At 65.2% G+C, this 114,443-nt stretch carries 109 protein-coding genes and 2 tRNA genes (2 of these 111 only partly in view); 41 read left to right on the top strand and 70 right to left on the bottom strand.

All coding sequences use genetic code 11. The annotated features are described in order from the left end of the window. Window positions 1-135, top strand: partial view of a hypothetical protein gene (locus tag HMI57_RS02395; RefSeq protein ID WP_171584281.1) — the end only. The gene continues 294 nt to the left of window position 1, outside the view; 135 of the gene's 429 nt are visible here — the last part of the coding sequence; the start codon falls outside the window, past its left edge; it ends in the stop codon at window positions 133-135. Between the two features lie 6 nt (window positions 136-141). On the opposite strand, the gene HMI57_RS02390 is transcribed toward HMI57_RS02395, so the two are convergent. Next, on the bottom strand, window positions 142-657 hold the full coding sequence (locus HMI57_RS02390) for a MarR family winged helix-turn-helix transcriptional regulator (protein ID WP_171584280.1): 516 nt from the start codon (window positions 655-657) through the stop codon (window positions 142-144). Between the two features lie 176 nt (window positions 658-833). Between HMI57_RS02390 and bcp the strand changes: the two genes are divergently transcribed. The 8 genes from bcp (at window position 834) to HMI57_RS02350 (ending at window position 10,898) form a co-directional block, all read left to right on the top strand. Beyond that, the gene (gene bcp, locus HMI57_RS02385; RefSeq protein ID WP_171584279.1) at window positions 834-1,304 is read left to right on the top strand and encodes a thioredoxin-dependent thiol peroxidase; all 471 of its coding nucleotides are present in this window, start codon (window positions 834-836) and stop codon (window positions 1,302-1,304) included. 56 nt (window positions 1,305-1,360) lie between these two features. Next, a tRNA-Leu gene (locus HMI57_RS02380) sits at window positions 1,361-1,442 on the top strand. A 328-nt stretch (window positions 1,443-1,770) separates the two neighbouring features. Further along, window positions 1,771-2,475, top strand: coding sequence for a fasciclin domain-containing protein (locus HMI57_RS02375; protein ID WP_171584278.1), 705 nt, complete (start codon window positions 1,771-1,773; stop codon window positions 2,473-2,475). A gap of 194 nt (window positions 2,476-2,669) precedes the next feature. Next, on the top strand, window positions 2,670-4,394 hold the full coding sequence (locus tag HMI57_RS02370) for an ABC transporter substrate-binding protein (protein WP_171584277.1): 1,725 nt from the start codon (window positions 2,670-2,672) through the stop codon (window positions 4,392-4,394). Between the two features lie 96 nt (window positions 4,395-4,490). Then, window positions 4,491-5,987: a malate:quinone oxidoreductase gene (locus HMI57_RS02365; RefSeq protein WP_267313528.1), complete on the top strand. Its 1,497-nt coding sequence runs from the start codon at window positions 4,491-4,493 to the stop codon at window positions 5,985-5,987. Between the two features lie 47 nt (window positions 5,988-6,034). Continuing rightward, window positions 6,035-9,184, top strand: a complete 3,150-nt coding sequence (locus HMI57_RS02360) for an efflux RND transporter permease subunit (protein WP_171584275.1) — start codon at window positions 6,035-6,037, stop codon at window positions 9,182-9,184. An 84-nt stretch (window positions 9,185-9,268) separates the two neighbouring features. After that, window positions 9,269-10,357: an LLM class flavin-dependent oxidoreductase gene (locus HMI57_RS02355; RefSeq protein WP_171584274.1), complete on the top strand. Its 1,089-nt coding sequence runs from the start codon at window positions 9,269-9,271 to the stop codon at window positions 10,355-10,357. Window positions 10,358-10,379: 22 nt separating this feature from the next. Further along, entirely contained in the window at window positions 10,380-10,898 is a 519-nt protein-coding gene (locus HMI57_RS02350; RefSeq protein WP_346655113.1) for a MarR family winged helix-turn-helix transcriptional regulator, read from the top strand. Here the strand turns inward: HMI57_RS02350 and HMI57_RS02345 are convergent. Then, window positions 10,892-11,695, bottom strand: coding sequence for a transglutaminase family protein (locus HMI57_RS02345; RefSeq protein ID WP_171584272.1), 804 nt, complete (start codon window positions 11,693-11,695; stop codon window positions 10,892-10,894). The two genes, HMI57_RS02350 and HMI57_RS02345, sit on opposite strands and share 7 nt — an antisense overlap. A gap of 103 nt (window positions 11,696-11,798) precedes the next feature. Here HMI57_RS02345 and HMI57_RS02340 point away from each other — a divergent pair, with 103 nt between their 5' ends. Continuing rightward, a complete protein-coding gene (locus tag HMI57_RS02340) occupies window positions 11,799-12,716 on the top strand; it encodes an oxidoreductase (RefSeq protein WP_171584271.1) in 918 nt (305 codons plus the stop codon). A gap of 10 nt (window positions 12,717-12,726) precedes the next feature. Here the strand turns inward: HMI57_RS02340 and HMI57_RS02335 are convergent, their stop codons facing one another. Then, window positions 12,727-13,512 carry a hypothetical protein gene (locus HMI57_RS02335; RefSeq protein WP_171584270.1) on the bottom strand — a complete coding sequence of 262 codons (786 nt, stop codon included), beginning with the start codon at window positions 13,510-13,512 and terminating at the stop codon, window positions 12,727-12,729. Window positions 13,513-13,633: 121 nt separating this feature from the next. On the opposite strand from HMI57_RS02335, the gene HMI57_RS02330 reads away from it, so the two are divergent. After that, entirely contained in the window at window positions 13,634-14,533 is a 900-nt protein-coding gene (locus HMI57_RS02330; protein ID WP_171584269.1) for an alpha/beta hydrolase, read from the top strand. 33 nt (window positions 14,534-14,566) lie between these two features. Here the strand turns inward: HMI57_RS02330 and HMI57_RS02325 are convergent, their stop codons facing one another. The 7 genes from HMI57_RS02325 to HMI57_RS02295 form a co-directional block, all read right to left on the bottom strand. Beyond that, window positions 14,567-15,541: a DUF368 domain-containing protein gene (locus tag HMI57_RS02325; protein ID WP_346655112.1), complete on the bottom strand. Its 975-nt coding sequence runs from the start codon at window positions 15,539-15,541 to the stop codon at window positions 14,567-14,569. Between the two features lie 42 nt (window positions 15,542-15,583). Beyond that, window positions 15,584-16,732 carry an aminotransferase class V-fold PLP-dependent enzyme gene (locus tag HMI57_RS02320; protein WP_171584268.1) on the bottom strand — a complete coding sequence of 383 codons (1,149 nt, stop codon included), beginning with the start codon at window positions 16,730-16,732 and terminating at the stop codon, window positions 15,584-15,586. Then, window positions 16,729-17,649, bottom strand: a complete 921-nt coding sequence (nadC, locus tag HMI57_RS02315; RefSeq protein ID WP_171584267.1) for a carboxylating nicotinate-nucleotide diphosphorylase — start codon at window positions 17,647-17,649, stop codon at window positions 16,729-16,731. The genes HMI57_RS02320 and nadC overlap by 4 nt, the downstream gene beginning before the upstream one ends. Then, the gene (nadB, locus tag HMI57_RS02310) at window positions 17,646-19,226 is read right to left on the bottom strand and encodes an L-aspartate oxidase (RefSeq protein ID WP_171584266.1); all 1,581 of its coding nucleotides are present in this window, start codon (window positions 19,224-19,226) and stop codon (window positions 17,646-17,648) included. Before nadB ends, nadC begins: the two co-directional genes overlap by 4 nt. Beyond that, window positions 19,223-20,542 carry a quinolinate synthase NadA gene (gene nadA / locus HMI57_RS02305; protein WP_171584265.1) on the bottom strand — a complete coding sequence of 440 codons (1,320 nt, stop codon included), beginning with the start codon at window positions 20,540-20,542 and terminating at the stop codon, window positions 19,223-19,225. The genes nadB and nadA overlap by 4 nt, the downstream gene beginning before the upstream one ends. Beyond that, entirely contained in the window at window positions 20,539-21,321 is a 783-nt protein-coding gene (locus HMI57_RS02300; protein WP_171584264.1) for an NUDIX hydrolase, read from the bottom strand. Before HMI57_RS02300 ends, nadA begins: the two co-directional genes overlap by 4 nt. Window positions 21,322-21,492: 171 nt before the next feature. Then, window positions 21,493-21,975, bottom strand: a complete 483-nt coding sequence (locus tag HMI57_RS02295; RefSeq protein WP_171584263.1) for an Lrp/AsnC family transcriptional regulator — start codon at window positions 21,973-21,975, stop codon at window positions 21,493-21,495. A gap of 297 nt (window positions 21,976-22,272) precedes the next feature. On the opposite strand from HMI57_RS02295, the gene HMI57_RS02290 reads away from it, so the two are divergent. The 5 genes from HMI57_RS02290 (at window position 22,273) to HMI57_RS02270 (ending at window position 26,622) form a co-directional block, all read left to right on the top strand. Then, window positions 22,273-23,304 (top strand): thiamine pyrophosphate-dependent enzyme, encoded by a 1,032-nt coding sequence (locus HMI57_RS02290; RefSeq protein ID WP_171584262.1) that lies wholly within the window; start codon window positions 22,273-22,275, stop codon window positions 23,302-23,304. Further along, on the top strand, window positions 23,297-24,334 hold the full coding sequence (locus HMI57_RS02285) for an alpha-ketoacid dehydrogenase subunit beta (RefSeq protein ID WP_171584261.1): 1,038 nt from the start codon (window positions 23,297-23,299) through the stop codon (window positions 24,332-24,334). Before HMI57_RS02290 ends, HMI57_RS02285 begins: the two co-directional genes overlap by 8 nt. Then, window positions 24,327-24,659 carry a biotin/lipoyl-containing protein gene (locus tag HMI57_RS02280; protein WP_171584260.1) on the top strand — a complete coding sequence of 111 codons (333 nt, stop codon included), beginning with the start codon at window positions 24,327-24,329 and terminating at the stop codon, window positions 24,657-24,659. Before HMI57_RS02285 ends, HMI57_RS02280 begins: the two co-directional genes overlap by 8 nt. A 26-nt stretch (window positions 24,660-24,685) precedes the next feature. Further along, window positions 24,686-25,486 (top strand): alpha/beta fold hydrolase, encoded by an 801-nt coding sequence (locus tag HMI57_RS02275; RefSeq protein ID WP_171584259.1) that lies wholly within the window; start codon window positions 24,686-24,688, stop codon window positions 25,484-25,486. 140 nt (window positions 25,487-25,626) lie between these two features. Further along, on the top strand, window positions 25,627-26,622 hold the full coding sequence (locus HMI57_RS02270; protein ID WP_171584258.1) for a protein kinase: 996 nt from the start codon (window positions 25,627-25,629) through the stop codon (window positions 26,620-26,622). Here HMI57_RS02270 and HMI57_RS02265 read toward each other — a convergent pair. Together HMI57_RS02265 and HMI57_RS02260 are read right to left on the bottom strand one after the other, a co-directional pair. Beyond that, window positions 26,619-26,774: a hypothetical protein gene (locus HMI57_RS02265; protein WP_171584257.1), complete on the bottom strand. Its 156-nt coding sequence runs from the start codon at window positions 26,772-26,774 to the stop codon at window positions 26,619-26,621. The two genes, HMI57_RS02270 and HMI57_RS02265, sit on opposite strands and share 4 nt — an antisense overlap. A 17-nt stretch (window positions 26,775-26,791) precedes the next feature. Next, window positions 26,792-27,367: a dihydrofolate reductase family protein gene (locus HMI57_RS02260; RefSeq protein WP_171584256.1), complete on the bottom strand. Its 576-nt coding sequence runs from the start codon at window positions 27,365-27,367 to the stop codon at window positions 26,792-26,794. 105 nt (window positions 27,368-27,472) lie between these two features. On the opposite strand from HMI57_RS02260, the gene HMI57_RS02255 reads away from it, so the two are divergent. Beyond that, window positions 27,473-27,958 (top strand): PGPGW domain-containing protein, encoded by a 486-nt coding sequence (locus HMI57_RS02255; protein WP_171584255.1) that lies wholly within the window; start codon window positions 27,473-27,475, stop codon window positions 27,956-27,958. Window positions 27,959-27,994: 36 nt separating this feature from the next. Here HMI57_RS02255 and HMI57_RS02250 read toward each other — a convergent pair whose 3' ends face one another. From HMI57_RS02250 to HMI57_RS02230, 5 genes are all read right to left on the bottom strand, one after another. Continuing rightward, the gene (locus HMI57_RS02250) at window positions 27,995-28,891 is read right to left on the bottom strand and encodes an Fpg/Nei family DNA glycosylase (RefSeq protein WP_171584254.1); all 897 of its coding nucleotides are present in this window, start codon (window positions 28,889-28,891) and stop codon (window positions 27,995-27,997) included. Between the two features lie 93 nt (window positions 28,892-28,984). Beyond that, complete coding sequence (locus HMI57_RS02245) at window positions 28,985-30,316, bottom strand: MFS transporter (RefSeq protein WP_171584253.1); 1,332 nt, start codon at window positions 30,314-30,316, stop codon at window positions 28,985-28,987. 141 nt (window positions 30,317-30,457) lie between these two features. Further along, entirely contained in the window at window positions 30,458-32,194 is a 1,737-nt protein-coding gene (locus HMI57_RS02240) for a hypothetical protein (protein WP_171584252.1), read from the bottom strand. Between the two features lie 115 nt (window positions 32,195-32,309). After that, window positions 32,310-33,764, bottom strand: coding sequence for a 4-hydroxyphenylacetate 3-monooxygenase, oxygenase component (hpaB, locus tag HMI57_RS02235; protein ID WP_171584251.1), 1,455 nt, complete (start codon window positions 33,762-33,764; stop codon window positions 32,310-32,312). A 57-nt stretch (window positions 33,765-33,821) separates the two neighbouring features. Then, complete coding sequence (locus tag HMI57_RS02230) at window positions 33,822-34,373, bottom strand: flavin reductase family protein (RefSeq protein WP_228720875.1); 552 nt, start codon at window positions 34,371-34,373, stop codon at window positions 33,822-33,824. Between the two features lie 102 nt (window positions 34,374-34,475). Between HMI57_RS02230 and HMI57_RS02225 the strand changes: the two genes are divergently transcribed. Beyond that, window positions 34,476-35,231 (top strand): helix-turn-helix domain-containing protein, encoded by a 756-nt coding sequence (locus HMI57_RS02225; RefSeq protein ID WP_171584332.1) that lies wholly within the window; start codon window positions 34,476-34,478, stop codon window positions 35,229-35,231. 12 nt (window positions 35,232-35,243) lie between these two features. On the opposite strand, the gene HMI57_RS02220 is transcribed toward HMI57_RS02225, so the two are convergent. The 4 genes from HMI57_RS02220 to HMI57_RS02205 all read right to left on the bottom strand — a co-directional run bounded on the left by HMI57_RS02220 (window position 35,244) and on the right by HMI57_RS02205 (window position 42,012). After that, complete coding sequence (locus tag HMI57_RS02220) at window positions 35,244-36,518, bottom strand: MFS transporter (RefSeq protein WP_171584250.1); 1,275 nt, start codon at window positions 36,516-36,518, stop codon at window positions 35,244-35,246. A 77-nt stretch (window positions 36,519-36,595) separates the two neighbouring features. After that, entirely contained in the window at window positions 36,596-39,730 is a 3,135-nt protein-coding gene (locus HMI57_RS02215) for an SMC family ATPase (RefSeq protein ID WP_171584249.1), read from the bottom strand. Then, entirely contained in the window at window positions 39,727-40,893 is a 1,167-nt protein-coding gene (locus HMI57_RS02210; protein ID WP_171584248.1) for an exonuclease SbcCD subunit D, read from the bottom strand. Before HMI57_RS02210 ends, HMI57_RS02215 begins: the two co-directional genes overlap by 4 nt. Window positions 40,894-40,968: 75 nt before the next feature. Next, a complete protein-coding gene (locus HMI57_RS02205; protein WP_171584247.1) occupies window positions 40,969-42,012 on the bottom strand; it encodes an aquaporin in 1,044 nt (347 codons plus the stop codon). Between the two features lie 197 nt (window positions 42,013-42,209). On the opposite strand from HMI57_RS02205, the gene HMI57_RS02200 reads away from it, so the two are divergent. After that, complete coding sequence (locus HMI57_RS02200) at window positions 42,210-43,259, top strand: ADP-ribosylglycohydrolase family protein (RefSeq protein ID WP_171584246.1); 1,050 nt, start codon at window positions 42,210-42,212, stop codon at window positions 43,257-43,259. Window positions 43,260-43,339: 80 nt separating this feature from the next. After that, window positions 43,340-44,260, top strand: coding sequence for an SDR family NAD(P)-dependent oxidoreductase (locus HMI57_RS02195; RefSeq protein ID WP_171584245.1), 921 nt, complete (start codon window positions 43,340-43,342; stop codon window positions 44,258-44,260). Between the two features lie 7 nt (window positions 44,261-44,267). Here HMI57_RS02195 and HMI57_RS02190 read toward each other — a convergent pair whose 3' ends face one another. After that, window positions 44,268-45,266 carry an exonuclease domain-containing protein gene (locus tag HMI57_RS02190; protein ID WP_171584244.1) on the bottom strand — a complete coding sequence of 333 codons (999 nt, stop codon included), beginning with the start codon at window positions 45,264-45,266 and terminating at the stop codon, window positions 44,268-44,270. A gap of 90 nt (window positions 45,267-45,356) precedes the next feature. Between HMI57_RS02190 and HMI57_RS02185 the strand changes: the two genes are divergently transcribed. Further along, a complete protein-coding gene (locus HMI57_RS02185) occupies window positions 45,357-45,953 on the top strand; it encodes an HAD family phosphatase (protein ID WP_171584243.1) in 597 nt (198 codons plus the stop codon). On the opposite strand, the gene HMI57_RS02180 is transcribed toward HMI57_RS02185, so the two are convergent. The 11 genes from HMI57_RS02180 to clpS all read right to left on the bottom strand — a co-directional run bounded on the left by HMI57_RS02180 (window position 45,950) and on the right by clpS (window position 53,841). Continuing rightward, a complete protein-coding gene (locus HMI57_RS02180; protein ID WP_171584242.1) occupies window positions 45,950-46,636 on the bottom strand; it encodes a hypothetical protein in 687 nt (228 codons plus the stop codon). The genes HMI57_RS02185 and HMI57_RS02180 overlap by 4 nt on opposite strands. Continuing rightward, on the bottom strand, window positions 46,633-47,553 hold the full coding sequence (locus HMI57_RS02175) for an ABC transporter ATP-binding protein (protein ID WP_171584241.1): 921 nt from the start codon (window positions 47,551-47,553) through the stop codon (window positions 46,633-46,635). Before HMI57_RS02175 ends, HMI57_RS02180 begins: the two co-directional genes overlap by 4 nt. Further along, window positions 47,550-47,924 carry a GntR family transcriptional regulator gene (locus HMI57_RS02170; protein WP_171584240.1) on the bottom strand — a complete coding sequence of 125 codons (375 nt, stop codon included), beginning with the start codon at window positions 47,922-47,924 and terminating at the stop codon, window positions 47,550-47,552. Before HMI57_RS02170 ends, HMI57_RS02175 begins: the two co-directional genes overlap by 4 nt. Before the next feature lie 318 nt (window positions 47,925-48,242). Continuing rightward, window positions 48,243-48,893, bottom strand: coding sequence for a GNAT family N-acetyltransferase (locus tag HMI57_RS02165; RefSeq protein ID WP_171584239.1), 651 nt, complete (start codon window positions 48,891-48,893; stop codon window positions 48,243-48,245). Then, window positions 48,880-49,578: a DedA family protein gene (locus tag HMI57_RS02160; RefSeq protein WP_171584238.1), complete on the bottom strand. Its 699-nt coding sequence runs from the start codon at window positions 49,576-49,578 to the stop codon at window positions 48,880-48,882. The genes HMI57_RS02165 and HMI57_RS02160 overlap by 14 nt, the downstream gene beginning before the upstream one ends. A 47-nt stretch (window positions 49,579-49,625) precedes the next feature. Continuing rightward, window positions 49,626-50,273 (bottom strand): RdgB/HAM1 family non-canonical purine NTP pyrophosphatase, encoded by a 648-nt coding sequence (gene rdgB, locus HMI57_RS02155; RefSeq protein WP_171584237.1) that lies wholly within the window; start codon window positions 50,271-50,273, stop codon window positions 49,626-49,628. After that, window positions 50,266-51,039, bottom strand: a complete 774-nt coding sequence (rph, locus tag HMI57_RS02150) for a ribonuclease PH (RefSeq protein WP_171584236.1) — start codon at window positions 51,037-51,039, stop codon at window positions 50,266-50,268. Before rph ends, rdgB begins: the two co-directional genes overlap by 8 nt. A gap of 48 nt (window positions 51,040-51,087) precedes the next feature. Next, window positions 51,088-51,891 carry an MBL fold metallo-hydrolase gene (locus HMI57_RS02145; RefSeq protein WP_171584235.1) on the bottom strand — a complete coding sequence of 268 codons (804 nt, stop codon included), beginning with the start codon at window positions 51,889-51,891 and terminating at the stop codon, window positions 51,088-51,090. Continuing rightward, a complete protein-coding gene (gene murI / locus HMI57_RS02140; RefSeq protein ID WP_171584234.1) occupies window positions 51,888-52,823 on the bottom strand; it encodes a glutamate racemase in 936 nt (311 codons plus the stop codon). Before murI ends, HMI57_RS02145 begins: the two co-directional genes overlap by 4 nt. Window positions 52,824-52,913: 90 nt before the next feature. Next, window positions 52,914-53,474: a DUF2017 domain-containing protein gene (locus HMI57_RS02135; protein WP_171584233.1), complete on the bottom strand. Its 561-nt coding sequence runs from the start codon at window positions 53,472-53,474 to the stop codon at window positions 52,914-52,916. Between the two features lie 64 nt (window positions 53,475-53,538). Then, window positions 53,539-53,841 carry an ATP-dependent Clp protease adapter ClpS gene (gene clpS / locus HMI57_RS02130; RefSeq protein WP_171584232.1) on the bottom strand — a complete coding sequence of 101 codons (303 nt, stop codon included), beginning with the start codon at window positions 53,839-53,841 and terminating at the stop codon, window positions 53,539-53,541. Window positions 53,842-53,909: 68 nt separating this feature from the next. Here clpS and HMI57_RS02125 point away from each other — a divergent pair, with 68 nt between their 5' ends. Both HMI57_RS02125 and HMI57_RS02120 read left to right on the top strand, forming a co-directional pair. After that, window positions 53,910-55,259: a nicotinate phosphoribosyltransferase gene (locus tag HMI57_RS02125; RefSeq protein ID WP_171584231.1), complete on the top strand. Its 1,350-nt coding sequence runs from the start codon at window positions 53,910-53,912 to the stop codon at window positions 55,257-55,259. Beyond that, window positions 55,256-55,879, top strand: a complete 624-nt coding sequence (locus HMI57_RS02120; RefSeq protein WP_171584230.1) for a nicotinamidase — start codon at window positions 55,256-55,258, stop codon at window positions 55,877-55,879. The genes HMI57_RS02125 and HMI57_RS02120 overlap by 4 nt, the downstream gene beginning before the upstream one ends. Before the next feature lie 7 nt (window positions 55,880-55,886). On the opposite strand, the gene HMI57_RS02115 is transcribed toward HMI57_RS02120, so the two are convergent. Beyond that, window positions 55,887-56,915, bottom strand: coding sequence for a M12 family metallopeptidase (locus HMI57_RS02115; RefSeq protein ID WP_171584229.1), 1,029 nt, complete (start codon window positions 56,913-56,915; stop codon window positions 55,887-55,889). A gap of 215 nt (window positions 56,916-57,130) precedes the next feature. Here HMI57_RS02115 and HMI57_RS02110 point away from each other — a divergent pair, with 215 nt between their 5' ends. Continuing rightward, window positions 57,131-58,030 (top strand): hypothetical protein, encoded by a 900-nt coding sequence (locus HMI57_RS02110; RefSeq protein WP_171584228.1) that lies wholly within the window; start codon window positions 57,131-57,133, stop codon window positions 58,028-58,030. 35 nt (window positions 58,031-58,065) lie between these two features. Here HMI57_RS02110 and HMI57_RS02105 read toward each other — a convergent pair whose 3' ends face one another. The 8 genes from HMI57_RS02105 to HMI57_RS02070 form a co-directional block, all read right to left on the bottom strand. Beyond that, window positions 58,066-59,847 carry a DEAD/DEAH box helicase gene (locus HMI57_RS02105; RefSeq protein ID WP_171584331.1) on the bottom strand — a complete coding sequence of 594 codons (1,782 nt, stop codon included), beginning with the start codon at window positions 59,845-59,847 and terminating at the stop codon, window positions 58,066-58,068. 36 nt (window positions 59,848-59,883) lie between these two features. After that, entirely contained in the window at window positions 59,884-61,332 is a 1,449-nt protein-coding gene (locus tag HMI57_RS02100) for an MFS transporter (RefSeq protein ID WP_171584227.1), read from the bottom strand. Between the two features lie 101 nt (window positions 61,333-61,433). After that, window positions 61,434-61,748, bottom strand: coding sequence for a DUF3039 domain-containing protein (locus HMI57_RS02095; protein ID WP_171584226.1), 315 nt, complete (start codon window positions 61,746-61,748; stop codon window positions 61,434-61,436). Between the two features lie 50 nt (window positions 61,749-61,798). Then, window positions 61,799-62,581: a glucosamine-6-phosphate deaminase gene (gene nagB, locus HMI57_RS02090; protein ID WP_171584225.1), complete on the bottom strand. Its 783-nt coding sequence runs from the start codon at window positions 62,579-62,581 to the stop codon at window positions 61,799-61,801. Window positions 62,582-62,621: 40 nt separating this feature from the next. Further along, window positions 62,622-64,193 carry a transporter gene (locus HMI57_RS02085; RefSeq protein WP_171584224.1) on the bottom strand — a complete coding sequence of 524 codons (1,572 nt, stop codon included), beginning with the start codon at window positions 64,191-64,193 and terminating at the stop codon, window positions 62,622-62,624. Next, entirely contained in the window at window positions 64,175-64,987 is an 813-nt protein-coding gene (locus HMI57_RS02080; protein ID WP_228720874.1) for an ABC transporter ATP-binding protein, read from the bottom strand. The genes HMI57_RS02085 and HMI57_RS02080 overlap by 19 nt, the downstream gene beginning before the upstream one ends. Window positions 64,988-65,098: 111 nt before the next feature. After that, window positions 65,099-66,109 carry a tetratricopeptide repeat protein gene (locus tag HMI57_RS02075; protein WP_171584223.1) on the bottom strand — a complete coding sequence of 337 codons (1,011 nt, stop codon included), beginning with the start codon at window positions 66,107-66,109 and terminating at the stop codon, window positions 65,099-65,101. A gap of 65 nt (window positions 66,110-66,174) precedes the next feature. Next, window positions 66,175-67,845, bottom strand: a complete 1,671-nt coding sequence (locus tag HMI57_RS02070) for a hypothetical protein (protein ID WP_171584222.1) — start codon at window positions 67,843-67,845, stop codon at window positions 66,175-66,177. Window positions 67,846-68,148: 303 nt separating this feature from the next. Between HMI57_RS02070 and HMI57_RS02065 the strand changes: the two genes are divergently transcribed. Continuing rightward, the gene (locus tag HMI57_RS02065) at window positions 68,149-69,462 is read left to right on the top strand and encodes an AI-2E family transporter (protein ID WP_346655111.1); all 1,314 of its coding nucleotides are present in this window, start codon (window positions 68,149-68,151) and stop codon (window positions 69,460-69,462) included. Between the two features lie 40 nt (window positions 69,463-69,502). On the opposite strand, the gene HMI57_RS02060 is transcribed toward HMI57_RS02065, so the two are convergent. After that, a complete protein-coding gene (locus HMI57_RS02060; RefSeq protein ID WP_171584220.1) occupies window positions 69,503-70,294 on the bottom strand; it encodes an alpha/beta fold hydrolase in 792 nt (263 codons plus the stop codon). Window positions 70,295-70,360: 66 nt separating this feature from the next. Then, a complete protein-coding gene (locus tag HMI57_RS02055; RefSeq protein ID WP_171584219.1) occupies window positions 70,361-70,693 on the bottom strand; it encodes a hypothetical protein in 333 nt (110 codons plus the stop codon). 84 nt (window positions 70,694-70,777) lie between these two features. On the opposite strand from HMI57_RS02055, the gene HMI57_RS02050 reads away from it, so the two are divergent. From HMI57_RS02050 to HMI57_RS02020, 7 genes are all read left to right on the top strand, one after another. Continuing rightward, on the top strand, window positions 70,778-71,113 hold the full coding sequence (locus HMI57_RS02050) for a metalloregulator ArsR/SmtB family transcription factor (protein WP_171584218.1): 336 nt from the start codon (window positions 70,778-70,780) through the stop codon (window positions 71,111-71,113). Further along, entirely contained in the window at window positions 71,110-71,586 is a 477-nt protein-coding gene (locus HMI57_RS02045; RefSeq protein ID WP_171584217.1) for an SRPBCC domain-containing protein, read from the top strand. Before HMI57_RS02050 ends, HMI57_RS02045 begins: the two co-directional genes overlap by 4 nt. After that, entirely contained in the window at window positions 71,583-72,185 is a 603-nt protein-coding gene (locus HMI57_RS02040; RefSeq protein ID WP_171584216.1) for a DUF998 domain-containing protein, read from the top strand. The genes HMI57_RS02045 and HMI57_RS02040 overlap by 4 nt, the downstream gene beginning before the upstream one ends. 106 nt (window positions 72,186-72,291) lie before the next feature. Beyond that, window positions 72,292-72,987 (top strand): endonuclease NucS, encoded by a 696-nt coding sequence (nucS, locus tag HMI57_RS02035; RefSeq protein ID WP_171584215.1) that lies wholly within the window; start codon window positions 72,292-72,294, stop codon window positions 72,985-72,987. Window positions 72,988-73,440: 453 nt separating this feature from the next. After that, window positions 73,441-75,090, top strand: a complete 1,650-nt coding sequence (locus HMI57_RS02030) for an HNH endonuclease signature motif containing protein (protein WP_171584214.1) — start codon at window positions 73,441-73,443, stop codon at window positions 75,088-75,090. A 262-nt stretch (window positions 75,091-75,352) separates the two neighbouring features. Further along, complete coding sequence (locus HMI57_RS02025) at window positions 75,353-76,597, top strand: amidohydrolase family protein (protein WP_171584213.1); 1,245 nt, start codon at window positions 75,353-75,355, stop codon at window positions 76,595-76,597. A 239-nt stretch (window positions 76,598-76,836) separates the two neighbouring features. Beyond that, window positions 76,837-77,040 carry a cold-shock protein gene (locus HMI57_RS02020; protein WP_019481284.1) on the top strand — a complete coding sequence of 68 codons (204 nt, stop codon included), beginning with the start codon at window positions 76,837-76,839 and terminating at the stop codon, window positions 77,038-77,040. A gap of 83 nt (window positions 77,041-77,123) precedes the next feature. Here HMI57_RS02020 and HMI57_RS02015 read toward each other — a convergent pair whose 3' ends face one another. The 13 genes from HMI57_RS02015 to HMI57_RS01955 all read right to left on the bottom strand — a co-directional run bounded on the left by HMI57_RS02015 (window position 77,124) and on the right by HMI57_RS01955 (window position 88,504). Next, on the bottom strand, window positions 77,124-77,555 hold the full coding sequence (locus HMI57_RS02015) for a DUF2550 domain-containing protein (protein ID WP_171584212.1): 432 nt from the start codon (window positions 77,553-77,555) through the stop codon (window positions 77,124-77,126). Window positions 77,556-77,566: 11 nt separating this feature from the next. Beyond that, window positions 77,567-77,851, bottom strand: a complete 285-nt coding sequence (locus HMI57_RS02010; protein ID WP_171584211.1) for a F0F1 ATP synthase subunit epsilon — start codon at window positions 77,849-77,851, stop codon at window positions 77,567-77,569. A 5-nt stretch (window positions 77,852-77,856) separates the two neighbouring features. Next, window positions 77,857-79,320, bottom strand: a complete 1,464-nt coding sequence (atpD, locus tag HMI57_RS02005; RefSeq protein ID WP_171584210.1) for a F0F1 ATP synthase subunit beta — start codon at window positions 79,318-79,320, stop codon at window positions 77,857-77,859. Window positions 79,321-79,398: 78 nt separating this feature from the next. Then, window positions 79,399-80,292 (bottom strand): F0F1 ATP synthase subunit gamma, encoded by an 894-nt coding sequence (locus tag HMI57_RS02000; RefSeq protein WP_171584209.1) that lies wholly within the window; start codon window positions 80,290-80,292, stop codon window positions 79,399-79,401. A gap of 89 nt (window positions 80,293-80,381) precedes the next feature. Next, window positions 80,382-82,016, bottom strand: a complete 1,635-nt coding sequence (gene atpA, locus HMI57_RS01995; protein ID WP_171584208.1) for a F0F1 ATP synthase subunit alpha — start codon at window positions 82,014-82,016, stop codon at window positions 80,382-80,384. Window positions 82,017-82,116: 100 nt separating this feature from the next. Then, entirely contained in the window at window positions 82,117-82,932 is an 816-nt protein-coding gene (locus HMI57_RS01990; RefSeq protein WP_171584207.1) for a F0F1 ATP synthase subunit delta, read from the bottom strand. Then, window positions 82,932-83,477 carry a F0F1 ATP synthase subunit B gene (locus HMI57_RS01985; RefSeq protein ID WP_171584206.1) on the bottom strand — a complete coding sequence of 182 codons (546 nt, stop codon included), beginning with the start codon at window positions 83,475-83,477 and terminating at the stop codon, window positions 82,932-82,934. The genes HMI57_RS01990 and HMI57_RS01985 overlap by 1 nt, the downstream gene beginning before the upstream one ends. Window positions 83,478-83,524: 47 nt before the next feature. Further along, window positions 83,525-83,728 carry an ATP synthase F0 subunit C gene (gene atpE / locus HMI57_RS01980; RefSeq protein ID WP_056548095.1) on the bottom strand — a complete coding sequence of 68 codons (204 nt, stop codon included), beginning with the start codon at window positions 83,726-83,728 and terminating at the stop codon, window positions 83,525-83,527. Window positions 83,729-83,810: 82 nt separating this feature from the next. Then, window positions 83,811-84,632, bottom strand: coding sequence for a F0F1 ATP synthase subunit A (gene atpB / locus HMI57_RS01975; protein WP_171584205.1), 822 nt, complete (start codon window positions 84,630-84,632; stop codon window positions 83,811-83,813). 85 nt (window positions 84,633-84,717) lie between these two features. Beyond that, complete coding sequence (locus HMI57_RS01970) at window positions 84,718-84,984, bottom strand: hypothetical protein (RefSeq protein ID WP_171584329.1); 267 nt, start codon at window positions 84,982-84,984, stop codon at window positions 84,718-84,720. 52 nt (window positions 84,985-85,036) lie between these two features. Next, a complete protein-coding gene (locus HMI57_RS01965) occupies window positions 85,037-85,546 on the bottom strand; it encodes a hypothetical protein (RefSeq protein ID WP_171584204.1) in 510 nt (169 codons plus the stop codon). Between the two features lie 113 nt (window positions 85,547-85,659). Next, window positions 85,660-86,682 carry a glycosyltransferase family 4 protein gene (locus HMI57_RS01960; protein ID WP_171584203.1) on the bottom strand — a complete coding sequence of 341 codons (1,023 nt, stop codon included), beginning with the start codon at window positions 86,680-86,682 and terminating at the stop codon, window positions 85,660-85,662. Next, window positions 86,675-88,504, bottom strand: a complete 1,830-nt coding sequence (locus tag HMI57_RS01955; RefSeq protein WP_171584202.1) for a nucleoside-diphosphate sugar epimerase/dehydratase — start codon at window positions 88,502-88,504, stop codon at window positions 86,675-86,677. The genes HMI57_RS01960 and HMI57_RS01955 overlap by 8 nt, the downstream gene beginning before the upstream one ends. Before the next feature lie 188 nt (window positions 88,505-88,692). Here HMI57_RS01955 and HMI57_RS01950 point away from each other — a divergent pair, with 188 nt between their 5' ends. The 3 genes from HMI57_RS01950 to HMI57_RS01940 are packed head-to-tail and all read left to right on the top strand — an operon-like array spanning window position 88,693 to window position 91,575. Then, window positions 88,693-89,592 carry a glycosyltransferase gene (locus HMI57_RS01950; RefSeq protein WP_171584201.1) on the top strand — a complete coding sequence of 300 codons (900 nt, stop codon included), beginning with the start codon at window positions 88,693-88,695 and terminating at the stop codon, window positions 89,590-89,592. 1 nt (window position 89,593) lies between these two features. Next, the gene (locus HMI57_RS01945) at window positions 89,594-90,580 is read left to right on the top strand and encodes a glycosyltransferase (protein WP_171584200.1); all 987 of its coding nucleotides are present in this window, start codon (window positions 89,594-89,596) and stop codon (window positions 90,578-90,580) included. A gap of 2 nt (window positions 90,581-90,582) precedes the next feature. Beyond that, the gene (locus HMI57_RS01940) at window positions 90,583-91,575 is read left to right on the top strand and encodes an NAD-dependent epimerase/dehydratase family protein (protein ID WP_171584199.1); all 993 of its coding nucleotides are present in this window, start codon (window positions 90,583-90,585) and stop codon (window positions 91,573-91,575) included. Here HMI57_RS01940 and HMI57_RS01935 read toward each other — a convergent pair. The 9 genes from HMI57_RS01935 to argS all read right to left on the bottom strand — a co-directional run bounded on the left by HMI57_RS01935 (window position 91,487) and on the right by argS (window position 103,530). Further along, the gene (locus HMI57_RS01935) at window positions 91,487-92,203 is read right to left on the bottom strand and encodes an L-threonylcarbamoyladenylate synthase (RefSeq protein ID WP_171584198.1); all 717 of its coding nucleotides are present in this window, start codon (window positions 92,201-92,203) and stop codon (window positions 91,487-91,489) included. The genes HMI57_RS01940 and HMI57_RS01935 overlap by 89 nt on opposite strands. A gap of 4 nt (window positions 92,204-92,207) precedes the next feature. Then, entirely contained in the window at window positions 92,208-93,101 is an 894-nt protein-coding gene (gene prmC / locus HMI57_RS01930; RefSeq protein ID WP_171584197.1) for a peptide chain release factor N(5)-glutamine methyltransferase, read from the bottom strand. A 14-nt stretch (window positions 93,102-93,115) separates the two neighbouring features. Then, window positions 93,116-94,192 carry a peptide chain release factor 1 gene (gene prfA / locus HMI57_RS01925; protein ID WP_171584196.1) on the bottom strand — a complete coding sequence of 359 codons (1,077 nt, stop codon included), beginning with the start codon at window positions 94,190-94,192 and terminating at the stop codon, window positions 93,116-93,118. Window positions 94,193-94,343: 151 nt separating this feature from the next. Beyond that, complete coding sequence (gene rho / locus HMI57_RS01920; RefSeq protein WP_171584195.1) at window positions 94,344-96,593, bottom strand: transcription termination factor Rho; 2,250 nt, start codon at window positions 96,591-96,593, stop codon at window positions 94,344-94,346. Window positions 96,594-96,902: 309 nt separating this feature from the next. Further along, complete coding sequence (gene thrB / locus HMI57_RS01915) at window positions 96,903-97,919, bottom strand: homoserine kinase (RefSeq protein WP_318779113.1); 1,017 nt, start codon at window positions 97,917-97,919, stop codon at window positions 96,903-96,905. Beyond that, the gene (gene thrC / locus HMI57_RS01910; protein ID WP_171584194.1) at window positions 97,912-99,039 is read right to left on the bottom strand and encodes a threonine synthase; all 1,128 of its coding nucleotides are present in this window, start codon (window positions 99,037-99,039) and stop codon (window positions 97,912-97,914) included. The genes thrB and thrC overlap by 8 nt, the downstream gene beginning before the upstream one ends. Then, complete coding sequence (locus HMI57_RS01905; protein ID WP_171584193.1) at window positions 99,040-100,374, bottom strand: homoserine dehydrogenase; 1,335 nt, start codon at window positions 100,372-100,374, stop codon at window positions 99,040-99,042. It lies immediately after the preceding gene. Between the two features lie 34 nt (window positions 100,375-100,408). After that, window positions 100,409-101,878: a diaminopimelate decarboxylase gene (gene lysA / locus HMI57_RS01900; RefSeq protein WP_171584192.1), complete on the bottom strand. Its 1,470-nt coding sequence runs from the start codon at window positions 101,876-101,878 to the stop codon at window positions 100,409-100,411. Window positions 101,879-101,880: 2 nt separating this feature from the next. Then, window positions 101,881-103,530, bottom strand: coding sequence for an arginine--tRNA ligase (gene argS / locus HMI57_RS01895; RefSeq protein WP_171584191.1), 1,650 nt, complete (start codon window positions 103,528-103,530; stop codon window positions 101,881-101,883). 163 nt (window positions 103,531-103,693) lie between these two features. On the opposite strand from argS, the gene HMI57_RS01890 reads away from it, so the two are divergent. Continuing rightward, window positions 103,694-103,766 (top strand) — tRNA-Arg (locus HMI57_RS01890). A gap of 18 nt (window positions 103,767-103,784) precedes the next feature. Here the strand turns inward: HMI57_RS01890 and HMI57_RS01885 are convergent. After that, window positions 103,785-104,360, bottom strand: coding sequence for a DinB family protein (locus tag HMI57_RS01885; protein WP_171584190.1), 576 nt, complete (start codon window positions 104,358-104,360; stop codon window positions 103,785-103,787). A 61-nt stretch (window positions 104,361-104,421) separates the two neighbouring features. On the opposite strand from HMI57_RS01885, the gene HMI57_RS01880 reads away from it, so the two are divergent. Together HMI57_RS01880 and hrpA are read left to right on the top strand one after the other, a co-directional pair. Next, the gene (locus HMI57_RS01880) at window positions 104,422-105,378 is read left to right on the top strand and encodes a YafY family protein (protein ID WP_171584189.1); all 957 of its coding nucleotides are present in this window, start codon (window positions 104,422-104,424) and stop codon (window positions 105,376-105,378) included. Window positions 105,379-105,413: 35 nt separating this feature from the next. Continuing rightward, on the top strand, window positions 105,414-109,340 hold the full coding sequence (hrpA, locus tag HMI57_RS01875; protein WP_171584188.1) for an ATP-dependent RNA helicase HrpA: 3,927 nt from the start codon (window positions 105,414-105,416) through the stop codon (window positions 109,338-109,340). A 22-nt stretch (window positions 109,341-109,362) separates the two neighbouring features. On the opposite strand, the gene HMI57_RS01870 is transcribed toward hrpA, so the two are convergent. Both HMI57_RS01870 and HMI57_RS01865 read right to left on the bottom strand, forming a co-directional pair. After that, entirely contained in the window at window positions 109,363-109,794 is a 432-nt protein-coding gene (locus HMI57_RS01870) for an HIT family protein (RefSeq protein WP_171584187.1), read from the bottom strand. Between the two features lie 43 nt (window positions 109,795-109,837). Next, the gene (locus HMI57_RS01865; protein WP_171584186.1) at window positions 109,838-110,668 is read right to left on the bottom strand and encodes a sulfurtransferase; all 831 of its coding nucleotides are present in this window, start codon (window positions 110,666-110,668) and stop codon (window positions 109,838-109,840) included. 134 nt (window positions 110,669-110,802) lie between these two features. Between HMI57_RS01865 and HMI57_RS01860 the strand changes: the two genes are divergently transcribed. Further along, entirely contained in the window at window positions 110,803-111,885 is a 1,083-nt protein-coding gene (locus tag HMI57_RS01860) for a PLP-dependent cysteine synthase family protein (RefSeq protein ID WP_171584185.1), read from the top strand. Between the two features lie 46 nt (window positions 111,886-111,931). After that, a complete protein-coding gene (locus tag HMI57_RS01855; RefSeq protein WP_171584184.1) occupies window positions 111,932-113,620 on the top strand; it encodes an alkaline phosphatase D family protein in 1,689 nt (562 codons plus the stop codon). On the opposite strand, the gene HMI57_RS01850 is transcribed toward HMI57_RS01855, so the two are convergent. Beyond that, window positions 113,617-114,276: an MBL fold metallo-hydrolase gene (locus tag HMI57_RS01850; RefSeq protein ID WP_171584183.1), complete on the bottom strand. Its 660-nt coding sequence runs from the start codon at window positions 114,274-114,276 to the stop codon at window positions 113,617-113,619. The genes HMI57_RS01855 and HMI57_RS01850 overlap by 4 nt on opposite strands. A 109-nt stretch (window positions 114,277-114,385) precedes the next feature. Here HMI57_RS01850 and HMI57_RS01845 point away from each other — a divergent pair, with 109 nt between their 5' ends. Further along, window positions 114,386-114,443, top strand: partial view of a transcriptional repressor gene (locus HMI57_RS01845; RefSeq protein WP_171584182.1) — the beginning only. Its footprint extends 380 nt past the window's final position; the window shows 58 of its 438 coding nt (coding positions 1-58); the start codon lies at window positions 114,386-114,388; its stop codon lies beyond the right edge, outside the window.

Below are 114,443 nucleotides of genomic sequence, written 5' to 3'. Positions count from 1 at the left end.
TGGAAGGACCGGCACCTGCTGCAGTGGTTCTGCTCACCGAACGGCTACCTCGGCGGAGACCGGCCCGTCGACGTCCTTGATGATCCGGATCGCCTATTGTATGCAGCGCACAGCGACCTCGACCTGGTGTGGTGAAGTGCTTTAGAGCTCGCCTGCGACCACGATGTTCGGCCCGTCCGACAGACCGACTGTGGGCAGCGAACCATCGGGATTGGGTGCCACGGGGAGGCTGGAGTTCCAGCGGGGTGCACCGAGTTCACGGATCAGGCCCTGCAGATGGTCGCGCAGCTCGTCCGAGACGAGACCCTCACCTGTCACGAGCGTGCGTTCAATATCTTTTGCCTGAACAAGGACACTGCGTCCAGCATCCGTTATGGAAACCATATGGCTGCGACGGTCAAGATCATTTCGCGTGCGTGAGATGTGGCCTCTCGTCTCAAGCCGGGAGAGCGTTTTGCCCATCGTTTGTGCCTGAACCCTGACGATTTGCGCGAGCGACGCCTGCGTCATCGGGCCCTGCGCAGCGAGGACGCCCAGCGCAATGACACCGGCATGGGTGACGCCCAGCGTTACCAGCCGTTCATTCCACGCGTGTTCAACAAGGCGAGCCGCGGTTGTCAGCAGCCGACCGGTGGGCCATTGCTCCAGGTCCGGCATAAAAGAAAGCACTTCCTCTCGCCACGCAGCAGCATGGCGTTGATCTTGGTCCCGCTGACGGGGTGTAGTTTCGAACGTATCGACCTTATTTACTTATGATAGCTACCGATTTGGAAAAAGTGTCAGCGCAACCACGTGCAAGGCAACTGAAATAAATAGCTGGAGGAATACCGAAAATGGCTGAACGACTATTGTCAGGCGACACTGCGCCGGGTTTCACCCTGCCCTCCGCTGACGGTTCCACCGTCTCCCTGAAGGACTACGCCGGTAAGAGCGTCGTAGTGTATTTCTACCCCGCGGCGTCCACGCCCGGCTGCACCACCCAGGCCTGCGATTTCCGGGACAACCTCGCCTCCCTGGCCGCGGCCGGCTACACGGTGCTGGGGATCTCCCCCGACGGCGTGTCCAAGCTCCGCTCATTCGCCGACGCCGAGGAGCTCACCTTCCCTTTGCTGTCCGATGAAGACCACGCTGTTGCCGAAGCGTGGGGCGCCTGGGGAGAGAAGAAGAACTACGGGAAGGTGTACGAGGGGCTGATCCGCTCAACCGTCGTCGTCGGGCCCGACGGCCTGGTGCAGTTGGCCCAGTACAACGTTCGGGCTACCGGCCACGTGGCAAAACTCCGCAAGGACCTGGGAGTCGACTAGATTCGCGTACACTGGAGCCTGATGTTTTGGCAGCCCGGCTGTCCTGAGCCTCGAACGCGCGAGTGGCGGAATTGGCAGACGCGCTGGATTTAGGATCCAGTGTCTTCGGACGTGAGGGTTCAAGTCCCTTCTTGCGCACAGTGGTATGAGTCGCCACCCGGACTTCACGAGTCGCGACATTGACAACACCCCCAGCTTCGGCCGGGGGTGTTGTTGTTTAACGATCCGACGTGACCAGACCGTTACCTGAACGGGTGCCCTGACGGTGCGTCGTGGGTCACATTTAGCTCGCAAAATCCGCGGATCTACGCGGATCTGCGACCAATTCGAAGATTTCGGGAATTGCCACCCATCCTCAGTTCGAACACGAGCGAAGTACCTATGAGACATCGACAGGATGTGTTCGACAAGTTAGTTAGCTGATCGGCAAAGTTCGCCCGGTCACACCAATGAAGGAGAAAATCCAATGGGAAATATCAAGAGCCGTAAGCTCTCCATCCTCGGTGTTGCTGCTGTGGCCATGTTCGGCCTCGCAGCATGCGGCGGCGGCGACACCGCAGCCGAGTCCACCGGTGAGATGACCAGCGAGGAAATGACCACTACCGAAGCCGCTCCCGAAGCAACCGAGTCGGCAATGGAAGAGGAAATGGGCGAGGACATGGACCCAGCCGCTAACCTGGTTGGCCCAGGTTGCGAGGGCTACGCCGAGCAGGTCCCAGAAGGCGACGGTTCAGTTGCCGGCATGGCCCTGGACCCCGTAGCAACCGCCGCCTCGAACAACCCGATCCTCACCACGCTCACCGCGGCAGTCTCCGGTGAACTGAACCCGGATGTTGACCTCGTTGACACCCTGAACGGTGACGAGTTCACCGTCTTCGCTCCCACCGATGATGCCTTCGCCAAGATCGACGAAGCCACCCTCGAAACCCTCGGAACCGATGCTGACCTCCTCAGCAGCATCCTGACCTACCACGTGGTCCCCGGCCAGCTGTCCCCGGATGAGGTAGCCGGAACCCACACAACCGTCAACGGTGCAGAGCTGACCGTTGAGGGCATGGGCGACGAAATCACTGTCGGGGAAGACGGATCAGCAGTGGTCTGTGGTGGAGTCATGACCCAGAACGCAACCGTGTACATGGTTGACACCGTTCTGATGCCTCCTAGCGAGTAATCAACTCCCTGAGGCGAATCCTCTAACTCGCTTCAGGGCGAAATAGGCTGGGATCCTGAACACCGTGACGGTGCTCAGGGTCCCAGCCTTTCCTTGTGCCACCCCGGGACCGGGAGGCCCAGGAACATCATTTAGACTGAGGAACCTAATCAACTTTCCGCCGTGTGCGGCTACGGCGTGAGGAGACGACGGCAATGACCGCTGCTGGCCAACTCTCCCGACGGACCCTCCCGGTCCGCGCCGTGGTTGCGCTGGCCCTGTCCCTCACCCTCGCAGGCTGCACCGGGGCCACCCCCCTGCCGGCGCCGACCAGCTCGCCCACCACCACACCCCCACCCACGGTTCCCGCAGAGGACCCTGAAGCGGTCTTCACCTTCGGCACCGCTGCCGACCCGATCGGCCTCGATCCGGCGCTGGTAGCCGACACCGAGTCCTACCGGGTCACCCGGCAGGTCCTGGAGGGCCTGGTGGGCATCGACCCGACGACGTCCGAACCTGTCCCCCTCCTCGCCGCCTCCTGGGATGAGCGGGACGATGGCCGGGCGTATGCCTTCAGCCTCCGTGAGGACGTCACGTTCCACGACGGTGAGCCGTTCAACGCGGAAGCCGTGTGCGCCAACTTCGAGCGGTGGTATTCGCTGCCCGAGGAGACCCGGGCCTTCGACAGCACCATCACCTTCGGCTCGGTGTTCAATGCCTACTCGGACCAGCCTGAGCTTTCCATCTACTCGTCGTGCCAGCCGCTCGGCGAATATGAGGTGCTCATTGCGTTGAACAGCCGGCTCACCGGGTTCATCCCGGCCCTCGCCATGCCGTCCTTCGCGATGTCCTCACCCAGGGCCCTGGAGGAACTCTCCGCCGATGACCTGTCCGAGGAGATCAATGGGACTGCCGTGTCGCAGTATTCGTTGAACCCGGTGGGCACCGGGCCCTACACGTTCGAAAGCTGGGAGCCGGGAGAGGTCCGCCTGTCCTCCTTCGAGGACTACTGGGGTGTCCGCGGCGAGATCGGCACCCTGGTGTTCACCACACTCCCCCTGGCCGATGAGCGGCTCGAGGCACTGAACACCGGCCAGATCGACGGCTACGACTTCGTCACCGTGGACAACGCCGGAGACCTGGTCCGGGAGGGCCAGCAACTCCTGCAACGCGACCCCTACTCGGTCCTCTACCTCGGCATGAACCAGGACTTCCCCGGCGTCGACAGCCTCCTGTTCCGCCAGGCAGTGGCGCATGCCATCGACAAGCAGGCAGTCATTGCTGGCCGGTTCCTCGACGGGACGGCGCCCGCGGACCAGTTCACGCCACCGAAGCTCGCGGTCACGAACGACGACATCACCACCTACGAGTACGACGTCGAACTGGCCCGGGAACTACTCGAAGCCTCCGGCTACGACGGCGAGCCACTGCCGTTCCACTACCCCACCGATGTGTCGCGCCCGTACTTGCCTGAGCCCGAGGGTGTCTTCGCTGTCCTGCAGGAACAGCTGGAGGAAGCCGGATTCACCATCGAGCCGGTTCCCACCTCCTGGGCGGATGGGTACCTCGAGACAGTGCAGAACGACGACGACCGCGCGTTCCACCTGCTGGGCTGGAGCGGAACGTATCAGGACCCCGACAACTTTGTTGGCCAGCTCTTCGGCGCAACCACCGACGAGTTCGCCTTCGAGGACAACCAGCTGTTCAGCAAGATTGACCGTGCCCGCACCCTGCCGAACGGGGAAGACCGGGTGGCCGCCTACCAGGACATCAGCGACCAGCTCGCCCGCCGTCTGCCGGCCGTCCCGCTGGCCTTCCCCATCTCGGTCCTGGCAGTCTCCGAACGGGTGACCAGCTACCCGGTCAGCCCTGTGATGAACGAGGTGTTCAACCTGATCGATCTGGCCGACGTCGACCTGGAGCCCGCCGGGAGCGACTGATGACCGTTACCCCGCCGAGCGGGCGGGCCCAATTACCCAAGGAACCCACCAGACGCTACGCTTCAAAGCTAAGCGCCCTTGCCACTGGAGATGAAGTTGACTGCTAAGAGCCAGGCGGGAATGCCCGCAGAGAACACCGACGTCGTCCTGATCGGCGGAGGAATCATGAGCGCCACACTGGGCGCGTTCCTCAAACAACTCCAGCCCGACTGGAGCATTTCGCTCTTCGAGCGCCTTGACCGTGCCGGCCTTGAAAGCTCCGACCCGTGGAACAACGCGGGCACCGGACACGCGGCCCTGTGCGAACTGAACTACACGCCTGCCGGCCCTGACGGAACCGTAGACCCGGCCAAGGCTGTCGCCATCAACGAGCAGTTCCAGGTCTCCCGGCAGTTCTGGGCGCACATGGTCGAGAGCGGACATCTGGGCGATCCCTCCGGATTCATCAATCCCGTACCGCACATGAGCTTTGTCTGGGGCGAAAAGAACACCGCTTACCTGCGCAACCGTTACGAAGCCCTGCGGGCCCAGCCCCTGTTCGAAACGATCGAACACGCAGAGGACCCGTCAGCCATCGCCGACTGGGCCCCGCTGCTGATGAGCGGACGGTCCGAGGGCCAGCCCGTTGCCGCCTCACGGGTGGCCGGCGGAACCGACGTCGATTTCGGCTCCCTCACCCGCGGTCTCACCAGCTACCTCGACTCCAATGGTGTCGACCTGAACTACAACCACGACGTGGCCGACCTGTCCCGCGGGTCCCACGGCCGCTGGGAAGTCAAGGTCCGCAACCGCGCCACCGGCCAGGCGCGGACCGTCAACGCACGCTTCGTGTTCATCGGCGCAGGCGGCGGCGCCCTGCACCTGCTGCAACGGACCGGCATCCCCGAGGGCAAGGGCTTCGCAGGCTTCCCCGTCTCCGGGCAGTTCCTCAAGTGCGGTAACCCCGAGATCGTGAACCAGCACAACGCCAAGGTCTACGGCCAGGCGTCGGTCGGCGCACCCCCCATGTCGGTGCCCCACCTCGACACCCGGTACGTCAACGGCGAGCGGTCCCTGCTGTTCGGCCCCTACGCCGGATTCTCCACCAAGTTCCTCAAGCGCGGTTCATTCTTCGACCTGCCAGGATCCATCAGGACCTCAAACCTGGTGCCCATGCTGGCAGTCGCCAAGGACAACGTACCGCTGACGAAGTACCTGATCTCGGAGGTGCTGAAAAACCGGGACGCCAAGAACACCTACCTCAACGAGTTCATCCCCGACGCCGACGGCGACCAGTGGGACCTGATCACGGCGGGGCAGCGCGTGCAGATCATCAAGAAGGCACCCGGCAAGGGCGGAGTGCTGCAGTTCGGCACCGAGGTCATCACCGCCGCTGACGGTTCGGTCGGCGCACTGCTCGGGGCCTCCCCGGGGGCTTCAACGGCCGCGCCGATCATGCTCGAGATCCTCAAGCGCTGCTTCCCCGCGCAGTTGCCTGCCTGGGAACCGAAACTCAAGGACATGATCCCCGGCTACGGCGTGAAGCTCAACGAGAACAGCTCCCTCGCCGCAGACATCCTGGCCCGCACCGACCGGGTGCTGAAGCTCCAGTAACCACCGCCAGAGCCCTGACCGGCCGGCAGAAGTAGAAGGCACGGCACATGTTCCGTCTGGCTCAGCTCTCCCTGCGAAACCGTGCGCTGATTGCACTGATCACCATCCTGGCCTCGGTGTTCGGTGTGATCACGATGGGCTCCCTCAAGCAGGAACTCATCCCCTCGCTTGAGTTCCCACAGATCACCGTCCTGTCGTCCGTGCCGGGGGCCTCCCCCGAATACCTCGACCAGCAGGTCAGCGAACCGCTCGAGACTGCCCTGAGCGGTGTGGAGGGGCTGGAATCGTCGTCGGCAACATCCCGGACCGGGGTGTCGACCATCAACCTGATGTTCGCCTACGGGACCGACCTCGACCGCGCCCGCGGCCAGGTCGACCGGGCGATCTCCACGGTCAGCCCGTTGCTGCCCGAAGACGTCACCCCGCAGTCGCTGGCCGGCAGCATCGCCGACCTGCCGATCGTCTTCATGGCCGTGTCCTCCGACCAGCCGCTGAGCGAACTGAACGGCGACCTCGCCCGGCTCACAGTGCCGCGGCTGCAGCAGCTGGAGGGCGTCCGGGCGGCGGAAGTCAGCGGTGGGGCCAACCAGTACATCTCGATCCTGCCCGATCAGCGGGACCTCGCCGCCAACGACCTCACGGTCGCGGACATCACCACTGCGCTCGAGAACAACGGGGAGCTCATCCCGGTCGGCACGCTGGAGGACGGCGAACGATCGCTCACCATCCAGGCCGGGAGCCCGATCGCTTCACTGGATGACATCCGCGCCCTCCCGCTCCTACCCGACGGCGGATCCAGCGAAGCGGGCCAGACCCCACCGACCATCGGTTCGGTCGCCGAGGTAGCCGTCGCCGACGACGACGCCACCTCGGTCACCCGCACCAACGGCACCGAGACCCTGGCACTGACCGTGACGAAGATTCCCGACGGCGACACCGTCGCGATCTCCAACCTGGTGGAAGAACTCCTGCCGCAGCTGGAGGCAGAGCTGGGGAACAACGCCGAGATCACAGTGATCTTCGACCAGGCGCCCTTCATCGAACGCTCCATCAGCGACCTCACCACCGAGGGAATCCTGGGACTCGGATTCGCCGTCGTCGTGATCCTGGTGTTCCTGTTGTCAGTGCGGTCCACGCTGGTGACCGCGATCTCGATCCCCCTGTCCCTGTTGATCACGTTCATCGGACTCTGGGTGACCGGGTACTCCCTGAACATTCTGACCCTGGGCGCCCTGACCATCGCCATCGGCCGGGTGGTGGACGACTCGATCGTCGTCATCGAGAACATCAAGCGGCACCTCAGCTACGGCGAAGACAAACGCGAGGCCATCCTGACGGCGGTCAGGGAGGTCGCCGGGGCCATCACCGCATCAACGCTGATCACCGTCGCCGTGTTCGCGCCGATTGCCTTTGTCGGTGACCTCGCCGGTGAACTGTTCAGGCCGTTCGCGCTGACCACGACGATCGCCCTGTTGGCGTCGCTCGCGGTTTCGCTCACCATTGTGCCGGTGCTGGCGTACTGGTTCCTGCCCGCTGCGACCCCGGGCGTGGACCCCGACCGGGTGCGCCAGGACGCGCACGAGGCAGAGCGCAAGTCATGGTTGCAGCGCGGCTACCTGCCGATCCTGGGCACCACCCAGCGGCACCCGGTGTGGACCCTCTCCGCCGGGGTGCTGGTCCTCGCCGGCACTGCGGCAATGATCCCCCTGCTGCAGACCAACCTGCTGGGAAACACCGGACAGAACAGTTTCAGCATCAACCAGACCCTCGAGCCGGGATCCAGCCTGGACACCACCGTGGCAGCAGCGGGCCAGACCGAGGAGGTACTGGCCGGGTTCCCCGGGGTGGAACAGGTGCAGGTCACCGTCGGCAATGCGAACAGTGGGTTCGCCGCACGGCTGTCCGGTGGCACCTCGGTAGCGTCCTTCACCGTGATCACCGCCGAGGATGCCGACCAGGAGCAGCTGCAGAACGACGTCAGGGAGGAACTGGAGTCGCTGACCGGCGTCGGCACCTTCGCCCTGTCCGCGCAGCAGGGCGGCCTCGGCACCTCCAGCACGATCGACGTGAACATCACCGCCCCCGGCCCCGATGAGCTGCAGGCTGCCAGCGACGCCGTCCTGGACGCCATGCAGGGTCTCGACGGCGCCCGGGACGTGACCAGCAACCTGGCCGCGGCCCAGCCGCAGGTACAGATTAGTGTCGACCGGGCTGAGGCCGTCGCCGCTGGCCTCAGCGAGGGTCAGATCGCGGGCCTCCTCGGTGGCAGCATCAGCCCGATTCCCGGCGGCCAGGTACGCCTGGAAACCACTGACTACCCAGTCCTCATCGGCGAGGGCACCGAGGTGACCAGCCTCGAGCAGCTGCAGGATCTTCAGCTCCCCACCCCCGCGGGACCCCTCCCGCTCACCTCGGTGGCTTCAGCCGTCGAGGTCGAGGTTCCGCTGTCCATCACCAGCGCCAACGGCGAGCGGACGGCCCAGGTGTCCATCACGCCGTCGGAACAGAACCTGGGTGCCCTCACCACTACGGTCACCGAGCGGCTGGACCAGGTGGATCTGCCCGCCGGGACCACCGCCACCCTGGGTGGCGCATCGGCAGAGCAGGCGGAATCCTTCGCGCAACTGTTCCTGGCCCTCTGGGCAGCTGTCGCCATCGTGTACGTGATCATGGTCGCCACCTTCAAATCGCTGATCCAGCCGCTGATCCTGCTGGTCTCGGTGCCGTTCGCCGCCACCGGTGCCATCGCCCTGCTCGTGATCACCCAGATTCCACTGGGCCTGCCATCACTGGTGGGCATGCTGATGCTGGTGGGGATTGTGGTGACCAACGCCGTCGTGCTCATTGACCTCATCAACCAGTACCGACGCCCGCACGACGGCTCCCCGGGCATGGGGCTCGAGGATGCGATTATCCAGGGAGCCCGGCAACGGCTCCGCCCAATCCTGATGACCGCATTGGCAACGATCTTCGCGCTCACGCCAATGGCACTCGGCTTCACCGGTGAGGGCGGGTTCATCTCGCAGCCGCTCGCTGTCGTGGTGGTGGGCGGTCTGGTCTCCTCGACCGCGCTGACCCTGATCCTGGTGCCGGTGCTTTACCGGCTGGTGGAAGGGCGTCGGGAGTCGCGAGAGAAGTCGCGTCATCCCGAGCCAAGCGAGGCACCACGGACCGGGCGGCACGCGCTCCCCCAGTGATCCGGCACGGGTCAGGGAACAAACTGCCGGATCCTCCAGTTGACGCTATAGTAGATGCACATGCATCTACTTGGAGGAGGAACCATGCAGATCGGCATTTTCACCGTGGGAGATGTGACAGTCGACCCCATGACGGGGACGGCACCCACCGAGCACGAGCGCATCAAGGCGATGGTCACCATCGCCAAGCATGCCGAGGATGTAGGCCTTGACGTGTTTGCGACCGGCGAGCATCACAACCGGCCGTTCGTGCCCAGCTCCCCCACCACCATGCTCGGCTACATCGCCGCGCAGACCGAACGCATCATCCTCTCCACCTCCACCACCTTGATCACCACCAACGATCCGGTGAAGATCGCCGAGGACTTCGCGATGCTGCAGCACCTGGCCGACGGCCGGGTGGACCTGATCCTCGGCCGTGGCAACACCGCACCGGTTTACCCCTGGTTCGGCAAGAACCAGCAGGACAGCGTTGAGCTCACCGTCGAGAACTACAACCTGCTGCGCCGCCTGTGGGACGAGGATGTGGTGAATTGGGAAGGCAAGCACCGGACCCCGCTGCGTAACTTCACGTCGACCCCGCGCCCGCTCGACGGCGTCGCCCCCTTCGTGTGGCACGGGTCGATTCGCACACCACAGGTCGCCGAGATCGCCGCCTACTACGGTGACGGGTTCTTCGCAAACAACATCTTCTGGCCCAAGGAGCACTACCAGCAGCTCATCACCCTGTACCGCGAGCGGTATGCGCACTATGGCCACGGCACGCCGGAGCAGGCGATCGTAGGGCTGGGCGGACAGTTCTTCATGCGCCGTAATTCCCAGGATGCCGTGCGGGAGTTCCGCCCGTACTTCGATAACGCACCGGTCTACGGGCATGGGCCCTCCCTCGAAGACTTCACGTCGCAGACACCCCTGACGGTCGGCAGCCCCCAGGAAGTCATCGAAAAAACCCTCACGTTCAGGGAGTTCTTCGGCGACTACCAGCGTCAGCTGTTCCTGGTGGATCACGCGGGGCTGCCGCTGAAGACCGTGCTTGAGCAACTGGACCTGCTGGGTTCAGAGGTGCTCCCCGTCCTTCGCCAGGAGTTCGCCAAGCGCACCCCGGAGAATTTCCCGGCCCCTCCAACCTTCCAGAACAGGCTCCAGGCGCTGTCCGAGGCCCACAGTGCCTGAGTCAACGGGGACGGAAACCACAGTGCCTGAAACCAGCAGGCCTGGAACAGCTGTATCGGACACCACCGGACCGGAAACCACAGGACCGGCGATCCGACTGACGGCTGAAGCCTGGGAATCGCTGTTCCGGGCCCAGGTCGCGGTCATGCGGCAGCTTCGCAACGATCCGTCGTTCAAGAAGCTGGCCATCGGTGAGTATGACGTGCTGTTCAACCTCAGCCGCTGCCCCACCGGCTGGACCCGACTCAACGAACTCAACCGCCAGCTGCTGATCTCCCAGCCCAGCCTCAGCCGCATGGCGGAGCGACTCGAGGGCAAGGGCCTGATCCAGCGGAAGCCAGCACCCGATGACCAGCGTGGTGTGATGGTGGGATTGACTGATTCGGGCAAGGAACTGCAGCGAGAGATCGGCGCGGCGCACGTCAGAGTGATTCATTCGCTGCTCGGCCCGATCCTTGGCACCGAGGAGCTGGAACAACTGCTGAGCCTGACCCGGCGGATCCGCGAGGGTGTCGACGACCCGGAGCGCGCCGACTACTGAAGCTGGACGAGCTTCTCCGGCTGATCAATGGGGAGTGAGTCCACCACCGCTGTCACTTCCATTGAGGAGAGCTGCAGGCTTCCTCCGACAGTGGAGAGGAACGCCGTGTCCGAGGCGTCCCGGCCGGTGGAAATGCGCAGCAGCGATTCGCGGGGTGCCAGCCCCGTGGCGTCGACAACGTGCCACGCATCATCCACCCATGCTTCCGCCACGGCGTGGAAGTCCATGGGGCTGAGCCCCGGCGCATACACGGCCGCCAGGCGCGCGGGGACGTCCTTGGCGCGCAGCAGCGAGATCACCAGGTGCGCGTAATCACGGCACACGCCGCGGCGGCCCAGCAGGGTTTCCACCGCCCCGTCGGTGGGCCGGGAGGAGCCGGAGACGTACGCCAGCTCCTTGCCCACCCATTCCCGCACGGCGCCCAGCAGTTCGGTGCCGCTCAGGGATCCAAATTCGGCGTACGACGTCGGTAGCAGCCGGTCGGACTCGCAGTAGCGGCTGGGGCGCACATAGCGGATCAGATCAGCCTCCGAGACGTCCTCGGGGGTCGCGAACCCGGTGACCGTGGCCCGGTAGTCCAGCACGATGCTCGCCTCGCCGTCCACCTTGAGGGTGTGCAGGCGGCCGCCATGAATGTCAGCGAGTTCCCCGGGGATGACCGGCTCGTCGTTCACCGTGATCGACAGGTCCTCCTCAAAGCTGGTGTACCCCTCGTTGCGCACGGCAGCCAGGGCGAAAACGAGTGAGGACGCCGAGCGGGTCTGGGCGGTCAAACGGGCAGTCACGGATCGCTGCATGAGGGTACTCCTGATCAAGGGTGGGGATGCCAGTGCACGGGAAGGCCGGATACGGACTCTATGCTGAAAGCTATCACCACCGTAGAACAAGGAAGGCTCCTTAGTGAATTCCACTCCTCAGCTCCAGACCCGCGACCTTGACGGTCGCACAGTGGTGATCACCGGAGCCAACAGTGGCCTCGGCTTGCAGACAGCCATCGCCCTGGCCCGACGGGGCGCCCGGGTCACCTTGGCCTGCCGCAGCGAGTCCCGTGGCGCGCAGGCGCTCGAGACAGTTCGCTCACGGGTTCCCGGTGCGTCCGCCGAACTGAGGATCCTCGATCTTGCGTCGCTGGCCTCGGTGCGGCGCTTCGCCGAGGACTGGACCGAGCCGCTGGACCTGCTGATCAACAACGCCGGGGTGATGGCGACACCACGGACCGTCACCGAGGATGGCTTCGAGCAGCAATTCGGCATCAACCATCTGGGTCACTTCGCCCTCACCGGCCTCCTGTTGGAGCGGTTGCGGGCGGCCGAGTCGCCGCGGGTGGTGTCGGTGTCCAGCCTGGCCCACAAGCGTGGTTCCATTAACTTCGACGACCTGAACTCGACCGTCAGGTATCGCCGGTGGACTGCCTACAGCCAGAGCAAGATCGCCAATCTGTACTTCACCATGGAGCTGGATCGCCGGGTCAGGGCAACCGGTGAGCAACTGCTGGCGGTCGCTGCGCATCCGGGCCTGTCCAACACCAACCTCACCGCCGGTATGGGAACCACCCCGGTGCTCGACGTGCTGGGCGGATTCTTCAAACTGTTCGGCCAGTCCGACATCGCTGGTGCGTTGCCCATCCTCCGGGCGGCCACCGCCCCACTGGCCAGCGGCGGCGACTACTCGGGACCGGATGGACCCGGGGAGACCCGGGGCAACGCGGTCCTCGTGGCACCGGAGCCGAAGGTCCTAGACCCAGAGGTGGCGGGCAGGCTGTGGGAGGTCAGCGCCGCGATGACCGGGGTCACGTTCCCCAATCTGCCGGCGGCCTGAGACCCCAGCGCTACTGGGCCACCTCGAGCGAGGCGATCATCCGGCGCACCGCAGAGAACTGGTCGGAGTCGAAGAACTCCTCGGCGTCCGCGATGGTGTCGAACGACGCCGTCCGGGATCCTACCTGTTCGGGCGTCAAGGCCGTGAAAGAGATCGCGTCCCCGAAGGAGTAGAGCCCCACGTGTTCGGGACCCTGAACCGTGTTGTACAGCTCGCAGGCCGCGCCGTCGGCACCCCCCACCACATCGGTCACCCCGAACGAGCTGAAGAACCGGTAGCCCTCAATCAGCCGCACCACCAGCCGCGGGTCGATTGACTGCTCAGCCTCGGCGGTGGACGGCAGGTCCACCGGCTGGCTGAGGATTACCGTGTAGGGGCTGGCGTTGTCCGGATCGCAGTCCTGCTCCACGGGCGTGATTCCGGTGTGTAGCTCCGCCATCGGGTCGCCGTCGGCGTTATCGACGGCGAAGTGGATCGACTCGGGCCCAAAACCGTCACCCGGATCCTCGATCGGCTCGACGGTCCAATCTGGCGGTAGTTCGAAGCTCACGAGGGCTGCCGGGTCGGTGAAGACCTGCCAGTCGTCGTCGGGCGCCGGACGGGGGGCGACTGTCGGCACTGGCTCCTGCTCGGCGGTCGCTTCCGGGGCGGCGGAGCTGGCGTCCGACGACGGTTCAGCGGACTGCACTGGCCGGTCCCCGATCTCGACGCCGGTGCAGCCCGAGACCGTCAGCGAGGCGGCCAGCAGTAACGCACCGGCTGACACCACCCGCGTGGTTGACCGTGATCGACTCATCTGTGTGTCCTTTGGTGTCGGAGGTCAGGGCCTGTGATCCGAGTCTACCTAGTCACGTCCCTTCAGTGAGGCACCTCACCCGAGGAGCCATCCGCCCCGGCCGCCGTGGAGAATTACCCCTATGACCCCCGACCCCTCACATACCTCGGCAGCTTTCCCGACAGCGCTGGGTCCGGTGCGCGTCCGGATCTCCAGGACTGCCGGTGTGGACGCTCCACCTTGGGTTCTGCTGCACGGTGCCGCTGGTTCGTGGCGGACATTCAGGGAACTGCAGGCGGCCCGGAATTTCCCAACCGACGTCGACACCGTGGTGATCGACCTGCCCGGGTGGGGTGACTCTCCGGGCATCGGAGGATTCACCATCGAGGCGCAGGCCGCGGCGGTGGTGGAGGTTCTCACGCTGGCGGGATACCGGCAGTGGCGGCTTTTCGGGCACTCCATGGGCGCTGTGCCGGCGCTCGAGGTCGCGACCGTTGAGCCGGACCGGACCCTTACGGTGGTGGTGCTCTCTCCGACGGCGTTGGTCGCGGCACAGGCCCTTCGCCACCCCTGGCGGAACCTTCACCCGATGGGACCGCTGCTCGGGATGAAGACCATTATGAGGTTTCTTGAACTCACCGGGAAGCTGGGACCGCCGCTGGTGGCGATGGTGCGCCGCCTTGGGCTGCTCAGGCTGGTGCTGCGGCCATTCGTGGTCAGTCCCTCGGCCCTGACCGGGCCGGTGGTCACCGCTCTCGCCACCGACGCCCGACCGGCCGCGTTTGCGGTAGCGGCGGAGGCGCTGGAGCACTTCGACTTCGCCCACTGGAAGGCGGCCGGCGGCACCCAGGTGTTGTTGCGGGGCGAACGGGATGTCTTCACACCGGCTTCGGAGATGGACGAACTGGCACGGCTGCTCCCCCGTGCCCGGGCGCAGGTGCTGGCGGGTACCGGACATTTCGCCCACATCGAGGACCCGGAAGCCGTGGCATGGATCCTGGCGAACACACCAGCTCGGGACATCGAAGATGCGACGAGCTAGCCGGGGCGGGACCACGGTTAGCTGGGGCGGCTGCTAGAAAGGCTCACCGCGGGAAGGACCCGGCTCCTGGAGGGAAGCGGCGACGGCGTTCCCTCGGCGTTCCCGTGACCAGAGGAGCAGGACCACCGCTGCACCCCCGAGAGCGGCCAGCAGCGGAGCCAGCCAGTCGCCGTCGGGCGCCAGAAGTACACTGTTGTCCTGCCAGGGCCACAGCGCCCGGAGCGAACCGAGGATCAGGCCGGTGGCAACCAGTAGGACCGCCCGCCGGTGCACCCGCAAGAGGTACGCGAGAAGCTGGACAATCGAGGCCAGCCCCAGGACGGCGCCACCGGCGAAGAGGGCCAGGTAACCAAAATCCCGTTCGCTCACTGCCTCGAGAGTGGGTTCGTACATGCCGAAAGTCAGCAGGATGAAGGAGCCGGACAGACCCGGCAGGGCCAGGGCACACACCGCGGCAGCACCGCTCAGCACCAGGACCCACCACGCGGGCTCCTGCACCTGCAGAGCGGGCAGGCCCAGTAGCCAGAACGCGGCACCCGCCACGAGCAACACGACCACCGGACCGCCCACCAGGGTGGCCCGGGTGATTGGTCCCGCATCCAGAGCCATCGAGATGGGCACGAGCAGGCTGGCCGTCACCATCCCGAGGAACAGTGCACTCGAGATGGTCGGCTGGCCCTCGACGAAAGCGTGCAGGGGACCGGACAGCGTGAACAGGGCGAAGAACATACCGATAACCAACGGCACGACGAGCGCCCATTCGACGCCAGAGAGGTGATGGGCCGCGCTGCGCCCCTGGCGCCTGAGGGTGAATCGGACAACGCCGCGGATCAGGTGGTTGGCCGAGGAGATCAGCCGGTCGAAGATGCCCAGGACCAGCGCGACGGTGCCGCCGGAGACCCCCGGCACCAGTTCGACGATCCCGATCAGCGCACCACGGATCACGTGGGCAAGGCTGGACCGGACAGAGGGAGCGGGCTTCACGGGGGTGGGGGCTGAAGAAGTCACCCTTTTAACTGTAGTATGCCGGAACTGGCGGGTTCTGCCAGATTACGCCGGGCGCCCCAATCCCCTGACGGTGGCAACAGCCGCAGTCACGGCCCGCGCGGCCAGGGCCATGTCGCGTTCGGTGGTGGCAGACGTCCAGGAGAAGCGTACGGCGGTCTGAGCGGTTTCCCGGTCGATACCCAGGGCCAGCAGGACGGCGGAAGGTTCGTCACTGCCCGCGGCGCAGGCTGAGCCGCTGGAACACACAACCCCTCGACGTTCCAGTTCCAGGAGGACTGACTCGCCGCTGGTCCCGGGGAAGCAGAACGATGCAAGGTTGGGCAGGCGTTGTGCCCGGTCCCCGGTCAGGATCGCTCCCGGGACCGTGTCCAGCACGTGTCTGATCAGGTAGTCCCGCTGAGTTGTGGCGGCTGCGACGGCCTCGTCCCGCTCCCCCTGCGCGCGGCCAAGCGCGACGGCGAACCCCACGGCTCCTGCGACATTCTCGGTTCCTGACCGGCGTCCGCGCTCCTGCCCGCCACCGTGAATCAGTGGTTCCAGCGGAATCCGGGACCTGACATACAGCAGGCCGGTCCCCTTGGGTGCCCCCAGCTTGTGGCCGGACAGCGTGAGAGCGTCGACGCCCAGGTCCGCGACACTGAGCGGCAGCCAGCCCCCAGCCTGCACCGCGTCTGTGTGGAAGGGCACGCCGGCCGCTGCGCACCGGTCGGCGAGCGCCCTGATGTTCTGGACCGTGCCCACCTCGTTGTTCGCGTACATGATGGAGCAGGAGGTGGTGCCGGGGGTCAGTGCGTCGCTCAGGCCGTCGGGGTCGACGAGCCCGGTGGCGGAGACCGGGAGCACGGTGATCCTGAAGCCGTGGAGACGGTGCAGGTAGTCGAGGGTTTCCAGGACAGCGGGATGCTCGATGGCGCTGGTGACGATGTGCCGGTCGCCGGGCGAGGCGAGCGCAATGCCTTTCAGGGCAAGGTTGTTGGCTTCGGTCCCACCCGAGGTGAAGGTGAGTTCACCGGGGCGGCACCCCAGGACCCGCGCGGCGCTCTTCCGGGCATTACTCAACGCAGCGGCGGCCGTCTCGCCCGGACCGTGGTGACTGGAGGGGTTGCCGAACTCCGAGGTCAACAGAGGCCACATTGCCTCCAGGACTTCCTGGCGGACCGGTGCGGTGGCGGCGGCATCCAGGTAAATCACCGGGCGCCCCCTGGGACGTCATGGTCCCGGTCCAGGTCGAGATCGAGTCCCAGGTCGAGATCGAGTCCCAGATCGAGGGCGTGGACGCTGTGGGTCAGTGCCCCGGAGGAGATGATGTCCACCCCGGTGTGGGCGATCGCGCCGACGGTGTCGAGCCGGACGTTGCCGCTGGCTTCAACCAGTGCACGCCCTGCCACGCGTTGCACTCCCTCGGCCAGCTCGGCCAGCGAGAAGTTGTCGAGCATGATCGTGTCCACCCCCGCGGCGAGCACGGGCTCGATCTGGTCGATCCGGTCCACCTCCACCTCGAAATGGATAGTGTGGGGAAGCCGGGACTTCGCTGCCCTGAGCGCCTCGGTCAACCCGATGGCGCCGCCGCGGGTCAGGAGGGCCAGATGGTTGTCCTTGGCCATCACGGCGTCGGACAGGCTGAACCGGTGGTTGAAGCCTCCCCCGCAGCGGACCGCGTACCGTTCCAGCACCCGCAGCCCGGGGGTGGTTTTGCGGGTGTCGACGATCCGGGCGCGGGTACCCTCCACCTCGGCGACGAATCGGGCGGTGAGGGTGGCGATACCGCTGAGCCGTTGCGCCAGGTTCAGCGCCACCCGTTCGGCCCGCAGCAGTGACCGCGCGGGTCCCGACAGGACGGCCAGGACGGCGCCCTCGTCGAAGGGCTCCCCGTCCGCGACCAGGAACCGCACGCTGGCGCGCTGGTCGGTCAGTCGTAGCGCTGCCTCAATGACCTGCTGGCCACAGAAGACTCCCGCCTCCCGGGCGACGATCGAGGCTTCGGCGGAGGCCGACGGGGGGATCAGGGTCTCCGACGTGATGTCGCCCCAGGGCGCGTCTTCGGCGAGCGCTGCGGCTACGATGCGGTCGACGTCGGGCGTTGCCGGCTGACCGGTCGGCTGGTTCATGGGTGTGACCTTCGGAAGGCGGTGGAGTGTGGTGCGCTGCCGTGGACGGCGCGGCCCGGGAAATCGGTGCGGTAGTGGGCGCCGAGGGACTCTTCCCGCGCGGCAGCGGCATGGACCAGCAACCGGGCAGACGTCAGCAGGTTGCCGGTCTCGCGCTCCTCAGGAGAACCGGTCGCACCGGCGAACTGGTCGAGCTGTTTGGCGGCGACCTGCAGGCCGGCCGCGCTGCGCGTCACCGCTGCGTGGTCACTCATGAGCTGCTGCAGGGTGCGGCGGTCGCAGACCTCCCTGCGTTCGCCGTCGGGAAACCTGAGCCCTGTCGCGGCGAACCTGGGCCAGCCAGGGGTCAGGGCGTGGGAGGTCACCGCTTGGGAGGTGATCGCGGCAACAGCCCGGCCCGCGAAGACAAGGCCCTCCAGCAATGAGTTCGACGCCAGGCGGTTGGCGCCGTGGACTCCCGTGCATGCGGCCTCGCCGATCGCGTAGAGCCCCGGGAGCGAAGTCCTCCCCCAGAGGTCGGTCTGGATTCCGCCCATCCAGTAGTGGGCGGCTGGGATTACCGGCAGCGGGTCGACCGCCCAGTCAAAGCCATGGGCGGCGGTGTGCCGGTGCAGGGACGGGAACCGGCTGGCGAGGAAATCCGCCCCCAGCCCGGTGGCGTCGAGGTACACCCGGTCCTCACCGCGGTCCCGAAGGTGCAGGGCAATGCTCCGGGAAATGACATCCCGCGGCGCCAGCTCGGCTGCCGGGTGATAGGTGCTCATGAAACGGTTCCCCGACGCGTCCCGCAGCACCGCACCCTCGCCGCGGACTGCTTCCGAAATCAGCAGGTTGCCGGGGACATCGAGGGCAGTGGGATGAAACTGGAAGAACTCGAGGTCCTTGACGACGGCACCGGCACGCCAGGCGGCGGCGAGCCCATCACCGGTGGCCACCAAAGGGTTGGTGTTGTGGGCGAACAGTTGCCCCGCTCCCCCGGTGGCGAGCACCACCGCGTCGGCGTCGACGGTGATCGGTTCACCCTCCCGAAGGAGGAGCGCGCCGCGTACCGACTGCTCCGCAGCCCCCTCGGTGAGCAGATCGGCGAGGAAACAGTGGTCCAGCACCTCGATTCCGGGGTTGTGCAGGACCGCAGCAATGAGCGCCCGGGCGACGGCGGCCCCCGTGGCGTCACCGCCAGCGTGCAGGATGCGGGACGCTGAGTGGGCGGCCTCCCGGCCGAGGGCCAGCTCACCAGCAGGAGTGCGGTCGAAGGGTGTACCGAGGTCCAGGAGAGCCGCTATGTGGTCGGCGGCCCCAGAACACAGGGCCTGAACCGCATCCGGCACGCAGGCCCCGCCGCCGGCTGCCAGGGTGTCGGCAATGTGGTCGGCAACCGAGTCCCGGCCCGCTGCAGGATTCGGAAGCACCGCGGCGATCCCGCCCTGTGCGTGCCAGGTGTTGCTGTGCCACAGCTCTCCCTTGGTGGCAAGGATGACCGCCGTACGGGGGCTGGACCGTTGCAGGCAGAGTGCGGCGTACAGACCGGCGATACCGCTGCCGACCACAAGGACACGCCCCAGCGGTGCAGCGGTCATGGCTGCACGGCGAGCATACGCTCAAGTGCCACCCGGGACGGGGCCGTCACGGATTCATCGACGGTGATCTGATTCAGGACCTTCCCGTTGACCAGTGCCTCAAGAACCCAGGCCAGATAGCCGGGGTGGATCCGGTACATGGTGGAGCAGGGGCAGATCACCGGGTCCAGGCAAAAGATGGTGTGTTCGGGGTGCTGGGCAGCGAGCCGGTTGACCATGTTGATTTCGGTGCCGACGGCGAAGGTGGTGCCCGGTGCGGCGGCTTCGATTGCCTTGCGGATGTAGTCGGTGGAGCCGGCCTCGTCGGCTGCGTCCACCACTTCCATGGGGCATTCCGGGTGCACGATCACCCGGACGCCAGGGAATTCGGCCCGGGCCTTGTCGATCTGGTTCACCGAGAACCTCTTGTGTACGGAGCAGAAGCCGTGCCACAGGATGACTTTCGCGTCCTGCAGGGTGGCCTCCTTGTTACCGCCGAGCGGCTTGCGCGGGTTCCACAGGGGCATCTGTTCCAGCGGCACACCCATGGCTTTGGCTGTGTTCCGGCCGAGGTGCTGGTCGGGGAAGAACAGGACACGCTGCCCGCGCTCGAACGCCCATTCAAGAACTGCAGCCGCGTTCGAGGAGGTGCAGACAATACCGCCGTTCCGCCCGCAGAACCCCTTGAGCGCGGCCGATGAGTTCATATAGGTGACAGGGATGACCGGGACCCGCCCGTCGGCGTCGGGCTCGGTCCCGAACAACTCCGCCAGGTCCTCCCAGCAATCGGTCACGGAGTCGATATCGGCCATATCGGCCATCGAGCAGCCGGCAGCGAGGTTGGGAAGGATGACCGCCTGCTCAGGCCGGGAGAGCATGTCGGCAGTCTCGGCCATGAAGTGGACGCCGCAGAAGATGATCGCTTCCGCAGCTGTCTTCTCGGTGGCGGCTCGTGCCAGCTGGTAGGAATCTCCCACGAAATCGGCGTACCTGACCACCTCGTCCCGCTGATAAAAGTGACCGAGAATGACTGCCCGGTCCCCCAGCGTGGCCTTCGCGGACAGGATCCGCGCGTCCAGCTCAGCGTCGGTGGCGAGGCGGTACTCCTCTGGCAGCTCCCCTTGCCGGGGCGTGGTGGCCGGAGCCCTGTCACCCATCGAGGCGCCGGGCCCATAGGTGGGTGCCACCTCCCGGTCAACCGTCCACGGGTCCTTGGCGAGGGCGGGCGAGCAGGTGGTAGCGCGCCCGGTCAATGCTTGTTCACGCGACAGTGCTTGTTCACGGGACAGTGCTTGTTCACGGGTCACAAGCTCGATGGCGGTGGCGACACTGGTCATGGGAGGCTCCTGGAAATCTGGTCAGTGGGGGCGGTGCTGGAGGTAGTGGAGGCAGGCGTCGGGGCGGCCTGGGTGCCGAGGGTGCTGGCGGTCCCCGTGTAGCGGTACAGCCGGGGCGGGCGGTGGCGGACTCCCTGCAGGTACTCGTCGGTGGGCGTAATGTCCGGGGTGGCGCGGAGTTGACGCCGGAAGTTCGCCGGATCCAGGTGCCGGTCCAGCACCGCCTCGTAGACCTCCCGGACCTGCGCCAGCGTGAAGGTTTCGCCGAGGAAGTGGTAGGCGATCGACCCGTACTCCATCTTGCTGCGCAACCGCCAGAGCGCGTAGTCAACGATTGAGTTGTGGTCGAACGCGAGGTCCTCCAGCTTGTCCGCCCGGAACCATCTCACGTTCTCGGACTCCTGGGTGAGCGCCGCCTCGTCGGGCTGGACCAGCGCCCAGTAGACGATCGAGACGAGACGTTGCGTGGCCGCCCGGTCGAGCCCACCGAACGCGTACAGCTGTTCCAGATAGTTGGGCACCAGTCCAGTGGTTTCCTTCAGGTTGCGGGATGCCGCGTCCTGAAGTGATTCGATCTGGGCGAGCGGACCGCCCGGCAATGCCCACTTGCCCAGATGCGGTTGCCTGATCCGGCGGACGAGCGGTAGCCAGAGGGTGGGGCGGCCCGATGTCACACTGGGTCGGAGGGCGAAGATCACTGTGGAAATGGCCAGTGCGGGAGGCTGCAGCTGCCGCTCAGAGACGTTCGCCGCATCCGTATAGGTCACACCTCCGTACATTGGTTCCCCTCGATCCTGCGCCGAATGCATTGCTGCTGGTGCCGCTGAATGATTTACATCCGACTTAATGTCAGAGTGACTATAACTAATTTTAGCGGCAAATAGCCGGTTCTCCAACCCGCCCGTTTTAGTGCCCGCCGGGACAGCGGGGTGAGAGGAGGGCCGGGGCGTTTAGCCCGTCGTGTCCCGGTCCGCAGCAGCCCGCATCAGCGGAAGGGTGCGCCCCTCGAAGTGGGTGTTGAGCACAATGACAGTCGACGAGCGCACGACAGTCCGCGTGGCGATGATGGCGTCGATCACTCGCTGGAGATCCGAATTGGACCGCGCTGCCACCTTGGCGAGCAGGTCACTCTCCCCCGACACAGTGTGCACCTCCTGGATTTCGGGGATCTTCGCAAGCGCCGTGGAGACGGCATCGTGTCCGGAATCCTGGTGGATGGTCAGTGAGCAGTACGCCACCACCGGGTAGCCCAGGCTGCGCGGCTCGATCCGAGGACCCCAGCCGGCAATCACACCGTCGCGCTGCATCCGGTCCAGACGCGCCTGAATGGTCGCCCGGGCAACTGACAGACGCCGCGACGCCTCCAGCACGCTCATCCGCGGATCATCAGTGAATAGCTCAGCGATACGGGAGTCGAGCGGGTCAATGGACATGTGCTACCTCTCGGACACGCCGGGTATCGGCCCGTGTTGTGTCACAGTGAATTAGTGACTACTGTCACAGTCATTGGTCTAACGACCAAGCGGCAGGGGTGGGTTCGACGGCGCACGTGCTCCTGTCGCTTTTTTTGTGTCGGTCGATTTCCAGTCTAACGAACACTTTGTGCAGTGATCACCGGAAACCCTCACCGATTCTCTACATAGTGCTTAGGTTCTTATACACAGATTGCAGTGACCACTCCGAAGACGTACCGTCACTGCAGCAGAGTGATCCCCATCATAAGGACGGCAATGAATTCCACGCCCACCCCTCCCCAGGAGGAACTGACGAAGCTCTACGAGTTACTGGTCAGAGTGCGTCAGCTGGACATTGCTGCCGTACGCTGGCAGCGGCAGGGCATCATCCCCGGTTACGCTCCGCTGCTGGGACAGGAGGCTGCCCAGGTGGGTAGCGGCTACGCCGTCGACACCGCCCGCGATTTCGTTTTCCCCACCTATCGGGAAATGGGCGTCGCCCGGGCCATGAACGTTGACATGGTTCAGTACATGGCCACCCACAAGGCAACCTGGCATGGCGGCCTCTATGACCCCGCCGCCACCCACCTGGCCCCGATCCAGGCAGTCGTCGCGGGCTCGGTGTTGCACGCCGTCGGGTGGGCCCACGGACAGACCCTGGCCCAGCACGAGCCGGTTCACGGCGCCGGGACCGGTGTCGCCCTCACCTACTTCGGCGACGGCGCCAGCTCCCAGGGCGACGTCCACGAGGCGATGAACTTTGCCGCAGTGATGAAGGCGCCGGTGGTCTTCTTTGTACAGAACAATGGCTGGGCCATCTCTGTCCCCACCGCCGCGCAGGTGGCCGGCGGCGCCGTTGCCGCCCGCGCCGCGGGTTACGGAATGCCGTCGCTCGCAGTGGACGGGAACGACGTCGTCAGCGTCCTCGCTGCCACCCGGCAGGCCATCGGGCACTGCCGCGCCGGCAACGGGCCGATGCTGATCGAAGCCACTACGTATCGCCTGGGCCCCCACTCCACCAGCGACGATCCAGGCCGGTACCGCTCCCTCGCCGATGAGCAGGCCGCACGCAGCCTCGACCCTGTGCAACGGTGCGCGGACCTGCTCCGCACCGCCTACGGGACCGGTGACGACTACTTCGAGTCGGTCTTCGCCGACGCCGAGGCGGAAGCCGAGCGCGTCCGCGAGGGCCTTGAATCCCTCGCGCCGCGACCCGGTGCCGACATGTTCAGATACGTCTTCCAGGAGACCACCCCGGCACTGCAGCACCAGGAAACCACCTGGCGAGAGGAATCAGAGCATGTCTGAGCAGACAGCAGAGATCACGGCACCGGATCTGGCTGGGACCGGGTCCCACCTGGAGCACCTCTCCATGCAGCAGGCCCTGAACCGGGCGCTTGCCGAATCGCTCGAAGAAAACGCCAAAACCCTCATCTTCGGTGAGGACGTTGGGCAGCTGGGCGGCGTCTTCCGGATCACCGACGGATTGCAGCAGCGGTTCGGCGCAGACCGGGTGTTCGACACCCCCCTGGCAGAGTCGGGCATCCTCGGCATGTCAGTCGGTCTGGCCATGGCGGGGTTCCATCCCATCCCCGAGGTACAGTTCGACGGATTCGCCTACCCGGCCGTGAACCAGATTGTCTGCCAGATCGGCCGGATGAATTACCGCAGCCGCGGCACCCTCCCGATGCCCATCACGTTGCGCGTCCCCAGCTTCGGCGGAATCCGTGCACCCGAACACCACGGGGAAAGCCTGGAGAGCCTCTTCGCCCACGTGCCCGGGTTGAAAGTGGTATCGCCGGCTGATCCGCACCAGGCCTACCACCTGCTCAAGCACGCCATCCGGCGACCCGACCCCGTGATCTTCATGGAACCGAAGGCCAGGTACTGGCAGAAGGGTCCGGTCGACACAGCCGACGGTGGCACGCTTGAGGGAGCGCGGGTGGCGCGTCCCGGGCGGCACGTCACGCTCATCGCGTGGGGCGCCATGGTGGCTCGCTGCCTGCAGGTCGCCGAGCTCGCCGCCGAGGACGGAATCGACGTCGAGGTTCTCGACCTGCGCTGGCTGAAACCGATCGATACCGCAGCCCTGGCCGCCTCGGTGACCAGGACCCGGCGGGCCGTCGTCGTGCATGAAGCGCCACGCACCAGCGGGTTGGGTGCCGAAATCGCTGCGCTGGTGACCGAGGAGTGTTTCAATGTCCTGAAGGCACCGGTGGAACGGGTGACAGGATTCGACGTTCCCTACCCCTCCGGTGATCTGGAAGACGAGTACGTGCCGAACATCGACCGGATCCTGTTCGGCATTCAACGAGTATTGGAGCATCGTCGTGGCTGAACTTTCGTTTCCGCTACCCGACCTGGGTGAGGGCCTCATCGAGGCAACCGTGCTGGAATGGCTGGTGGCCGTGGGTGACACCGTCGAGCGCAACCAGCCCCTGGTCGAGGTGGAGACCACTAAATCCGCGGTGGAGCTCCCCTCGCCGCAGGCCGGCGTCGTGGTGAGGGTTCACGGTGAGCCGGGCGAGACGGTATTGGTCGGTGACCCACTGATCGTGTTTGAGGTCCCCGACAATACGGCAGGCATCGTCGGAACGGTTCCGCAGGAGCAGGCACCCAAACGGCGGGTGCGCCTGAGCCCCGTCGACGACGACGACGACTAGACGCTTCTGACCTGAGGGAGATCGACATGGGACGGCACCGGGACCACCTGGTAGAGGGCATTGACCCGCACTTGTTCGTTGAGGAACACAGCCCGGCGCAGGAGTCGGCCTCCCGGCCGGTGCTGCTGCTGCACGGGTTTGCCTCCTCAACGAAACTGAACTGGCAGGACACCGGCTGGATTCGGGCACTGACCGAGGCGGGGCGCCGGGTGATTACCGTTGACCTACCCGGTCACGGCAACAGCGCCTCCCCCGAGGAGCGCGACGCATACGCGCCCAGCCGCATCCGGGCAGATCTCCTGCAGCTCCTGCAGGACTCCCACGTCATTCCACTCGATGACGCCACGCCGGACAGCGGAGTGGACATTATCGGCTACTCCCTCGGCTCGCGCCTGGCCTGGGAATTCGGTGCCACCCAGCCCGAGCTGGTGCATCGCATGGTGCTGGGCGGTCCCGGATCGGCCGATCCGCTGGCCGACTTCGACCTCGCCGCCGCACAGCGGCACCTCACCGACGGCACGCCGGTGGAGGACGCCTCCACCGCCGACCTGCTGCGGATGGCACGGATGGTGCCGTCCCACGACGTGTTTGCGTTACTGACCATGGTCGAGGCCATCAAGGGTGAGCCTTTCACCGCCGCGGAGGCCGTCCCGCACATGCCGCTACTGCTGGTCGCCGGGGAAAACGACGACCGGGCGGCCACCATGCCCGACCTCGCCGCTCTCAGCGACAGGACGGAGACGCTCTGGCTCCCCGGCCGCACCCACACCAACGCCATCACCTCACGGGCCTTCAAGAAGGCGGCAATCGACTTCCTCAACGCGTAGGCGGTGCCGGAAGCTGTTTCCGGGGGGGGCAACGTGTGGCGCGCAACCCTACACCCCGCGAGTACGATAGCGTGGCATAGTCAGCGGGCTTAGCTTTACAGGTGCTGATCCTCGCCGACCATGAGTAATTTAAGGAACCCGTGAACCAACTGTTAGGGCAGCGGTACAGGACCGCTGAGCTGCTCGGAACGGGCGGCGCGTCCTCGGTGTACCGGGCGACCGACGAGAACCTTGGCCGCGATGTCGCAGTCAAGGTGTTCAATCCGAGCACATCGGATGACGACGACTACCGGCGCCAGCACACCGAAACCCTGTTGTTGGCCACGCTGAACCACCCGGGCCTGGTCACGCTGCATGACGCGGGTCTGCACGAGGACGAATCAGGCCGCACCACCAGTTTCCTGGTGATGGAAATTGTCGACGGCAGGGACCTGCGGAAGCTGCTGAAGGCAGAGCGCCTGGAACCTCTTGAGGTGGCGCAGCTTGGTGCGGACCTGGCCGACGCGCTGGCCTACATCCACTCGCAGGGGGTCATCCACCGTGATGTGAAACCCGCCAACATTTTGCTTTACCGGGCCGGGGAGCATGACACCCGGCTGTATTCCAAGCTGACCGATTTTGGGATTGCCCGGATGGTGAATGCCACCATGGCTACCGCCACGGGAGCCACCATCGGGACCGCCAACTACCTCAGCCCCGAGCAGGCGCACGGTTCGGTAGTCGATGCCAAGTCCGATATCTACTCCCTCGGCCTGGTCCTGCTGGAGTGCCTCACCGGTCAGAAGGCCTTCCCGGGTGCGGTGGTCGAAGCCGCGGTGGCCAGACTGCTGCGCGACCCGGAGGTTCCCGACTCGCTGGGACCGGTGTGGGGCACCCTGCTCACCAGTATGACTGCGCGCGATCCCCAGCAGCGTCCCGATGCACATGAAGTGGCCCTGGTCCTGCGGGAGTACGCACTCGATGCCGACGAGAGCAAGGTGCTCAGGCCCTTGATCGGCACGCGCTCCGACGAGCCCGCAGACCCGTCGGAGCCGGTGACCGGCGGCGTGATGACCAATGGCATCGTGACCGGAAACGTCATCACCGGCAAGGTGTACATCCCCGCACCACCGGCCCACGCCCCGAGACTGGGCTAGTTTTCTTCTTCTGCAGGTTCCTCGGGCTCAAAGCTCGATGGATCCTCGGTGACTCCTGCGCCGACGCCGTCCTCGGACTCCGGGATGGTGCCGTCGGGGCCCTTCGACTTCTCGTCGGCGTTCGCGTCCTCGTGGTCAGGCTGCTCAGTCATGGCGCTCCTTCTGGTTGCTATTCGACTCGTCCTGCCATCCTAACGACCTCATACCGGAGCCAGGCCATCGAGTTTCCAAAGGTGCGGCTGTCGCGCAGCACCAGGGGCACGTGGGCCTTCGGGTAGAACGCCGTTCCTCCGCCCACGATCACCGGCGCCACGATCACCTGGATCTCGTCAACCAGCCCGGCGGTGAACGCATGGGCGGCGAGGGTGGGCCCAGCGATGTTGACGTCGGCGGTGGCGCCGTCGAGCAGTTGCCTGACCTCGTCGGCGTCGAACGCGCGGCGCAGGCCGGTATGCCGGGTCGACACGTCGGCCAGCGTGGTGGAGTAGACGATCTTTTCAGCCCCCTGCCAGATGCCCGCGAAACGCGCTGACTGCGGCGACTGTGCGGCGTAGCTATCATCGGTTTCCCAGCCGGTCATCATCTCGTACGTGGTGCGCCCGTAAAGATAAGTACCAACTTTGAGCTCCTGGTCGTTGATGAAGTCAAGCACCTCTTCGTCGGGGACAGCCCAGTCGAAGGTGCCCGCCTCATCGGCGATGTAGCCGTCCAGCGAACTCATGATGGAGTAGATCAGTCTGCCCATGGGGTCATCCTTCCGTTCTGGGCGGTCCGGTGTCCAGCATCTGGCCGGTGGGGCTGTGCCGGTCGCGGCCGCGCGCCCGCCTGCCGAGTATGGGAAGCTAATTCCATGATGAAGTCGGATCGGGTTCACCCGTGGATACGGCGGGTCGCCATCGAAGTGGGCGGGTGGACCCTGGTGGTTCTGGGCGTGGCAGCACTGGTGTTGCCCGGCCCCGGTCTCCTGATGCTCGCTGCCGGGCTCACCATCCTGTCCCTGCGGTACGCATGGGCCGACCGGCTGCTGCACCCCATCAAGGCGCGTGCCCTGCACGCGGCGGAGTTGGGAGTTCAGACCTGGCCCCGCATCGCCTTGAGCGTCCTGGGTGCCCTGATCCTGATGACGATCGGTGTCATCTGGGGGCTGCAGCCACCCACACCCGGATGGTGGCCACTGGAGGAGCGTTGGTGGCTTCCTGGCGGGTGGGTCACGGGAGGCACCATGATCGGCTCGGGCGTGATCGCCATTTCCCTGATCGTGTATAGCTTTCGCCGGTTCCGCCCCCGCCGGGTATCGGCGACCGGAGCACCTGTCTCCCCTCCCCTGCGCCCGTAGGCGACGGAGCCCGCAGCCTACGAGGTTGCGGGCTCGCTACTTCAGGAACTTGGAGGTTCGCCGGTCGGCGAGGGGCTTCCCGCCGGTCTGGCAGGTGGGGCAGTACTGCAGCGAGGAATCCGCGAAGGACACCTCACGCACCGTGTCTCCGCACACCGGGCAGGGCTCCCCGGTCCGCGCATGGACCCGCAGCGCCTCCCGTTTGGTGTCCTTGAGTTCCTTGGCGGGCTTTCCCGACGCCGCCGTGATGGCCGTCTGCAGCATCTGCCGCATCGTGGCGTGCAGGGTAGCGACGGCGTCGTCGTCCAGTTTGTTCGCGTGGGCAAACGGCGACAGACGGGCGGCATGGAGGATCTCGTCGCTATACGCGTTCCCGATTCCCGCCACCTTCGACTGGTCCCGCAGGAGGCCCTTGATCTGGCCGGCGTGGGACTTCAGCAATTCCGCGAAGGAGTCCAGGTCCATGTCCAGGGCGTCCGGCCCCAGACGGGCGATCCCGGGCACCTCGTCGGGATGCTCCACCAGATAGGCTGCCAGCGACTTCCGGGTGCCCGCCTCGGTCAGATCAAAACCAGGCTGGTCGCCCGCGCCGGCGTCGTTCCCGCCGTGGGCGAACCGTACCCGCAACGCGATCGGCCCCTTGCCGGGTTTTAGCCGCGTGGTGCTGAGATTATCGGACCACCTGAGCCACCCGGCCCGTGCCAGGTGCATCACGAGGTATTTACCGCCGATCTGAAGCACCAGGAACTTCCCGCGCCGGTGAGCTGACTGCACCGGCTCGCCGGTGAGCGCGCGCACCGGTACCTGCGCCGTCTTCAGCACCGAGAAGGATGCGACTTCAACGTCGGCGACGACGGCGGGGGGTCCGTCGTCGGGAATCAACTTCCGTCGCAGGAAGTCAACTAGCCCCTGCACCTCAGGCATCTCTGGCATGGACCTAGGTTAACACTGCCCGGCAAGACGAGAGGCCGGAAACAGTGGGAGTTCTCCCGCCGCTTCCGGCCTCTTGAGGTTGGGCTGGTCCCGCTAGTGGTGCGACACACCCAGGGGTGCGCCCTTGGTTTCCTTGACCAGGCTCACCCCGATGAAGGAAATCACGCAGAGCACCATGATGTAGATTGCGACCGACCCCGACCACTCGTATGCCTCGAGCAGGGCCTGTGCCACTGTCGCGGCGAAGGCACCACCGAGGATCGCACCGAGGGCGTACCCGATCGAGATGCCCGAGTACCGCACCTGGGCGGGGAACATCTCGGCGTACATGGCGGACATGGGCCCGTAGGACAGTCCCAGTCCGATGGTCAGCACGAACAGCGCAATGCCGTAGAGCACGATGTCACCGGTGTCGATCATCATGAACATGGGGATCATCCAGACAAAGACCCAGGCGTAACCGATCTGGAAGGTGCGGACCCTGCCGATCTTGTCGGAGAGCCAGCCACCCACCATGGTGAAGATGAGCCAACCGAACGAGGCCAGCACCGTCGCGAGCAGAACGTCGGTGATGGGAAGACCCAGCCGTCCGGTCGCGTAGGAGATGAAGAAGGCGATCAGGAGGTAGCCAGCCGCGTTGTTGCCTATGAAGATGGCGGCGGACAGGAGTACGTTCCTCGTGTGGTTCTTGAACAGTTCGCGCAACGGCGCCTTGCTCTCAGCTTTGCGCTGGGCCATTTCCTTGAACACGGGGCTCTCGGCGACTGAGCGACGAATCAGGTAGCCCACCACGATGAGGACCACCGAGAGGAGGAACGGAATCCGCCAGCCCCAGGCGAGGAACTCGTCCTCGGTGAGGACCGTGCGCAGCAGCAGGAGCAGGCTGGTTGCCAGAATCATGCCGATCGGGACGCCGATCTGCGGGTAGGCACCGAAGAGTCCACGCTTGTGTACCGGTGCATGCTCTACAGCCATCAGGGCCGCACCGCCCCATTCGCCACCCGCCGAGAAGCCCTGGATGATACGGAAGAGGATGAGCAGGATGGGCGCCCACATGCCGATCTGAGCGTAGGTCGGCAGCAGGCCGATCAGCGCGGTGGCGCCGCCCATCAGGAGCAGGGTCATCACCAGGACTGCCTTGCGGCCGATCCGGTCGCCCAGGTGGCCGGCGACGATGGCGCCCAGCGGACGGAACAGGAAGCTGATACCGATCAGGGCGAAGGAGAGAATCTGGGCCAGGCCCGCATTGGACTCCGACAGCGGGGTCAGGAAAAGCCCCGCCAGGACTGTTGCGGTGAGCTGGGCGAAAATGAAGAAGTCGTACCACTCGATGGTGGTGCCGACCAGGGTCCCCGCGAGAACCTTGCGTTCCTCGCGGGTCACGCGCTGGTTGGGCTGGCCAACGCTGGTTGAAGAAGACGTCATTGTGTACTCCAGGGTGGGGCGGACTATTTACTGACAGAACGTTCGGTAATTGTGACGCTGATCATACTACCCTCTGTCACTTTAATCCGTGCACCCCGCGGGAACGTCGCCGACGGCAGGAAAGGCCAGTGGCCCGGCAGGTTACCGGCGACCCTCCAGCTCCGGGTCCAGCGCTTCCGGCTCGGCGGGATCATCGGTTCCAGGCCACAGATGGGTCAACCACCACCAGACGAACACCGCCATCGCCGCGTACACCAGGTACAGCGCGATCCACGTGATCAGTGACGTTTCGACTGCCTGCCAGCTTTCAGGGAAGGGAATCACGACGACGACGAAGGTCAGACTGGCTACAAGATAGCTGGCCGCCCACAGCCGGCGATTAAACGCATACAGCGTGCCTCCGGGCAGGCCGCGCCACGGCAGCAGGACCAGGGGCAGCGCGGCGAGGCATCCGATGGCCAGGCCGGCAGCCGTCTCGATGACAAATACATCCAGCGGCCCGGGCGATGCGCCGCTGCGTTCAGTGAGCTCACTGTAGGTGAGCCAGCTCCCGATCCCCAGGGCCAGGACGTACCCCACCTCCGCGCCGGTGAGTGCGGCCTCCCGCCGCAGGGACCCGGTCGATGCGTAGCTCAGCGCAATGATGAGGCCGAACACCACGCCGGGCTGGAATTCAGTTACCCGGCTGAGGACCACTGCCGCCACGATCACCAGCAAGGAACCATACCTCAGGTGCAACCCCACGGTCTCACCTCTGCTCCGCAGGATGAGGGCAATCACCGCGAGCCCGAGCAGACCCTCCACCATGAAGGTCACGGCGAAGGAGAGGAACATCCTGAGCGACCCGGGATTGAGGCCGAACTCCGGGTCAATGAATCCCGAGAGGATGCTGGCGATGACCACACCGCCTGCGATGGCGGCCCACTGCGGTGCGGCGGAGAGCCTGGCTGTGACGGTCCGGGCCCCCGGTGATTCTCGCCAGCGGTGCAGGGGCGTGGTCAGAGGGGTGAGATGACGCCGGATCCGGTCCCAGTTCCCGGCCAGGGCCTGTTCCATCAGTTTGCCGGGCAGTCCGACAATTGCGGCGAAGATGACCGCTACTGTGACGGTGCCCGTGACGACGGCGGGGGTGAGCACCACGTCTCCGACCGGGCGCAGCCCGCTCAGGACCGACGGTTCAGCTGCACCGAACACCTGGATTTCGGGCGGCTGGTCGGGAAGGAGCGCGGTAACCGGTTCCTCAACCAGTACTTCCTGCTGGGTGACTTCCGGCAGCGGATCGGGTTCCACAGTGGGCTCCGGTTCGGGTTCGGCAGGTGGTTCCGCGGCGTCGACCGTCTCACGCATCTGGGCAATGATTTCAGGGCTGCCCGCGTTGAACCAGAAGCCATCAGTGAAGACGTACTGGTAATCCGGGAAGAAGTTGCCGAAGCCCTCCTCGGGCGGCGGCCGGAGGATGAGGCCGTCGTCGGTCTGTTCCTGGCTGTACCCCTCGCCCAGAAGTCGGTTCCGCTGCTCCTGCGCGGCGGCGTCGTCCAGCGGTGAGTAGCTGAAGGGTTCAAGAATGTCCGACTGGGGTATCCCCCACCGGCAGCTGCTTCCGCCGTTGGCGACGAAGGGGTCGTTGGGATCCCCCGACGGATCCTCACCCAGGTCGACAAGTTCGTAGCCTGCACCGGCGAAAGCCTCGGCGTAGTCCGGTGGGAGGAGCTCGGCGCACGGGATACGCTCGTCGATCACCACCGCCGACGACGGCGTGGCGGTGACTATGAGCCCGGCGTACCCGCCGAGCAGGACCGCGGCCACCGCCAGGGCAACGGGCCCTGATCCGGTGCCCGACGACGATCGATTGGTGGACTCTGACCCGGTGCCGGACACGGTTCTCTCCCATCGCTGGTGAGACCGATAGCGCAAAAGTAGCCGACCGGGTCCGGGCTATCAAGTACCTGGGCGGCGGCGCAGCCCGTCGCGGTTAGTCGCCAGTCAGGCCAGGTCAGTCCGAACGGTTCAGGAACTCACGGACCCGCGCCTGCACCGGCGCCGTGTCATAGCTCTTCACCAGTGCTCCGGCCATCCGCACTGGGTCACCGAAGAAGAAGTATTCGTACAGGGCCTGGCGCCCGGAGAACCCGGAGATCGACGCGTCGTGCGCCAGCTTGAACAGCCGCACCCGCTCGGGTCCGGTGAGGGTCTTCGCCTGCAGGTATAGCTCAATGTCCGGCAACGCCGCGCTGGCCAGATCGGCTTCCCCGGGAAGTGCCATCAGGCCGCTCGCGGCGAACTTCCTGATGATCTCGGGGAACCGCTGAGCCACCTTCGGATACCAGTTCCGAGCGGCGTTCAGGGTGGTCCACTTCGGCAGCATGACGCCGTCGTCGTTGCGCTGCGCATCCACTTCCGATGCCCGCATCAGGGCCTTGCCGATTTCCACCGTCTGGATCAGTTCGGCGAGATCCTCCTGGATGTGCTGGAAACCGTCGATGCCGATCGATTGCGACAGCTCCGATGCCAGGCCCAGGAAAAACTCGCTCTTGGCGATGGTCCGGCTGACCACCTGGTGGGTCATCAGCGCTCCGGCACCCGTGTCGGAGTAGAAACTGTTGCACAGGTCCGGGTGACCCAGCATGAAGACCCGCTCGTTGGGCACGAACACGTTGTCGAAGACGACGACGGCGTCCATCTCCTCAAAACGCGACGCCAGCGGCTCGTCGTGCGTCGATCCCCCGTTGTAGAGCGAGGTACGGCAGAGGTACCTCAGGCCTTCGGTGTCGCTCGGCAGCGCAAACGCATAGGAGTACGGAGCATCCTCCGGTGTTCCCCGCAACAGGGTGGAGGGGAACACCAGCAGTTCGTCGGCGATGGGTGCGATGGTAGCGAGCATGCGCGCCCCGTTGATGATGATTCCATCGTCGCGCTCCTCAGTGATCCGGGCGGAGAGCTGGCCACCCAGCTGCTCGGACCCGGCCACCGACCGGTTGACCTGCGGCGGGATGAGGGTGTGGGTGGTGAGGAGATCGTTCTCCCGGCAGTGCTCGTAGAACCGGCGGATATTCTCGCCGAACATCGGATCCGCCTGCGCGAACCACTTTTCGGCGGTGCTCAGCGCGGTCAGGCAACCGTTCATATAGTCACCCGTCCTGCCCAAAAACCCGTGCGAGTATTCCGCCCAGCAGGAGGTTGCCGCTCGGCGCCGCTGAAGATCCGCGACGGTCCGCGGCACCAGAAAGGAGGCGTTCACCAGGTCGCCGCTCGTCGGCGAGACGTAGGTGAGTTGTTCGGTGTAGTCAGGATCGTGCTGGAGATCGTAGAGCCGGGCGTAGGTCCGTGCGACGTTCCGGAACGCCGGGTGGTCGGCGACGTTTTCGCTGACCGTTTCGCCATTGATGACCACGTGCGGCCGCATGGAGTTCAGCTTGTCCAGATACTGCGTGCCGGATCGGATTCCCATTGTGCTCCAGTTGCCGTGAGGTGTGGCTGTTGATTGTGCTGCCGGTGGTGCAACCCGCTAGAGCAGGTCTTCCATTCCCAGCTGGTTCTCCGGAATGGTCGTGAAGGTGCTGTTGGCGTACGCGAGCGCATCGCCCTTGCGGTAGTTGAAGTCCTGCACTTCCCCCAGGTACAGGGTGTGGTCACCGCCGTCGTACGCCGCCCAGGGCGTGCACTCGAAAAAGGCCAGCACATTGGCCAGGCGGGGCGCCGTGGTGCCCTCCAGCCAGGTGGGCTCGTTGGTGGGCCGGCCCGCGAAATGCATGGCGAGCGAGCGTTGCTCGGCGCCGAGAATGTTGACGGTGAAGGGGCGTCCGGCCAGTTCATCGTGAGCCTTGGTGCTGCGCGCAATGCTCACCAGAACCAGCGGCGGGTCCATCGACACCGAGGTGAAGGAATTGACGGTAATCCCGTGGCGCTTGGTGGCGCCGTCGAACGTCACGATGGCCACCCCGGTGGCGAACCGGCCGAGGCTCCCCCTGAAGTGGTGCGCGCGGGGCGCGTTGAGCGAGCGGCGGCGGGCGGCGAAACCGTCACAAGCCGCACCCCAGTTCTGCGGTGACGCGATCATTGCGGGACTCCTTCGATGGGCTCGTTGGCTCCTTTCCAGCCTAGCTGTTCTATAGTTGAACATTTCATTCAGATAGTGAAATATTGACCGGAAGTGACCGAGATGACAGTCGAAGCGCCAGGAGGGACCGCCGTGGAGAGTGCCCGGAGTGGGACTGCGGTGGCAGCCTCAACGCACTCGCAGACCCTCTCCCGCGGTATTCGCGCCCTGGAGATCCTGGCCGAGGCGAGTTCACCGTTGTCGATTGCCGAGCTGTCGTCGCGTCTCGGCGTTCACCGCTCCATCGCCTACCGGATCCTGCGGACGCTCGAGGATCATTCGCTGGTAGTCCGTGATGCGGCTGGAGGGGTGAAGGCCGGGCCCGGCCTGGCAGTCCTGGCCCGGGGCGTCGCGAGCGATCTGCAGTCAGCTGCCCTCCCAGAGCTGACCCAGCTGGCGAACACGCTGGGCATGACCGCCTTCGTGGTTGTCCTCGACCAGCAAGAGTGCGTGACGCTCGTTGCGGTGGAACCCCGTCACACCGGAGCCACAGTGGCCCAGCGCCCCGGCACCCGCCACCCGGTGAGCGCTGGGGCGCCGGGAGTAGCCATCCAGTCGGCGCTCTCCGAACCGGCGTGGGAGCGCTGTGCACCGGGGCAGCCGTACCGTGCCGATGCCCGCACCGCCCAGCGCACCGGCTATGCGGTGAGCCACGACGAGGTGATCGATGGGGTGTCGTCGGTGGCTGTACCGGTGAGGATTCCTGGCGAGCTGCCGGCGGCGGTGGCGGTCGTCTATATCCGTTCGCTGCACACCCCCGCAGAACTTGGCGCCCGCCTGCTTGACTGCGCGCGGATCATCGAGGATCAGCTGCGCTGACCTCCGGATGAGCTAGTCCGCGGGCTGCTGGCGGGGAACCGCGAGGGAGACGACGCCCAGCAGCAGTAGGGCACCGGCAGCGGCGACAGGAACTGCGAAGGCCGCGCTGAATCCCTCGGCTTCGGCGATGGTCCCGGCTACCGAAGCACCGATCGCTGTGCCAGCGACTATTCCGCTGGCCAGGAGGGTCATGACGGTGCCCATGAGCTCTTTGGGAGCCACCATGGACCCGATGCTGAAGATGGTGACCATGGTGGGTCCGACCGGGACGCCGAGCACCAGCAGGACGAGCAGCATCAGGGGGACCTCCTGCGGGATGAAGAGGAACAGGGTGAGCAGGCTCATCCCTCCCGCTGAGAGAATCCAGCGCCACGACGCCGAGAACCGTGCGGGCCAGTAGGCCACCGACAGGGCGGCGGCCGCCGAGCTCAGACCCATCACCGCGTACAGCAGGCCGGCCGAGGTTGCCGCACCGAATTCTCCCGCGAAGGCAATGAGCGCTGTCTGTGTCGAGCCGAAGAAGGTGCCCATTGCCACCATTCCGAACACGGGCAGGGGAACCAGTAACCAGAACCGTCGGCTGCCGGGGGCGCCACGCCGGGGCGGTGACTGACCCTCCGGGGCGCGACGGGGCCGGCGGCTGAGCGGGACGACCGCCTGGACGGTGCTGTGCACGGCGAAGGCGCTCACCATCACGACGGTGAGCACGGCGGCGAGGGTCAGCGGCAGCCAGGGGGCGATCAGGCTCGCGAGGAGTCCCACCAGTGCTGGCCCAAGGACGAAGGTCAGCTCGTCAGCGGTGCTTTCATAGGACAGCGCCGTGTCCAGGTCACCGGGTTCGGAGCGTCGGGTCAGCGCGATCCAGCGCACCCGCGCCAGTGGCCCGATCTGGGGGCAGGTCAGACCCATACCGAACGCTGCGGCCAGAATCATTGCTGTTGATGCTCCGGAGAAGTCCGGGACGAGGTAGCTCGACGCGACCACCCAGATGATGGCGGCGGTGTTCAGTGCTGCCGAGATCAGCAGGACGGGCCGCTGGCCGGTGCGGTCGGCGAGGTACCCGAGGATCGGTGCGCCCAATGCCGAGCCCACGCCCACAGCTCCGGCGGCGAATCCGCCGGTAGCCACGGATCCGCTGGCTGCGGTGACCAGGGTGAGGGCTCCGACGGTCAGCATGGCCAGCGGGAGCCGTGCGAAGAAACCGATGGTGAGGAAGGATGATCCGGCCAGGGCGGGGAGACGGCCGAAGCGTCCCAGCCGGCTGCCTGCTACTGCGGGTGTTGTCATGGTGTGGTCTTTCCGGATACTACTGAGCGCGCATCGTCCCCCCTCCCGATGCGCCCAACCCGGTCAACAAGCCCAATTTACACTGTCTGCAGCACGCCTGGGGGGTGCACCTGGCCTGGGACCTGGTCGACGATGTGCAGTGTGGACCCGTCGCGTTCCTTCACGACCTGCAGCTGGGCACCGATACGCTGCTTCAGCTCCGCAACGTGGCTGACCAGTCCCACCATCCGGCCGCCGTCCCGGAGCCCCTCCAACGCGTCCATGACCTGCTCCAGGGACTGCTCGTCCAGGCTGCCGAACCCTTCGTCGACAAAGAGGGTCTCAATTTCGATGCCGCCTGACTCGGCCTGGACGACGTCGGCCAGGCCGAGCGCCAGCGCCAGTGCGGCCATGAAGGACTCACCGCCCGACAGGGTAGCGGTATCCCGCCGGTTTCCGGTCCACCCATCGATCACGTTCAGGCCCAGACCGGACTTCCGGTTTCCTGAGAGTGCATCACTGTGCACCAGGGCGTAGCGCCCGTCGGACATTGCCAGCAGACGCTCGGTGGCGGCGTCGGCCACCTGCTCCAGGCGCGCCGCCAGCACGTAGGTGCCCAGGGACATCTTGAACGAGTTTTCTCCGCCTCCGGCCGCGGTGTCGGCGAGGGACTTGATCAGGTCACGCTCCTGCAGCAGCGGCAGCACCACCTGCTCCTGACGGGTGAGCTCGGTCGCATAGCGGTCGAGCTGCAGCGTTGACTCCTGGACCATCCGCAGCCTGAGCAGGCTAGCGGTGGCCCGCTCAGCGGCTTCTGCCTCCGTTGCTGCTGCGGCGGCGACCTCTTCGCTGGTCACGATCGGCAACCCCGCCGCTTCGTCACTGAGTGCCCCGGCAATGTCGGGGCGTGCCCGGTCGGCCTCCAGCCGATCTCCGGCGCGGTGGTAGGTGGCGAGGAAGAGCTCGGCATGGTCGAGTTCCACTGGGGACAACAGTGCCGACCGCACCTCCTCGGGGTGGTCGAAGGCCGAACCTACGAGCGCCTCGGACAGGGTGGCGTAGGCCAGCTCCCGGCTGGAACTGGCCCGCGCCAGATCCTGAAGGGCGTCCCGGCAGCCGGCTATTGCCTGGTGTGCTGCCGCCAACTCACCGGTCCGCTCGGCAAGGGTTTCGTACTCCCCGCGAAGGGTCGCCAGCCGCTGGTGCACCTCACCCAGTTGTTCCTGCAGTCCAGTCCTTGAGGTACGGGTCTCGGCCTGGGCCGTAGCCAACCCGGCGTGCTGGGCAGTGAGTGATTCTTCCCGGGCAGTCAGCGCGGTCAGTCGCTCGGTCGCACGCTCCAGCGCCTTCCCGGCAGCAACGGCCTCCGCCAGGAGGGCGGTGTCAGCTTCGAGAGCCTCCCGGACGGCACCCACCTCGCGGTCCCCGCCCTGGGCCTGCAGCCGTGCGGCATCCAGGACGGCGTCGTCGCGCACCCGCCGAAGGCCTTCCACCACCTGTTCGGCGGCATGCTGCTCCTGCTGTGCCGCCTGTTCCTGCTCGTGGGTGATCAGGTTCGCGCCGTCGGCCGTTGCGGGGTGCGGATGGGACCGGCTGCCGCAGACCGGGCAGTCGCTGTCGTCGGTGAGGCCGGCCGCCAGTTCTGCTGCTGACTGCTCCAGGCGTTGCCGGAGGGTCTCCAGCCAGATGCTCTTGAGTTCGAGGAAACGCCGTTCGGCCGCGGAGTACCGGTCCTCTTCGCTCGCCATTTTCGCCCGCGCTACGTCCAGCGCGGCGATGGTCGCCAGGAGCCGTTCACCCTCCGCCACCCGCTCGACGAGCGCCGATGTCCCATTGACTGTCCGTTCGAGTTCTACCCGCTCCGCCTGGACCAGTGCTGTCTGCGCTCGGACCTCAACCAGGGACTCCGCGCACTCCCCGAGGGCTGCGTCGATCCGCTGCAGCTCGGTCGAAGAATCAGCGAGCCGTTGCTCAAGGCTCTGCAGCCGCTGTTCTTCCGGCAGGGCGGCACGGAGGACGCCGAGTTCCGACATCGCTGCGGTGCAGGACGCATCAAGCATTGCGATGGTTTCTGCAGTCGCGGCGAGCTCGTCCTCCTGGCCGGTACTTTCACGGTCCGGGAGGCGGGAACTCGCGACCGGCGAGCCGGCCATCGCGCGGGTTGCCTCCTGCGCCCGGCCGGTTGCCAGCCGTAATGCCTTCTCCGCCAGGTCCAATGTGCGCAGTCCGCTCTCCAGGATGCGTGCCTTACGGTCCCGGTCCACCGCCGTCTGGAAGTCCCCAGCCTCCCCGCGTTGCGCAGCGTGTGACTCTTCGGCGGCACGGAAGGCTCCCAGCGCTTCCCGACGGGTGTAGGCAGCCAGGGTGTCCTGATGCTGCTGCGTCAGCAGTGTCCGGTTCCGTGAGTCCTCGTCCGATTGCCGTCGGGCGTTCTCAAGGACGGTTTCGAGCCGGCCGCTAAGGTCGGCAAGGGTAAGGGGACTCTCGTCGCCGTCAACGCCCCCTGCCGCTGCCGGCCCTCCCGGTGCTGTCCCGTCCGTCGGCGCATCGTCGGTGAACGAGTAGCGCTGCACCTCGTCCACCGCACGACGGTGGATGTGGGTCAGCCCCGCTTCAGCCTCGGCCACCCGGGCACCGACCGTCCTGGCACGCTCGGACAGGACCTGCTCGACCTTCTCGAACCGGTCGGTGGCGAAGAGTTTCTGGAGCAGGTCCCGCCGGGATTTGGCATCGGAGCGCAGGAAAGCGGCGAACTCGCCCTGCGGCAACATGACCACTCGGGTGAACTGTTCACGGTCCATTCCCAGCAGGGCCTGGATTTCGCCGCCGGCCTCATCATTGCGGGCGGACTTCTGCACCCATTCGCCGTCGATCTTCTCCCTCAACAGGGTCCGCGCCGGCTCGGAGGTGGTGCCGGTCCCGCGCTTGGCAGGACGGTTCCACTGGGGATTGCGAATCACTTCCAGCCGTCGGCCGCCCACGCTGAACTCGCAGACCACCTCGGGGGCAAGGGACTCCGGTGCATGATCACTCCGGAGCCTCTTCGCTCCCTGGCGGGCACCCGGAACTGACCCGTACAGCGCATAGCAGATCGCATCGAGGACGCTTGATTTTCCGGCCCCTGTGGGACCGTTCAGCAGGAAGAGCCCATGGGCGCCCAGGCGATCGAAGTCGACCTCCTGCCGGTGCGCGAAGGGGCCGAAGGCCTGCAGTTCAAGGCGGTGGATTCTCACCGTTCCACCTCTGCCGAGCGAACGGTTTCCAGGACAGATGCCAGCACTGTGCGTTCGCTCTCGCTCGCTGGTCGGGACCGCACATGATCGAGGAACCCGCAGCACACGTCCACGTCGTCGGTGGCCTTGGCAATCCGCTGGCTGTAGGTCTGGGCGGCGCGCTGGCGGTCACCCAGTGGTTCGAAAACCAGGACCAGGGTCGAAGGGAAGCGGCTGCGCAGCCGCTCCATGGCGTGGCTGGGCCGGTCCGGATCCACCAGCGTGATGTGGCAATAGGCGGTCTCGGCCCATTCGTGGCGGGGATCCGACAGCAGTTCTTCGAGTTCGCCGGTCAGCACCGCGAGCTCACGGTAGCCGGGCCATTCGACAGCGCGGACGTCACCCAGCCCCTCAGGGCCGATCTCCACCAGCCACGCGCCCTTGGACTGACGGGCTTCGGAGAAGGAGTACGGCAGGGGCGAACCGGAGTAGCGCACATTCGTGGCGAGCTGCTGCTGACCGTGCAGGTGCCCCAGCGCCGCATAGTCGAAGGTCTCAAAGAGATCCAGGGGGACGGCTCCCACCCCTCCCACGCTGAGATCGCGTTCGCTGTCCGAGGTGATGCCGCCGCTGGCAAAGGTATGGGCCATCACCAGCGACCGGACGGGTCCTGCGGACCGGCGGTGCGCCAGATCGGAGCGAACCAGGTCCAGCGCCGCACGGGTGACGGCTGTGTGGCTGGGGGCCTCGGCACCGAGCGTTTCCGCGACCAGCCGTGGTTCGAGGTATGGCAGGCCGTACACAGCGAGCTCGGCGCCGTCGTCGTCCAGGGGAAAAATGACCGGCCGGGCAATATCCTCGAGCCGGGTGCGCAGGTGCACTCCCCCGCGTTCCAGGATGCGACCGCCGAAGCCCAGCCGGGTGGCAGAGTCGTGGTTTCCGCTGGAGACCACCACCTGCGCGCCGGCGGCGGTCAGGCGTTCCAGCGCATCGTCAAAGAGGCCGACGACGTCCACGCTGGGTAGCGCCCGATCGTAGACGTCGCCGGCAATCAGCACCACATCCACCTCAAACTCACGGACCGACTTCTCGAGGTGATCAATGAAGAGCCGCTGCGCCTGGAGGGTGCCCACACCGTGGAACGACCGTCCCAGGTGCCAATCGGATGTGTGCAGTAACCTCATGCTTCCAAGCTACCGGCCCCCACCGACATTCCTGCGGAGCGCACCCGGCGGTGCGGACTTTGCCCGCTGGGTGGCCTATTTTTCGTCGCGGCGTTCGTCCGATTCGTCGAAGAATGCGCGGGCGTCGTCGGTGCCTGCCGGGCGGTCCACTTGCCCCTCGTCAGCATGGTCGCCGGTGCGCGCGTGGTCGGCGGGGTACCGGTCAGTAGCTGGCGAAGAAGCTGAAGCCGGGGAGGCAACCGGCGTGGCGGTGGCCTGGGTGCCATCGGCGGGAGTAGCTGAAACCGCACTGGTGTCCGGGGCGTCGGTCACCGTGGCCGGCTTTGCACCCTTCGTGCGCCCGGCGAACAGATCGGTGCTGCGGTAGATCAGTCCGGCGATTGCCGCGCCCAGGATGGGTGCTACCCAGAAGAGCCACAGCTGCTCGATGGCCCAGCTTTCGGAGAAGATGGCTGCGGCAGTGGAACGGGCAGGGTTCAGTGATCCGTTGCTGATGGGCAGCAGGAAGGTCAGCAGCGCCGCGTACACCAGGCCGATGGCAAAGGGGCCGCCGGCATTGCGCAGCGATCCGGTGGCGGTCCGCGACATCGCGCCGATGACAACTGCCACGAAGATCGCGGTGCCGACCACCTCGGCCAGGAAGGCGCTGCTCAGCGCGAACTGGGTCGGGGAATGGTCAGCGTAGCCGTTGGCCGAGACGGCGAACAGCGCCTGGACGCTTCCGGCGAACTGCTGGTTGGCGCTCAGGAGCAGCCAGATGAAGACAGCAGCGACAATGCCGCCAACAACCTGCGCCACGATGTACGGCAGCACCGAGGTCCATGAGGTCTTGCCCGCGATGGCCGAGCCGAGCGTGACCGCCGGGTTGAAGTGACCGCCAGATACATAGCCGAAGGCGACAATCGCACCGATCAGGGCCAGCCCGAACGCGAGGGTGGGCTGCACCCCCGTCTGGGTGTTCAGGATGGTGACCCCGAGACCGGCCAGGACCAGGAGGAATGAGCCGGCGGCCTCGGCGAGGGACCGGGCCACCAGGGAGAAGTCGCTGATCATTGCGGCGCGGCCGGACGGTTCCGGTTCTGCGTGCTGTTCAGTGGTGGGCAGTGATGTCTGCGTCATGGTGGACGAAATCCTTTGAGCTGTGGGAGAAGCTGAAGTTGTGGCCGACGCTGTTGTCGGGACCGTGCTGGCTGCCGGGACCGTCTTATGCGGTCGGGCAAACCCGTCAAGCCTTCCACCTGTTGCTGAACGCCCGCTGAGAGCGGACGCCATAGTGGGCGCGGCAGTAGAACACTACCCGACACTAGACTGTTGTGGTGCTGACCGACCCCACCTTCTCCGACCGTGTCCATGGCTGCCTGCTGGGCGGCGCGCTCGGCGATGCGCTCGGCTTCGCCGTCGAAACCCTCGATCTTGAGTCGATCAGGGCCGCCTATGGCCCGGCGGGGCTGACCTCCCCCACCCAGTTGTCCGGGGTCTTTCGCTTCTCGGACGACACCCAGCTGTCCCTCTACACGGTCGACGGTCTCGTGGATGCCATTCAGTGGGCAAACGAGGGAGTAGCCGCCGACGAGACGGCGTGTCTTTGGCTGGCCTACCTCCGCTGGCTAGCGACGCAGGGTGAGACGCCACCGTCGTCGGCTCCCGTCGCCCCGCCCCGCTGGATCGATGCCCAGACGGTGCTGCGGCACCGTCGCCGGCCGGGCGCAGCCTGCCTCAGTGGTCTGCGCGGCGGGGAAATGGGAACCCTGTCCCGGCCGGTGAACCCCGAGGCGAAGGGATCGGGCACCGTGATGCGCTCCGCACCCTTTGGGCTGGTGCCGCACATTCCGGTGGAGGTAGCCGATCGGCTGGCCATGAACGCTGCCGCCCTGACCCACGGCCACCCCGCCGCCCTGCACGGGGCAGCGGTGGTGGCGGTCCTGATCCATGGCATCGTGCGCCAGGGAATGTCACTGCGGGAAGCAGTTTCCGCGGCCGTCGCGCGGGCGTACACCTCCAACGTCCCGGAACTGGCCGAGTTCCTTGAGACGGCGGTTCGGCTGGCCGACGACGACGGCTCACCGGAACAGATGAGCGCTGCCCTCGGCGGGGGCTGGACGGCTGACGAGGCACTGGCAATCGCCGTCTATGCGGTCCTGGCCAGCGAGGCCGCTGCCGGGCCGGAACAGCACTTCCGCGCCGCGATAGCACTCGCAATCAACCACGACGGCGACAGCGACACCACCGGATCGTTGGCCGGCAACATCCTGGGCGCGCTTTATGGCCGGGACGGGCTCCCGGACAGCTGGGCCGCCGCACTGGAGGGGGCCGACGTCGTCACCTCCATGGGCCGGCTGCTGGTGGACACCACCTCGGCCGGGTGAGCGTGACGCACGATGCACGCTGTCGCTAGCCCGGTACCCCTAAGGCAATGCGCCTGGGCTTGGGGAATTAGTCTTGTTGAATGGATAACTGGAACCCCACCGACCTGTCTGACCTGAGTGACCGCACGGTCGTCGTCACCGGCGGAAACGCCGGACTCGGCTATTTTGCCTGCGAGCAGCTCGCAGCCGCCGGTGCGAGCGTTGTGATGGCCTCCCGGAACGAGCAGAAGGCCAGAGCAGCGATTGCGGCGATCCGGCACCAGGTTCCGGAGGCGCGGGTCGAGTTCCAGGAACTCGACCTGGCCCGCCTGGACTCCGTACGACGGGCGGTGGACCTGCTGTCCGCGAGAGGTCCCATCGATGCCCTGCTGGCCAACGCCGGGGTGGTGGGGGCCGCTGGCCGCCAGCACACCGCCGACGGGTTCGAACTGCAGTTCGGGACCAATCATCTGGGCCACTTCGCCCTGACCGCTGGCCTGCTGCCCGCCCTCACTGCGGCACGTGGGCGAGTGGTTCACCTCGGCAGCATCAGTCACCGGTGGGTCCGCCTGGATACCGCGGACCTGATGCCCGCGAGGTACAACAACCCCCGGGCCTACGCCACGTCGAAGCTCGCTGTCATGACCTTCGGTTTCGAACTCGCTGCCCGGCTGCATCTGCTGGGAAGCCCGGTACAGAGCATTGTCGCCCACCCCGGCCTGGCACTGGACATGCTCACACCCCACCGTCCGGGCATCGGGCTGAACAACACCTCGCCCGCCCCGCAACGCCGCATCCTCGCACCCGTCTCCCATGGGAAGGACACCGGGGCGTGGCCCCTGGTCCGCGCGGTAGCCGATGCTGCGGTAGGCAATGGGTCCTACTGCGGGCCGCAGGGATGGTTCCAGCTACGGGGCAACCCGGCACTGGTCCCGGCGCAACCACACGCCCGCGAGCGCAACACGGCGTCGCGGCTGATCGACGCCTCGCAGGACCTCACCGGCGTGCAGTTGAGCCTTTAGGTACCGGTTATGGACTGTCGACCGGCCAGCGGCCCTCGGTCATCTGCAGGAACTCGGCCTCGGAGAGCACCTCAATCCGCTGGCCGCGTTCGTGCAGGTCAAGGACCCGCCGCGCCTTCCCGGTGACCCGGCCGTTCCGCAGGTCGGAGGCCACAAATCCGTCCCCAACCACGAGTACTGTGGTGCGGCGGGTGACTGTGCTCGCTGGCTGCGCCCCCAGCCATGCAGCCCGTTCCTTGGCTTGCGGGCGGGGCATGCCGAGCGTGCCGGTGAAGACCACTGTCTGGCCGTACAGCGGGTTGGCGGGGTCGGCTGCGCCGTTCGCCGGCGGGTTCAGCCCCTCGTCGGGCCACCCCGATGGTCCTGTGCGGACAGCGGCCGCCCCGCGGGCCAGCGCCCCACGGGTCGCCTTCGACACCTCATTCATGCCGGGCACATACGCGTCCTGGGTGGACAACGGGAGCCGCTGGATCGATGCCAGTTCCTCGAGGCTACCGGCGTTGTTCATCCGGGCGATGTCAATCATGATCCCGGCGCAGGCGCGGGCGTCCTCCACCGCATCGTGGTGGTTGACCAGCGGGACGCCGGCCGCTTCTGCGACAAACGGCAACGAGTAGGACGGCAGCGAATAATTCCGCCGCGACAGCACTACCGTGCACGAATAGTTGTAGGCGGGACCGGCAATCCCCGAGACTTCCTGTCCCGATCTGATCACGCCCATGTCGAATGCCGCGTTGTGGGCCACCAGCACGTCGTCGCCAATGAACGCGCCGATTTCGGGGAAGAGGTCGCCGAAGCGGGGCTGCGCAGCCACCATCTCCGGGGAGATGCCATGGATCCGGACGTTCCGCCAGTCGAAATGGTCGTGGCCTGCGGGGGGCCGCATCAACCAGTGGGCCTCATCCACAATCCTGCCGTCCCGGACCTTGCTCAGACCCACGGCGCACGGCGAACCGCGGAACCCGTTTGCTGTCTCGAAGTCGATGGCCGTGAACTCAATTCCCACCCGGTCAACGCTACGGGGCGCAGCACTGAATTTTACCCAACGTTCACCCGCGCGCCGGGAGATACCTGCCACATTCCCCTACCCTGAAGTATGGGAAACACACAGTGGTACCTCTTTGACTACGGCATGGTGATCACCGACGCACCCACCCCTGAGGACTGGCTGAACCTTGAGGATGCTGCGGGCGTCCCTCTCATGGATCCTGGGTCGCCCTACTGGCAGCACCGGCTGGAATTCGACGCGGGCCGGTATACCTCGGTCGAATACTGGTCGCGGGTCACCGGTCGGGAGGTCCCTGAGTCACGGACTGACCTGCTCGACACTCTTGACGCCAACCAGTGGTCCCACTTCAATCTGGACACCCTCGATGTGCTGGAGGAACTTAGTGGCCAGGGCGCCCGGTTGGCGCTGCTGTCCAACATGCCGGCCCCGATGGTGTCGCGGTTCGAGCAGGCCTCCTGGACCGGCTACTTCCAGCGCAGGTACTTCAGTTCGAAGCTGTCACTGGTGAAGCCGCAGCGGGAGATATTTGAGCATGTCCTGCGGGACCTTGCGGTGGAACCCGGGATGGTCACCTTCGTTGACGACAATCCGGCCAATGTAGCCGCGGCCCAGGATGTGGGACTCGATGCCCGGCTGCACCAGCCGGGCATCGACCTGCAAAGGGAGTTGGTGCCCAGGAGTTAGGGAACCGCCCGCCGCAGGGTGAGGTAGGATCCTCCCGCCAGGGCGACGCCCACGACGGCGAGCCATCCCGCGACGCTCAGCTGCGACTGGCTGCCCAGGAACTGTCCCACCTGTCCCCAAAGTTCGGCCCGGGTGATGTAGAAGACGAGGCCCACCACAATCAGCGCGGCGCCGATCCCCGTGACGAGGAGCCCGGTGGTCTGCCACCGCTTGTAGATGGTTGCAGCCCAGAAACCGATCAGGAACAGCACCATCATCACCGTGAAGTAGAAGACCATCATCGGCAATCCGGATCCCTCGGCGATCCATTCGAGAGCAAAGAACCTGCCGTTCACTCCCCAGCCGTCGGTCGCCACCTCGATCAGGCTCAACACGTAATAGAGCGCCGTCGTGACGACCGCGATGATCGAGAACAGTCCGAGGGTTCCGAGGAAGAAGGCCTTGCGGCTGATGCTCAGCCCCTGTGAAAACGGAAAGGTCATGGTGAGCGACTGGATTCCCAGCGCCAGGAAGTACCACATGATGGCTTGGGAACCACCCGAATACTTCGCTCCCTCATAGGGAACCAAGGACCAGATTAACCAACTCAATCCGAAGGACGCGACGAGGATCACCGCGGGAATGCCGATAAAGGTCCATCGGTTGATCAGCTGCATCCGCATGACGTTGACAATGCGGTTCATTGCGATACCTCCAGTGAATGGTTGGCCACGGCATTCAGATCCCCGGTGCTTGCCGCGAGGGTTCGACGGATCACCAACTGCTGCAACGAGACGGGGGCCAGCTCCAGGCCGAGCTCGGCTGCCTCCCGCTTCTCCGCCGGTGTGAGGACACCAAGGGCAGTGACCGAGGCGAGCGAAGCGAAGTTGTCGGTGTGCAGGATCTCCCGGCCGGAGAGGAACGACCCCACCACCGCCGCTGATCCAACCACGGTGAAGGCTGAGCCCCTGATGCTCTCGGCGTCGTCATTCATGATGATGCGACCCTTGTCGATCACGATCACATGCTCAAGGAGGTTGGCCACCTCGTCGATCAGGTGCGATGAGAGCACGATCGTGCGGGGGTGCAGCGCGTAGTCCTCGACCAGCCGATCGTAGAACAGCTGGCGGGCGACGGCGTCCAAGCCGAGATAGGGTTCGTCGAAGAAGGTGAGCTCAGCCCGCGAAGCCAATCCGATGATCACGCCCACCGCGGACAACTGCCCACGGGAGAGCTTCTTAATCGAGCGTTTGAGCGGCAACTGGAAGTCATCCACCAGCCGGTCCGCGAATGCCTGATCCCAGTTGCTGAAGAACAGCGCGGCCGAACGGAAGGCGTGCTTCGGCGTGAAGGCGTCGGGATACTTCTGCGATTCGCGGATGAAGCAGATCCGGCTCAAGACACGATCGTTTTCGTAGGGGCTTTCACCGAACACCCGGACATTTCCCGAGGTCTGGAACCCCTGCGCCGTCAGCATAGACATGAGGGTGGTTTTGCCCGCCCCGTTGCGGCCCAGCAGGCCGTAGATTTTCCCTGGCTCCAGGGAGAGGTTCACCCCATCGAGTGCGGTGGAGTTGCGATAGGTCTTGATCACATTGTGGGTTTCGATGACACTGGTCATGGCGTACCTCCCGTAACTGATTCGCTGCTCCGGACCATCTCGGCAAGTTCGTGGGGGCTGATTCCCAGTTTCCGCGCTTCGACGGCCAACGGTCGGACGTACTGATCAAAAAAGCGGTCCCGCCGGCGCTGCAGGAGCGCGGCTCGGGCCCCGGTGGCTACAAACATTCCTATTCCCCGTTGCTTGTACAGGATGCCCTCATCCACAAGCCGGTTTACCCCTTTGGCAGCGGTGGCCGGGTTGATGCGGTGGAAAGCGGCAAACTCATTGGTGGATGGGACCTGTGCCTCCTCGGCGAGTGTCCCCTCGACAATTTCGTTTTCAATCTCCTCGGCGATCTGCAAGAAGATGGGCCTACTGTCGTCGATCATCTCGGCCCTCCGTTGACCGTTAGTTGGTCAGTTGGTTAGTTACTGATGTAACTAACCATACAACCGCAATGGATGCGTGGCAATGCCTCTTGAAAGTGACTTCTGGGCCCTCGGGGGCGCGACGACGTCGGGACGACTTGTGCAGCACTGGCGGGTGAGCAACCGCCAGCGCGACGATGTCGGAACCGTTTGTGCAGCACTGGTGGGTGACACTCCCTCGGACCCGCCACATCTGTACAAATGCCTCAGACAACCCGCCGCATCTGTACAAGGGCTTTGCGTCCACTGTCGCCCCGCTGGGATTTCGGTCGGCGACGCCTAGGTGGCGATCAGCGTGGAGCGCGCCGCGTCGAAGCCCGCCACCGAAATGGACCACCCGGGCCGGGCGAAGGCTTCTGCGGCCAGGCGGACGTGATGAATCGTGGTGGCTTCGCCGGGTCGGACGACCGTCCGGGTAACACCGTTGGCGACATAGCCGAGGTTCCGGGACACCGCCAACGACGCCGCGTTCCAGGAGGCAGCATCAGAGACGGCCCACTTGGCACCCAGGTAATCGAAGGCGAACTGCAGGACGGCAGACCGCATCTCGGTACCCAGCCCCTTCCCTTGCTCGGCTTGGGTGAGCCACGAACCGGTATGCACAGTACGCTGGATGCTCAGGTCGCGTGCTGAGAGGTCCTGCACGCCGATCACCCGTCCCCCACAACACACCGCCAGCTTCAGGGTCCAGTTCTCCGGCTCGACAGTGGTGCGCTGCCGCCACTGGTGCCGCGCCGTGCCCTTGATCAGTTCGTCGCGTGGCGCGTCGGTCCAGGGCACACCGAAGGGCATCACTGCCGGATCGTGGATACCGGCGAGGACCGCGTCGATCAGGCCTGGTAGCTGCTCATCGCGGACAGGATTGAGCGTGAGCCGCGGTGTGGAGATCTGCAGGCCGAAAAGCGGCCAGACGTCCTCAAGGCGTGTCATGCGTTGCGCGGTTGCGCCTTATCTTCACGATCCGGCTGATGACGAAATAACCGACTAACAGGATGACCGACACGATGACGATCTTCTGGAAAACATCAGCGTAGGCTTCGACCACATGCCAGTTCTCTCCCAGATAGAAGCCAGCCATGACGAAAATACAGTTCCAGATGAGGCTTCCAGCGGTGGTCAGTCCCAGGAATTTCCAGACCGGCATTCGTTCAATGCCCGCGGGTATGGACACCAGGCTTCGGAAGAGCGGGATCATCCGGCCAAAGAACACCGCCTTGTACCCGTGGCGGCTGAACCAGGCCTCGACCCGGTCCACGTCCTGCAGGTCCACCAGCGGCACCCGGGAAACGATGGCACGCATCCGGTCGCGGCCCAGCCAGGCCCCGAGCAGATAGAGCGCGAGGGCGCCGACCACCGATCCGGCGGTTGTCCAGAAGATGGCTTCGAACAGGGTGAAGCTGCCTCGGCTCGCGGTGAAGCCTGCCAGCGGCAGGATGACCTCGCTGGGCAGGGGTGGGAACAGGTTTTCCAGGGCAATCGCCAGCCCCGCGCCAGGCGCGCCAATGGTTTCCATCATGGACACGGCCCAGTCGGAGATGGAATCCAGCCAGGATCCTCCGCCTGAGGGTGCGCCAAGTGTTGCGGGGAAGGAAGTCGAGTGCAGGAGAGTAGTCATATCCCGATCAAGTTTGCCTTACGATCCTGGTTATCGCCTGCGCCGCGCTAGCTCAGGGCATCGACAAGGTGCGGCACCAGTGCCGCAAAGGCCTGTGCCCGATGGCTGATCGCGTTTTTTTCCGCGGGGGTCAGCTCAGCACAACTCACCTGCATGCCGCGTGGCTGCAGGATCGGGTCGTAGCCGAATCCCCCGGTGCCTCGCGGTGCCGTCAGGAGTGAACCTTTCAGCTCACCCCTGGTGACGTGGGCGGTGCCGTCGGGCAGGGCCACCGCTGCCGCGCAGACAAACGACGCTCCCCGTTGCTCAGCCGGGATATCGCCCAGCTGCGCGAGCAGCAGGCTCAGGTTGGCTTCGTCGTCGCCGTGGCGCCCTGACCAGCGTGCCGAGAAGATTCCCGGAGCTCCACCGAGCACGTCGACCGCTAGGCCAGAATCGTCGGCGACGGCGACGAGCCCGGTCGCGGCGGCCACTTCCCGTGCTTTCAGCAGCGAGTTCGCTTCGAAAGTGGTGCCGCTCTCGACGACGTCGGGCGCTCCCGCTGCCTGCGCATCGATCACCTGCGTATCCACATCGAGACCGGGGACCCTCCCGCGCAGCAGCTCCCGCAGTTCCCGGAGCTTGCCAGGGTTGCGGGTCGCCAGGACCAGCCGGGCTCCCTCGGGACGCGAGGCTGCCTCGGGGCTCTCAGGCACCTGCGCCCTCGGCGAGAATGTCGAGTTGGATCTGGGTCAGCTGGGAAGTACCGAGCAGGGCCAGATCCAGGAGCGCGTCCAGCTCGTCCCGGTCGAAGGGTGCGCCCTCAGCGGTGCCCTGCACCTCGACGAACTTGCCGCTGCCGGTCACCACCACGTTCATGTCGGTTTCGGCGCGCACGTCCTCGACGTATGGCAGGTCCAGCATGGGGACCCCGTCGATGATGCCGACGCTGACAGCTGCCACCGTGTCGATGAGGGGCCGGGCCGAGGCAGCGATGAGCTTGTTTTCCTTGGCGTAGCGGATTGCCTCGGCCAGCGCCACATAGGCGCCGGTGATGGCGGCGGTCCGGGTGCCCCCGTCGGCCTGCAGGACGTCGCAGTCCAGCACGATGGTCGTCTCGCCCAGCGCCTTGGTGTCGATGATCGAACGGAGGGACCGCCCGATCAGGCGGGAGATTTCGTGGGTCCGGCCACCGATCTTGCCTTTGACTGATTCACGGTCCGACCTGGTGTTGGTGGCTCGCGGCAGCATGGCGTACTCAGCTGTCACCCAGCCCTTCCCTTCGCCCTTGAGCCAGCGGGGAACTCCCTGCGTCAGCGAGGCGGTGCACAGGACGCGGGTGTTACCGAACTCGATGAGGGCAGAGCCCTCAGCCTGCGTGGACCACCCGCGGGTGATGGTGATGGGCCTGAGCTGGTCTGCGGTCCGACCGTCGGCCCGAAGCGGGGCAGCGGCAGTGGAGGAAGTGTTTGCGGGATTCATGGGGTCAAGTCTACGGGGCATGGCTCTACGGGCGGGGGCGAGCTGCGCTCAGATCTCGTAGGACACGCCCGCCACGGCCACAGCAAGGTCGCCCTGGTAGCTGGTCCTGGCTTCCTCTACAGTCCGGTTGGCGTCGTTCCAGACCGGGATGTGGGTCAGCAGCAGCCGGTCCGACGATGCCGCTGCCGCCACCTGCCCGGCGCGCCTGCCCGTGAGGTGCACACCCTCGATCGCGTCGTCGCGGCCCTCGTGGAACGCGGCTTCGCAGAGGAAAACATTGGATCCGGAGGCAGCCTCGATCAGCCCTTCACAGGCGTCGGTGTCACCGGAGTAGGTCAGCACCCGCGGTGGGTCCCCCGGATTCTCCCCCGCCACCTCGACGCGGAGGGCGTAGGCCTCCTCAACCGGGTGCAGCACCGGGTACGGGGTGATTTTGAACGGGCCCACGGTCACGGAGCCGCGGGAGCTCCACTGGTGGAAGTCGAAGTCCTCGTGCATCCCCGGATCGAGCTCCAGGCCGTACGCGGTCGCCATCCGGTCCGCGGTTCCCCCGGGGCCCCACACCGGGATGCGCGGCCGGTTCCAGCCGTTGGGGTCCCAGTGCACAGCGACGTGAAGGCCACAGAGGTCCATACAGTGGTCGGGATGAAGGTGACTCAGAAAAACTGCGTCAATGTCGCGAAGGTCCATGTAGCGCTGCAGTGCCCCCAGTGCCCCGTTGCCCAGATCCAGGAGGATCCGCCAGGTTCTCGTGCCCTCGCCGTCGGGAACGGTGGCGGTGACCAGATAGCACGACGCCGGTGACTGGGGGCCGGGGAAGGAGCCACTGCAGCCCACAATGGTCAACTTCATGGGCGGGAGGTCCCCAATGCGTCGGCGCGGGCGGTAGCGATCATCTCGGGGGTGATCCGGGCCATGCTGCCGGTCGGGTACTGCGCTGCCACGTGGTCCACGTGTTCGACGCTGAGCACCTCGGGCCCGAGGAAGCGACGGGCCAGTTCCCCGAAGCGCTGGGCGTCTCCGGTAGCTACAAAATGGTGCTTCGGCGGGGAATCCCCTACCCGCTCCAGATCGTGGGAGATCAGGGCCCGGTACACATCCTTGGCGGTCTCCTCGGCGCTGGAAACCAGTGTGACCGCGTCCCCCATGACATAGGAGATTGCCCCGGTCAGCAGCGGATAATGCGTGCATCCCAGCACCAGGGTATCGACCCCCGCGCGCTTGAGCGGTTGCAGGTACTGCTGCGCCGTGGAGAGAAGTTCGGGACCGGAGGTGATCCCCGCCTCAACGAACTTGACGAAATCGGGGCAGGCGGCCGAGGTGATGGACAGGTGCGGCGCGGCGGCAAACGTGTCCTCGTAGGCACGGGAGCCCACCGTCGCGGACGTCCCGATGACACCGATCTTTCCGCTGCGAGTGGACGCGACGGCACGCCTGACGGCTGGCTGGATCACTTCGATCACCGGGATGCCGTACCGCGCCGTGTAGCGTTCGCGGGCGTCACGGAGGACCGCGGCAGAGGCAGAGTTGCAGGCGATCACCAGGAGTTTCACTCCGGAGTCGACCAGTTCATCCATCACGCCGAGCGCATGTGCGCGGACCTTGGCGATGGGGAGCGGCCCGTAGGGGCCGTGAGCGGTGTCCCCGACGTACAGGATCGACTCCTGCGGCAGCTGATCGATGACGGCGCGGGCGACGGTCAACCCCCCGACGCCCGAATCGAAGATACCGATCGGGGCCTCGGTTCGTTTCAGCGATGAAATCTCACCCGGGACGTTGGTCATAATCTACCGACCATAAGACGTGCGACAGCCATTAGACGAACCAGCGGCCAGTGCAATTAGTCACAGCGCGGGAGCGCGCCGGCAGGATCATCACTTGTCCTTGAGCCCAAACAGGGCCTGGATCAGTGACTCCTGCAGCCAGCTAGCGAAGTTGTAGACGAGTGCCAGGTAGGTCTCGACGTCGTCGGCGTCGGCGACATCGTCAATCTCGTGGAGGCGGGCGGCATCCTCGTCGGATTCAATCTTCAGCCGGTCCGCGAGGACCAGCCGCACGTCGTTAAGGGCACGCGCCATCAGCCGCGCCTGATCCGCGCTCAGGGTCATCGGGCTGGATTCCAGCAGCAACGCGCTGCCGCGCAGGGTGCCGATCTTGTCTTCCCGCAGTGACCGTTCGGTCAGCCGGCGGAACTCGAGCGCCTCGTCGTCGTCGTTGCGGACCGCATCCGGCAGCAGCCGCCGGACAGCACTGTCGGAGGGGGCAACGGCGACGCTGTCCACCCCAACCATCGCGGCGAGCGGATCCGCGTCGGCGGGCTCGGCGGGCTCCAGCAGCTCAATGATGTCCTCGAACAGCTTGCGCAGCAGCTGCCGCTCCCCCGGGTCCAGGGTGCCGATGATCCCTCGGCGGGTTGCCTTGAATGCCTTGGCCAAAAAATCTCCTTAACGCACAGTCAACATCGAAAATAGTGGTTGCTCGGGTGAGCTGGGGCAGGCCCTAGGGTTCGTCGGACTTCTGGAACGTCGCCCACAGCCCGTAGGAATGCATGGCGAGCGTGTCTCGTTCAGCTTCCTCACGGCTTCCGCCAGCCACCACCGACTTGCCCGCCTCATGGACTTCCATCATGAGCTTGTGCGCCTTGGCTTCGCTGTAGCCGAAATAGGTCTGGAACACGTAGCTGACGTAGCTCATCAGGTTCACGGGATCGTTCCAGACGATCACCACCCAGGGGATGTCGCTGGCCGTCAGCTGGTCCGTTTCCTCGAGGCGTTCGGTGTCCGGAGCGGTGCCAACTGTCATAGAACCATTGTAGGACCGGGCACCACCTGAAGAGTCCGGGTATCTGAGGGTGCAGAGGGGCTAGAGTTTTGCTTGTGAGCCCCACCGACGCCGCCCCGGTCATCAGCACCCGGGCCAACACCGCCCTGTATACGGACCACTATGAGCTGACCATGCTGCAGGCTGCCCTGCACTCGGGGGCAGCCCACCGGAAGTCAGTGTTCGAGGCCTTTGCCCGCAGACTCCCGGAAGGACGGCGCTACGGCGTGGTTGCCGGAACCGGGCGGCTGCTTGAAAGCCTCGAGAACTTCCGCTTCGGTGCGGAGCAGCTCGACCACCTGTCCTCAGCGTCAGTTGTGGACAGCATGACGCTGGACTGGCTGGCCAACTTCCGTTTCAGCGGAAACATCTGGGGATACGCCGAGGGCGAAGCCTACTTCCCCCACTCCCCCATCCTGATTGTCGAGGGCACTTTCGCCGAAGCCTGCATCCTGGAAACCCTGGTGCTGTCCATCCTCAACCACGACAGTGCGATCGCCTCTGCCGCGTCCCGGATGACTGGCGCAGCCGGCCAGCGGCCCTGCATCGAGATGGGATCGCGCCGCACCCAGGAAGAGGCTGCGGTGGCGGCCGCGCGGGCCGCGGTAATCGGCGGCTTCGCCAGCACCTCCAACCTTGAGGCGGGCCGGCGGTACGGCGTGCAGACGGTCGGTACCGCCGCCCACTCCTTCACCCTGCTTCACGACTCCGAGCGGGACGCCTTCACAGCGCAGGTGGCCGCGCTCGGCGCCGGCACCTCGCTGCTCGTCGATACCTACGACGTCGAACGGGGTGTCCGGACGGCGGTCGAGGTGGCCGGTCCGGCGCTGGGTGCGGTCCGGCTCGACTCCGGCGACCTGGTGGCCCAGGCCCGCTGGGTCCGCCAGCTCCTGGACGACCTGGGCAACCACACCACGCGCATCGTCGTGACCTCCGACCTCGACGAGTTCGCGATCGCGTCGCTTGCCTCTGCACCGGTGGATTCCTACGGCGTCGGCACTTCACTGGTCACCGGGTCGGGAGCTCCCACGGCGGGTCTCGTTTACAAGCTGGTAAGCAGGACCGACGACGACGGCGAGTTCGTCTCGGTCGCCAAGTCCGCGCTGAACAAGGCCTCACGGGGTGGGCGCAAGTACGCCCTCCGTCGGCTGGACGACGCGGGCACCGCCACCGCCGAGGTGGTGGGCATCGGCCGATCCCCCCACGACGACGGCAACGACCGCCCTTTGCTGCAGCAGTTCGTCAGCAACGGCGAGATCCTGCCCGGCTGGACCGGCACAGAGGGTGTCCGGCGGGCCGTGGCCCACCACAGCGCGTCAATGACCGAGTTGCCCGGTTCCGTCATGCGGCTGCAACGCGGAGAACCTGCCATTCCCACTGAGTATGAGGAGGAGCCATGACCCGAGCCCTGATTATTGTCGACGTCCAGAATGATTTCTGTGAGGGAGGCTCCCTAGCAGTCGACGGAGGCGCCGACGTCGCTGCACGCCTGAGCGACTTCATCGACGCTGAAGGTGGGGAGTTCGACTACATCGTCGCCACCCAGGACTGGCATATCGATCCTGGAGCGCACTTCTCGGACACCCCCGACTACCGTCACTCCTGGCCGGTGCACTGCGTCGCTGACACCAAGGGGTCCCAGTTTCACCCGGAACTGGACACCGAGAACGTTGAGGCAGTGTTCCGGAAGGGACAGTTCGAGGCGGCCTATTCGGGTTTCGAAGGGGTCCTTGCCCCGGAGGACGAAGTGCCGACCGGAGAGCAGAAGCTCGGCGCCCTCGACGATCTGACGCCTGACGAACCCGTCACGCTCGACGACTGGCTTCGTGAACGCGAGGTCGACGAAGTCGCCGTAGTGGGCCTTGCCACTGATTTCTGTGTCAGGGCAACGGCGCTGGACGCCGTTGCGGCCGGCTACAGCACAGCGGTGCTGCTGCGCTACACCCGGGGAGTCCATCCCGACGGCGTCGAGACCGCCCTCGAGGAACTTGAGGACGCCGGCGTCGAACTGGTGGACTAGGCCTCGCTTACCAGTACATGACGGCTGTCTGACCCGACTGTCCTGCCCAGTACAGCCGGACCCTGAGCACATATCTCCTGCCCTGGATCAGTCTCGCGCTGAACAGCGCATTGCGGTCCTCCCCACTGTCATCGTCGCCGGCGAGGAACCGTGGCTCACCGTCGATCTCCTCGAACAACACGAGCACTGTATCCGCCGTGCCGAAGGTACCGAGTTGGTAGGAACGGGACGACGGCGGGTCGATCACGAAGTCGGCCTGTGCCCCGGGGGCGAGTGACAACGACACGGATTCGAATGGCGTGAGCGCTGGGGTGGACCCGGTGAGCCCGGGATAGCTTCTCCGCGCCCACTCCTGGTCCACCGCCGAGAGCCCACCGGGGGGTGTCAACCCGTTACTGAACTCCGCGGGCTCGGTAATCAGCCCCGCGGGGAACCAGTACTCCATCACCGAGTCAGGGTCCCAGTTGGACCCCTCGACTTCGTGGGTATTGATCTTCCGGAGGACATTGTGGAAGGTCTGCTCCCGGGTCCACCTGTTGGGTGCCCCGGTGAAGTACTCATAGACCTTCTGTTCGTTCCACACAATCCCCGCGAAGGGGTTCTGGTGTTCATGCGGCAGGCCCAGGGTATGCCCAATCTCGTGCAGGGCCGTGGTCCTGCCGTAGTCAGTGGTGAGGTCCCAGCCGAAGTTCATGGTGGGCTCGTTGGCCCCGATGCCCAGAACATCCTTTCCGAGGTAGGACCAGGACCCGTCGCCCTGGTCGAAGTTGATCCGGATCTCCGCCTCACCAGGGTCGCCCACCTCAGCGAACTCCAGGCCGATCCCGAGCGCTTTCCACTCGGCGAAGGCACTCCGGACCGCCTGCTGCTGGGCGGCAGGGCCACCCAGGAAGTGATAGTGCAGCACCGTGCCGTTGACCCATTTGGTCCTCAGCAACACGATGAGCCGCATCCGCGGGTCCGAAATGCCAGCGGGTAGGGCAATCGGGATGCGGGGCTTGGGATTGCAGTGCGGTCGCGGTTGGTCCTCTGACATGTCGTGCTCCTTGGGGGCCGTTGGTCGCCTGGACGTTGGTCCAGCCGAATTCGATCACACCATTCCTCGCGTTACTCGGGTGTTATTTATTTGTTCCCCCTTCTTGAAATACGGTGCGAATAAATAACACTCGGATAACGGTCTCTTTGTACAGTTTTAATTTCCACTGCAATACCCAATAACTGACCTTCAACCAATGATTGAGGATGAACACCATGACACGGATTACCACTGAGGTGGACCAGGTACTCGAGCAACTCGTCGCCGAACGGCGGGAAGAGGTGGTCGACCTGCAGAAGGCGGAGGCCAACCAGCTGGAACAGCTGGAGAAGAGCGGCGCCGCCCGGCTGAGCCAGTTGCAGAAGGAATTGCCGGACGAGCTTTCCAAGGCCCTCGCGGCGCAGGACAAGACCCACCAGGACCTCGCAGCCGACACGGCCAAGGACACCGAGTCAATTGTCGAGAAGATGTCAGGCTACGAGGTAGCCCCGGAAATCGCTGCCGCAGCCCATCCGGGACTCGTGCGGGGCAGCCTCGCCGCTGAGCCGAGCGCCGTCGGCTGGGTCTATCCCTACTACGGAACGCTGCACGGATCGAACGGGGCGGTGTACTGGCAGGGGTACAACCCGGGGAACATTGACGCCTCAACCTTTGCCAGCGGCGCGGGATCCGGCCTGTTCGGTACGGGGGCCGGCTCGTTCACCGTCTACATGGACTGGTGGTTCACCTACCAGGCACCGCAAAACCGCAACTACTCCCACACCGTCTACGTCCCCTTCAACGGATTCCATATTGTGAAGGCTGATGACGGGTTCTGGGATTCCAAGGAAGCGAAAGTCAAGATCGATCTGACGACAATTGGCTACCAATACAACTACAAAGCGTCGGCAACAACAAACGTGCTGAGCATTTCGGACGACAACATCAATATCAATGATCGATTTGATGGCTGGCGGACCATGTACTACGCGCAACTGCTCGGTGCGGACCAGGCCTATCTCCGGGTGACCGCATCACTGTACGTCTATGCCAGGGGCGGTGGCTCCCACGCGCAACTGAACTTCAGTGATGGGGCGGCCAACTATCTGGGCGTGCCAGTAGTCTCGGTCGACTAGCTCCCCGGCCCGGTCACGCGGCGGAACAGTCTGCCCTACTTCCGGCCGATGAACCAGTCCTGCAGCTTCTTCAACCGTCGCTGCAGCTGATCCTCATTGGCCTGGGCAACGGCGGGGCCGCCGCAAGCCTTCCGCAGTTCGGTGTGCACCACGCCGTGCGGCATTCCGGACCGCGCGGACCACGCCGAGACGTTCTTCGCGAGCTCGCCGCGCAGTTCGGTCAACATCCGGTGATCCACGACCAGCGGCTCCGGCGCTGGCGCAACGGCTCCCCCCTTGCGTCCACGCCGGGTCTGCTGCTCTTGCTGGCGCTGCCGCAGCAGCACTCCCACCTGATCGGCGTCGAGCAGCCCGGGAATGCCCAGGAAGTCCTGTTCGTCCTCGCTCCCCATCTCCCCGCCGGTGCCGAACTCGCCGCCGTCGAACAGCACCCGATCGAAGGACGCCTGCGACTCGAGCGCCTCGAACTTCTGCTTGGTCAGTTCGTCGGAGGCCTTCTCGGAACGGTTCGCCTCCTCCATCAGCGCTTCCTCGGGGGCAAACCCGTCCTCGTCGGTCGCTGGCCGATCCAGGGCGTGGTCCCGCTCCAGCTCCAGCTGGTTGGCGAGGATCATCAGGTTGGGAACCGAGGGCAGGAAGACCGATGCGGTTTCCCCCCGGCGTCGCGCACGCACGAAGCGTCCTACCGCCTGGGCAAAAAACAGGGGCGTTGCCGTGGACGTCGCGTAGACGCCGACGGCGAGCCGCGGCACGTCGACACCTTCGGACACCATCCGGACGGCCACCATCCAGCGCTGCTCGCCGGCCGAGTACTCTTCGATCTTCTCGGAGGCCTTTGCATCATCCGAGAGAATCACCACCGGGGACTCACCGGTGATTCTCTTCAGGAGACCGGCGTAGGCGCGGGCGTCGTCGTGGTCGGTCGCAATCACCATCCCGCCAGCGTCGGCCACCGTCCGGCGCACCTCGGAGAGTCGCTTGTCGGCGGCCGCGAGGACCGCAGGGATCCACTCACCGGTCGGGTTCAGCGCGGTTCGCCAGGCGTGCGCGGTGATGTCCTTGGTGACAGCCGCCTCACCCAGCGAGGCAGCCATCTCCTCACCGGCGCTGGTACGCCAGCGCATCTGCCCCGAGTAGGCCATGAAAATCACGGGACGCACCACGTGGTCCCGGAGGGCCTCGCCGTACCCGTAGGTGTAGTCGGACTTCGAACGCCGGATGCCGTCGGCATCCGCTGCGTATTCAACGAACGGAATAGCGGCGGTGTCCGAACGGAACGGGGTACCGGTCAGCGCCAGGCGCCGGGTCGCCGGCTCAAACGCTTCACGGATACCGTCACCCCAGGAGAGGGCGTCGCCGCCGTGGTGAATTTCGTCGAGGATGACGAGGGTCCGTGCGGCCTCGGTCTTGGCGCGGTGAAGCATCGGTTTGCTGGCCACCTGCGCGTAGGTCACCGCCACCCCGATGAAGCCCTGGCCGTGGCGGCCGTCGGCATTCCGGAAGTTGGGATCAATGGCCAGGCCGATCCTCGCGGCGGCATCAGCCCACTGCCGCTTCAGGTGGTCCGTCGGCGCGACGATGGTGATCCGGTTGATAGTGCCGCGCTCCACCAGCTCGGTGGCGACCCGCAGTGCGAAGGTGGTTTTACCCGCGCCCGGGGTGGCTACAGCGAGAAAGTCCTGGGGGCCGGTACTGAAGTATTTAGCGAGTGCCTGTTCCTGCCACTGGCGCAGCTTGGGGGCGGTGCCCCACGCTGCCCGTTCCGGGTAGGCCGGCGGCAGCGACGCACCTGTGGCAGGGGCAACGCCAAAGAGCATGTTATTACTCACGCTTAAGAAGAGACCTTTCCATGCCTACGGGTGTCTGGGTGCGGGTGCGCTTGGTTCATCGGTGGACCCCAGTGCCCCCCTCAAACCGGCAACTATACCGGCAACCGCGAAGAGGCACAGAGCCAGCCAAATCGCAACAAACACGCCCACCTGTCCTGGGTCGGACGGGTCACGCAGTAGGGCGAAAAGCCCGCCGGCGATAGTGGTTCCCACCACCCCGCCAAGCTGGTCGCTGAGCTGCAGCGACGACGAGTTCTTCCCCCGCTCCTGCGCGGGTGAGAGCTTCAGCACCAGCACCGAGGTGCTCGACAGGGTCATTCCCATCGCAAAGCCAGCCAGCGTCCACACCAGCACCAGGACCCAGAAAGGCACTACCGGGTCCGAGGTGAGCGCCAGCAGACCGATGCTCATCGAAAGCACCGACGCCCCGATCACCAGCAACCATTGCCTGCGGAACGTGACCCGTGCCTGCACAAAAGCCCCGGCGCTCCAGCCCAGCGCACCGGCGCTAAGGCTCAGCCCGGCGGTCGCCTCATCCATCCCCCGGGAGGTGACCAGCATCAGCGGCAGGAATGCCTCAGCACCGAAGAACGCGGCCGTCACCAGTCCGCGGGTTGCAATAATGCTGGGCAGCCCGGGAGCCAGGCGCACTGTCCCTTTCGGCAGGAGCCGGGGTAAGGTCACCGCAGCAACGATCACGCCAGCGACGGCGAGCGCCACCAGGAGAGCTGCCCCAGCGGCATCGGCCATTTCCTGCGCCGCGAGACGGTTGACAGCAAACTGGGCTGCCAGGACTCCCCCGGCAAGCCCCAACCCGGTAAGGGCGCGTCGTCGTCCGTCGTGCCGGTTCCCGGCGCCGGGCTCGGGTGGTACGAGGGCAGCGGTTTTCGGCCAGACCAGGGCGAAGGCGGCGAGGACGATCGGTGCCACCCCGAGAAAGACCAGGCGCCAGCTGGCTTCTGCCGCCAGGTAACCGGCCACCGCCGGCCCGATCAGCGAGGGCAGCACCCAGGCTGCGGACAGCCAACCGAAGATCACCGGTTGGCGGTGCTGGGGATAGGCTCCCCCGATAATCACGTAGACAGCCACCACCATAAAGCCACCGCCCAGGCCCGAGACGGCCCGACCAGCGGTGACCATCCAGAACTCACCGGCAGCACCCGAGACCAGCAGCCCTGCGATCATGCCGAACATGCCCACGGCGAGTGCTGGACGTGCACCCACCCGGTCACACCAGGTACCGGCAATCACCGTGCCCAGCAGCGACGCCGTAAGGTACATCGAAAAGGCCAGGCCGTACCCGGAGACTCCATCGAGGTCCGCGACCACCGCAGGCATCGCCGTCGTCACCGCCATCGCCTCGAAGGCGGCACAGGTGATGATGGCGATGATCCCGATGGTCAGCGGGCGAAGGTTCGCTGCCTCGCCTTCGGCTTCGGAGCCCGTGACGGGGCGGGCGGGGTGATCTGTCATGAATCCTTAGTCAACCTACGACGACGGCGGGCAGGCGCGCACGCGGACCACCGCGGTCCCGGGACGAGTTCAAATCCGGGGACCGCTCCCATGAGGTGGTGCTATTTGTCCTTGTCGTCCTTGCCAGGGCGCATTCCGTTGTAGATGTCCTTGCACTCCGGGCAGACCGGGAACTTCTGCGGGTCGCGGCCCGGCGTCCACACCTTGCCGCACAGGGCGATCACTGGTTCGCCCGACAGAGCGGACTCCATGATCTTCTCTTTGCGGACGTAGTGGGCGAGGCGTTCGCGATCGCCTGGCTCCAGCTCTTCGCGGAGCTCCTCGCGCTCCAGCGTGGCGGTGGAGCCTGAACGCTGGGGATCAGTGCGGGGGTCGTTGCCGGGATCATTGTCAAAAGGGTCTGCAGGCGTACTCATGCGTCCATCCTATCCTTGCTTCCTGACCATCCTGCCGGGCGTATACCGGCCTAGATTCCCTGCCAGGGGGGTTTGTTGGCGTAAGTATGGCGATAATAATCGCCCAGTTTCAATCCCGAGGCCGCCGCATCATCAATCAGGATGGTGGCGTGTGGGTGCATCTGCAGAATGGACGCCGCGCACACCGCCGCCACTGGGCCCTCGACGAAATCGTGGACGGCACGGGCCTTCTGGGCACCGGTCGCGATCAGTACCACATGCCGGGCGTCCATGATGGTCCCGAGGCCCTGGGTCACCACGTGATGGGGCACTTCGTCGATGCTGCCGAAGAACCTGGCGTTGTCCTTGCGGGTCTGCATGATCAGCGACTTGATCCGGGTCCGAGACACGAGAGAGCTGCCCGGTTCGTTGAAGCCAATGTGTCCATCGGTCCCCACCCCCAACAGCTGCAGGTCGACGCCGCCCGCCAGCCGGATGGCCTCCTCGTAAGCCGCGCAGGCTGCCGGTATGTCAGTCGCGGCACCGTCGGGGCTGTGGACGTTCCCCGGGCTGATGTCGATCCGGTCGGTAAACTCCCTGCGGATCACTTCCCGGTAGGACTCGGGATGCCCGGCGGGAAGCCCCACATACTCATCCAGCGCAAAGCCGTGGGCTGCCGCGAAGCTCAGGCCGTCCCGCTGGTGCCGGGTCGCCAGTTCGTCGTACACACCGAGCGGAGATGACCCGGTGGCCAGCCCCAGGACAGCGTCGGGTTTGCGCCGCACCAGCGCCTCGATCGCATCCGCTGCGAGCGTGGCGATGGCCGCCTGGTCGGGCAGGATAACAACTTCCATCCACTGTCCTCTTGTTGTGGTCGGGTTCTTCAGGACCTGCCTACTTGTTGACCGAAACCGCCTGCAGCTGTTCCGGCGCCCTGCGGTCGTACCATTGTCCGCCCACCTTCAACCCGACGAGGAGCAGGACGGTTCCCAGCACGCATCCCACCAGCAGGGTGAGCCAGCCGAAGGCACTGTTTCCGGTGACCAGATAGGCAATAGCGAGCCCCAGTTCCGGGATGACCAGCACCAGCAGGACCAGCCAGCCAATCATCTGGACGGCAAACATCGAGAACCCGGTACCAGGTGGAGTCTTCAGCGGGCTCTCCCCCGGCAACGGCACGTTGTAGGTATACCGAGCCGAGACCACGCTGGAGAACCCGATGCCGGTCAACAGGACGCCGATGGACAGTCCCAGCATCATGGGGAGGTCTTCGAGGCTACCGGAGATCCACAGCGGTGCGATGGTGAACACCAGCACCGCTGGCGCCGAAATCACCGCGACGGCCAAGGCGCGTCCGGCCCGGTCGGCCCGGCCGCTGACCCCCGTGGACAGGTGCAGCCAGAACGCAGTGTTGTCGTAGGAGATGTCGGCTGAAATGGACCAGGCGAGCAGGAAGGCGATGATCGGCCCCACGAAGTTCAGCAGCGTGTAGTCGCCCGACTGCGCCGCGAAGAACAACATCAGCAGCGGTACCAGCGGAACGATCACGATCGACCCCAGATAGCGCGGATCCCGTGCCCAGTAGGTCAGCGCACGGGCTGCCACCGCCCCGGTGGGGGTGGCTGGGAAGCGGCCGAAGAACCCCAGGTTGCCGGCTCCCTTCCGGGTGACCGCATTGTAGGCGGGGGTGACCAGGGCCCTCGCCAGGTTCAGCTGCCAGAGCCAGGCCAGCAGGGCAAGCACGCCGACGCCGAGGACGAACCGCAGCGCAGCGGTGAGGTAGGCGCCGTCGGCAACGTCGGCGGGCACCGCCCAGAAAACCCCCAGCGGGGTCCACCCGAGGATCGCCGCGAGCTCGTTGGCGAAGCCCGGGGACTGCTCAAAACCTGTCGCGACACCGGCGATGATCGGCCCCACCAGAATCAGCGGCACCAGGATCACCATCGAGCTGACGTCCTTGAACCGGCGGGAGGAGGTGAGGGAAATGACGGCTGTGGTGGCCAGCCGGGAGGCGACCACGCAGAGCAGCACGGCGAACACCGCGCAGATCAGGGCTGCCACGGCGGCGGCCGGGAAGCGGATCCAGGTTCCCACCTGGGCCAGGGAGGCCAGCAGGGTGACGATCCCCGGAATTCCGATCACCGCCCCTAGCGCCAACCCGATAATCAGTTGCCGCATCGGCACCGCGAAGGTGACAAACCGGGCCGGGTCGAGGGTCATATCGATGCCGGAAGAGACCATCGGCACCACGATCCACCCGAGGACGACCACTGACCCGCCAATGACCAGCACGTTGCGGATCACCGTGGAGTCGGCGCTGCCGAGGAACACCAGACCAACAATGAGGAGGCCCAGCATCCCCAGACCGTACAGGCCGCCCAGGATGACGCCGATCAGCGCCCAGGTGCTGCGTTTGAGGGAGTTCCGGAGGAGGGTGAGTTTAAGCCTTAGGAGGTGCGCAACCATGTGAGCCCCTCAGCAGTGTTCCGGCCACCCACCAGTTCCACGAACCGGTCCTCAAGACTTGATTCCCCGCGCACCTCGTCCACGGTGCCGGCCGCGAGCACAGTTCCCGCGGCGATGACAGCCACGTGGTCGCACATCCGCTGCACCAGGTCCATCACGTGGCTGGAGACGATGACCGTCCCGCCGGAACCGACGTAACTGGCGAGGATGTCCCGGATGTTCGCGGCCGACACCGGATCCACCGACTCAAAGGGCTCATCGAGAACCAGGAGCGACGGCGCATGGATCAGCGAGGAGGCCAGCGCGATCTTCTTGGTCATACCTGCCGAATAGTCGACCACCAGGGTGCCGGCGTCGTTGGTGAGGTCCAGGGCCCGGAGCAGGTCGGCAACCCGCTCGGCGACAGTGTCCCGGTCCATGCCGCGCAGCAGCCCCGCATAGGTGACCAGCTGCTCGCCGGTCAGCCGGTCGAAGAGCCGGACACCGTCGGGAAGGATTCCCATCAGCTTCTTGGCTTCGAGGGGATGCTCCCAGACGTCGACTCCGTGCACCCAGGCCTGACCGTGGTCCGGTCTGAGCAGTCCCGTCGCCATCGATAGCGTGGTGGTTTTGCCCGCGCCGTTGGGGCCCACCAGTCCGTAGAAGGACCCGGCCGGGACATCGAGGTCGACACCGTTGACGGCAATCTTCTCGCCGAAGCGCTTGGCGAGCCCGCGGATGACGAGCGCAGGGCTGTCCGGAACTGAAGATCCGCCGGCGTCATCGGGAGACAGGGGAAGGGTGGGTGAACTCATCCCCCAACGCTAGCAACGCTGACGTCTTCTCCTCGTCATCCAAAGGGACGAATTACCGCCCTGGATTTTCCGCCCCCCGGATGACCTGTGTCCCTGAAGCGGGAACCGGATCTAGAACAGGGCGCGCGCGAGTGCTCCGCGGGCTTTGGAGACCCGTGGATCAGCGATGCCGACGACGTCGAATAGTTCCAGCAGCCGCACCCGTGCTGCTTCGCGCGGCTCCCCTGCGGTGCGGCCAATGAAGGCCACGATGCGGGAGAACGCGTCTTCGACGTGTCCCCCTGAGACATCCAGGTCCGCCACGGCCAGCTGGCTCTCAAGGGTGTCTGGTTCGTCGGCTGCGCGCTGGCGGACAGCTGCCGCATCAACGTCCTTGAGCCGCTGCATCAGCTCCACCTGGGCGAGTCCGGCCTTGGCTTCGGCGTCTGCGGGTTGTTCGGCCAAAGCCTGGCGGTAGGAAGCCGCCGCGGCGAGATAGTCCCCGGCCTCGATGGCGTCAAAGGCGGCCTGGTGGAGTGGTGGCAGCGGTGGCTCCTCGGCAACGGCCTCGGCGCCCTCCGCGTCAGCACCCTCCCGGAGCGACCCGGCAACCCCGTTGGCGCCCGCCACTTTCAGCAGTTCGTCGATGAAGGAACGGATCTGCTGTTCGGGGAGGGCACCCTCGAACAGAGGCACCGGCTGCCCCTTAAGAACGGCGACGACTGTCGGTACGGTCTGGGCCTGGAATGCCTGGGCGATCTGCGGCTGCGTCTCGACATCCACCTTCGCCAGCAGGACCTTGCCATCGTGTTCGACGACAATGGTTTCCAGCGCGGCGGTGACACGGGAGGATTCCTCGCTCCAGCCAGCCCGCAGGTCAACGATCACTGGGACCTGCGAAGACAGCTGCACCAACTGGGGGAAGCTCTGCTCGGTGACCTCGACCACATAGGGGCTGCCGGCAGCACCGGCACCGCCGGCGGGCTGGGCTGACGCCGGCTGGCCGTTGCCCGCCGCCGGTGCGCCGGCCTGGGGCGCCGTTCGCGCAGCTTCGGCGCGCGCCTTGAGCGCCGAAAGGTCAACGGCTCCGTGCAGGTTCATTGACGACGGCGGGAGAGGCCCGCGGTTGTTCGGAATGCTCATGGTTCCACCTTTATTCGTTGGAAGTCATTTACTCGTGGGCAGGAATGGGTGGGGCTCGCCCTGGACTAGCGCAGCTCGGCCGACAGCAGTTGCTGGGCAGCGCCGATGACCCGGACGCGTTCGCCGCTCTCTTCGGTGGGCACATACATCATGACCGCTTCGCCGTAGCGCACGTCAATGCCCTCGTCGGTGGAGGTCTCGCCGGTGAGCGACTCGTAGACAGTGCCATCAAGATCGATTGAATCACCGGATCCCCGGGGAACGCTGGAGTAGGTGTGGTTGAGGTATCCGAAGACCATCGCACCGCCGTCGCTGGTGGCGAGGGCATGCGTGTAATCGGGTTCCGATGCGTGGACAAAGGTGATCCTCGCCGAGTCGTTGTCTGGATCCGCCACAACCTCCGACTGGAAGGACGTGATGGCATCGGCGAAGGAGTTCTCCTCGAAGGTGTCGGCGTTGTCGCCGTCGGGCTCGGAGAGGAAATCCGCAATGGCGTTCATGGCCGTCTGCGGTGCGTAGGCAAGACCCGGTGCGTTATCGAGCGGGACCTGAGCCACGCCGCCCGCGCCCTCGGAGCTGGGGAAGGTTGTTCCGGGCAGCATCTGGATAGCCGCGCTGAGGTTGTAGTTGGACCGTGGGTCCTGCTGCACCAGCACCAGCGCCTGAGGCACTGGATTGTCCTCGGACTGCGTGAGGGCCACTACCGTGCGGGGCCAGCTGGGATCGGAGGAGATCATGGTGGTCAGGATCGGCTCGGCGGCGACCGGCGTGGGCTCCGGGATGTCGGAAGCCTCGGCGCGAACAGCATAGTTGGCGGTCCGCAGCGCCAGCGCTGCCTCGGCGGCGCGCGGTGCAAGCAGCTCGGCGTCGGCGGCCGCGTCACCCTCGGCGACGACGGTGGCGACCGACGCGAGGATTCGCTCCAGCTGGCTTTCGAGCAGGACCGGCGGCTGTTCCTCGGTCTCCTCCGCCGCGGGTGAGGGACTTGGCTCTGAGGAGGTGGCGTGGGCCGCGCCCAGTCCGGAGGCAGTGAGCCCCATGACGACAACTGCCACGCTGAAGGGCGCCGTGCTTTTCCGGCTCTGCTTGTTGCGGGCCTCGAGGGTGCGTGCGTGGGCCCGCGAACCCTCCACGGTGGGACGGCGGTCGCGCTTGGGCCTAACGAAGAACAGTGCGATCCCGAGGATGACCACGAGGGCGCCGATGACGATGAGGGGAACCGCCCAGGAGGTGGTCTCCTCGTTGGGCCAGGTAATCGAGACGTCGGTCGGGGCGGCGTTTTCGCCGTCGGACGCGAGCAGGATGGACCACTCCCCGTCGGCCGGGTCGAGCCAGCGGTGCGTGACACTGCCGTCGGCGGTTTCCTCGCTGGTCCAGAGGTCGGATCCGCTGGGGTCCGGGACCGTCTGCTCGCCGTCGGTGAACGTGGTCTGGAGGCCGTCCTCGTCGATTCCAGTCACCCGAAGGTGGGCTGCGTCGCCCACCCAGGCGTCGACGTCGCTGGCCCGGCCCACCGCCAGGGTGAAGGTTCCCTCCGAGCGGACAGTGATGTCGACGTCGTCGGCTCCGGGCTCCTTGGCGCCCGCGTCGATCACAGTCACCGGACCGCTCTCGGCCCCGGCCGGCACCGAAGCTGTCACTGTCTCGGAAGGGGACCAGAAGGTAAGCTGTGCGATGCCCACGAGCATCAACAGCACTCCGATCACCAGGGCTGGAACTGCAATCTTGAAACGCACTCAAATACCTATCGTTGCTCGCGCGCAGCACGGCCACGCTTCATGCGCCGACGGGTCTCCGGCGGCGCGATTGTCTGTGCAAAAGCTTGATCTCACCTTCCATCGTAACTAACTTCACCTGTACGGCAGGATTTTTGTGGAGGGCGTCACTATCGGTTGGAATCACCCTGGTCCCGTGCACGACGGCGGACCGGTCACCGTGCAGGGCCCCGTCCAGCTCGCCTGTTAGTGTTTCGCTAACGTGCAATGGCTCTGGACGACAGCCACCCCTCGCAGGCACTACTGGGAAAGCAGAACAAAAGCGTGAGCGATAATCAGGAAGTTCCGGTAGGCGAGCCGCTCCCCCGGCCCACTGCCCCACCCCGCGTGCCGAACGGGCACACGGCGGGCTCGCCCGACGAAGCCTCCCAGCCGGGCCTGCTCGCCGCGATCCTGCACCGGTTGCGCAGGCCCATTCCCGGGGCCCAGCCCCGGCTGAGGTTTGAGTTCCCTCCGGAGCGCACGCCCGATCCTGTGCCCTTCGACGATGACGTGACCCTCGCCGACGAGCGGTTGAAGTTCGGCAACTCCCAGCCCCGATCGATGCGCCACCACCCCATCCACTTCGGATTCATGGGCACCGTGGGTGTAGGCCTGGCTCTCCTCGCCTACTTCATGATCACCAACGTGGGCCAGTTGCTGCTCTGGATCGGCGCAGCCCTGTTCATTGCGCTCGGACTGGATCCCATCGTCCGCTGGCTGGAAAAGAAGCGGGTGCCGCGCCCGGCCGGTATCGCCGTCGCACTGTTGCTCCTTGCCAGTCTCATCGCCGGATTCTTCGCAACCCTGATCCCCACCATCGTGAACCAGACGAGCCAGTTTGTGGACCGGGCCCCCGGCTTTGTCGATGACTTCCTGAACTCGGATTTCTTCCAGACGGTCGACGAGCAGTTCCAGGTGAGGGAACGGGTCACCGATGAGGTCAACAACTTCTTCGACAATTCGGAGGCCGTAGGCGGAATCTTCGGCGGCGTTCTCGGAGTGGGAACGGTTATCCTCAACAGCCTGTTCGGCACGCTGATCGTGTTGGTGCTGACCCTGTACTTCCTGGCGTCACTGCCCGCGATGAAGAAGTGGGCCTACCGCCTTGCCCCGCGCTCACGCCGCCCACGGGTCGAGTCGCTGGCCGAGGAGATCACCAGCAGCGTCGGCAACTATGTGATTGGCCAGGCGTGCGTCGCCCTGCTGAACGCCACCTTTGCCTTCATTTTCATGACCATCGCCCAGGTTCCGTTCTCGGTTCTGCTGGCCTTCGTCGTCGTTCTGCTGGCCTTCATTCCGCTGGTGGGGGCGCTGATCGCCGCTGTCATCGTCACGCTCGTTGCGTTGACCGCAGGGTGGCAGACCGCCTTGCTCTTCGCTGTGCTCTACATCGCCTACCTGCAGGTCGAGGCGTACTTCATCTCTCCCCGCATCATGCAGCGGGCGGTAGCGGTCCCCGGCTCGGTGGCGGTGATCGCCGTGATTGCCGGCGGCAGCCTGCTGGGCGTGCTCGGCGCCCTCATCGCCATTCCAACCGCCGCCGCCGTGATGTTGCTACTCAAGGAAGTGTTCATCGCCCGCCAGGACGGGCAGTAGCCCGGCCGACGATGCGGCCATGCTACTGAATACGGCCAGCCTAGGAAGCGGTGGCGGCCGACCCGGTCCAGGTGGTCGGCAACGAATCAGAGCTGCCGGGCAGCGCGGTATCGGCTATCTCGTCCAGGACCCGGGCAGCGTACTTCTCTCCTACCCACAGGTGCTTGGCTCCGTCCACACCGATGACCTCGGCCTGGGGCACCCGGGCAAACCGGGCCGCGGCTGCGGCTGGCTGAAGATAATCGTCGTGCTCGGGCACCAGAACTTTCAGGGGAAGACCGGACGCGGCCCACGCATCAAGATCCTCGTCCCCAGCCCGATGCAGCGGCGGGGACAACAGGATTGCCCCCTGAATTGCCGAGGCGATCGGCTCAGTGGCACCGTACTTCAGGCACAGCTCAGTGCCGAAGGACCAGCCAACCAGCCAGATGTTCTCCGGGTGGCGCTCGGCTGCCCAGGCGACTGCCGCCTCAATGTCCGCCTGCTCCGCAGCGCCGCCATCGAATTCGCCCTCGCTGCGGCCACGCGGCGAACTGGTGCCACGGGTGTTGAAGCGCAGCACTGCGATGTCGGCCAGCGCCGGCAGCCTGAAAGATGCCTTGCGGAACACGTGCGAGTCCATGAATCCGCCAGCGGTGGGCAGCGGATGCATGGTTACCAGGGTGGCCAGGGGCGGCCTGTCCACCGGTTCGGCGAACTCACCCACCAGCGTCAACCCGTCGGATGTCCGCAACTCGATGTCAGTGCGGGTCGCGGGGAGGACCGTTGATGCCCTGATGTCCATTGGGCCGTCGGAATCGGTGAAGTCATAGCTGGAAGGCGTCGAAGTCATCGTTTCAGTCTAGGGGAATCCGGGATGGCCCCCCGGTGCGCGGTGCGACCCTGCACCGTCGTCGGCTCAGTACTTGTAACTACGGGTCCGCCAGCAGTTCACGTGCCAGTGGCGTCGTCCGGCCAAGCCGGCGGCAGCACCGAACAGTGAATCTTCCTGCCAGACGACAAGGTGGGCGAGGCCCGAGGGAATCACCCGGTGGCAGCCCGGACAAATGTAGTCCTTGGCAGCGTTGCGCTCGGTGATCCGGCGGACTGACCACTCGCCGTCGGGCGCGCTTTCGTGGCTGGGAATGCCGGCACGCGCCCGCTCAAGATCGATCTCGGGCACCGGCCCGGCCTTGCGCCCGGGTTGAGCTGTTGGTCTCCCTGGGCGACGGGGACGATTGGAACGCGGCATGGATCAAGTCTGCCCGATGAATCAGATCGACGGAGACGCCCAAAAACATTGCACCATGTGGTTCAGTAAAATATACTGAACCACATGGTTCACTCTGAATTGCTCGACAGCACCTTTGCGGCCCTTGCCGACAGCACCCGCCGGGATGTCCTGGCCCGCCTTGGCGCGGGCCCCGCGACAGTCTCCGAACTCGCCGAACCCGCCGGAATCACAGTGACCGGCATGGCCAAGCATGTGAGGGTGCTGGAGGAGGTCGGGCTTGTGACCACGGAGAAAGTCGGCCGCACCCGGCAATGCCGCCTCGGCACTGAACGACTGGATGACGCAATGCTGTGGCTCAACTTCTATCAACGACTCTGGGACCGCCGCCTGGACGGCCTCGACGCGTACTTCACCCTCCAGAAAGGACAAGACCAATGACCGATACCACCACTCCCCTGACCCTCCGCATCGAGCGGATCCTTCCTGCAACCCCGGAAGAGGTGTTTGATGCGTACACCGACGCCGAAAAACAGAAGATCTGGTTCTCCATCCTCGATGAGCGGCCGGGCATCGTGGAGATCGAAGTGGACCTCCGGGTTGGAGGACAACAGACAGCGGTGTGGGGGCCCGATGCAGACACCCTGTTCAGGGAAACCCAGACCTTCCTCGAGATCGACCGCCCACACCGGCTGGTCACCGAGTCATCCGGCAGCAGCCCCGACGGCATGACGATGACCACCCGCATCGAGATCACCTTTGAGCCGTCCAGCCAGGGCGGCACCCTGATGGCCATTGAGCAGTCAGGCTTCCCTGTCCCAGAGGTCAGGGACTTCTTCGCTGCCGAGGTCTGGCAGGGCGCATTGGCACGGATCGAGGCATTCCTGCTGCGCGAACGGGAGCAGGGGTCATGACCCCCCTTCTGGTGAGCTCCACTCACCGTCCAGGGGCGGTTCTCCGCGCCGCTGCTCTAACCGCCATCGGAGCAGGAGCGGCCCTCGCCGTCGCTCACTTCCTGAACCCCTTTCTCGATCCCGGCTGGAGTGTCATCAGCCAGTACGCGCTTGGCGACCAGGGCTGGATTCTGCCCGTGGCGTTCGTGCTGCTTGCTGCCGCTTGCTGCTTTCTGGCGGTTGGCCTTCCGCCAGGACGCCTGCGCCGGGCCGGACGGATAGGTCGCATGCTCCTCTTCGTCGCGGCTGCCGGCCTGGTCATCGCAGCGGTCTTCGCCGTCGGGAGTCCCCTGCACGACGTCGGGTCTCTCCTGGGCAATGTTGGCCTCGCTGTCGGGGCGGTCCTGGTGGGGCGGGACCTGCGCCGGGGTCTTGATCAGCGGGAACGCTACTGGTCAGCAGCCGCAGCCCATGCGCCGTGGGTATGTGCTGTTCTGATGGGCGCCCTGATCGCGACTGGCACCTGGGGCGTGGGGCTGCTCAACCGTGCGGTGGTGCTTGCGTACATTGTCTGGATCGTGCTCGCGACCCGACAGGTAACAGCAACCGCAGGCCACTAAGTACCCTCCAGAACCCCTGACCTCCGTTTCGGGGGCAGGGGTTCCCTGTGCGCTGTGGGACGATTTAGGTACTCCCAAAACCACTCAGCGAATTGGATGGCAATACGTGCGTTTAGTTGTAGCCCAGTGCTCAGTCGATTACATCGGCCGCCTCCGGGCCCACCTTCCCCTGGCCACCCGGCTTCTGATGGTCAAGGCAGACGGGTCAGTATTGGTCCACTCCGACGGCGGCTCGTACAAGCCCCTCAACTGGATGAGCCCGCCAGCCACCCTGCGCATCGTCGCTCCCGATGAGGCGGACACCGAACTGGGTGTAACCGAGGTATGGAACGTACAGCATGCCAAGACCGACGACCGCCTGGTCATCAACATCCACGAGCTGATCCACGAGACCTCGCACGATCTGGGCGTGGATCCCGGCCTGGTCAAGGATGGCGTAGAGGCAGATCTACAGCGCCTGCTGGCTGAGCAGATCCACTTGGCTGGGGCCGGTTTCACGCTGATTCGCCGTGAGTACATGACCGCGATCGGCCCGGTCGACATCCTTGCCCGGGATGCCACGGGAGCCACCGTGGCGATCGAGCTGAAGCGCCGGGGTGACATCGACGGCGTCGAACAATTGACCCGGTACCTCGAACTCCTCAACCGGGATCCACTAATGTCCCCGGTCAGGGGAATCTTTGCGGCACAGCAGATCAAGCCGCAGGCTCGCGTCCTGGCTCTGGATCGGGGCATCGACTGCCTGACGCTGGATTACGACATGATGCGTGGCGTGGACGACGTCGAGTCGCGCCTCTTCTAGCCTGAGCCCCTGGTTCGGTTGTCGGGTGCTGGGCGCACCGGGTGTCGAGTGCTGGGTGCACCGGGTGCGCCGGGTGTCGAGTGCTGGGCGTCGAGCGCCGGTAGTTGGAGATCGCGTCCCGGATATTGGACGTCGAGTGCTGGCGTGCGCCGGGTGTCGAGCGCCGGTCATCGGGCGCCGAGTGTCGGGAGCCGGGTACCGGACGTCGGGCGTCGGATATTGAACGTCGAATGCTGGCGCGCGCCGGGTGTCGCGTGCCGGGTCTTGGACGTCGGGTGTCGGGAGCCGGGTACCGGATGTCGAGTGCTGGTGTGCGCATAAAGCCGCGTGCGCAGCGCCCTGCTATTGACAGCTGCATTGTGACCGGGTTTCACTCGAATATTTGTTCGAGAGATTTGTCCACATAGCCTGTAAATCCGCAGGAATGTTGGTGCGGTTTGGGACAATAGAGGTATGGAAGGCAGCACAGCTCCATCACCGCAACGGACGGGAATCCCCGCCCGGGTGGCCGCCCCGCGGGGCGGTTCTGGTTCGGTCGGCCAGCCCGACGGCGGCGCCTCCACCTCTACCCCTGCATCTGTCCGGACTCGGGCTGGTGCCGCGTCCTCTTCACTGGTCTCTGACTATGCGTCCTCGCCTGCCGGTGCTGCTCTCTTGGCGACCCGGTCCGTTGGTCCCGGTCGCAGTCGCGGTGGATCTCCCGCAGCTACCCGGTCCTTCCGTCGCAGTGAATCTTCCGTTCGGGCCCTGGCCGAAGCCCTCCACTCCCTGCGACCAGCCGGTGATGCGGCGGGGCTGATTGATCAGCTGCGGGAGCTCGAGGATCTGAAGTCCGCGATCGCGGGCGTCCAGGCGCGGATCACGGTGGCTGTTGACGTGGCCGAACGCCAGGCCCAGGCTCTGGCCGGGGTTCCCGCTGGGGAGCAGGGCAAGGGTGTGGGGGCGCAGGTCGCGTTGGCCCGGCGTGAGTCCCCGTCCCGCGGCAGCAGGCTCCTCGGGTTAGCGCGGGCTTTGGTCACGGAGATGCCCCACACGTTGGCGGCCTTGCATTGTGGCCAGTTGAATGAGTGGCGGGCCACCCTGTTGGTGAAGGAAACCGCGTGCCTGTCCGCCGCGGACCGGGCAGCGGTCGATGAGGAACTCGCCCCCGACACGGGCACGTTCGACGGGTGTGGGGATCGGGCGATTATCGCGGCGGTGAAAGCAGCCTCGTATCGGAGGGATCCCCGGTCGGTGGTGAACCGGGCCGCCCGCGCGGTGACGGAACGGTGCGTGAGTATCCGTCCCGCACCGGACACCATGGCCTACCTCACCGCCCTGCTCCCCGTGAAAGAAGCAGTCTCCACCTATGCTGCGTTGTCACGCCACGCGGACACCACTAAGGCCGCCGGCGACCCAAGGTCCCGAGGCCAGGTGATGGCTGACACCCTGGTTGAACGTGTCACCGGGGTCCCCGGGGGTGTCAGCCGGGTCGAGTTGCAGCTCATCATGACCGACCGTGCCCTCTTCCAAGGCGACAGCGAACCAGCCAGGATCCCCGGCTACGGCATCATCGGCTCCCACTGGGCACGCACCCTCCTCACGATGGGACAGAAGACGAGCACCGGAACAACCGACCCGAACGATTCGGATACCTCCGGGGAGAAGCGGTCCGCTTTCGATGTGTGGTTACGTCGGCTCTACACTGCGCCGTCGACCGGGGAGTTGGTGGCGATGGATTCCACCGCCCGGCTCTTCACGAAAGCCCAACGCCGGTTCATCACCGCCCGCGACGACACCTGCCGCACCCCCTACTGTGACGCACCGATCCGCCACTTCGACCACATCATCCCCTGGCACCGTGGCGGACCCACCACCATCACCAACGGGGCAGGGCTCTGCGAAGCGTGCAATCACACCAAAGAACAACCCGGCTGGACAACCCAAACAATCCCCGGACCAAGGCACAGGCTCAAAGTCACCACCCCCACCGGCCACACCTACCACTCCACAGCACCACCCCTACCAGGCACCGGCTCCGGCACGGGCACCGGCACCGGCACCGGAGCGACAATCGAGCGGGCACAGGTCAAAGGCTTGAAGCAGGTCAGGTCGCGACCCTAAGTAACCTGGCAGGCAATCACCGAGCACGGCCCTCACCTTGGCCCGACCGGAAACACGCCGATCCGAAACACGCCCACTCTCACCGAGCATTCCCCCAGTCCTGGAAGTCCCCAGCTCATTGACAACCTAGGCCAGGCGCCAGCTACAGTCCCCCACCATTCCCTACACAAGGGCGTTACAGCGACCCGATACGGGTACCCGAAAGCCCCCGCACAATGTAATCCGTGCGGCCAATCTGAGAGCTGCGCATAGAATCAGGGCTATGGTCAGCAACGAGGTTCCTGGACGCTCCACCGTGCGCTACATTCGTGGACGCCTTGTCACCGAGGCCGGAATCATCGATGACGGGGTACTGGCTGTTGATGGGGATCGCATTTCATTTGCCGGACAAGCCACAGCGTTCGATAGCGGATCCGCACCAGCAGATCGGGACTTCCCGCCAGGTAGCATCATCCTTCCCGGCCTCGTCGATACGCACTGTCACGGAGCAAACGGCGGCGACTTCGCCAATGCTGACGCAGATGCGGCACGCCGCGCGATCGACTTCCTCCACCGCAGCGGTACCACCACCCTCCTCGCAAGCACCATGACTGCACCACGGCAGGACCTACTGAATGCGCTTGCGGTCCTGGCTGACCTGGCAGAGGAAGGGGTCATCGCTGGCATCCACGCAGAAGGCCCGTTTGTCTCGGTCGCACGCTGCGGCGCCCAGAACCCCGACTACATCTCCGATCCTGAACCTGACTATGTGGCTGAGCTGATCGAAGCAGCACAGGGCCGGATGAAGACCATGACGTACGCGCCGGAACTGCCCGGAGCTGATGCGCTCGTCGATACCCTGACCACCCACGGAATCACCCCCTCACTCGGACACACCGACAGCGACACTGACACCGCCGCAGCGTCACTCGCACTCGCGTGGGAGGAAATGGAGTCAACCGGGTTCGACGGCTACAGTATGCGACCCACAGTCACCCACCTCTTCAATGGGATGCCGCCGCTGCACCACCGCTCCCCCGGCCCTGTAGCCGCCTGCCTCCGGGCAGCCAAGGCGGGCACTGCCGTGGTCGAACTGATCGCCGACAACGCACACCTGGATCCCCAGACGGTTCTGACGGTTTTTGACCTCGTGGGCTCCGAAAACATCACCCTGGTAACCGATTCAATGGCCGCAGCCGGTCTCCCTGACGGTAACTACCATCTGGGCTCCTCCGCCGTAACTGTTGCCGACGGTGTAGCTACCCTGGACCGCACGGGATCCCTCGCGGGCGGCACAGCTGTTCTGCTTGACGTAGTGCGACGCACCGTTGCAGCCGGTGTACTCCTTGAGGACGCGGTCGCCTCGGCGACTGTGGTCCCCGCCAATGTCCTGGGACTCGCCGACGAGCTCGGCAGCCTCCGGCTCGGCCTGCGCGCCGATGCCCTGGTAGTGACCGCCGATCTAGAGTTGCTGGCCGTGCTCAGGGAGGGCACGTGGCTGGAACCGCTCGAACGAGGCCACCACTAATTGCCTTTGCCAATTTCCCTAAGAATGCGCGCAATTTCCGTTGACCAGCACATGCCATTATGTGATGCTTAATTTAGTCTTTGTGTACGTGTTAAGCATGCTCGCAAGACGATGTTGCGAGCGTGTGACTTCCCAACGGAACCGAAGTACAAGAGGTGCCGATAGGTTGTTTCCGTGGAGTGACCCCGGGACTACACGCAGTGTGTAGGACTGAACATTTCATTATGGAGGAGAAACAAATGGCACAGGGCACTGTGAAATGGTTTAACGCTGAAAAGGGCTTCGGCTTCATTACCCCGGACGACTCCGACGGCGATGTTTTCGTTCACTACTCTGAGATCCAGACTGGCGGATTCAAGACTCTTGACGAGAACCAGCGCGTTCAGTTCGAAATCGGTCAGGGCGCCAAGGGCCCCCAGGCTACTGGCGTCACCGCCCTGTAGCAACCGACGGTCGTCCTCGCTGTCGACCAGTTCTCAAGAGTAGGGCCCCCACGAATGACCGTGGGGGCCCTATCTTTAAGAATTCAGCGCCAGGTGCCTATCCCGACAACCGGTCCCGCCTCCAGCCAGGAGGACAGTCCGGCGTAGACGTCGAATTTCATGGCCAGCAACACTTCCTGGCCCTCATAGTCCAGCGTGACCACTATGGCCCCGGGTTGGATACGGCGTTTCTCGGCCTCAGTCGGCTGACGCCATCCCCTCAGTTCCAGCGAACTGCGCAGGTACCGATACCGGGGGCGTGGGCTCAGCGACGCCATCTGCAGCCATTCAAGATGTCGGTCCGTATAACGACAAACCCCCATCTGCCATCCCTTGGGAGGGAAGCAGATGGAGGCGTCAAAAGTTCCGAGCGCTCCACGCAACTGAAGCCGGCGAAGACCGAAAGCCAAAATGGCAAGCACCAGCAGCAGGAAGACTGCTGCGAGCGTGATGAAGGCTATACCTAGACCGTCCATCACCGGTATTGTCAGCGAGTCTCCGCGGACACATTGCCGCCGATCTTCGCGTTGTCAGCGACAATGACTACCCGGTTGCTGTCGACGGAAAAGAACCCTCCATCCACCGATACTAAAAGCCGTTCACCGGAGACGGGCTCGATGGCCATCTCGCCTTCGGCTAGGATGGCGAGCATCGGAGCGTGCCCGGGCAGGATACCGATTTCGCCATCGCTGGTGCGGGCCCTGACCATGGTCGCCGCGCCGGACCAGACAAAATGGTCCGCCGCGACGATTTCTACTTCGAGTTCAGCCATGAACGTTACTTTCCGGTCTGCTCTTGGATCTTGGCCCACTGGCGCTCGACGTCGTCGAGTCCACCAATGTTGAAGAACGCCTGCTCAGCAATGTGGTCAAGGTCGCCGTTGGCGATGGCGTTGAAGCCCTCGATGGTGTCCTTGATGCTCACGGTGGAGCCTTCGACTCCGGTGAACTGCTTTGCCGTGTAGGTGTTCTGCGACAGGAACTGCTGGATGCGGCGAGCCCGCGAAACAACAATCTTGTCTTCTTCAGAGAGCTCATCGACACCGAGGATGGCGATGATGTCCTGCAGTTCCTTGTTCTTCTGAAGGATCTGCTTGACGCGCACTGCTGTGTTGTAGTGATCCTGACCGATGTACTGAGGATCGAGGATTCGCGACGTCGAAGTCAGCGGGTCGATCGCCGGGTACAGACCACGGGAAGCAATTTCACGTGACAGTTCGGTGGTTGCATCGAGGTGGGCGAAGGTCGCTGCCGGTGCCGGGTCGGTGTAGTCATCAGCAGGCACGTAAACGGCCTGCATCGACGTGATCGAGTGGCCCTTGGTCGAGGTGATGCGCTCTTGGAGGAGGCCCATCTCATCGGCCAGGTTTGGCTGGTAACCCACTGCCGAAGGCATCCGGCCGAGGAGGGTCGACACCTCGGAACCTGCCTGGGTGAAGCGGAAGATGTTGTCAACGAACAACAGCACGTCCTGCTTCTGGACATCCCTGAAGTACTCGGCCATGGTCAGCGCCGACAGAGCGACCCGGAGGCGCGTTCCTGGTGGCTCATCCATCTGGCCGAACACAAGCGCGGTGTCCTTAAGGACGCCCGCCTCTTCCATTTCAACCCAGAGGTCGTTTCCTTCACGGGTCCGCTCGCCAACGCCAGCGAATACGGAGGTACCACCGAAGTTACGGGCAACACGGGTGATCATTTCCTGGATCAGCACGGTCTTGCCAACACCTGCACCACCGAAGAGACCGATCTTTCCACCCTTGATGTACGGGGTGAGCAAGTCGATGCTCTTGATGCCGGTCTCCAGCATCTCGGTGGAGCCTTCAAGCTGGGCGAATGCCGGTGGCTTGCGGTGGATTGGCCACCGCTCAGTGATCTCCAACGAGGACTCTTCGACGTCGAGGGGCTTACCCAGGACGTTGAAGATGTGACCCTTGACGACGTCGCCGACAGGCACCGAAATGGCGCTCCCGGTGTCGTGGACAACGGTTCCGCGGACCAGGCCATCAGTGGCCTGGAGCGAGATTGCACGCACCAGGTTGTCACCGAGGTGCTGTGAGGTCTCGAAGGTGATGGTGTGCGTCTCACCATTGAGAGTGATCTCAGTGGTCAGCGCGTTATAGATTGCGGGAATGGCGTCAGCCGGGAACTCGACGTCGACAACCGGGCCAATGACACGGGCGATTCGACCTGTGCCGCCGGATGCAACTGAGTCACTACCGTGCTCAATAGTCTGGGCAGTCATCTCTCTCACTTCACTTACGTAGATGGCGTGGGGCTAAGTCTAACTAGGGTGGAGCAGGTTCAAGAACTTGAGGGAAGGCTAGGAAGCGCTGAGCGCGTCCGCACCTGCCACAATTTCCGAAAGTTCCTGGGTAATCTCCGCCTGGCGCGCAGTGTTGCGGAGCCGGGTGTACTTCTTGATGAGGTCCGATGCGTTGTCGCCTGCGGACTTCATTGCCCGCTGACGGGCAGCAAGCTCGCTGGCGGCCGCCTGCAACAGAGCCGCGAAGATCCGCGACTCGATGTAGCGGGGAAGCAGTGCGTCCAGAACCATTTCCGGCTCCGGTTCGTACTCATACAACGGCAGCAGATCCGATTCGGATGCTGCTTCCTCTTCGACGACCTCGAGTGGAAGCAGGCGGATTACCGTTGGTTCCTGCAACACCATTGACCTGAAGCGGGTGTAAACCACATGGATTTCGTCAACGCCGCCGTCTTCGAAATCCGTGTTGAACTCGGCCAGGAGTGCCTTGCCGATGTCACGTGCAGTTTCGAACTCCGGAGCGTCAGTTCCGCCGGTCCATACGTTCTCGAACGCACGGTTGCGGAAGTCGAAGTAGGCCTGGGCCTTCCGACCGACAAGGTAGGTTTTGACTTCCTTGCCCTCTTCTCGCAGCAGCTCAATCAGCGACTCGGCCTGCTTCAACACACTCGCTGAGTATGAACCTGCGAGGCCGCGGTCCGAGGTCATCACCAGAACCGCCGACCGGCGGATCTGTTCTGGCTCGGTGGTCAGCGGATGGTCGATTTCTGACTGCGATGCCACTGCTGAGACGGCACGGGTGATCGCATTGGCGTAAGGCAGCGACGACGATACTCGTGCCCTTGCCTTGCCGATGCGAGAAGTCGCGATCAGCTCCATCGCCTTGAAGATCTTCCTCATCGACGTCGTCGAAGTGATCTTCTGGCGGTAGACCCGGATCTGGGCTCCCATACTTGTCCTTTCCTTCGTAGTCCACCTGGGGATTACGGCTAAGGCCGGGATGGCACCGGGATGGCTTAGCCATCCCGGTACCTAATTCCCTAGCGCTTCTGCTTGACGATCTTCTCCTGGTCGACCTCGTCCTCGGAGAGGGCGCTGTACTCTTCGTGACCGGCAACCAGACCATCATGGCCTTCGCCGAAGAATCCCTGCTTGAAGTCGTCGATCTGCTTCTTCAGCTCGTCAACGGTGGAGTCCTCAAGGAGGTTGGTCTCGGCCAGAGTGGTGAGCACTGACGACTTGTGCCGCAGGTGCTCAAGGAACTGGCCTTCGAACTTCCGGATATCTTCGACCGGTACGTCATCCAGGTAGCCGTTGGTGCCGGCCCAGATGGAGACAACCTGCTCCTCGACGGGGAACGGCGCGTACTGACCCTGCTTGAGCAGTTCCATGAGCCGTGCACCACGGGTGAGCTGCTGGCGTGACGCGGCATCCAGGTCGGAGGCGAACATCGCGAAGGCCTGCATGTCGCGGTACTGTGCGAGGTCGAGCTTCAACGTGCCCGAAACCTTCTTCATCGACTTGACCTGCGCCGAACCACCCACGCGGGACACCGACACGCCGACGTCCACAGCTGGACGCTGGTTGGCGTTGAAGAGGTCCGACTGAAGGAAGATCTGGCCGTCAGTGATCGAGATGACGTTGGTCGGGATATAGGCCGATACGTCATTTGCCTTGGTCTCGACGATCGGAAGACCGGTCATCGAACCAGCACCCAGCTCGTCGGAGAGCTTGGCACAACGCTCAAGCAGACGGGAGTGCAAGTAGAAAACGTCGCCCGGGTAGGCTTCACGTCCCGGCGGGCGCCGCAGCAGCAGCGATACCGCACGGTAGGCCTCGGCCTGCTTGGAGAGATCATCAAAGATCACCAAAACATGCTTGCCTGCGTACATCCAGTGCTGCCCGATGGCCGAACCGGCGTAGGGTGCCAGGTACTTGAAGCCCGCGGGGTCGGATGCAGGCGATGCAACGATCGTGGTGTACTCCAGGGCGCCCTTGTCCTCAAGGGTCTGGCGTACCGCAGCGATGGTCGAAGCCTTCTGTCCGATAGCGACGTAGATGCAGCGAACCTGCTTCTTCACATCGCCGGATTCCCAGTTGGCCTTCTGGTTGATGATGGTGTCGACGGCGATGGCCGTCTTGCCGGTCTGACGGTCACCAATGATCAGCTGGCGCTGGCCACGGCCGATCGGGATCATCGCGTCGATTGCCTTGAGCCCGGTCTGCATGGGCTCGTGGACCGACTTGCGTTCGGTAACGCCCGGTGCCTGAAGCTCCAGTGCGCGCCGCGCTTCTGCCTTGATCTCACCAAGGTCATCGATGGGCTGGCCCAGAGGGTCAACTACGCGGCCGAGGAAGGCGTCGCCCACTGGCACGGAGAGGATCTCTCCGGTGCGGTGAACTTCCTGGCCTTCTTCGATGCCGGTGAAGTCACCGAGCACGACGACGCCGATTTCACGGGTGTCGAGGTTCTGGGCGAGGCCCAGGGTGCCATCTTCAAAACGCAGCAATTCATTGGCCATCACCGAAGGCAATCCTTCTACCTTGGCGATGCCATCGCTGGCAGTGCTCACGCGGCCGACTTCAACGCGTTCTGCGTTGCCGGGCTCGTAGGATGCCGCAAACTCGTTCAACGCATTACGGACGTCTTCGGCGTTGATGGTCAATTCGGCCATCTGCAGTCCCTGCTCTCCTGTGTTGTGATCACCACTGCTTCGCGGCGACCGGTGTGTAATTCAGTCTGTTGTGTGTCTGGCTCCAGGACGGCGTACCGTCCTACACCGCAAGCTTTCGCCGCAGTTCAGACAGTTTGGCGATAACTGTGGAGTCAACCACTTCGTCGCCAACCTGGACGCGGACCCCGCCAATAAGTGACGGCTCCACGGTGACATCGGTTCTGAGCTCGCGTCCAAACAGGGAGTTGAGGCCCTGCTGCAACCGCTCGTACTGCTCATCAGTCAACGGACGGGTAACGCTGACGTTGGCAATCCAGCGGTCATGCCGTTTGGCCACGAGTTCAACGAACCGCTTCACCAAGTGAGTGGGCTTGATGCCGCGGGGTGCCTGTACTGCCTGACGCACCAACAGCTGCGCTTCTGGTCCGGCGTTGGGTACCAGCTTCAGCGCCAGGGCAACCCGGGCGTCGGTGCTGGCTTGCCGCTCGGACAGAGCGCGCTGCAATTCATGGCTCGAGTCAACGGTCCTGATGAAGTCGAAGAGATCGTTTTCAAGACTCTCCAGACTCGCTGCACCGTTGCCCCGATTTTCGGCCACCGCAATCGCTGCAGTGGCACCAAGGGTTTCCAGCGCGTCTCCAAGGTCACGGGCCGCGGCCCACCGCATGGAAACCAGTTCCCCGACCACAGTCGCTGTTTGATCCGAAACCTTGCCCGCAAGCAGGTTAGAGACCAGTGCGGCCTTGTCCTTGCCTTCACGGGAAGGATCGGTCAGTGCGCGGCGCAGGCCGGCGTTGCTGTCAATCATGTCGAGGACTCCAAAGAGTTCCTCGGCCAGGGACAGCGTTGCGCCGGGCAGACGGGTTTCTAGATCTTTCAGTGCCGTTGCCAGGGACTGGCTGGATACGCCTGCCATTACTTCGATGCACCTGCGCTCTGAGTTTCGAGGTCGGCCAGGAAGCGGTCAACCACTCGTGCGGACCGCTGGTCGTCGGAAAGGGACTCCCCGACAATCCGGCTGGCGAGATCAGTTGCGAGTGCGCCTACTTCAGCGCGCAACGAGACGACTGCAGCCTGACGTTCTGCTTCGATCTGGACGTGTGCCTGCTCGGTGATACGAGCGGCCTCGGATCCAGCCTTTTCCTTGAGCTCCGCGAGGATCTGGGCACCTTCGGCGCGTGCTTCCTCACGGATGCGGTTTGCCTCGGTGCGTGCGTCCACCAGCTGCTGCTTGTACTCGTCAAGCGCCGCGTTGGCTTCGGCCTGAGCGGCCTCCGCCTTGGCGATTCCGCCTTCGATGGCTTCAGTGCGCTCGGCAAACGTCTTCTCGAACGCCGGCATGACGAACTTCTTGACGATGAAAAACAGCAGTGCGAAGCCAGCGAGAGTAACAAAGAACTCCCACATGTTCGGGGCAAGGGGGCTATCGCTCCCCGCCGCCAAAATTACTGCGTTATCCATGTTTCACCCGTCTTTCTAAATACTTAGGACCAACACCTTGCGTTCTACTAGAGAACGAAGGCGAAGACCAGACCAAGGATGGCGAGTGCTTCGGTCAGAGCCAGACCCAGGAATGCGATGGGCTGGAGAACGCGCTGTGCCTCAGGCTGACGGGCGACGCCGTTGATGTACGCCGCGAAGACGAGTCCTACACCGATACCGCCGCCAATTGCGGAGAGACCGTAACCTACGAGGTTGAGATTGCCGTCCATTTTGTTCCTTTCAAGATGCCGCTTCCTGCGGCAGGTTGTTTGGGATCATCCCCAACGGGGAAGTCTTTATCTATGTGGTGAATTAGTGGGCGTCGGCGTTGAGAGCGCCTTCGATGTAGATGGCTGCCAGAAGCGTGAATACGTACGCCTGGAGCACCATGATGAGGATTTCAAGCATGTACATGGCCAGTGCGCCACCCAGGACGAGGACCGAAGTTCCTGCAAGCAGGATGCTTCCGCTCGTTGCCATGAACTCAATCGCGCTTCCAGCGAGCATCACGATCAGGTGACCGGCAAGCATGGTGGCGAAGAGTCGGAGGGAGTGGGTAACCGGGCGGACCAGGAAGTTCGAGATGATCTCGATGGGAACCACGATCGGCAGGATGTACCAGGGGACACCGGAAGGGACGACTGCGAGCTTGAAGTAGCGCAACCCGTGCTTCTGGATGCCGATTCCTACCCAGAGGATGTAGAAGATTGCCGCAATGGCATAGGCGCTACCCGGGTGGGAGAAGCTTGGGAGCTGCAGGCCCGGAATCGCTCCGAAGAGGTTGTTGACGATGATGAAGAAGAATGCAGTGAACAGCCACGGCACATACTTCATGAAGTCTTTGCCGCCGATAATGTCCTTGCCGACCGAGTTGCGGACGAAGCCATAGGACATTTCGCCCAGGAACTGCATCTTGCCGGGGACCATCTTGCCCTTGCGGGAAGCGATCAGGAAGAACGTCGAGATCAAGACCACCGAGAGGATGATCATCAGCATTTGCTTGCCGAAGCCAGCCTCGAACCAAATGCCGTATTCACCGCCCCAAGGGAGGATGTTCGGATAGTGGGTGTCGCTGATAGTAGGGGGTACGAAACCCTCGTCCGTCGTAGTGGCCGGGAGCGCAAGCGCGATCAACGCGTTTCCTCTCTGCAGTGTCCATCATTGGGCATATTCTGATCGGGCATAGAATCACTGCTCCGACTCGTTAAGTTTTCCGACATCACTTCGGGCTATCCCCAGCCTTCCCGCTGCTGTCCCTCGGCGTCGAACCGGGATCAGTTGTACCTTGGCGGGTGAGGTTATGCATGTGGGAGAGGTAGAAACCCCCGGCTGCACCCAAGAGACCTCCTGCGAGCACGATCCATTGCGTTCCCAGGAGGTTGTCCAGGCCCCAGCCTATCAAACTCCAGACGATGATCCCGCCAATTATGTAGCTGAAGACAGCTATTCCGGCGTTATAGCCGCCCTCGCCGTAGGGGCCGCGCACGTCGTCGTCGTTGCTCGATGAGGGATCCTGCTGGGGGCCGTTCACTGAATTCTCAGCCACGGTCGTCACCGGCAGACGGGCTGGTTGCTGGCTGGGTGGGAACCGGGTCGTTGTACAACTGGTGGCGCGCCTTCGAGAATGCGTAGACCTCAACCACCTGCCACAAGATCACCGTTCCGACGGCGGCACCAAAGAACCAGTTCCGGTCGAGCCAGGGTGGGGTACCGAGGACGAAGAGGGCGACGGCGAAGCCCACCACCTTGATCGCATAGGTGACAACGAATAGGCCCATAGCTCCCGAGGGGTTGCTGCGGCCGGCGAAGTGGCCGATCGCCAGGCTGATTCCAAAGAAGGCTACGACTAGCGCGTAACCGAAGACGGCACTGAAAGCTGCGTTGGAGCCAGAAAAAATCGCGGCGACACCAGCGGCGAGCACGATGGCCCCTGTGGCGACGAGGGTGCACTTCTTCAATATGCCGAGCCAGAGTGACCCCGATGGGTCGGCCGCGGGGTGGGCAGTGCCGCGGGGGGCTCCGACGCGCGGGGCGTCAGGTGTGCTCATAGGGAATCCGTCCGTAGATTCGATGTGAGGGAAGTCCCCGACTCAAGCCGCGCTTCATCTGCCGCGGACTGCGTATCAATTCTACAGTAAATAGAAATCGGGGTTCACCCCGCTTACCCAGGCAACCTACCGGAGGCCCGGACACGGCCGGCCAGCAGACGTGGTGAGTAGAGGTAAAGCACTACCACCCCGGCGGCCAGAAGGGAGAACGCGACGGCCATCAGTGGCGGAGAGGTCGCCGCAGCGAATCCGGCAGCACCGGTGAGCACCGAACAGCCGGTAACCACGAGGGCCGACTGGATGTGGGTCAGGCCGACGTCGGTCAGACGCTGGTACACGTGCTCCCGATGGGAGACGTACCAGCGATCCCCGGCGCGGAGACGACGCAGGAAGGTGGTGAAGGTGTCGGCGAGGTAGATCAGTACCGGCGAGAGTAGATACTCCAGATACACCCCCGCCAGCAGGCCGGTGACAGCTATCGCCGCGATCGAGGCGCCCAGCAGGTAACTGCCCACGTCGCCGAGGAACACGAACCCCCTGCCCAGGTTCCAGGGCAGGAACCCGGCAAAGGCGGCCGCCACCACCAGGCCGGCAACCACTAGCCAGAGCTGGTCGCTGAGCATCCCGGCGACCGCGTAGAAGGCGCCAACCGCGACTCCGTGTAGACCGGAGATGCCGTTGATGCCATCCATGAAGTTTGCCGCATTGATGTACGCGGCCACCGCCAGCGCGCCCACCGGAACCCACCAGAAGCTCTGGCCGATGGTCCACGCCAACGCTGCGGTCCCCACCGCACCGATCATCAGTTGCAACACTGCCCGCACCTTGATCGAGATCCCCCGGTAATCCTCGATCCAGCCGAGCAACGCGGCAGCGGAAAGCATCGCCAGGATGATCACGATCAGCGAGCGGTCCACGGCCACCAGCCCGACGGCGAGGGAGAGCGCCAACCCTGCGGCAATACCGACCGCTACGGTGATCCCCACTCCGCGGATCACCACCGTTGTATGTGAGGACCGCTCATTGGGGATGTCCAGCACCCCGAGCTTCGCCAGGACCGGTTTGAGGACGAAGGGTAGGACGGCACTGAGGACCAGCGAAGCGCCGACCACCAGGGCCAGCTGCAACTCAAGCATCGAGGATCCCGCCCTTGCGTTTCCAGTCGAGCAGGTTCAGCTGTCCGGGGTCGAGAATCGATACGTTGGTGTGCGAGATCTTCGGATGCAGCGGACGGGAGCCGTCCTCCCCGAAACCGACCAGTTCCTCATGCATCTTCTCCCCAGGCCGCAGCCCGGTGAAGACTATTTCGATGTCCTTGCCCGACATCGCGATCATCCGCTGCGCGACGTCGAGGATCTTGACGGCCTCGCCCATATCCAGGATCAGTACCTCTCCGGGGCGGCCGATGGCTCCGGCCTGGATCACCAGCTGGCAGGCCTCGGGGATGGTCATGAAGTACCGGGTGACCTCGGGGTCGGTCACGGTGATGGGTCCGCCCACCCTGATCTGCTCGGTAAAGAGGGGAAGCATCGAGCCCCGGCTGCCGATCACGTTGCCGAACCGGACCGAGACGTAGCTGTTGGAGGTCTGGGTGGCTTGCCAGGCGGTGAGCTTCTCGGCAACCCGCTTCGAGTGTCCCAGCACGCTGGTGGGGTTCGCCGCCTTGTCGGTGGAGATGTTCACGAAATGGGTCACGCCAGCGGCCTTGGCCGCGTTGAGCACGTTCTGGGTGCCCAGGACGTTGGTCTTCCAGGCTTCCTCCGGGTACTGCTCAAGCAGCGACACATGCTTGAGGGCGGCCGCGTGGAACACTACCTCGGGTTTGCGTTCCTCGAAGATGGCCCGGAGCGTGTCGGCGTCGCGAATGTCTGCCAACACGGTGTCCTTGCCGGTCAACAGTCCGCGCCCCGTCATGGAGAGCTGGGTGGACTGCAGTCCGGTTTCGTCGCGATCCAGCATGATGAGCTCGGCGGGGTTGAACTGCGCGAGCTGACGGCACAGCTCGGATCCGATCGATCCGCCGGCGCCGGTGACCAGCACCTTCTTGCCGGTGATGTACCCGGCGACCTCGTCGGCGTGGATGTCCACGGGTCGGCGCCCGATGAGGTCCTCAACCGCTACCTCCCGAAAATCGGAGAACCCTGCCCCGGACCCTTCGGTCGCGAGCATGTCCCGGAGAGGCGGCAGGACCAGGACCCTGATGTTCATTCCGGCCACCAGATCGGACACCCGGCGCACCTGGGAGGCTTCGACGTCGGCGAACGCGATCACCAGCACCGATGCCCGGGTGCGGGCGATGATGCTGGGGAGGTCCTCGATCCGGCCCAACACAGGGACCGTGGCAAGGCGGAGGTGCTTCTTGGCGGGATCGTCGTCGATCAGGCCCACCGGGAAATACGGCGAGTCACGGTCCTGGATCATCCGTCCCACCAGCGAACTGCCCAAGAACCCGGCTCCATAGATGAGGGTCCGTTGCGCATCCTCACCGGGTTTGGCCTTGCTCTCAACGAACATGCGTTTGAGATACCGGGTGGAGGCCATGAACATGCAAGCGAACGGGAAGGCAATAATGCCGATGCTGCGTGGAATCTCGATGATCGAGAAGAAGGCGACACTGACCAGGAGCAGAATCACCGAGACGATGACTGTGACGATCACCAGGAGTCGCGCCTCGTGGAAGCTGCCGAAGCTATACCGGCCGCGATAGAGGGCGAAGCTCAGACCAACTGCCAGCTGGGCAGCGAGGGCCACCGCACAGAACACCACCACCCCGGTGATGTTGATCTGGTTGATCAGCAGCTCGTACCGGAGTACCAGGGCCAGCAGAATCGCGACCACCCAGGCCACCGAATCGAAAATGTACTGCGACCAGAGCCAGAGCGTCGGCTTCTCCGACCGCGTCGTGCTGCGGTCATCCGGCCCTTCCCGGGCTGGATCCGCGCTGTCAGCGAGTTTCATGGTTCCTAACAACGGCTCGGCGGTCATGGCAATCGTGCAGAGGAGTCCTCACTGCAAGCGGTGAGTCCTCACGGCAAAATATCAGCTCGTGCTGGTGTAATAGACTCTCCCTACCCGAGAATACTAACCGCACTACCCGGCCCTGACCGCTTTTGAGGCGTGTTGTGAGTGGACCGGAAAGGACTGTTTTGCAGGATACCGTGGCCGTTGCGGCAGTAACATTTGACCGCCCCGACGACCTGCGTACCCTCCTGCTGGCACTGTCCCAACAGAGCGTGCCGCTCACCTCGGTGGCGCTGGTTGACTCGGGAACCAAGGATATCGAGTCCATCGCCATCGCCTCCGACGCACCGGTGAACTACATCCGCTCCCTGAGTAACCTTGGCGGTGCTGGCGGGTTCTCCCTGGCCATCCTGTCCGCGATGGCCAGCGGCGCAGAGTGGGTCTGGATCATGGACGACGACGCCCACCCCGAGGACCCGGAAGCCCTCGCTACCCTGCTGGCAGCCGCGAAGGCGGAGGGCCTCGACGTCGTCGTACCCCTGATTGTCGCCCCCGGCGAGCCGACCCGGCTGTCCTTTCCCTTCCGGCTGGCGGGCCGTTCGGTCCACGACCGTGCAGAGGTCGAAAAGCTCGGGATCATCAGGGACGTGGGCCAGTTCTTCAACGGCGCCTTGATCCGCACCGAGGTGTTCTTCCGGGTGGGGCTTCCCGATCTGCGCCTGTTCATCCGCGGGGATGAGACGGATTTCATGCTGCGGCTGCGACGAGCCGGCATTCCGTTCGGTACGGTGACCACCGTTGCGCTAAGCCACCCTCCGGGGTGGGCGGAAACGCACCAGGTGCTCGGCGACCGGCTGCACGTGCTTGTCCCCGAGACGGCGTTCAAGCGTTTCTACTACTTCCGCAACCGTGGTTATCTGACGCGCCGGTATGGCCGGGTGAAGTCCCTGATCGCCGACGGCGTGGGCTACCCGCTGTACTTCCTGAAGCATCGCGATCCGCGCGGGTTCGCCGACTGGTTCAGGGCCTACGCCACCGGGGTACGCGGACGCGGTTTCGGGCCCCCATCGGACCAGGGATTCTGAGATGACAGTCCCAGAATCAGCAGTGACAGTGGTGGTCACCACCTTCAATCGCGCGGGCTATCTGCGGGTCCTGCTCGAAACCATCGCGCAGATGGATCCGGCACCGGAGAACGTCATTGTGGTCAATAATGCGAGTACCGACGACACGGAAGAGGTCATTGCCCAGGCGAACCTCCCGGTGCCGCTGATTCACCATCGGCTACAGAAGAACGTTGGAGGATCCGGCGGTTTCTCGGCCGGGGCGGAGCGGGCACTCGCCGAGGGTGCCGAATGGCTCTGGCTGATGGACGACGACGTCGAGGTGCTCCCCGGCGCACTCGCAGCATTCCAGCCGCAGATGGAGACCTACCGCTGCCTTCACGGGCGCCGATACGACCACCTGGGCAAGCCGTTCTTCTGGCAGCACCAGTTCAACGCCTTTCTCGGCGTGCACTTCCCGGTCCACGGCAACGTGTTCCGCCACAGCCGCGTATTTCACACCAACGTAGGGTGCTTCGAAGGAATGCTGGTCCACGCCGATGTGGTGCGCCGCGTGGGTCTCCCCGATCCCCGGTTCTTCCTTAACGGTGATGACACCACCTACGGCTGGTTGATCGCCCAGTCAGAGCCGGTGGTGTACATCAACGAGTACGTGCTGAAAAAGGCACGGCCCCAGAAACAGATTGACCTCGGCGTCAGGCACCTTAATGACTCCAATGATCTGGGCCGCTACTGCGGCATGCGAAACCGGGGACACCTGGCGCGCTACCTCAGGGTCAACGGCAGGTTCAACCGGTGGGGGTTTGGTCTGGGCACCCTCCTGACCGCCGCCAAGGAAGTGCTCCGGCTGGTGGCCGTCGAGCACTCTCTCACGGGGCTGGCACCGCTCTGGCGGGGATGGCGGGAGTCGCGGGACATCCTCACGGATCCGGCCTGGCAGCCTATGCCGCCACTGACACCCCTTGCCGGGCGCCCGGAGAGGTCCGAGTTGCTGAGGGAGAAGAACTGACGATGCAGTGGGTGATTGTCGGCGCCACCGGGTTTGTGGGCTCGGCCGTGCTCCGCGCCGCGCAGGATGCGGGGCTGGACGTGACGGCTCTCCCAGCGCCCCGCCTGACCAGCGATGCCATATCCGCCGTGCAGATCATCGATGAGGCAGCACGCCACCCGGCGGTAACCGATCTCGCCGCTGCGCTGGCTGGCGCGTCGGTAGTGGTCAATGCCGCCGGCGTCGCCGCTCCACGGGGTGCTGACACGGCTGAACTCCGCGGAGCCAACGCACTCCTCCCCGCCGTCCTTGCCTACGCCTGCTCGGAGGCTCAGGTGGAGCGGTTGATCCACCTCAGCAGTGCAGCGGTCCAGGGTCACCGGGAGATTCTCGACGAGTCCTCCGATCTGGCGCCGTTTTCGGCCTACTCCCGGAGCAAGGCGCTCGGCGAGGAAGCACTTCGTCTCACAGCTAGCCAGGGTAGGTTCGAAGGAATGCACCCGGTGGTGATCCGCGCCACCTCCGTGCAGGGCGCAGGCCGGCCGACGACCGCTGCACTCGCCAGGTTGGCGGCATCACCCTTCGCCTCGGTGGCCGCACCCGGAACCGCAAGCACCCCGGTCACGTCGGTGGAGTCCCTTGCCGACTATGTGGTTCAGGCGGGCACTTTTGCCGGACCACTTCCGGCGGTCATCCTCCAGCCCGGCGAAGGAATGACTGTCCGCTCTGTACTGGAGGCGGTGGGAGGCACCCCGATCGTATTGCCGCGGTCCCTGTGCCGTTTCATCCTTCGGGTGGGCTACCGGGTCTCAGCGCTGCTCGGTGAACGGCTGCATGGCAGTCTGCGTCGGGTAGAGCTGATGTGGTTCGGTCAGGCGCAAGCCCCGGGGTGGGCCGAAGCCCACGACATCCGGGTGGAACACCGGGTCAGCGGGGTGCTGGAGGCTGCTGGGTCCCGGCAACGTCAGGGCCGTCCGAGGAAGCGCCGGGACCGTCAGGCGCGCCAGGTTCCCTGACCCCCGGGACAACCTCCTGCAGCTGGGCAAGGCTGATGCTGCCGGAGCGCACCACCAGCAGGTCCTCTCCCGTTGCGTCGACGATTGTTGAAGCGGTGCCACTCCGTGGCCCGCCCTCAAGGTACACCTCAACCGAGTCGGCCAACTGGGCATAGGCCTCCGCGCCGGTAGTTGCGGCCGGCGAACCCGTCCGGTTGGCTGATGAAACCGCCAACGGCCCGGTCAGGGTCAATAGGTCAAGCGCCAACCGGTCATCAGGCATGCGCAGGGCAACGGTGCCCATCGTGTCCCCAAGGTCCCAGGTCAGTGACGGCTGCGCACGGAAGATGAGGGTCAATCCCCCAGGCCAGAACGCCTCGGCGAGCTTCCGTGCGTCGGGGTGGACGTCGGTGGCCAAGCCGTCCACGGTCTGGATGCGAGGGATCAGAACAGGTGGCGGCATGCTCCGCCCCCGCCCCTTGGATGCCAGCAGGGTGGCCACGGCCTGGGGTGAGAACGCATCGGCGGCGATCCCGTACACCGTGTCGGTGGGGACCACCACGCACTGATTGGCAGCGACGGCGCGCTGGGCATGGGCCAACCCCTCGCTTCGCTGGGCTGGGTCGGAACAGTCGTAGCTGGTGGTCACTAATTTATTCTTTCACTGGTGCGCCAGGATTGGCGTATTCGGTGCGGACGGCCGAGGTGGAGCGGTCCCGTCCGGTGAGGTCTTGATGGGTGAGGACTGTGTCCCAGCGGGGGTCGGCCCGCAACAGCGCCGCGATCGCCGGGGCCTGAACCTCAGCATGTTCCATCACGAAATAGCCACCGGGCACCAGCAGCCGTGCCGCGCTGAGCGCCGCAGCCCAGGGTAGTTCGAGTCCGTCCCTGCCACCGCCGTAAAGCGCGATATGCGGGTCGTGGTCAGCCACCTCAGGCTCCCGGGGTACTGCTTCGGAGGGAATGTAGGGCGGGTTAGACACGACGACGTCGAACGTCCCGTCCTCCTCCCCCAGAGCGTCCCGCAGGTCGCCAAGAATCAATGTCACTGACCGTGGGAGAAGATTTCGTTCGGCCCACGCGTGGGCCAGCGGGCTGTACTCGACCGCGTAGACGTCCGCGCCGGGCACCTCGTCGGCGATGGCTGCGGCGATGGCGCCGCTGCCGGTCCCCAGGTCAACCACCCGGGGTCGGCGCAGCGTGAGCGCGTGATCGATCGCCAACTGCGCCACTGACTCCGTCTCCGGGCGGGGAATGAAGGCCCCCGGGCCGACCGCCAGCTCCAGCCGCCGGAAGTAGGCAATGCCGGTGATGTGCTGGAGCGGCACCCTCAGCGCACGCTCCGCCACCAGCTCAAAGTAGCCTGCCGGGGCTGGCGCACCGAGGAGCGCCATGGTCTTGACTCGCCCCACCGGCTCGCCCAACAGGTGTGCTGCCAGCAGATGGGCATCCGCCCTCGGGCTGGGCACCCCTGCGTCGGCCAGTAGGTCAGTGGCTCGCGCCAGTGCATCCTCTAGCGTCTCTTCGACGGAGGTCCGATCGGTCATGGGGCGGTGGGTGTTCAGTCGTCCTCGCCGATTGCGTCAAGCCGTGACTGTTCATCCATCTCGATGCCCGCCTGGATCACTGCTTCAAGGTCACCGTTCATGACTGCGTCAAGGTTGTAGGCCTTGTACCCGGTACGGTGATCGGCGATGCGGTTTTCGGGATAGTTGTAGGTACGGATCCGCTCGGAGCGGTCCATGGTACGGATCTGCGACTTCCGGATATCCGAGTTCGCCGCATCGATCTGTGCCTGCTGGTGTGCCAGGATCCGGGACCTGAGCACCCGCATGCCCGCCTCGCGGTTCTGCAGCTGGGATTTCTCGTTCTGCATCGCCACGACAATTCCGGTGGGAAGGTGGGTAATACGGACCGCAGAGTCGGTGGTGTTCACCGACTGGCCGCCCGGACCGGACGACCGGTAGACATCGATCTTGAGGTCGTTCTGGCTGATCTCCACTTCCTCAGGCTCATCCACCTCGGGCAGGATCAGCACGCCCGCAGCGGAGGTGTGGATTCGGCCCTGCGACTCCGTCACCGGGACGCGCTGCACGCGATGCACCCCGCCCTCGAACTTCAGGCGGGCGTAGACGCCCTCGCCCGGGTCGTTGGAGGATCCCTTGATGGCCATCTGGACGTCTTTGTAGCCGCCCAGGTCGGACTCGTTGGCCGAGATGATCTCGGTCTTCCAGCCGCGGGTCTCCGCATACCGGGTGTACATGCGGAGCAGGTCGCCGGCGAACAGTGCCGCCTCGTCGCCGCCTTCGCCACCCTTGACCTCGATGATGACGTCCCGGCTGTCGTTGGGGTCGCGCGGGATGAGCAACCGGCGCAGCCGCTCCTGCGCGGCAGCGAGCTGTTCCTCAAGGACCGGAACCTCGGCAGCGAACTCCGGATCGTCGGCCATTTCCTGGGCTGCTTCGAGATCGTCCTTCAGCGCTTCCCACTTGGTGTGCGCGTCGACAATACTGCTCAGCTCGGCGTACCTGCGGCCGAGCTTGCGGGCCAGCACCTGGTCAGAGTGCACTGCCGGGTCGGAGAGCCTGAGCTGCAGCTCGGCGTGCTCGTCGAGCAGGTTCTGGATCGACTCAAACATTTGGGAAATACCTCTTTCGAACAATTTCTATTTCAACAGCTATAACCGAAACCGGCCCGAAAACCTGTCACTTCTGTCGACTCGTTTGGTTAACCAGAGCCGCCCACGCTCCATCCGGCGGACCGGAGGAGCGTGGGCGACGGGTGGCTTGCTAGTCGTCGTCGTTCTTGGAACCCAAGGTGGTCTTCTGGACCTGCATCAGGAACTCGACGTTCGACTGGGTTTCCCGGATCTTGTTGGTCAGCAGTTCAAGTGACTGCTGTTCGCCCAGTCCGGAAAGGACACGGCGCAGCTTCCACATGATCTTGACCTCGTCCGGGGACAGCAGCTTCTCTTCACGACGGGTACCCGACGCGTTGACGTCGACGGCCGGGAAGATCCGCTTGTCAGCGAGGTTCCGGGACAGGCGCAGCTCCATGTTGCCGGTGCCCTTGAACTCCTCGAAGATGACCTCGTCCATCTTGGACCCGGTCTCGACGAGCGCGGTGGCGAGAATGGTGAGCGAGCCACCGTTCTCGATGTTGCGTGCCGCACCGAAGAAGCGCTTCGGCGGGTAGAGCGCTGCCGAGTCGACGCCGCCGGAGAGGATGCGTCCGGATGCTGGGGCTGCGAGGTTATAGGCGCGGCCCAGTCGGGTCATCGAGTCGAGCAGGACCACCACATCCATCCCCATTTCCACGAGACGCTTGGCGCGCTCGATGGACAGTTCGGCGACAGTGGTGTGGTCATCAGCCGGACGGTCGAAGGTGGAGGCAATAACCTCACCCTTGACAGTGCGCTGCATGTCGGTGACTTCCTCGGGACGTTCGTCAACCAGCACCATCATGAGGTGGACCTCAGGATTGTTGATGGTGATCGCGTTGGCGATTGCCTGCAGGATGAGCGTCTTGCCAGCTTTGGGTGGCGAGACGATCAGGCCACGCTGGCCCTTGCCGATCGGCGCCACAAGGTCGATGACGCGAGGGCCAATTTTCTTGGCCTCCGTCTCAAGGCGCAGGCGCTCGGTTGGGTACAGCGGAACCAGCTTGGCGAACTCGACCCGGTCCTTGAGGTCCTCGGCTGGCTTGCCGTTCACCGAGGTGACGCGGATCAGCGCGTTGAACTTCTGGCGGGTGTTGTTCTGGTTCTCGCCGTCGCGGGGGGCACGAATGGCGCCCACCACTGCGTCGCCCTTGCGCAGGTTGTGCTTCTTGACCTGTGCCAGGGAAACGTAGACGTCGTTGGGGCCGGGAAGGTAGCCGGAAGTCCGCACGAACGCGTAGTTTTCCAGGACGTCCAGGATGCCCGCTACGGGCAGCAGGACGTCGTCGTCAGTGACCTCGACGTCGTCGACCTCGGGGTTCTGGTTGCGGTTCCGACGACGGTCATTCCGGTCGTTGCGGTCGCGGAACCGGCTGCTGCGGTCGTTGCCCCGGTCATTCCCACGGTCGTTGCCGCGATCATTTCCGCGGTCGTTGCCGCTTCCGTTGTCGTCGCGGGAGTTGCGGTTGCGGCGGTTCCGGCCACGGCCACGGCTGTCGTCGTCCCGGTTGTCGTTGCCCCGGGTCTCGTTGCCGTTGCTCCGGTTGTCGTTGCCGTTGTTCCGGTTGTCGCTGGAATCAGTCCGGTTGTCGTTCCGGTTCCGTCCGCCACGGTCATTGCGGCCGTTCGCATCATTCTGCTCGGAGGTCTCGTTCGACTCGCCCGCGCCCTGATTGTTCCGGTCCGAGGTGTTCCGGTCGGCGTTGTTACGGTCCGAGCGCGACGAATCGTCTTGCGACGCCGTCTCCGAGGACTCGTTCACTGAGTTGTCGGCACGCTCTTCGCCGCGGCGTCCACGGCGGTTCTCGCGGGGAGCGCGGCCACGGCCACGTTCGCCGCCATTGTCCCGGCCAGTGTTCTCGCGGCCGTTCGTGTCGCTGCTGCCGTTCTGGGCATCGTCGGCAGATGCTTCAGCAGCTTCCGGCTGGGGAGCCTCGGAGGTGGGCAGGCTGACGACGCCATCGGATCCGGCGCGTCGGTTGCGGTTCCGGGTGCGCGATGGACGCTCGGTCTGCTCCTGTGCAGCACCGTCGCTGTCCTGGCTCTCGATGTCGGTGCTCGCGGTCCTGCTGGATGCACGGCGCGACGAGCGGGTCGAGCCATTTGACTGGCTGGCCTCCGACTCGGATGCGCTGGCATCGCTGGGAGCTGCGTCCTTGGGGCGGTCTGCGACCGCGGAGCCACGCTGATGATCGGAGATAGCCGAGACCAGGTCGCCCTTGCGCATCCTGGAACCGCCAGTGATGCCCAACTGGCCGGCAAGCGCCTGGAGCTGGGCGAGCTTCAGCCCGGCAAGGCCGGAGCTTTTGGAAGCGGGAGCGTCGGCTGCGCCGGCGTTTGATGTGTCCACACCTGATATCAGGTCAGTGGTTTCAGTCACGAAGGATCCTTCCCCCTCGTCGGGCGGTCCAACTCTGATGTGGACCGCGTTTGGTTAGCCCTGCCACCGTTAGAAGAACTGGCGGATCGGGTTCGGTCCTGCCGGTAGAGTCCGGCCTGGCCGTGCGTGCTAGGAACCTTCGGAAGTAAGTAGGCTTTCGGTTTAAGTTCAAACCGGTGATGCTCATACGTTCCTGGGAGGTTACACCGGAGGTGATGCGACTGCTGAAAACCATGCAGTTTTGCGGCGGTCAAAAGAAAATGACGGCCAGATCAGCAGAAGCACTCAGTTGAACAGCGAACCAATAGGTCACGATTCATTCCGTTGGTGCACCACCAGTTTAGCACCCTCAGGGGCAACGGTCAGCCTAAGGACGCGCCATTGGGCGCCTGAATCTGCATTGTCTGGGTCCGCCGTCAGTGACCTGATCGCCTGCTCGGCGGCCGTCGCTTGCGCCTCGCCGACGGCGAGAGTCATCACCGTTGGCCCGGCACCGGAAATGACTGCCGGGAATCCCTGGGCCCTGAGCTGGCGCATCAGGGTGGCGCTGGGAAGCATCGCCTGCGCCCGGTAGTCCTGGTGCAGTTCGTCCTGGGTGGCATCCAGGATGAACTCAGGCTCACGGGACAGCGCGTCAATCAGGAGCGCCGCACGGCCGGCATTGGCTGCGGCACTGGCGTGGGACACCGAGGTCGGCAGCAACGCCCTCGCGCTTTCCGTCGACAGGCTGGTCGACGGGACCGCAGCTATCGGAATGATTGACGGATGCACGGGGACGCGGGTGCTGTGAAAGACCCTCCCGGTTTCCCAGGAGATGGCGAGTGCACCCACCAGTGCCGGCGCTACGTTGTCGGGGTGACCCTCCAGGGTGGAACACAGCTGGAGGAGGGCAGGTGGTGCCATCCGTGCGGCGTCCGGGAGCAGGAAGTTGGCTCCCAGCACGGCGGTGACGATCGCTGCCGCCGAGGAGCCCAGCCCCCGTCCGTGAGGGATCAGGTTTTCGGTTTCCAGCTCAAGACCCGGGCAGCCGTATCCTGCGCGATCGAGGGTTTCCAGCAGGGTCCGCGCCACGAGGTGGTTGCCATCGGTGGGGAGGCTGTCCGCCCCCTCGCCGGTAACCCTGACCGACACAATGCCGCTGGTGTTGGTTCGTACCCTGACCGTGTCAAAAAGCGATACGGCCAGTCCCAGCGTGTCGAACCCGGGGCCGAGGTTTGCGCTGGTCGCTGGCACCCGGATGGTAACGTCCTGACCAGCAGCAACGAGGCGGGCGGGCACCGGCGAGGGGTCGATCTCGGTGGAGTACACGGGAACCCGGTCACTCACCCGCTGTGCCCTCGAGTCCCAGAGCGGTCGCGACGCTGACGACGTCGAAATCCACCTTCGTGGGCTCGACGTCGGATCCGTCGGCGGCTTTCAGCGCCCACTGGGGGTCCTTGAGTCCGTGGCCGGTCACGGTGATGACAATGGTCTTGCCGACGGGCGCCTCTCCCGCGGCATGCTTCTTCAGCAGCCCGGCGACTCCGGCCGCGGAGGCTGGTTCCACGAAGACACCCTCGCGTGCGGACAGCCAGCGGTGTGCGTCGAGGATTTCCTCGTCGGTGACTGCTTCGATCAAGCCACCGGATTCATCCCGGGCGGCAATCGCCTGGTCCCAGGAGGCGGGGTTGCCGATCCTGATGGCCGTGGCGATGGTGTCGGGCTCGGTTACCGGGTGTCCCTTCACCAGGGGCGAGGCGCCCTCGGCCTGGAAGCCCCACATGATGGGCCGTTTGGTGGAGACGGGTGGGAGCACAGTGCTGTCGCCGATGAGGTGGGGGTTGGAGTAGGGCTCCGCGTATTCCTTGTAGCCCTTCCAGTACGCAGTGATATTGCCGGCGTTGCCGACCGGAAGCAGGTGATAGTCGGGGGCGTCGCCCAGGACATCCACCACCTCGAAGGCTCCAGTCTTCTGGCCTTCGATCCGCGCTGGATTGACTGAGTTGACCAGGAACACCGGGTACGCCTCGGCGAGTTTGCGGGCGACGTCGAGGCAGTTGTCGAAGTTGCCGTTCACCTGAAGCAGTTCTGCTCCATGAGCGATGGCCTGACTCAGCTTGCCCATCGAGATCTTGCCGTCCGGCACCAGAACAGCGCAGGTGATGCCCGCCTGGGTGGCATAGGCTGCCGCTGAGGCAGAGGTGTTCCCAGTCGAGGCGCACACCACTGCCTTGGCCCCGGCCTCGATCGCTGCGGTGATCGCCATCGTCATCCCCCGGTCCTTGAAGGACCCGGTCGGATTCATCCCCTCAACCTTGAGGAAGACCTGGGAACCGGTCAGTTCGGAGAGTGCCTTGGCGGGAACCAGGGGGGTCCCGCCTTCACCCAGGGTGATGACCTCGGTGGACTCGGTGACTGGCAGACGGTCGGCGTACTCGCGGATAACGCCGCGCCATTGGTGAGCCACTTAGGCTCCTTCCACTCGAAGGACGCTCGTCACCGAATTGATCACGGCGAGGTCCTGGATATGTTGGACGGTAGTGGCCAGTGCGGCCTCGGTGGCGCGGTGGGTGACGATGCGCAGTTCAGCGGTGGCGTCCCCCGGCGTGCCGGCTGGATGAATATTCTGCCGCATGGTCTCGATCGAGACGCCCTGCTCGGCGAACAGCTGGGCGATCCGGGCCAGCACACCCGGCTGGTCCGCCACCTCGAGGCCGATCGAGTAGCTGGTTTTGACTGAGTCGATACTCATCGAGGGCACGTGCCCGGTGGTGGTTTCAGTGCGCCCGGGGCCCCCGAGCACCATCCGGCGTGCCGCGCTGACGACGTCGCCCAGCACGGCCGAGGCGGTGGGGGTGCCTCCGGCGCCCTGGCCGTAGAACATCAGTTCGCCGGCGTTCTCAGCTTCGATGAAGACCGCGTTGAACGCACCGTGGACAGCTGCCAGCGGGTGGTCACGGGGCAGCAGGGTGGGGTGCACCCGGACGCTGACGCCCTGGGAACCGGCGCCGTCAACGTCGTCGCGGGGCAGGAGTTCGGCAATGGCCAGCAACTTGATGACAAACCCGGCATCCTTGGCTGCGGCAATATCGTCGGCTGTCACCTTGGTAATGCCCTCGCAGTAGACATCCTCCAGGGCAAACCGGGTGTGGAAGGACAGGGACGCCAGGATGGCGCCCTTCGCCGCGGCGTCGTGCCCCTCCACGTCCGCAGTAGGGTCGGCTTCGGCGTAACCGAGGCGCTGGGCTTCGGCCAGGGCGTCGTCGAACTGTGCGCCGGTGGTGTCCATCTGGTCGAGAATGAAGTTGGTGGTGCCGTTGACGATTCCGAGCACCCGGGTGATGCGGTCGCCGGAGAGGCTGTCCCGGATGGGGCGCAGGATCGGGATAGCGCCGGCCACCGCTGCCTCATAGGACAGCTGGACCCTGGCGGCGTCGGCCTTCTCGTAGAGGGTGGGCCCGTCGAGCGCCAGTAGCGCCTTGTTGCCGCTGACCACCGTGGCGCCGTGGTCAATGGAGCGCAGGATCAATGACCGCGCGGGCTCGATGCCGCCCATCAGTTCGATCACAATGTCGGCGCCCTCCACCAGCGACTCGGCGTCGGTGGTGAAGAGTTCGCGCGGCAGGTCGACGTCACGCGGGGCGTCGAGGTTCCGGACCGCAATACCGGTCAGTTCCAGCCGTGCACCGGTCCGCGCGGCCAGCGCGTCGGCATCTTCGAGGAGGATCCGCGCCACCTGCGAGCCGACGTTGCCGCAGCCCAGCAGGGCGATCTTCAGCGTCGAAAGGGCTGGTGAGAACAAGTCTGTATCAGGTGAAATTGTGTCGCTCCTGCAATCAGTTGGTGGTGCGAGTGATATCCCGGGCCAGGATGTCATCCTCGGTTTCGCCGCGCACGATCAGCCGTGCCTGCCCATCCCGGACCGCCACGACGGGAGGCCTGCCGACCCAGTTGTAGTTACTCGACAGCGCCCAGCAGTAGGCGCCCGTCCCGGGGACCGCCAGCAGGTCGCCCGCACCGGTGTCCTCAGGCAGATAGACGTCCCTGACCACGATGTCGCCGCTTTCGCAGTGCATCCCGACCACGCGTGACAGCACGGGGTCCGCGACGGATGTCCGCGACGCGAGGGCCGCCGAGTAGTTGGCGTCGTAGAGGACTGGGCGGGGGTTATCGCTCATCCCTCCATCCACCGATACGTAACGCCGTGGCTGGGTGTCGCCGTCGACGTCGACCCTGACCGTTTTGGTAATACCGGCCGTGTACAGGGTGAAAGTGGTTGACCCGACGATGGCCCGGCCCGGTTCGATCGAGATCCGGGGCACGGCCAGACCGAGTTCCGCGCAGGTGGCGCGTACGACGTCGGCCATCGCCGTCGCGATCTCGGCTGGCGGGCGGGGGGCGTCGACCTCGGTATAGGCGATGCCGTAGCCGCCGCCCAGGTCCAGTTCGGGCAGTTCCCGCCCATGGAGGTCTCGGACCTGGCCAAGGAAGGCAAGCAGCCTGCGGGCGGCGAGCTCGAAGCCCTCGGGCTCGAAGATCTGCGAGCCGATGTGACAGTGGACGCCCAGCAGGTTGATCGACTCGTGCCCCAGCGCCGCCGCGACTGCCTGCGCTGCCGGGGAGGTGCCCGCCTCGTCTGTGCCCTGTCCTGCGGGTCCACCGGCGAGTGACAGACCGAACTTCTGGTCCTCGTGGGCGGTGGCAATGAACTCGTGGGTGGAGGCGTGCACGCCCGGGGTGAGCCGGAGCATCACGTTCGCTGTGGTGTTGAGGGAGGCGGCGAGGGCGGCGACCTGCTCCAGCTCGGGCAGGCTGTCCACGACGATGCGGCCCAGGTTCAGGTCCAGCGCGCGGCGGAGGGCGGCATCGGACTTGTTGTTCCCATGCAGGCTCAGGTGCTCACCGGGGATGCCGGCCCGCATGGCGATCGCCAGTTCCCCGGCCGAGCAGGTATCCAGGCGCAGGCCCTCCTCCGCCGCCCAGTGCGCAATCTCGGTGCAGAGGAACGACTTGCCGGCGTAGTAGACGTCCACTCCCCCGCCGAGGTCAGCGAAGGCGGCGTCGAACGCGTCCTTGAAGCTGCGGGCCCTCGACCGGAAATCATCCTCGGACACGACGAACAGCGGGGTGCCGAACTCGGCGGCGAGCGCGCTCACCGCGATCCCGCCGATGGAGAGTTCCTCACCGGTTCGGCTCACGTCCTTCGCCCAGAGGGCAGGGTCGAGCCGGTTGACGTCGTCGGGATAACTCAGCCAGGCGGGGGCCAGCGGCGAGGGTGTGGACAGGCTGACCGCTTCGGTTCCCATGCTCACATCCGCTCCGGCGCGGAGACGCCGAGCAGCCCCAGGCCGTTGGCGAGAACCTGCTGCGTGGCGTTGTTCAGCCAGAGCCGGGTGCGGTGCAGATCGGTGACCGGTTCGTCGCCCAGCGGCGCGATCCGGCAGGCGTCGTACCAGCGGTGGTAGGTGCCGGCGATGACCTCGATGTGGCGGGCCACCCGGTGCGGTTCCCGGAACGCCGCGGCCTGCGCCACCATGCCAGGGAACTGGCCGAGCGCCGCGAGCAGTTCACCCTCGGTGGGGTGGCTGAGTTCGGAGGCGTCGAACGCGCTGGTGTCCACTCCGGCGGCTACGGCATTGCGCCCCACCGCGTGGGTCCGGGCATGGGCGTACTGCACGTAGAACACCGGGTTGTCGTTGGTCCGCCGGGTGAGCAGGTCAAGGTCGATGTCGATGTTCGAGTCCGCGGAGAAGCGCGCCAGGGTGTACCGGGCGGCGTCCACACCGACGGCGTCGACCAGGTCCTCAAGGGTGACGACGGTGCCGTTCCGCTTGGACATCCGGACCGGGGCACCGTCCTTCATCAGGTTGACCATCTGGCCGATCAGCACCTCGACAGTGTCGGGGTCATCGCCGAGCGCGGCCGCTGCGGCCTTGAGCCGGGCCACATAGCCGTGGTGGTCGGCACCGAGCATGATGATGTTCAGGTCGAAGCCCCGCTGGCGCTTGTTGACGAAGTAGCCGATGTCGCCAGCGATGTAAGCGGGGGCGCCGTCGGACTTGATGACCACGCGGTCCTTGTCGTCGCCGAACTCGGTGGACCGCAGCCACCACGCGCCGTCTTCGAGGTACAGGTTCCCCGAGGTCTTCAGCTTCTCCAGCAGCCCCTCGACGAACCCGTCCTGGAAGAGCGAGTGCTCGTGGAAGTACACGTCGAAGTCGACGCCGAAGTCATGCAAGGACTTCTTGATGTCAGAGAACATCAGATCCACACCCAGTTCGCGGAACCGCTCGACCGATTCGTCCTGCGGCAGGTCCAGGATGGCAGGGTCGAGGACCAGGACGCGGGCGGCGATGTCGTCAATGTAGGCTCCGCCGTAGCCGTCCTCCGGGGACGGCTCGCCCTTGGCACTGGCCCACAGCGAGCGGGCGAACCGCTCCACCTGCGCGCCGTGGTCATTGAAGTAGTACTCCCGGGTCACTGCCGCGCCCTGGGACTGGAACAGCCGGGCCAGTGCGTCGCCGACGGCGGCCCACCGGGTGCCGCCCAGGTGGATGGGGCCTGTGGGGTTCGCCGAGACAAATTCCAGGTTGATCTTGGTGCCCGCCATCAACCCGCTGTTGCCGTAAGTGGCGCCCGCTTCGACAATGGACCGGGCAAGTTCGCCAGCGGCTGCGGCGTCGAGGGTGATGTTGAGGAAGCCGGGACCGGCGATCGCGACGGTCTTGACGCCGTCGATCTGCTCCAGGCGACTGCTGAGGATCTGGGCGAACTCCCGGGGGTTCATTCCCGCCTGCTTGGACAGCTGGAGGGCGATGTTGGTGGCCCAGTCCCCGTGCTCCCGGCTCCGGGGTCGCTCCACCCGCACCTCAGAGGGAAGCTCGACGTCGAATTCGCCAGCGGCGACGGCGTCTTTGAGGCATGAGGAGATGGCAGCAGATAGTTCTTCAGGAGTCACCCGTCCAGCATAACGGGGCTCACCGCTGGGGCCATTTCTGTGACGCCTCCCCGGCCCGGTCCCCCTCACCCGGGGGGACCGGGAACAGGGGGTTTTCGTCAGGGGGTGCTTCCCTGCTAAGCTCAATGAGTCCCAATTACGGGGCCGGTATGACCGGTTCCACGCCTTCGTAGCTCAGGGGATAGAGCGTCTGCCTCCGGCGCAGAAGGTCGTAGGTTCGAATCCTATCGAGGGCACAGAACAACCCCCGGATCTCACTGAAATCCGGGGGTTGACTGCTTTAAGGGGGCCGCGTACAGATCCCTCAGCAGGGCAATCTCCGCCAGGTGGTGGATCATTTCACGGTTGATGTGGAGGACGAGCGACCCCATCGGCCAGGCGGCGAACTCGTGTTCAGCTGGTCCCACCGGCCGGTCGATTCCTGCTGCGTCGAGCTGCGATACCCCGGCTATCCACTGCTCATAGAGGCTGTCCAGCTGCTCCAGCGCCTGCTGAGCGGATCCCGGGTAGTCGAAGGACGGGTAGTCGATGGGCTCCCCGCCGAAGTGCGAGGCTACCCGCGACCCCAGCACCCCCACCATCAGATGCCCCATCCGCCAGGCAATCGTGGTGACCGGCGCTGGGCTTGGTTCGGGAATCTCGAAATCAATGGTGAACGCACCACTTCCCACCTGGAGGGCGGCTGTCCCCGTCCCCCGGGGCCGCACACTCCAGCAGCCGTCCACCGGCTCCCAGAAGTACTCCTCATCGCTCAAACCGTCCAGCCGGGGGCGGGCCTGGTGCTCCCAATGCCACCGCAGCTGGTCTGTCAGTTCCTTAGTGATGTCCATGGACTCAGGGTAGGAGCGATTGAGGACAGCTTCTGACCTGGTTGGAGAGTATTTTGGGTACATGTTGGAAACCTCGGCCCGGCTGCTGCAATTACTGTCGCTGCTTCAGCTGCGCCGTGAATGGACCGGCTCCGCCCTGGCCGACAGGATGGATGTCACTGAGCGCACGGTGCGCCGCGACATCGGCAAGCTCCGCACTCTGGGCTACCCCATCCACGCTTCCCCGGGGATCGCTGGCGGGTACCAGCTCGGGGCAGGCGCCCAGCTGCCCCCGCTGCTACTCGACGACGACGAAGCCCTCGCTGTCGCGCTCGGCCTCAGCGCCGTCACGGCGAGCCCCGTGGCGGGCATCGGCGAGGCCTCCGTACGGGCGCTCACCAAACTGGAACAGGTCCTGCCGGGCCGGCTACGCCCCCGGTTTGCCGGCCTGCGCAACGCCGTCACCCGGATGGCGGCGGTCAGCACACCGGTGCGGCCCGAAATTCTCACCGCGCTCTCCGCAGCGATCACCGAGCGTCGCACAGTCGTCTTCAGGTATGCCCGTCAAGACGGTGAATCATCACGCCGGATCGTCGAGCCTTACCGGCTGGTCGACACCGGTCGCCGCTGGTACCTGGTGGCGTGGGATGCCACCCGCGAGGACTGGCGGACGTTCCGGGTGGACCGCTGCCAGTCAGTACCCGCCCAGCGGGACCGCTTCACTCCCCGGCCGCTGCCTGCCCGGGACCTCGCCCTGTACGTCCAGCAGTCAATTACCCGGTCCCCCTACAAGTACGACGTCGTGGTCCGGCTCACTGGGAACATCGCCGATGTCTCGCAAAAGATTTCACCGGATACGGCTGAGCTCCAGAGCGACGGCGACGGCCACACGATCATGCGCGCCGGGTTCGATTCGCTCGATTGGCCCCTGATGCACCTGGTGGCGCTGGAACTGGACTTCGAGATCCTGGACCCGCCGCAGATGCGTGAGCGTGCCCGGCTGGCGGCGGCCCGCCTGAGCGGGGCAGCCGGGGACTGATCCGGTTCTCCCAAGGCCTAGAATTGGTACCAACCATGGCACTGACTATCTCCTATCCCCCCGAACTCCCGGTTTCCGAGCGCCGCGCCGACATCATGGCCGCTATCGCTGCCAACCAGGTGACGATCATCGCTGGCGAGACCGGCTCCGGCAAGACCACCCAGATCCCCAAGATGTGCGTGGAATTGGGGCTCGCGGAGCATGGATTGATTGGCCACACCCAGCCCCGCCGGCTGGCGGCCCGCACCGTCGCCGAACGGATCGCCGAGGAACTGGATGTCAAGGTGGGAGCCGAGGTCGGTTTCCAGGTGCGGTTCACCGGCGAGGTCAGCCGCAGCACAAAGATCAAGCTGATGACTGACGGCATCCTGCTCGCGGAGATCCAGCACGACCGGCTGCTGAAGAAATACAGCACCATCATCATCGATGAGGCCCACGAGCGGAGCCTCAACATCGACTTCATCCTCGGGTATCTGAAGCGGATCCTGCCCCAGCGCCCCGATCTGAAGCTCATCATCACCTCCGCCACCATCGATCCGGAACGCTTCGCCGCGCACTTCGCCGCCGATGAAGCCGTAAGCGTCAAGCAGCCGGCACCGATCATCGAGGTCTCCGGCCGCACCTACCCGGTGGAGATCAGGTACCGTCCGCTCAGCCAGCCGGCGGGCGCGGCTGATGACAGCGCCGATCCCGGGGACCAGGAGGAGGACCGCGACCCGCTCGACGCGGTGTGTGACGCCGTCGACGAACTCGCCACCGAAGCTCCCGGGGACATCCTGGTGTTCTTCTCCGGCGAGCGCGAGATTCGCGACGCTGCCGACGCCCTCCGCGCCCGGGTGCAGGTCAACCCCCGGCTCAAGGGCACTGACATCCTGCCGTTGTTCGCCAGGTTGTCGCTGCAGGAACAGCATCGGGTCTTCCGCCCCTCAGGCCCGGGCCGCCGCATCATCCTGGCCACGAACGTCGCGGAGACCTCGCTGACCGTCCCCGGCATCAAGTATGTGATCGACACCGGTACCGCCCGGATCTCCCGGTATTCACACCGCACCAAGGTGCAGCGGCTCCCAATCGAGCGCGTCTCGCAGGCCTCCGCGAACCAGCGCTCCGGGCGCTGCGGCCGGGTGTCGGATGGCATCGCCATCCGGTTGTACTCCCAGGAGGACTTCGACGCCCGCCGTCCATTCACCGACCCCGAGATCCTGCGCACCAACCTGGCGGCGGTCATCCTGCAGATGAGCGCGATGGGCGTCACCCGCGGCCCCAAGGACGTCGCTGACTTCCCCTTCGTCGAACCACCTGATTCCAAGGCCATCAACGATGGCGTCACCCTGCTCAAGGAGCTCGGCGCCCTCGACCCGTCGGGCAGCATTTCGAAGGTCGGCCGGAAGCTCGCACAGCTTCCCGTGGATCCGCGCCTGGGCCGGATGATCGTTGAGGCCGGCGAGCGGGGATGCGCCAAGGAAGTGATGGTGCTCGCGGCGGCCCTGACCATCCAGGACCCGCGGGAGCGCCCGCAGGCAGACCAGGGCGCGAAACTGCAGACCGCCACGGCGATGCACAAGCGGTTCCTGGATGAGAACTCCGACTTCACCGGCTACCTGAACCTCTGGCGGTACCTGCAGGAGCAGCAGAAGGAACTTTCCTCGACCCAGTTCCGCAAGCTGTGCCGCAACGAGTTCATCAACTACCTGCGGGTGCGCGAGTGGCAGGACCTGTTTGCCCAGCTCCGGCAGCTGGCGAAACCGCTGGGCATCACGCTGTCCCCTGACCCAGTGGACCCGGTGGGCAACGACACCCCGATTCACATCAGCCTGCTCTCCGGGCTGCTCAGCCACATCGGGCTTTATGACCAGCGCAAACGGGAGTACGCCGGTGCGCGGGGGACCCGGTTCGCGATCTTCCCCGGCAGCGCACTCTTCAAGAAATCGCCGGACTGGGTGATGGCCGCCGAACTGGTCGAAACCTCCCGGCTCTGGGCCCGGGTCGCTGCGAAGTTCGACCCGCTGTGGGCGGAAGAGGTGGCGCCGCACCTGGTCAAACGCAGTTACAGCGAACCCCACTGGTCCCGCAAGATGGGCGCGGTGATGGCCCATGAAAAGGTCACCCTGTACGGCGTTCCGATCGTCCCGCAGCGCCGCGTCAACTACGGGCGGATCGACCGCGAAGTTGCCCGCGAAATGTTTATCAGGCATGCCCTCGTGGAGGGTGATTGGAAGACCCACCACAAGTTCTTCCACCGCAACAAGGCACGCCTCGCGGAAATCGAGGAGCTGGAGAACAGGCTGCGCCGTCGTGACCTGATGGTCGACGACGAGACCCTGTTCGAGTTCTACGACTCCCGGGTGGGACCCGACGTGGTCTCCGAACGGCACTTCGACTCCTGGTGGAAGGACACCCGCCATCGTCAGCCGGAACTCCTGGACTTCCTTCCCGGCGATGTGCTCGCCGACGATGACCTCGACGAGTCCGCCTTCCCCAAGACCTGGCATCAGGGCGGGTTCGACCTGCCGCTGAGCTACGAGTTCTCCCCTGGCGTGCAGGGCGCCTCGGACGGCGTCACGGTCCAGATCCCCGTGGTGTTCCTGAACCAGCTCGAGGCGCGGCCGTTCCACTGGCAGATCCCTGGACTGCGGGTGGAACTGGTCACCGCGCTGATCAAGTCCCTGCCAAAACAGGTGCGCAAGAACTTCATTCCCGCCCCCGATGTGGCCAGGAGCGCCGTTGCTGCCCTGAACACCGACTTCGATCCCGACCGGGACGACCTGGAGCAGTCGCTGGAACTGGCGTTGCGGCGGTTGAAGGGGCACATCATCGCGCCCGGTTCCTGGAACCGCGCCGTCCTGCCTGAACACCTCCTGATGACCTTCCAGGTGGTGGACGGCCAGGGCAAGATCCTCGACGAGGGCACCGACCTGGCCGCCCTGCAGGAGCGGTTGGCGCCGCAGACACGCCGCGCGATCGCGGAGTCCCTGGGTGCCACCCCGGCGACCACCCGGCCGGCCAAGGCTCCCGCGAGGGTGCAGTCGCGGGCCGCCGCGACCGGCTCACCGACAGACATTGGGATCACCGAGCGGTCCGGACTCACCGCCTGGACCCTCGGTGACCTGCCCCGGCAGGTCACTCGGTTGGTGAATGGCCACACCGTGACCGGGTATCCGGCTCTGACCGACGAGGGCACCGCCGTCGGGCTGGCGGTCTTCCCCAACACCGCCGAGCAGGAAGCGTCAATGCGCGACGGCGTCATCCGCCTCCTCGCGGTCCGCGTGCCGAGCCCTGCCAAGTACGTGCTGGAGCATCTCAGCAATGCGGAAAAGCTCACGTTTACGCAGAACCCCCACGGCAGCGTGGCGGGACTGATCCAGGACTGCACCCTGGCGGCAGTCGACAAGCTCACCCCGGAGGCCTTGCCCTGGACCGAGGCCGAATTCACTGCCCTTTACGAGACCGTCAGGGCCGAGCTCATCGACACCGTGTTCACCGTGACGGCCACAGTGGAGAAGATCCTGTCCAGCACCCGGCGGATCGAGAAGCAGCTCAAGGGGACCACCAGCCTCGCCCTGATCACAGCGTTGAACGACGTGCGGAGCCAGCTGGAGCAGCTGGTGTACCCGGGCTTTGTCGCGAAAACCGGCTACACCCAGCTCAGCCAGCTACCCCGGTATTTGACCGGCATCGAGACGCGGATCGCCAAGCTGGCGGGCAACGTCCAGCGCGATTCCCTCGGAACGGCGGTGGTCCAGCGGCTGGAAGACGAGTACGACGACGCCGTCGCCGCCCTCGTTCCGGGCGGACGGAAGACTCCGCCCGCCCTGTTGCGGGTGCGCTGGATGCTCGAGGAACTGAGGATCAGCCTGTTCGCTCAGGAACTCGGCACCGCCTACACCGTCTCAGAGAAACGGATCCGCGCTGCGATCGGCGAGGCGATGGCAGCGCAGCGGACCGGGGTAGGGTCCGCCGGGTAAGCACCCGGTGGGCGGCCAGCCGCTAGCTGGCCTCGGGCACGCGCGAGCCGTGACCCGCGTCCCGGAGCGCAGCCCGCAGGGCCGCTGCGTTGGCGTCAAGCCTCTCCGGATCCGGGTTGTGGTCCACCGCATGAACGTCGAAGTCCTTGGAGCTCTGCGTCGGCCAGACGTGGACGTGCAGGTGCGGCACCTCGAACCCCTCCACGAGTACGCCTACCCGCTTCGGGGCGAAAGCGGCCGCCTGTGCCTTGCCGATGGTCTGCGCCACGGCCATCACCTTGCCCAGGAGCTCGGGTTCAGCATCCACCCAGTGCGCCACCTCCTGCCGGGGCAGCACCAGGGTGTGCCCGTCGGTCAGGGGCGCGATCGTGAGGAAAGCCACGACGTCGTCGTCCTTCCAGACGAAGCGCCCCGGAATCTCGCCGTCGATGATCTTGGTGAACAGGGTACTCATGCGAAACTCCTCAGCTTCAAGGTAGGGATGGGTGGGTGTCCGTCTAGGCTCCGGTTGCCACCGGCAACTCGGACCGCGACGACCACTGGGACCAGGATCCCGGATACAGCGCGGCACGGTAGCCGGCAATCTCCAAGGCGGCGATCTGGTGGGCGGCGGTAATCCCCGACCCGCAGTACACGGCGACGTCGACCGTGTCGCTGACCCCGAGGGCCTCGAATCGTTCCCTGAGGTCCTGCGGCGTCTTGAACCGCAGGTCGGCGGCGAGGTTCTCGGTGGTGGGTGCACTGATCGCCCCGGGAATGTGGCCTGCCTTCGGATCCAGTGGTTCCACTTCGCCGCGGAACCGTTCACCGGCGCGGGCGTCCAGCAGGACTCCATCCCGGGCGAGGTCAGCTACGGCATCGAGGCCGGTCACCGGCATGGCCCCCTGCGTCAGGTCGACCTCGCCGAGACAGTGCTGCTCCTCGCCGCCCTCGGTCTCGAAGCCGGCTGCTGTCCAGGCGGTGAGCCCGCCGTCGAGCAGGTGCACCGTCTCAAGCCCGGCCCAGCGCAGCAGCCACCAGAGCCGTGCAGCCGAGGTGTTGCCCGAGTTGTCGTAGGCGACGACGACGTCGCCGTCGTTGATCCCCCACTGCCGGGCGGCTTCCTGCAAGCGGTCAAGGCTCGGGAGTGGGTGCCTGCCCTCGCGGGCTGATGGTTCGGCACTGAGCGTGGACTCCAGGTCAACGTAGACGGCGCCGGGGATGTGGGCTGATTGGTAATGGCCGTGGCCGTGGGGATCGCCCAGCGTCCAGCGGACATCCAGCAGGACCGTCTGCAGACCGGAGGTCATCCGGTCCCGCAGGGCCTGCACGTCCATCAGAGTCTTCATCAAGATCTCCTTTTGAATGTGACCGGCAACACTGCCGGGCCTATGTGCACCAGTCCACCACAGCCGGTGCTGGTTTTGTAATCCGGCACCTCAGACTCATCTGCGGGCTGGGAAGTGGCCGGTAGGCTGAACCCGTGACTATCCTGACGCCCCTCTCCGAACGGTCCTGGGCGGCGGAGGCGATCCGCCGCATCGAAGCCGAGAACAACCGGTCGGCCGATACGCACCTGTATGCGGTTCCATTGCCGGAGCACTGGGGTGTCGACCTGTTCCTCAAGGACGAGTCGACGCACCGCACCGGCAGCCTCAAGCATCGGTTGGCACGGTCCCTGTTCCTCTTCGGCCTGGTCAACGGCTGGATCACCGAGAACACCACCATCGTGGAGGCATCCAGTGGTTCGACGGCGGTCTCGGAGGCCTATTTCGCTCAACTCCTCGACCTGCCGTTCATTGCCGTGATGACCCGGACCACCAGCAAGGAAAAGATCGACCTGATCGAACAGTACGGCGGAGCCTGCCACTTCGTGGAGCACGCTTCCGACGTGTATGACGCTGCCGCCGAGCTCGCTGCCACCGCCGGTGGCCACTACATGGACCAGTTCACGTACGCGGAGCGGGCCACCGACTGGCGCGGCAACAACAACATTGCCGAATCGATCTTCGGCCAGCTCGCCCTGGAACAGCACCCCATCCCCGACTGGATCGTGGTGGGCGCCGGAACCGGCGGCACCAGCGCCACCATCGGCCGGTATATCAGGTACCAGCGTCACCCAACCCGGCTGGCCGTGGTCGACCCGGAGAACTCGGCGTTCTACCCGGCCTGGCTCAACCGCGGCACCTCCGCGGCGGGCAGCCCCTCCCGCATCGAGGGCATCGGACGGCCCCGGCTGGAACCCAGTTTTGTGCCGGGAGTGATCGACCACATGATCCAGGTGCCCGATGCCGCCTCCGTCGCCGCTATGCGGCACCTGAGGGACCTCACCGGCCTTCATGCCGGGCCGTCCACCGGGACCAACCTGTGGGGCGTCTGGCGCCTGATCGCCGGAATGATCGCCGAGGGACGGCGGGGCAGCGTGGTCTCATTGATGTGTGACGCCGGCACCCGGTACGCCGGGTCGTACGACGACGACGCCTGGCTGGCCGCCCGCGGCTTGGATCCGGCACCCGCGGCGGCCCAGCTGGAGCGGTTCTTCTCCACTGGAACGTGGCACGACTGAGCGACCCCAGATAGCGGCGGCCGCGTGAACCGGGTAGAACTGAGGCATGACTGATTCCCTGGTGCTTGGCCCCATGATGCGGTATGTCGACCTCACGTCGGCAAGCATCTGGGTGGAAACCCGCCGCGCGGCGCTGGTGACGGTCACTGCCGGGCAGCGTTCCTGGACTGCCCGGACCTTCGGCGTCCACGGCCACCACTACGCCCTCGTCGAAGTCGATGGCCTGGAACCCGGTTCCGTCTCCGAATACACGGTGTCGATCGACGGGGAACTGGTGTGGCCGGAAGAAGGGTCCCAGTATCCGCCCTCGAAGATCGCCACCCTGGCCCCCGGCAAGCCCATCAAGATGGCTTTCGGCTCCTGCCGGACCAGTGTCCCCCACAACGAGGCCGGCAACGGCAAGCACGGCGTCGATTCAATGCGGGCCTATGCCCTCAACATGGCGAACGGCGTCGACGACGTGGCGTGGCCAGACCTGGTGGTCTTCCTTGGCGACCAGGTGTACGCGGACGTGACTTCCGACGCGATGCAGGAGTTCATCAAGGCCCGGAGGGACATCAGCGAGGAACCCGGCGAGGAACTGAAGGACTACGAGGAGTACGCGCACCTGTACAACCTTGCATGGTCGGACGACGCCAACCGGTGGCTGCTCTCCACCCTGCCCAGCGCCATGATTTTCGACGACCACGACATCCGGGACGACTGGAACACGTCCCTGAAGTGGAAACAGTCAATGGAGGAGACATCCTGGTGGCAGGGACGCATCGTCTCGGGACTTGGGTCCTACTGGGTCCACCAGCATCTGGGCAACCTCTCCCCCGAGCACCGGGCCGGGGACGAAATCTGGCAGGTCATTGCCGGCCATCAGGGCGAGGACGAGTTGGATATCAGCGACGTGCTGGACCGGTTCGCCGACCGGGCGAATCAGCAACCCTCCACCTACCGCTGGAGCTATGCCCGGGAAATCGGCGACGTGCGCCTGGTGGTCGTCGACTCGCGCGCGGGAAGGGTTCTCGACCCCGCCAGGCGCTCGATCCTCGATGAGCAGGAGATGGACTGGCTGGACGGCCAGATGCAGGGCGGCTTCCGTCATCTGCTGATCGCCACTTCGCTGCCCTTCCTGCTCCCCGCCGGCCTGCACCACATCGAGGCCTGGAACGAGGCGCTGGCCGACGGCGCCTGGGGAAAGGTTGGCGCGAAAATCGGCGAGAAAATGCGGCGCACCGTTGATCTGGAACACTGGGGGGCGTTCCAGCGGAGCTTCAGGACTGTCGCACGGATGGCGGTCGAGGTGGCCGACGGGCTGCGAGGCCCGGCGCCGGAGACGGTCACCTTCCTGTCCGGAGACGTGCACTTTTCCTACGTTTCCGAGGTGGAGCGCACCTCGGGCAGCCGGATTATCCAGGCGGTGTGCTCGCCGATCCGCAACCCGCTCCCTCGCGCCATGCGGTTTGCGACGGCAATCCTGTCCTACGGCGTCGCGAGCCCGGTGGGCGCACTGGTGGCCCGATCCGCCAAGGTCCCGAACCCGCCGTTCCGATGGTCAGGCCTCAAGGGGCCCTGGTTCGACAACAACCTCGCGGGCCTCCAGGACGGCCCGGACGGGCTCCGGTTCTGGTGGGAGCGCGGCGTCGTTGTCGACGGAGACCACCTCTCACCCCAGCTTGAGCAGGTGTCGACAGTGACCGTCTCCCCCAGGATCTCACCCGCCGTTACGGGGTCCTCCCAGCACTAGATGGTCACGCTGTCACCCGGGGCCAGATGGCGGAAGTCGGTACCGTACAGTCCGCCGAGCCGGGCAACGTGGCCCTCGACCATCTGCAGTCCCGTGTCATTGAGCAGTGCATCGTGGATCTGATGGGCCCGCGGCGCGCGCACCGAAGTGACAAAGTCGATGACCTCAGCGATCTTCGACCACGGGGCATGCACCGGGACCAGCAGCGTGGTGATGTCGATACCGTGGGGAACGATGAAAGAATCTCCCGGATGGTAGAGGTTGCCGTCAATCACGTAGCCGATATTCGCGACCACCGGGATCTGCGGGTGGATCATCGCGTGCTGGCCGCCGAACGTCTGCACCTCGAACCCGGCAACGCTGTAGCGCTGCTCCGGCGCCGCTGTGTGGACTCTTCCGGAGGCGTCCTCGTCGAGCCGTTCGGCCAGCACACCCGCCACCACCTCCGGCGCGTACACCACCAGGGACGGGTCGTCCTGGAGCGCGGCCACCACCCGGTCCTCGTCGATGTGGTCGGGATGCTGGTGGGTGATCAGGAGGGCGTGCGCACCGGCGAGGGCGGTCTCCACCTCGGAGAACGATCCCGGATCGATGACCAGCACCGCACCCTCTTTTTCCAGCCGGACACAGGAGTGGGTGAATTTGGTGAGCTTCATCGCGTCAGCCTACCGTCAGGGCCCTGCCCGCCAACAGGGCGACCCGCGCAGCGCTGGTAATCTTGTTCGCGGGGTCAGTAATGTCCGAGCCGTCAGGAGGCGATTCACAGTGCCACCAACAGCAGAACCGGCAGCCCGTAAAGGGACTGAACAGCGGGTCACCAAGC

The sequence above is a fragment of the Arthrobacter sp. 260 genome (genome assembly GCF_013116745.1).
Classification (GTDB): Bacteria; Actinomycetota; Actinomycetes; order Actinomycetales; family Micrococcaceae; genus Arthrobacter_D.
This window is presented reverse-complemented; position numbering and strand designations above follow the sequence as displayed.

Coding starts and splice junctions, on each gene's coding strand:
- HMI57_RS02390 (WP_171584280.1), bottom strand. CDS start 657: ATGCCGGACCTGGAGCAATGGCCCACCGGTCGGCTGCTGACAACCGCG.
- bcp (WP_171584279.1), top strand. CDS start 834: ATGGCTGAACGACTATTGTCAGGCGACACTGCGCCGGGTTTCACCCTG.
- HMI57_RS02375 (WP_171584278.1), top strand. CDS start 1,771: ATGGGAAATATCAAGAGCCGTAAGCTCTCCATCCTCGGTGTTGCTGCT.
- HMI57_RS02370 (WP_171584277.1), top strand. CDS start 2,670: ATGACCGCTGCTGGCCAACTCTCCCGACGGACCCTCCCGGTCCGCGCC.
- HMI57_RS02360 (WP_171584275.1), top strand. CDS start 6,035: ATGTTCCGTCTGGCTCAGCTCTCCCTGCGAAACCGTGCGCTGATTGCA.
- HMI57_RS02355 (WP_171584274.1), top strand. CDS start 9,269: ATGCAGATCGGCATTTTCACCGTGGGAGATGTGACAGTCGACCCCATG.
- HMI57_RS02345 (WP_171584272.1), bottom strand. CDS start 11,695: ATGCAGCGATCCGTGACTGCCCGTTTGACCGCCCAGACCCGCTCGGCG.
- HMI57_RS02335 (WP_171584270.1), bottom strand. CDS start 13,512: ATGAGTCGATCACGGTCAACCACGCGGGTGGTGTCAGCCGGTGCGTTA.
- HMI57_RS02330 (WP_171584269.1), top strand. CDS start 13,634: ATGACCCCCGACCCCTCACATACCTCGGCAGCTTTCCCGACAGCGCTG.
- nadC (WP_171584267.1), bottom strand. CDS start 17,649: ATGAACCAGCCGACCGGTCAGCCGGCAACGCCCGACGTCGACCGCATC.
- nadB (WP_171584266.1), bottom strand. CDS start 19,226: ATGACCGCTGCACCGCTGGGGCGTGTCCTTGTGGTCGGCAGCGGTATC.
- nadA (WP_171584265.1), bottom strand. CDS start 20,542: ATGACCAGTGTCGCCACCGCCATCGAGCTTGTGACCCGTGAACAAGCA.
- HMI57_RS02300 (WP_171584264.1), bottom strand. CDS start 21,321: ATGTACGGAGGTGTGACCTATACGGATGCGGCGAACGTCTCTGAGCGG.
- HMI57_RS02295 (WP_171584263.1), bottom strand. CDS start 21,975: ATGTCCATTGACCCGCTCGACTCCCGTATCGCTGAGCTATTCACTGAT.
- HMI57_RS02290 (WP_171584262.1), top strand. CDS start 22,273: ATGAATTCCACGCCCACCCCTCCCCAGGAGGAACTGACGAAGCTCTAC.
- HMI57_RS02285 (WP_171584261.1), top strand. CDS start 23,297: ATGTCTGAGCAGACAGCAGAGATCACGGCACCGGATCTGGCTGGGACC.
- HMI57_RS02275 (WP_171584259.1), top strand. CDS start 24,686: ATGGGACGGCACCGGGACCACCTGGTAGAGGGCATTGACCCGCACTTG.
- HMI57_RS02265 (WP_171584257.1), bottom strand. CDS start 26,774: ATGACTGAGCAGCCTGACCACGAGGACGCGAACGCCGACGAGAAGTCG.
- HMI57_RS02260 (WP_171584256.1), bottom strand. CDS start 27,367: ATGGGCAGACTGATCTACTCCATCATGAGTTCGCTGGACGGCTACATC.
- HMI57_RS02255 (WP_171584255.1), top strand. CDS start 27,473: ATGATGAAGTCGGATCGGGTTCACCCGTGGATACGGCGGGTCGCCATC.
- HMI57_RS02250 (WP_171584254.1), bottom strand. CDS start 28,891: ATGCCAGAGATGCCTGAGGTGCAGGGGCTAGTTGACTTCCTGCGACGG.
- HMI57_RS02245 (WP_171584253.1), bottom strand. CDS start 30,316: ATGACGTCTTCTTCAACCAGCGTTGGCCAGCCCAACCAGCGCGTGACC.
- hpaB (WP_171584251.1), bottom strand. CDS start 33,764: ATGGGAATCCGATCCGGCACGCAGTATCTGGACAAGCTGAACTCCATG.
- HMI57_RS02230 (WP_228720875.1), bottom strand. CDS start 34,373: ATGATCGCGTCACCGCAGAACTGGGGTGCGGCTTGTGACGGTTTCGCC.
- HMI57_RS02225 (WP_171584332.1), top strand. CDS start 34,476: ATGACAGTCGAAGCGCCAGGAGGGACCGCCGTGGAGAGTGCCCGGAGT.
- HMI57_RS02220 (WP_171584250.1), bottom strand. CDS start 36,518: ATGACAACACCCGCAGTAGCAGGCAGCCGGCTGGGACGCTTCGGCCGT.
- HMI57_RS02210 (WP_171584248.1), bottom strand. CDS start 40,893: ATGAGGTTACTGCACACATCCGATTGGCACCTGGGACGGTCGTTCCAC.
- HMI57_RS02205 (WP_171584247.1), bottom strand. CDS start 42,012: ATGACGCAGACATCACTGCCCACCACTGAACAGCACGCAGAACCGGAA.
- HMI57_RS02195 (WP_171584245.1), top strand. CDS start 43,340: ATGGATAACTGGAACCCCACCGACCTGTCTGACCTGAGTGACCGCACG.
- HMI57_RS02185 (WP_171584243.1), top strand. CDS start 45,357: ATGGGAAACACACAGTGGTACCTCTTTGACTACGGCATGGTGATCACC.
- HMI57_RS02180 (WP_171584242.1), bottom strand. CDS start 46,636: ATGAACCGCATTGTCAACGTCATGCGGATGCAGCTGATCAACCGATGG.
- HMI57_RS02175 (WP_171584241.1), bottom strand. CDS start 47,553: ATGACCAGTGTCATCGAAACCCACAATGTGATCAAGACCTATCGCAAC.
- HMI57_RS02170 (WP_171584240.1), bottom strand. CDS start 47,924: ATGATCGACGACAGTAGGCCCATCTTCTTGCAGATCGCCGAGGAGATT.
- HMI57_RS02165 (WP_171584239.1), bottom strand. CDS start 48,893: ATGACACGCCTTGAGGACGTCTGGCCGCTTTTCGGCCTGCAGATCTCC.
- HMI57_RS02160 (WP_171584238.1), bottom strand. CDS start 49,578: ATGACTACTCTCCTGCACTCGACTTCCTTCCCCGCAACACTTGGCGCA.
- rph (WP_171584236.1), bottom strand. CDS start 51,039: ATGAATCCCGCAAACACTTCCTCCACTGCCGCTGCCCCGCTTCGGGCC.
- HMI57_RS02145 (WP_171584235.1), bottom strand. CDS start 51,891: ATGAAGTTGACCATTGTGGGCTGCAGTGGCTCCTTCCCCGGCCCCCAG.
- murI (WP_171584234.1), bottom strand. CDS start 52,823: ATGACCAACGTCCCGGGTGAGATTTCATCGCTGAAACGAACCGAGGCC.
- clpS (WP_171584232.1), bottom strand. CDS start 53,841: ATGACAGTTGGCACCGCTCCGGACACCGAACGCCTCGAGGAAACGGAC.
- HMI57_RS02120 (WP_171584230.1), top strand. CDS start 55,256: ATGACCCGAGCCCTGATTATTGTCGACGTCCAGAATGATTTCTGTGAG.
- HMI57_RS02115 (WP_171584229.1), bottom strand. CDS start 56,915: ATGTCAGAGGACCAACCGCGACCGCACTGCAATCCCAAGCCCCGCATC.
- HMI57_RS02110 (WP_171584228.1), top strand. CDS start 57,131: ATGACACGGATTACCACTGAGGTGGACCAGGTACTCGAGCAACTCGTC.
- HMI57_RS02105 (WP_171584331.1), bottom strand. CDS start 59,847: ATGCTCTTTGGCGTTGCCCCTGCCACAGGTGCGTCGCTGCCGCCGGCC.
- HMI57_RS02100 (WP_171584227.1), bottom strand. CDS start 61,332: ATGACAGATCACCCCGCCCGCCCCGTCACGGGCTCCGAAGCCGAAGGC.
- HMI57_RS02095 (WP_171584226.1), bottom strand. CDS start 61,748: ATGAGTACGCCTGCAGACCCTTTTGACAATGATCCCGGCAACGACCCC.
- nagB (WP_171584225.1), bottom strand. CDS start 62,581: ATGGAAGTTGTTATCCTGCCCGACCAGGCGGCCATCGCCACGCTCGCA.
- HMI57_RS02085 (WP_171584224.1), bottom strand. CDS start 64,193: ATGGTTGCGCACCTCCTAAGGCTTAAACTCACCCTCCTCCGGAACTCC.
- HMI57_RS02080 (WP_228720874.1), bottom strand. CDS start 64,987: ATGAGTTCACCCACCCTTCCCCTGTCTCCCGATGACGCCGGCGGATCT.
- HMI57_RS02075 (WP_171584223.1), bottom strand. CDS start 66,109: ATGAGCATTCCGAACAACCGCGGGCCTCTCCCGCCGTCGTCAATGAAC.
- HMI57_RS02060 (WP_171584220.1), bottom strand. CDS start 70,294: ATGACTTCGACGCCTTCCAGCTATGACTTCACCGATTCCGACGGCCCA.
- HMI57_RS02055 (WP_171584219.1), bottom strand. CDS start 70,693: ATGCCGCGTTCCAATCGTCCCCGTCGCCCAGGGAGACCAACAGCTCAA.
- HMI57_RS02050 (WP_171584218.1), top strand. CDS start 70,778: ATGGTTCACTCTGAATTGCTCGACAGCACCTTTGCGGCCCTTGCCGAC.
- HMI57_RS02045 (WP_171584217.1), top strand. CDS start 71,110: ATGACCGATACCACCACTCCCCTGACCCTCCGCATCGAGCGGATCCTT.
- HMI57_RS02040 (WP_171584216.1), top strand. CDS start 71,583: ATGACCCCCCTTCTGGTGAGCTCCACTCACCGTCCAGGGGCGGTTCTC.
- HMI57_RS02030 (WP_171584214.1), top strand. CDS start 73,441: ATGGAAGGCAGCACAGCTCCATCACCGCAACGGACGGGAATCCCCGCC.
- HMI57_RS02025 (WP_171584213.1), top strand. CDS start 75,353: ATGGTCAGCAACGAGGTTCCTGGACGCTCCACCGTGCGCTACATTCGT.
- HMI57_RS02020 (WP_019481284.1), top strand. CDS start 76,837: ATGGCACAGGGCACTGTGAAATGGTTTAACGCTGAAAAGGGCTTCGGC.
- HMI57_RS02015 (WP_171584212.1), bottom strand. CDS start 77,555: ATGGACGGTCTAGGTATAGCCTTCATCACGCTCGCAGCAGTCTTCCTG.
- HMI57_RS02010 (WP_171584211.1), bottom strand. CDS start 77,851: ATGGCTGAACTCGAAGTAGAAATCGTCGCGGCGGACCATTTTGTCTGG.
- atpD (WP_171584210.1), bottom strand. CDS start 79,320: ATGACTGCCCAGACTATTGAGCACGGTAGTGACTCAGTTGCATCCGGC.
- HMI57_RS02000 (WP_171584209.1), bottom strand. CDS start 80,292: ATGGGAGCCCAGATCCGGGTCTACCGCCAGAAGATCACTTCGACGACG.
- atpA (WP_171584208.1), bottom strand. CDS start 82,016: ATGGCCGAATTGACCATCAACGCCGAAGACGTCCGTAATGCGTTGAAC.
- HMI57_RS01990 (WP_171584207.1), bottom strand. CDS start 82,932: ATGGCAGGCGTATCCAGCCAGTCCCTGGCAACGGCACTGAAAGATCTA.
- HMI57_RS01985 (WP_171584206.1), bottom strand. CDS start 83,477: ATGGATAACGCAGTAATTTTGGCGGCGGGGAGCGATAGCCCCCTTGCC.
- atpE (WP_056548095.1), bottom strand. CDS start 83,728: ATGGACGGCAATCTCAACCTCGTAGGTTACGGTCTCTCCGCAATTGGC.
- HMI57_RS01965 (WP_171584204.1), bottom strand. CDS start 85,546: ATGAGCACACCTGACGCCCCGCGCGTCGGAGCCCCCCGCGGCACTGCC.
- HMI57_RS01960 (WP_171584203.1), bottom strand. CDS start 86,682: ATGCTTGAGTTGCAGCTGGCCCTGGTGGTCGGCGCTTCGCTGGTCCTC.
- HMI57_RS01955 (WP_171584202.1), bottom strand. CDS start 88,504: ATGAAACTCGCTGACAGCGCGGATCCAGCCCGGGAAGGGCCGGATGAC.
- HMI57_RS01945 (WP_171584200.1), top strand. CDS start 89,594: ATGACAGTCCCAGAATCAGCAGTGACAGTGGTGGTCACCACCTTCAAT.
- HMI57_RS01940 (WP_171584199.1), top strand. CDS start 90,583: ATGCAGTGGGTGATTGTCGGCGCCACCGGGTTTGTGGGCTCGGCCGTG.
- prmC (WP_171584197.1), bottom strand. CDS start 93,101: ATGACCGATCGGACCTCCGTCGAAGAGACGCTAGAGGATGCACTGGCG.
- prfA (WP_171584196.1), bottom strand. CDS start 94,192: ATGTTTGAGTCGATCCAGAACCTGCTCGACGAGCACGCCGAGCTGCAG.
- lysA (WP_171584192.1), bottom strand. CDS start 101,878: ATGGGAACCGAAGCGGTCAGCCTGTCCACACCCTCGCCGCTGGCCCCC.
- HMI57_RS01885 (WP_171584190.1), bottom strand. CDS start 104,360: ATGGACATCACTAAGGAACTGACAGACCAGCTGCGGTGGCATTGGGAG.
- HMI57_RS01880 (WP_171584189.1), top strand. CDS start 104,422: ATGTTGGAAACCTCGGCCCGGCTGCTGCAATTACTGTCGCTGCTTCAG.
- hrpA (WP_171584188.1), top strand. CDS start 105,414: ATGGCACTGACTATCTCCTATCCCCCCGAACTCCCGGTTTCCGAGCGC.
- HMI57_RS01870 (WP_171584187.1), bottom strand. CDS start 109,794: ATGAGTACCCTGTTCACCAAGATCATCGACGGCGAGATTCCGGGGCGC.
- HMI57_RS01865 (WP_171584186.1), bottom strand. CDS start 110,668: ATGAAGACTCTGATGGACGTGCAGGCCCTGCGGGACCGGATGACCTCC.
- HMI57_RS01855 (WP_171584184.1), top strand. CDS start 111,932: ATGACTGATTCCCTGGTGCTTGGCCCCATGATGCGGTATGTCGACCTC.
- HMI57_RS01850 (WP_171584183.1), bottom strand. CDS start 114,276: ATGAAGCTCACCAAATTCACCCACTCCTGTGTCCGGCTGGAAAAAGAG.